Source organism: Virgibacillus sp. NKC19-3, assembly GCF_019837165.1.
In the GTDB taxonomy this organism is placed as follows: domain Bacteria; phylum Bacillota; class Bacilli; order Bacillales; family Amphibacillaceae; genus Virgibacillus_L; species Virgibacillus_L saliphilus.
On sequence record NZ_JAGYHC010000001.1, the window covers coordinates 3,517,318 to 3,632,660 of the forward strand.

The following is a 115,343-nucleotide window of genomic DNA, read 5'->3' on the forward strand; positions in this document are numbered from 1 at the left end:
AAGATTAGCTCGATTTCTAACAGGTACAGAAGAAGAGGAAAAAGAAAGAGAAGAAGCCCTTATTTAAAGCGCCCTTTTTTGAAAGATAATACTTTCTAAAAAGGGTATTTTTCATTTGGACTTTTTGCCATTTCCCTGTCATTATTTGTGATATTTTCCTTATTTATACGAATATTAACTGAAAATTATGTTCTTCCATGGAAAATGGAAATATAATTTCTATAGTTCGTATTTTGAATCCGATCCTATTTATGAAATAAACATCCGGACAAAATAGAGGTTTCTCACCAAATCTATGATAAAATATACATAGATTGGAATTTACAAGGAGGAGATATGATGTTTGATTTAACAGGGAACATTGCCTTAGTCACTGGTGGAGCGAATGGTATTGGACAAGGAATCGTGAAAACATTAGCGAAAGCAGGCGCAAACGTGATGATTTGTGACATCGATGAGGCGGCAGGCGAAGCAACTGCAAAGGAAGTTGGTGGTGAATTTCATAAGTTGGACGTTACGGATAAGCATAATGCTGAACAAGTTGTACAAGATATCGTAGCAAAACATGACAGCATTGATATTTTAGCTGCAAATGCAGGTATTTTTCCGGAAGTGTTAATTGAAGACATGGAAGAAGAAGATTGGGAAACCATTCAAAGCATTAATTTAAAAGGAATCTTCTTCATTGTAAAACCAGTATTGAACGTGATGAAAAAGCAAAATTACGGTCGTGTTATTCTTACATCGTCTATTACAGGAGACATAACCGGATATCCTGGAGGTTCTATTTATGGTGCAACAAAAGCTGGAATCCTTGGGTTTATGAGAAGTGCCGCATTAGAATATGCTAAATATGGGGTGACAGTAAATTCTATCCAACCTGGAATGATTGCTACAGAAGGCTTAAAAGAACAATTAGGCGTTTTAAGTGAAAAAGGTGCAGAAGCTGTTCCAATGAAAAGGTTAGGAGAACCGGAGGATATTGGTGTAACAGTTTGCTTCTTTGCGTCAGAAGAAGCTAAATATGTTACTGGTCAATCCCTCGTAGTAGATGGTGGTCAGATCATGCCTGAAACCCCTGATGTCATTTCCTAAAGGGACATTTATGCAGTGGGATTTTTCGTTGCATCCCGCAGAATATTAGTTGAACGAAATGGATCATTATTGGTTGTTTGGGTGCCACCATCGAAATAACAACAGTGAAAATGATGCCAACATATGGTGTGTTGCATGTTGGATGCAGCTTTAAAAATACTTCCGGTGAAATTTTTGCACGGGACATGAGGCAGTTAACTACTGTAACCATTTCTTTTTATTGAAAATGATTCTCATTTAGACGTATACTATAGATAGGTTTTCAGTTTAAGGAGATGGTTATAAAATGGCTAGAATTCTAGTACTATACGCAAGCTTGACAGGCAGCACAGAAATGATGGCAGAAGCAATCGTGGAGCACATCCAAGAACGTCACGATACAGTAGTAAAAACATTTGATTTCGACCCAATCGAAGCAAAGGAATTGAAGAACTTTGATGGCATATTAATTGGCTCCTACTCATGGGATGACGATATTCCAATCGAAGTGGATGGATTCCATGATGATATGGATGACGTTGACTTAACCGGAAAGCTAATTGGGGTTTTCGGCTCCTGTGACTCCTACTATGATGTATACGGCCCAGCACTTGAAACCATGGCGATGAAAGCAGAAAAGCAAAACGGAAAAGTCTATGACGAAAAATTAAAGATTGAACTTGAGCCTGATCAGAAGGATATCGAGCATTGCAAACGTTTTGTGGACGAATTTTTGAATGAATTGAATAAGTGATGCAAGTGTGTTGCTACCACTCGATCGGTTTGAGTGCCTGCTCGATCAATTCGGGTTGCCTCTCGATCGAGTTGAACTTGCACTCGATCGATTTGCAGTGCTACTCGATCGGAATTATAAAGATAGGCAATACCAGATGAATTTTGGCACTCCCCTTTTCTGAAGGTCTGCCTTTATCATCGAGCTGGTCAACTCTTTTTTCTTATAGAGATTATTAAAAGGTCATAGACCCACATCTTCCAACAGCACTGTTTCAGCTCCATCGATGAGCGTCCGAATAGCAGTAACGACATCCACCGTCCCTCTTGAATAATCGAAAATCAGGCCCGCTAGTTTTTCGACATCGGGAAGATCTTTGGCTTCATCTAAGTATTCTTGTACATCATCGTATTCTCCCCTGCCGATGTAATTATTTGCATACAGCCATTTGATAAATAATTTGGCGCATACATATTGAGATAACCCTGAAACAATTCAATGGCACTTTCATAATCGCGGTATGTTTTTCCTTTCAGTCGGTCGGTCATGCTGTTCTTGCAGAAATTCGTCTAAAATCGTATCACTTCTCCTTTTCAGCATTTGCTTGATCATTCTAACCACACATCTTGATGTAGCCTTCCCCGGCACGATGGGCATCTTTTCGGTTTTACAAATCCTTTTTGTTTATAAAATTGCTGTTCGCCTACGGTAAAAAGGAAGCGTCCCCGCATTCCCAACATTTTAGTCAAAGATCTTGGGGTTCGAATCCTCTTAGTGCTTTCTGGACCGACGCATTCCGTCCACGCGCAGCATTCAAATCGACCGGCTCATCTGATTTGAGTGCCTGGACTGTCTCCCTAATCACTGCTCTTACTTTCTTATAATCCATTTTTTTCCATTCCTTTAAGTAAGGAATATACTTTTCGTTATCGGTTTCTTTCACCTTATCGAGCAATAATAGAATCATGCCGCGGTTGCGATCTTTTAAATAGTGCATATCCGGACTTCGCTTCTCAGCTTCCAGCCAATCATCCCATTCTTGCAGAAGTTCATCAGCCATTTGATCACGTTCGATTTCCCATCCTCTTTCTGTAAAAATGATCATTGGCAATTTGCCGCTATATTCTATATCCAAAAAACCATAATCGAGCATCCAGTCAATTTTCTCAACGACGTCATCAAGTTTCACTCCTTTAAAATAACCATAGACCGGGCAATCATCCAGTTCCAGTTGCAGCACTTTTTTCTCACGTGAGCCTTTGAGAATTTTAGCAAGTAGCGTCCGGCCTCCTACGGCGATAAGCTCATCTGCCGCGCGCAAAATTGCCCGGATATCGGCCTCGGGCAACCGCTTTGTCTCTAGTGCCATAGGTAAAACAGCTCCTTTTCCGAAATAGGTTTTACTGTCCGTTATTGGTCTTATTATCGAGTACAGTGCCAAACTTGCTGCGCTAATGTCGATGTAGGGTGCATTTCGTCCGTTGTTGCTTGGAGCTCGCTCGATTTGGATGCTTTCTCGATCGATTCTAGCAATTGATCGATCGGGTTTTCCTGCTGCTCGATCGATTCGACAATTCGTTCGATCGATTTAATTCCTTCGTTCGTTCAAATCCTCATTTTGCATGTTGAATATCTCAACAACTTTATCCTTGTGAACAAGTCCATGCAAGTTTATAAGTGAAATAATGTAGCCCATCAATAAATCATTATAAACCATCCTTTTCTGATTCGTATTCTTACTATTATAACATATTACATTTGCCATCATAGGCATATATCAATGTTGAGCTCGATTAAAACGCCCCCTCTTAAAAGAATGAGGGTGACGCCCGCGAAAAGGCATCACCCTACTTTTATTCTTCAATATAAACGTCTTTCAGTTGCAGCAATTGATTCGGTAGCTGGGATAAACCTTTTACCTTGTCACTCACACCTAATAAATATTCTTCGTGATGGATCGGTACGATTGGAGCAACTTCTACAAGCAATTCCTGTGCTTGACTATATAGGTTCAGTCGTTCTTGTTCATCCTTGGTTTGACGTGCTTCATCTAATAATTTATCCAATTCTTCGTTATCTGTAAACGTTCGGTTTCCGCCGGATCCGAGATTATCCGAATGGAACAATGGATATAGCCCATTATCAGCATCTCCTGTCACAGTAGTCCATCCAAACACGAACATATCATGATCCCCATTGGCCGTTTGGTCTAACATTGTACCCCATTCCACGGTTTCTATGCTTACATCAATTCCAATCTCGGAGAGCTGATCCTGTACATTCGTTGCAGTATCTAACCGTCCGCGCTCATCATTTGTCCAAATCGTTGTCGAAAAGCCGTCTTCATAACCCGCTTCGGCCAATAAGCTCCGCGCTTCCTCAACATCATAACCAAGTCCGGATACATCCTCGTCATATCCAAATACATTCGGCGCCAAAGGACCAGTCGCTGGTATGCCAACTCCGTCATGAATTCCTTCTATAATTTGTTCCTTGTCAATCGCCATCGATACAGCTTGGCGCACACGTTCATCGTCAAATGGTTCTTTTTCCATATTAAATCCAATATAGGATAAAGCTGAGCTTTCCTGTTTTTGAACATTCATTCCTTCTCTTTCCTCTACCTGATCCACATCAGAAGGACTAAGCGGATTGGTAATATGCGAATCTCCTGTTTCAAGTTCCGCGATACGTGTCATATCCTCGGACACAACGTTAAAGGTAACCGAATCAAGTAGTGCATTATCATCCCAGTAATCTTCATTCTTTACTAATTTGGTATATTGCCCTGGTTCCCATTCATCGAAAATGAAAGGACCTGTACCTTGGGGATTGGCACTAATGACACTACCAGCTTCTTCTCCTTCTTCCATTGCCGCATAATCGGCTTCAATTTGTTCCATGGAAATCATGACACCTCCGGGATGTGCCAAATGTGCCGGTAATGCTGCAAACGGGTACGCAGTAATAAATCGAACGGTATGCTCATCGACCACCTCAATATCCGTGATCATGTTGTACATCATAGCACGGGGTGATCCGATATCCTCATCAAGCGTACGCTCCAAGTTTGCTTTGACCGCTTCTGCATTAAAGTCTGAGCCATCGTGAAATGTTACCCCTTCACGAAGTTCAAACTCCCATGTCGTATCATCTACCTGTTCCCAATTTGTTGCAAGCGAAGGCTGAATTTCCATATCCTCATCTTGTGTGACAAGCGTTTCGAACATATTTGCCTGCACATCACTGGATGGAGTATCGTTGGAGGCATCTGGATCTAATGACACAACATCATCTTGCGTTGCAATGACAAGATCCCCTCCTTTATCTTGACTTCCTCCTTCGGCAGCGCCTCCTCCTTCTTCCGGTTCACTTGCACATGCTGCCAGTCCAATCGTAAGTAATAGTACAACGAACAACAATAACTTTGGACGTTTTTTCATGATGTATATCTCCTATCTCCTTTATTAAAAAGTTAAATCCGTCTTCTCATCAAGGTCTAAAATAAACGATGTCATTATACTTTTGGTTGCTTCAACATCTTTCATACTGATTAATTCTACAGGGGAGTGCGTGTAACGAGATGGAATAGAAAGTACACCTGTTGGAATTCCTTTATTGGAAAGCGCGACAGCTCCACCATCCGTTCCGATGCCTGGGAAAACTTCTAATTGATAATCGATATGAGCTTCCTGGGCCTTTTTTATCAGTAAATCTTTCATTGTCTTCTGGACGATCAGGCTGAAGTCCATGACCTTGATACCTGCCCCTCCGGATAACTGCAGGCTCTGATCCATGATATCTTCCGGGGTATCGCTGACTGCTGTTGTATCCACCGCTATTGCGGCGTCTACTTCCAATTGGTTGATCGCTGTCTGTGCACCTCGTAAGCCTACTTCCTCTTGAACGGTAAATAAGAAAATGATGTCGCCGGCAAATTCTTTATCTTGCAATTCATCTAAAACCGTCAGAAGAACAGCACATCCAGATCGGTCATCCAGTGCCTTTCCGACCATCATTTCATTGCCCTCACTGCCAATTAACTTACTCTCGGTAGCCCATGTGACTGGTGTGCCAACTTCAACACCCATATCCCTTACCTCTTGGGCGGATGTTGCACCAATATCAATATATAAACTGGAATGAGGTCTAACCTTTTTCGGGTCATCAAACTTAACAAAGTGGACAGACAATGTTCCAATGATGCCGCTAATTTCCTTTTTAGATCCAAGAACGTTGACCTGCTGTGCAAGGAGAATCCGATCATCGTGTCCACCAAGTTTCTCAAAACGAAGCAATCCATTCGATTCTATTTTTTTAATGATGAACCCCACCTCATCCATATGAGCTGTTAATAAGGTAGTGGGACCAGTTTTTCCACCTTTTTTACTTGCGATCACATTCCCCATTCCATCTACCTGAACATGATCCACTTTTTCTTTCACATAATCCTCTATAAAATATGTAACATTCTGCTCATACCCACAAGGCCCATTTAGTTGGCTTAACTGTTTTAATAATTCCTCCACATTGTGCACCTCTTTTTTTAAATAATATATAGTTTCTACGTATTCTATTGTACTTAACATATTAAAGTAATTATTATATCGTAAAAAAGTATCTGAAATCAATGATTCTTTGAATCTATTTACAACATTCACCATAACTCATCGTATGACAAGCTTTTTTTATTTGACAGCTTATGGATCAATTGGTAAACTAATTAAAAATTTAAGAAATATACATTTTTTGTAAACGTATGCGGATGTGTCGCCGCCGGAATGGATTAATGAAAGCAAAACAACAATCTTACCTAACTTCAAATCATTGTTAGAATTACGGAGAGAGGGTGTAGTGGACATTGCAATCACGGCAAAAAATAGGTCTCATACTTGGACCGCTTTTATTTTTAATCCTTTATTTTTTCCCTATGTTAACAGGGCTTGATGATGCACCAAGAGCAGTGCTGGCTGTTACCGCTTGGGTTGCGTCCTGGTGGGTAACAGAGGCAATTCCCATCCCCGCAACTTCGCTACTGCCTATTTTCTTGCTTCCGATCACTGGCGGAGCGGAGGAGAATACGGCTACGATGGCGTATGGGGATCCCATTGTATTTATGTATATGGGTGGTTTCACTATTGCACTTGCGATTGAAAAGTGGAACTTACATAAGCGGATTGCCATGACAATCATCGCCATGATAGGAACAAGCAGCCAACAGATCATACTAGGTGTCATTATCTCTACGGCCCTTTTATCGATGTGGATTTCCAACGCTGCTACAGCACTTATGATGCTACCAATCGCTTTGGCTTTGATTACCGAAGTGAAAAATAATCAATTTATGGATGAAGCATCACTGAACAAATTTGCCAAAGGACTGCTGCTAACAGTTGCATATTCAGCTTCCATTGGGGGACTTGCAACACTAATTGGTTCTGTGCCGAACGCTGTATTTGCTGGCGTTGCTTCCAGTACCCTTGATCAGACGGTTACCTTCACGGACTGGTTTTTATTCGGTTTTCCGATTACCATTGTCTTATTAGTATTTTTATATGTTTATATTACGCGTATTCAATTTAAGGTAACGCAAAAAGGAAATATTTCCGATGACTTTGCGCGTAACCAACTGAGACAGCTTGGGACAATGTCTTTTGAAGAGAAAGCTGTACTTACGATATTTAGTATAACTGGCGTACTATGGATATCCTCTGGCTTTTTACCAGAAGGATTACGATTAACGGATACGAGTATTTCTATTATTGGAGCCAGCGCGATGTTTTTGCTACCAAGCCGGCAAGAAAAAGGCAATTTAATGCAATGGAAAGATATGAAAGAGCTTCCATGGGGGCTATTGTTGCTTTTCGGCGGTGGTTTATCACTCGCAGCCGCTTTTGAGGAATCTGGATTAACAGAATGGTTTGGGGAAATACTTGGTTCCCTTGAAGCACTTCCTTATGTGCTGTTATTAATTGTTCTTGCAGCTATTGTTTTATTTATGACGGAGATTATGTCTAATACGGCAATGGCTAACATGTTGATCCCAATCAGTATTGGACTCGCACTTGGTATTGGTATAGAACCTTATAGCATTATGGCAGTCGTTGCCCTTACTGCTTCCTGCGCGTTCATGCTGCCCATCTCTACACCACCGAACGCTGCAGTGTTCAGTTCTGACTATTTAACAATAGACGACATGGTCAAAGCTGGTTTTTGGATGAACATAATAGCAATCATTGTCATTGTTGGCTTTGTTTATTTCTGGCAGCCGGTTGTACTTACGCCATAGTAGGAAAAAGTATGGGGGAGAGAGTGAATGGGAATAAGCGAAAAGCCACCAATCTAATATTTTAGATGTTGATACTAAAAGAAACCATCCCCGCGATCAGTTTAAATCAAGGGGATGGTTCTTTCATTATTGATCCAAATCACTCACCATAATCTCGTCAAATTGGATAATATTACTGCTGTCGTAGTCAAAGTTGATGACACTCATAAGCGCTTTGCCCGATGGATTGGCCAATTGTTCATCCTCAGAAAGTGTATGGACCATATCCCACGATTCCGGTTCTTCCATACTATCATCCCAGAGACGAACCATCAGATCATCGTCTTTCGCACGCAATCGTAGCCAATGCCACTCATCGGTCATATTTGCATCCATCTGATTGAAGTTATTGGAACTGTTGTCATATCTACCTCTAAGAATCAATTCATCCGTGTTGAAATTCAACTCAATACCTAAGCCGTTTACAGGCATTGAACTACCGGAGGAAAATGCATCAGACTGAACCCACAACCTCAACCGTTGATTATTTCCTATCTCATTAGCTCGGAACCGAACCAGCAATTCGCTATTTTCCGTCTCTTCCATAGCTGGAATTATACGACCGTAAGTGCTGCCATTACCCTGCTTACGGGTATCTACTTCCACTTTTCCAGTGTGTTCTTGGATCGTATATGTTACGCCATCCGGGTCCGACGGCCAAGAATGAAGGTTCACAAAATCAGATGAATCCCAGTTGCTTCCGTCTTTACCAATGAATCCTTGGTAAAAAACATTATCCAGATCCTTCAAGTAACTGTCAGCTTGTGGTTCAATCAGATTATAGGCTTCCGCTGTGATCAGGTCGTTTTCTGATTGATGATCAAGCAACTCCAATAAACTCTCCAGATGTTTGATAACCTTCTCCGTCTCGTCCTGTTCTTCGAATTGACTAATCGCTGTCAAATGAAGATTTACAGAACGAGCAGCTTCGTCGTTCGCAAACTCTCCGTCTTCTTCAAAACGGTCAACTAGTATCTGCAAATTTGCCAAACTTGGTTCTCCAAGCGGCGGCTCCACCTCACTTGGGTCTGAACAATCATCCAATGGCAAGCCGTCCAACTCGTTATACTTTGCCTGTTCATCGAGCAGAAACGGGACTACCGTCATCATCGGCTGATTCATTGTAACCAATATACCGTTCTCACTGACTTGTTCCGTTTGTAATGAAAATAAATCAATGTGCCGACGTAGTTCTTCTGCTTGTGAAGTATTTATAAGATAGCCACATGCAGCGGGATCTAACACTGCCCACTCTGGAGGTTCTCGATTGTCTGCTCCATCGAGATAGAACGGTTCCTGATTTGCGCCATCCCTTGCCCTGCGATCTGGAGCATCAGTCACAGCCTCCACGACATCATCGAGCCGTTCCCGATAAAACCGCATTACTGACAATGCTGTTTCCATCTGCATCTCTACCCGAGCTTCCGGTTTTGCTCTACCTGCTGATTCCGTAATCAAACCTAGGCCATGCCGTAAGCCAAGCATATTTGACAATACGCGCTCGTTTCCGTTCGTGCTTGAATTAGGGGATCCATATATGCCCGTGGTAAATCCCGCTTCTTCAACGTCTGGCATCAAATAATCTTGTACCATTTCTTTACTTAACGCTTGTAATGATTGGTCAATATTTAAGTTACGTGGCCATACCATCTCCATTTCCGGACTAGCTCCACTTGGACGTTCATGTGCATCAATCGTAATATCCGGTTGGAATTGATTCATGACTTCTGCTACTATCTGTATTTCAGGTGTAGCCAAGTTGAGATGGTCACGGTTGTTATCAATACCTAAACTGTTTCCTCTTTGATTAGCTTCTCGTCCATCCGGATTCGGTGTAGGCATGAAAAGAATTGTTGTTTCACGCATCTGCTCCAATAACTCAGGATCATCCGTAAAAGCTAAATCCCGCAATAATTGCAATGCCATTTCCTGTCCTGCAGGCTCGTTACCGTGTGGTGTTCCTTGTATCAATATATTCCGCCCATTTGCAATTTCTTCATCCGATAGTGGCTCCGGATAACCAACACGTACTAAATGGATTGGCCTTCCCTCTATGGAAGTGCCCTCTTCCGTGTACGTGACCCTTTCTGACTCTGCAGCGATTTTTTCCAGGAAAGCGGCTTCCTCAGAAGGGACTGTCCATCCATTCCCATTTCGCTGCTCAAACCCTGTCTTCGTTGAATTCGGATCAAACTCATTTTGTATGAATACTTTTTCACCAACGTCTCCTACTTCTGCTTGTGTCTGTGGGCCATTCGGGCATGTTACTGGTTCTGCATCAGCTTCACCTAGTAATTGCAATCCAGCCGTGCGTGAAATGGATAACAATGGGATCGATGCAGATGTAGACATGGTTGACGGAAAAGCATCGCAACCATCGTTGTCTGTACGCTGATCATTAAATATGAGTACCGCCGAGTAATCTTTTCCCTCTATGTTATCCATTTTCTCAACGAAAAGACAGTCGCCTCGTTCCACTAATGCTATATTGTCTTCCTTTGTAGCTTCAGGAACAGAAGCATGGTCATCACACGCCGAGCCAACGTAAACAACTTCTCCATCAATGGGACCAACATCCTTAATATTTGGCGTTTCTTCTGACCAATAATAGTCAAAAGATGTGCCTGCTAATGGACCACTTGCAATCTCTGATATATACCCCTCTCTGTCCTCCCCTGATGCACCGATTCCGGATAATGATTCCATCGCAACAAATAGGAATAAAATCAACATGAAAGAAATGGTAATCTTCCCATTCCGTTTTTGCATTAGAGTTCCTCCCTTAAAAATGTCAAATTTCAACCCATAATAATCACCCCAGTGGCAAGCAAATACCTGCCACTAAGGTATTATTCTTATAAAATCTGATATTCTATCGCCATTCCTCAAGCAAATTATCAGCATGTGATTTCAACGTACTGGATGCTTGTTCTGTAATCTGTTCATCTTCTTCCTGATGATCCAGTAGCGTTTTAAAGTTCTCCATATGCGTGATCGCTTTATCTATCTTGTTTTCCTTTTCATAATGTTCAATAGATGATAAGTGAGTGCTAAGCAACCTTGCTGCTTCCTCATTTACAATTTCACCACTGGATTCATATTGTTCAATAAGATCCATCATCAATTCAACATGTGATTCTTCGGGAGGAGGATCTTCTATCTCATCTCTATCAATGGCCATTGCGCTTCCTCCACCTCTTCTCTCCGGTTCTGCAGCAGCTCGAACTTTGCCATCTTCTAAAAATTCCAACCCTGTTGCCGCACTAATTCCTTGTACAGCTGTATCTGCGGTAAACGTATGCCCCATTTCTTCTAGTTCTGTTAAGAGTGATCCATACTCATCAAGATAAATTTCTTCATATTGTGCATTTGCATGACTTAGGTTACGTTGTGATAACCGTGGCTCATTAATCGCCTCCGGTAAAGTCATACCAAAATCAAGCTGACCAAGGATGATCTGTGTTATTGTTGTTATAATCCGATTACTGGATGGTGCTCCTACCGTCATCACAGGGGCTCCATCTTTAGTCACAATAGTAGGAGACATCGCACTTAGCATCCGGAGTCCAGGTCTTGGAGCATTGGGATGATCCGGATCTTGCATTGGTGTCCGGCCTGAAAATCCATTATTTAATATAAACCCATAACCAGGTACGACCATTCCATTTCCTGCAATGCTGTTAATCGTCTTCGTATAACTGACAACATTTCCATCCTTATCACTTACAGATAAATGAATGGTTTCTGTAGGTATTTCTTCCTCCGCTTCCTGAGAAGAAGCAGCATTCTGTTCCAGTGTTGTCAGTTGTTTATCGTCAGCCAAATCGTTTACGGTAATTTCGTCAAAGGAAATCGTGTTCTCACTGTCTTTATCAAAATTGATCATACTTATAAGCGCTTTCCCTAAGGCGTTATTTGCTTTTTCCTCTGCGGATAACTCATGCGAGATATCCCAATCTTCTGGTTCGTTACGATCATCATTCCAAAGACGGGCACGAAGTTGATCACCTTCAGCTCTAAGCCGTAACCAGTGCCAATCTGTAGACAGATCCGTATCGACTGTATCAAATGTCGTTGAGCTTCCTTCTTCTCTTCCGCGTAGCATTAACTGTTGGTTGTCTGCTCGCAATTCAATTCCATACCCATTTTCCGCCATGGAACTTCCGGAACTAAATCGATCCGCCTGTGTCCATAATCGCAAACGCTGATCATTCCCCAATTCATCAAATTTGAATTTCACCAAAACTTCACTCTCAGATAGGGCTCCCATATCCGGAGTAATCGCCCCGTAAGCACTTCCATTATCCTCCTGCCTCTTATCCATAGCGACTTGCCCAGTATTTCCCTGTATGCTGAAATCAGCACCGGGCGGGGTTTGCGGCCATGAATGGAGATTGGCAAATATAGTCGGATCCCATTGATCTCCATCATTTCCTTCAAAATTATGATAGAAACCGATACCTTCATCTTCTGGTGATTCCGGCTCTTTATCCGGGTCTTCTTCATATGGTAATGGATCTCCTGGAGCCACCTGGCCAATAGAAGCAACATCGTCCGATATCTTTTGCCTCCGCTCAGCCGCGTAACCCTTTGACATTAAACCATTTACCGGAACCATCGTATGTGCTGGATCTCCCATATACATGCTACGGTCCGCAAATGCATACCTAGAAGCTTCAAGAAAATAATGATATCGCTGAACTTCAGACATGTTTTCAAGATCATAAGCTTCCAAGATATTTAGTATTTCACTGATTGTGACACCACTTGATGTTGGAGGTACACTATAAATATCATGACCGTGATATGTCGTATGCGTAGGCTCTTTCGAAAGCACTTCATAATTCTTAAGGTCATTCATCGACATATCCCCTGCCAACACCTCCCTGTCCGGGTTATCCACCGTAGGAGGATTGTGGATTGTGTCAATAATTGCCTCGGCAATCTCTCCATCATAAAATACAGAACTTCCGTGTTCAGCAATTAAACGATACGTATTAGCAATATCCGGATTTTTCATAATAGTACCTTCTTCCGGTACTTCTCCGTTTTCATCCAGATAAAGTTCTTTAGAGCTTTCAAAAAGCCGTAATTTATCGGCATTTTCCTCTGTTTCCCGAATAAAATTGGGGTCAGCTGCAAACCCTTCTTCGGCAACATCTATTGCTGGTTGCAACACGTCACTTAAGGACATTGTTCCGTGTTCCTCCAGTGCCTGCTCCCAACCTTTGACCATCCCTGGTATACCTGTTGCCATTCCGCTAGAACTACGAACAGCCGTAGGATAGAGCTCTCCTGTATCCGGGTTCACAAAGGAGTCCGGACCAAAATTTTCACTTGTTTCTATTACATGGTCCAAAACAACAGAACGATCTTCCTCAGCTAAGTAAATATTCATAAAGCCTCCACCGCCAATCCCGCCGGAAAAGGGCCGTGTTACACCTTGCGTTGCAGATGCTGCCACAGCTGCATCAATTGCATTACCACCTTGTTTCAGGATCTCAGTCGCTGCGTCGGAGCTTTTCACATGCTCTGTTGCGACTGCCCCTCCGTCCCCAACAGCCGTTGGATTTTGTCTTGGGTCTCCTGTATCCCCTGCAAAACCGGTTATGGGAACAGTTACGGTTAAAAGAATAATTAGAAATACAGAAGTTAATGGCCTCATCCTTCTTTTGGTCATATTAATTCTCCTTTGCTTTATAAAAAATCTCCCTGTAACAAATCATTTGCTGTCTGTCACAGGGAGTTACCCTTTGCGTCAAAGTTGCTTTCTACTATCCTGGAAAAGGAACTTTATTGCCAAGCTTCAAGAATATGATCGGCATGGGTTGCAAGCACAACAGCTGCCTCCTCAGAAATCTCCCCATTTGTTTCCTGGTAATCAAGTAATTGCTTAAAGCTATTTAAATGTCTAATAGCTTTATCCATGGAGCCGGTAGATTCATAGTGAGCAATGGTAGTTAAATGTGTTTGCAGTTTTCCGGCCGATTCATCGCTACCTATATCTTCATCACTCCTGAATTCATCTACAAGCGCTTTCATATCTTCAATACTTAATGGTTCTGCCTCACCCAAAAATCCTCTAATTTCATTCTCCCCTTCAATTTGAATCGTAACGGTTGGACGCTTATCTGTTGCCATCGTCTCATTTTCATCGATGATCACCATGAACGTACGCTCTTCATTTTCATTTAATAAACCACGTCCGGTAAAGCTTGTCCACCCATCTGTCACCTGCACTTTTCCGAATCCGGTTGCATTAAAATTCATCTCTGCATCCTCATCTTGAACAGTAAATGAGCCATCCGCATTTTTATCCGTTTCCCCCTGCTGAATAGACAACTCCATTTCAACGCCTGTTAAGACATCCGATTCATCTATCTTGTAGAGGTGACCTTCTTCCTTTACATCAACAGATTCCGTAGTCATCGGTCGAGTTGGCATGTTCGCAGCTCGTTTCAAGGCCTTACCAGATTGCAAACCGGTCAATTCCCCATCTTCAAGTGCGAAGTCGCCATTGACTAGAACATAGTCTATTCCATCCGCATATTGCTTCGGCTCATCAAACGTTCCATTATCCACAATGGTATCCGGATCAAAAATCGTGATGTCTGCTGCCATGCCTTCAGCAATAAATCCTCGATCCGTCATTCCACTAATGGTTGCCGGTAACCCTGTCATTTTTTGAACCATTGTTTCCCAATCTGTAAGTCCTTCTTCCCTTACATATTGGCTAAGCGCTCGTGGCTGAGTTCCGTATCTTCTTGGATGAGTACTGCTTGATGTTGTTGCCCCTCCATCGGATGCAATAGCCGTAGTCGGATTTTGAAGAATCCGTGCAAAGTCTTCTTCATGGCCGAAACTATAAATAGATCTCAAACTTCCTTCTGTTTCCAAAATTCTCATGGTTGTTTCACCAGGTGTCAATTCTTCTTCCTCTCCATCCTCTTGTGGTGCAGGAATTTCCTGTACCATGTTCCACTCATCCGGTTCTTCTTCCTCGTCGTTCCATAGACGTACCATCAGTTGATCATCCTCAACCCGAATTCTCAATGACTGCCAATCTGTTGTCATGTTGGCATCTACACTGCCATAATTTGTTGAATTACCGTCTTCTCTTCCATATAAAGCAATAGTGTCAGTTCCAAGGTGTAATTCAATACCATAACCATTGACAGGGAAAGAACTTCCTGAACTAAAATCATCAGCTTGCAGCCAGAATCGGAGTCGCTGGTCGTTATCCACATCACTAGCTCTAAAGCGCATATATGCTTCACTGTTATTTTCCAACTCTTCCATTACAGGTGTAATTTTTCCATAAGCACTGGCATTTCCTTGGGTTCTTTCGTCAATGTGAATTTTCCCTTTATTCTCCTCTACCAGATAGCTTACCGCATTGGATGGATAGGAAGACAATTGGTCAAATGCTTCAGATTCCCATTCATCACTTCCGGCGAAATCATATGCAAATGCCGTATCGCCATCTGAGTCCTTCACGTTCACCTCATCAACATCAATGGTTATATCACTGTCATAATCGAAGTTGAGAACACTTAACAGCATTTGTCCATTTCTGTCATAGTTGAAACCTTCTTCCATATAATCAGCAAGGGTCATTTGCTTAGTAGGGAAATAGACATCTTCTGGGCCCTCTACCCGGCTATGCATAATTTCTTCAATTTCTTCGGCAATCTGTGGACGAAGCTCTGGATCAGAAAAACGTTCCAGCATCGCATCTCGCCCTCCATCTTCTACCCATGGCGGGACAATTGCCGTTAGACCTGTTTGACTGCGAATATATGGATAGACATCGGCTGTCGCATAGGTTCCACGTGCATTTGCTTCCTCAATCATTCCAACTGTTTCTGCCGATTTTCCCCAGTTATCCGGACCCATCACCTTCATATGAGTAATATGAGGTACAAGCCCTGCTTCTTCTCCGATTTCAATTGTTTCAGCCGTTGCCTCTACAACTTCATTGTTTTCATTGCGAATGTGGTGTTGAAAATATGTCCGCCATTGATCTGCTACACTAACGACATCGATGACTTCTTCCGTTGTTGCATAATAAGCAGGTCTGTAGAATAATCCGGCCGAAACCCCAAAACCGCCATCCTCCATGCCTTGAATGATCAATTTCTGCATCTCATTGATTTCTTCTTCCGTTGCTTCTCGATCTTCTTCACCAATGACTTCTTCCCAAACCGAATTAAATCCAATATGGGCACCAATGTTTATACCCAGCCCTGCATCTTCAAGTGCAAAACGTTCTTGAAGATCTGTTGGTCCCCCTCCATCAACATTTAACATCTCTGTCGTGACCCCTTGCGTAAGGGAGCTCTGTGCTTCTTGCAGTGCTGAGGTTGACGCGTGACTGTGAAGATCAATAAAACCGGGGGATACAAATAGACCATTTGCATCCACTTCTTTTTCTGCAACATAATCTCTCAAATCGCCGATATGGGCGATAATGCCATTTCGTATCCCAATGTCGGCTTCATATTTCGACAGACCAGAACCATCGATGATCGTTCCATTTCTAATAATTTTGTCAAAGTCCACTTCATCCTGAGATTGCGCAGCAATTCCAACGGAACCCTGTAAGAATGTACCTAATAGGAACACAATCATTGCCACTATGATCGACGTTTGGCGCACCCTAAACATGAGCATTCCTCCTCATTAATCCGTACTGATTCTTTGTCTACGAAGTGAGTATGGCTGGGATAAGGCAAAAGCGTTTAACGAAAAAATGCACGTTTCCGAAGCGATGTATATTCGGAATTTATTTGTTCAAAACACTTTTGTGCCAACCTCTTTGGGTGTCTTCATCGTATTTTTCACTTCAAACCTACAGAAAAAATATTACCACTTGTCAATCAAATAATCAGCATCATCCTTGAGCCTATTATAGGCCTCATCCGTAATCAACGCGTTCTCTTTCTGATCCTCAAGTAATAGTTTAAAGCTTTCCGTATGTTTAAGGACCTTTTCTTCGAGTTCCTTATCTTCGTAATAACTCATAGCGGATAAATGAGTCATTAAGGATTGCGCAACATTATCATCCTCAAGCTCGCCTTCGTTCTCGAAACGCTCAACAAGTATTTTCATATCAGATGCACGTTCGGTCCAATACTTAGGCAGATTAAGGAAGTCATCACCATTGAGATCGTCGATAGAGTCATCTGCCATACGACTGGCAATCCCCCATAGACCATTCTCCACACGATCTATCAATGCTTGATCATAGCCATATTCAGGTTGTTGACCAGGCATTTCAAATAGTACGGTCGCAGTACCATTAAGCGCAAATGAAGACCTAGCCTGACCGGGTAAATCACGCTCCTCTGGGTGTAAATAACGGGCCACACCGGGTTCCTCATTATCGGAAAGTTCTTTTACGCCAAGTGCAGCTGCCAGCGAATAGCGCATAGACTTGTCTTGATCCAATTTCAACCAATCATCGTATTTTGGACTATCGTCAGGTCCTAATGGTGGGTAGTCTATTGCAATCGTGACATCTTCACCCGTTTCGTTGGTCTTTGGGGTTCCCATGTGATGAAGATCAACGAAAGCTTCTACTTCACTAAACTCAGCTTGCAGGTCCAAGTACAAGTCTCTGAGAATTTGAGATTCATTTGTCAGGAAAAACCCAGGGTCATCTCCCGTGCCTGGTAAATCTTCCAGCTGTGGTTCATAGTTCAAATTCGGATTAAAGTCCCGGTTAATATCAAAGCCTCCATTACTTTCGCTATAGTGCCAGGCAGGCGCTGCACCTTCAAGATGGGGGTAGTTCATAATGACGTCTTCCCACGAGAAAACGTTCTGCCGTTGGGTTATCGCGGCACCGTCAACGTTTAGACGTGGCACGGCAACTATTGTAACCTCCTCACGAACCGCTTGTGCACGTGAACTATCGCTAGTTCCAAGTATTTCAAGCATCTGGATCAATGCCTCAGGGCCGCTCTTCTCATTACCGTGTATATTACCATTAATTAACAACACTTGATCACCTTCACCCACACGAGCAGCGTAAATTTCACGATCTTGGTGTGAGTGACCTATGACGTCGACCTCAACCTTGCCAGAACTCTCCTCTTTAATTTCTTCTAACTTTTGCTCCAGTTCCTCGTTGCTCATCCAATCGGCAACCACATTTTCACTATTACCTTGAGCTTGAGCACTTAATGTAGAAAATGGACTCCATAATAACAGTAAAATCGCAGTAAAAGAGACAATGGATTTCCAACGTTTTGTTTGCATAATATCCTCCTTATCATGCATTTGAATTAACTAACAGTTACACTGTAGTTTAATAGGTTTTACTCCCCCTCCCTTTCGTAGAAAAAAATCTACAAATATAGGAAGAACCACATTTTCGAAATGAAACAAAAATGAAGGGGGGACTGAGACAAAACAAACGTGTTTCATTAAAAAGGCGAACATTATCAAAATTAGCGTAGGAAATATGCGGAGACTCCAGCGGGAGGGAAGGCATAGGTGAGACACCGAAGCGCGATAGCGCAAGGGGCTCACCAGCCGCCCGCGGAAAGCGACGTATATTTCCGAAGCGATGTCTGTTCGGAATTTATTTGTTAAAAACACTTTTGTCCCAGCCTCATCTTATCTTTATCCTCTATTGCCATTTTTGGATCAAGAAATCGGTATCAGCCTTTAGAACTTGATAGGCTTCTTCAGACATCCATTTGTTATCCATCTGATGGTCAAGCAATTGTTTAAAAGCTGCCAAATGTTTTATAACTTTTTCCGTATTTTCTTGACTTTCAAAGCGTTCTATTGAAGTCAAATGGAGACTTAATGCACGAGCAGAGCTAGAGCTATCCAACGCATCATCGTCTTCGTAATACTGAACAATTTCTTTCATAGCAGTAGCACTTTCAGGAGATGTGCCACCATCATACCCTAATGCTTCATCTAAAGCAGATTTTCCACCAACAATTGGCAACGTAATATTACTCTGTCCAAGAGAAACCTCAAATGTTGCTTGGTTATTGTCAGGTATTAACCATCTATCAGAACTTCCTGCAATAATAATTCCAATACGGTGCCCTTCTTTGAAAATATAATCCTCTGGAAGCGTTTCCCATTGGAAGTTATCGTTTTCCCCGGGATTTAATGGGATAGAATTTTCAAGTGATTCCCGGTTTTGGGCGTCTAACCACCCATGTGTAACAACTTCATATGGCGCTTCATGTGTTGTCTTCTCTGTTTCCTTATAACAGGCATCATCTACTGATGAACTCGCTCCCCAACAAGTTTCTAAATCTAGTGTACGAATCCCTTCTCCCGCGTTACGGTGATTAATCCTTTCATCTGTCCCATAATCTACTATCAGGGCAGTAAGGTTGGTGTTATCTTTGTCAATACTTGCCTGTATGTCTAGCTCAGGCACCCCACTTAATTGCACTTCACTATTTAATTCAGGTGATAAAAATAGTAATCGATTATCCTTTGTTGTAAATTGGTCTTCAACCATTTGCTGTTCGGTTTGATCTGGATTATCTATAAATGATTGAGTAAGGTTATTTATCACTGGACTGGTCATTAATGTTCCTGGCAAGTCTTCACTTGCAGGTGAAAGCCTTACCTTAACTGCTTTAGAATCCGAATCCGGCCAATTTGATTGCGTTTCCCATTCATCAGCAGCACGCTCAATATCAACCATTGGTTCATCCATAATGCCATTCTCGATATCTAGTAACCAATAATCAAACCATTGATGTAAGGTATGGACCCACTCAGCTCTTCTGAAATCAAATGGATCAACATGTCCTGTTTGCGCTAGCCATAGCTTTCTTGGCACATCATGCTCAGCTAGCTCCTCCCACCAATTAGAGAAGTGATTCGCTTTTACATTGTAATCATTTAGACCATGTATTGCGAAAACACTAGCATTTACCTTATCAGCATCGGTAACAAAATTACGCTCATCCCAGAAATCATTATAATCCCCTGTTTCATCATCTGATGCTATTCGTATTTCTTCACGAACAGGCGCACACTGATCCACTCTTTCACTACTTGTTACCCTTTCAGATAAGCCCCCTGGACCATTATGATAAAATGGAATACCACCGTATCGATAATAATCGTACCAGCTGCTAATTGCGCCAATTGGAACGATTGTTTCCAGGCCTTCTATGCCCGCGGCTGCTGCACCGTTGGCAAGCGTACCGTCATATGATTTTCCAATCATACCGACTTTACCTGTGGCCCAATCGGCTTTTATTTCATTTCCATCTCTATCCCATGCTGTACCTTTACCATTTAACCAATCTATTACAACTTTTATGCTTTCAATTTCTTCGTGTCCCCCAGTAGTTGGACAACCATCTGAGTTGTTTGTTCCTACCATATCTACTTGGACCACAGCATAGCCTCTTGGTACAAAATAATTATCATAATACAATGGAAACATGTCATTAATTCCATCCTCATCTGGATCTTTGATTTCGGATTCATTCCCACGACCCATACTCTCATAATAGGGGCTTGCATCCATAATGACAGGTGCTTTCAGATCTTCATTTGTTTCTTTGGGACGAATAATATCTGCAGCAATGCGATCTGGATTTCCATCTTGGTCACTATCCAATGTGGATTCAACATAAATGGTTTCTTTAATCGCATCTTCATACGAATAAATTGCTTCTGTTACATCTTCTTGATGATGAGAAGCTTCATCTTCTGTTATAGCATCTGTCTTTACAGGGCTTATCAATGTCATCAGTAACATAAATAGCGTAATACTAAAAATATGACTTTTGGTATGCTTTGACAATGAAGTCCCTCCGTTTCTATTAATAATCTCTTGCCACCTACAGGGAAGTTAGTGGGTATTGACCCATCAAGTGATTATATCCTTTTCACTTGATGGGGATCTTTACTTATTCCCACTCTTCCAATAAAACATCAGCAGCCTGTACCAATTCATTATAAGCCTCGTCTGACATCAACCCATCATCGTTCTGTTGCGCAATCAGCTGCTTAAATCCATCCAGATGTTTCACTGCCTTGTCCATATTTTCTGTGTTTTCATAATGAGCGAGTGATGCTAAATGGGTTTTCACATGTCGGATGGCATCCTCATCATCGAATTCACCGTTATTTTCCAGTTCATCAACAAGATATTGCAAGTAAGCAACGGTTGAGGCATCCGGTGGCAAATCATCTGCAGAAATGCCGATCGCCTTTCCTTCTCTGCTTGAATCTGCGGCACCCATGTAAAGATCACTTTCGGAATCGAGCATTAAACTGTTAACGTTTCCAATTTCACCTGGACTTGATTCCCATTCATGGCCCATCTGCTCCAGCTGCTCCCGTACATCTGATGAAATACCGGTTTCCCAGCGGATACTCGGGTATTCATTGCTATAGATTCTCGGTTCTTCAATGGCATCCTTAAGCTCCATATCGTATCCGATCACATTGACAATGGTTTGAAAAACCGACGTAATAATAGTAGTTCCGCCTGGTGAGCCAACAGTCATAAAAGGTTCATCATCTTTTAAAACAATAGTTGGTGTCATACTGCTTAGTGGCCGCTTGTTTGGCTGAACTTCATTAGCGCCACCAGGAGCAGCATCAAAGTCTGTTAATTCATTGTTCAACATGATACCGTAATCGGGGACCATTATCCCTGACCCGAATAGTTGTTCAATCGTTGTTGTATAAGACACAAGATTGCCTTCACTATCAGCAACAGTGAAATGGGTCGTTTCACCATCTGTTTTATCGCTAACGTCTTCCTTTATCGGAGAAGGTTCGCCTTCCTGATAATCCCAAGGGTTTCCTGGCTGCACATTTTCATTTGCTTGATTTGGGTCAACCAATGCTACTCTACTGTCAATATAGTCAGGATGAAGCAGACCCTCAGCAGGAACATCTATAAATTCAGGGTCACCCATATAAGCGCCTCGATCCGCGTAGGCAAGATGCATCATTTCAGCCATATGATGATATTTTTCAGGTGAACGAACATCATATTGGGTTAGGTCTATTTGCTCGGACATTTTCAGCATTTGCAACACGGTAAGACCACCGGAACTTGGAGGTGCCATGGACGCAATATCGTACCCCTTGTAATCTCCCCATTCTGGCTCTTCATAGGTCACATCATAGTTGCTGAGATCATCCGTAACCATGCTACCATCACGCTTTTCGACTTCATCGGCGAGTGCTTCCCCAATTTCGCCATTGTAAAATGCATCTGTACCCTGTTCGCTGATCAGTCTGAATGTATCAGCCAAATCTTCTTGAACAAGCAGATCGCCTTCTTCCAATGGATCACCTTCCGGTAGAAAAACGTCACTCGCTGCTGTTTTTGATAGTTTTTCCTCGTTACTATCAATAGCGTCAGCAAGCACCCAATTTACTTCAACTCCTTCTTCCGCCATTTCGATGGATGGTTCCAGAAGCTCGTCCATGGAACGCGTTCCCCACTGGTCAAGAGCTGTTTCAAGCCCTTTCAGTGTTCCAGGTACGCCTACTGATTTACCGTTCTGGACTCGTTCCTGGAAAGGAATAACATTACCATCTTCGTCGACAAACATATCAGGGGTTGCCCCTGCTGGAGCCCGCTCCCTGCTGTTAATCGCCGAAATTTCCTCCGTCTCGGCGTCATAGTACATCAAAAAACCACCACCGCCAATTCCGGACATCATTGGCTCATTTACATTCAACGCAAATTGGATCGCTACAGCAGCATCAATAGCATTGCCGCCGTTCTTTAACACATCTGCTCCAACTTCAGAGGCTAACGGGTGTGCCGTTACAACCATACCGTAATCGCCCTCTGCCGTTTGTTCATCTTTGATGCCTTGTGCACTGGCCGTCAATCCTGCTGGTATAAAAACATGGATGATTAGGAGCAGTGACATGAAGATTGCTAATATCATAGATTTTTTAAGCTGCAAAAATAAAACTCCTTCCTATATGAACGCTTGGTCGATCAAGTTCGTCTATTACCATTTATTAATTATATAATCCGCTTTCATAATAAACGTTTCCGAAAGCATTACAATACGTCTGTTGATAGGATAGAAAATTCTTCTAGTGATTTCCATGATCAAAACTATTAGACTAACATACTACTCCCATTGTTCCAATAACGCATCAGATGCAGCCATCAACGCTGCATAACCTATCTCAGAAATCATATCGTTATCCCTCTGATGTTCCACTAAATCCTTAAACCCATGTAGATGTTTCATCGCTTTGTCTGTTCTCTCTGTGTTTTCATATTGAGCAAGTGCGTGTAAATGCATTTCTACTTGGTGTACTGCTCCCGTGTCTACGAATTCTCCGCCATCCCCCAATTCCTCAACAAGATGCTGCAAATCCTCCACGGTTGGCTCCTCTGGCACCTCGGGATATGAATCTTCCTCTCCATGCTTTGCCAGTACGGTGGCAATCTCATCCTCCATATCCTCCACGGATGATGCCAAATAATTATTAAACATAATGGAGAAGGTCAGTTTTTCCCCATCGGCTGTCGTGACATAGCCGGATAAAGCGGATACACCGGTGAGCGAGCCTGTTTTCGCTAATACATTTTCCTGAGTAGGGGCTTGATCCATCCGATATCTTAACGTACCACCGACGAGACGTTCTGGATGTCCTGCGACCGGCAGTGTTTCTTCGAAGGCCGGATACCAACCTTTATCTTGAATCGCATATAACATCTCCGTAAATTCATTAGCCGGAATCATATTTTTATGTGACATGCCCGAACCATCACGAAGAAGCATCGTATCCGTATTCATATCAAAGTCTGCAACCGTCTCCTCAAGCACGTCCAGTCCAGCATCCCAGCTTCCATCCCCTTTTAACACTTTGCCCATTTCTTTTACGAGCACTTCGCCATGTCCATTATTGCTTAGTTTCATAAACCGGGTATAGATTTCCTCAAGTGGCTGAGACTGTTTTTCTATTAAAAGATCTGCATCCTCCGGTGTTGGACCAAATGTGACGGATGCGTCGCCAATCATACGGATGCCTTGTTCCTCCAGCGCGTTTTTAAATACATCCATCACATAGCCAGTTGGCTCCCACACGGATGCCCATGATTTGGAGTTCGAACCGTCAACCGGCATCTCTCCTTCAATCACGATTTCGTTATTTCCATGTTGCCGCTCTATAGAAATGTCCTTATCCTCTGTTGCTGGTACCATTTCTGTGTTGTTTACAATTGTGACATAATTCGTTTCAGGCGTGACTTTCACCTCTGCTTTTTCGCCTGCCTCTTCCGCCGCCATAACTTCCACTATAATAGTTCCGGCGTCATAATCCTCATCTGGGGCAAGGGTAAGTGCGGAAATTTGCGCACCGGTATGAAATGGCTCATCCGACCAGTTGAGATCCTCCGAGAGACGGACATCATCATACCAAGTGTCATCTCCCACGAGATTCCCTCTAATTTGATCAATCCCCTGTTCCTTCAAATCTTTGGCAAACTGATCAAGATTCGCTTTCATCAACGTTGGGTCGCCTTTCCCTTTCAAATAAAGGTCACCATGTAATTCCGAGCCCTGCACATTTCCATCGGTCCATATCTCAGTGGAAAACTGATAATCCGAACCAAGCGTTTCCATCGCAGCAGCCCCACTCAATAATTTCATATTGGAGGCCGGGTGCAGTCGCATATCACCATTTTCCTCATAAAGCAGCTCACCAGTTTCCGCACTCCGCACACTGACACCAGCAGCCGCTCCGTCAATCCGCGCATCATCCAACACCGCATCAATCTTCTCCTCTAGGCTTTCACTTTCTTCCTGAGAGGCCGTTACCAACACATCGTTGCTTTGCTGCATCAGCGGCATAATCAACAGCATCACAGCGATCAATAGAAATGGAACGAGACTTTTTGTTCGCATTTTACCGTCACTTCCTCCCTTTGCTATCTGCAATCATCTTATCTTTCAAACGAATAAAACGACGGGCACCGCAATACAATCTAAAGGGAAAGAGACAAAAGCTGCCCATATTCATCGGTTATGGAGCAGCTCTCGCAAATACTATTATTTATTCTTCTTCATCTGTCGCCTGTTGAGCTGTAAATGTCCACTCCAGATTTAACGTATCACCCTGGAATTCGTTTTGATCTTCTCCATTATCAACAAAGGTAAATTCAACAACAAGGTCATCGCTGGTACCAGCTTCAAGCCCATCTTCTCCAAGTGCCGGAATGAATACTTCTTCATTTACAGCTTCTGGTGTCATTTCCTTCAGTTCAGCCAATGTTGTTTCATAAATCACTTCATTCAATTGATCAGCGTTGTATAAGAACTCCACTTGAATATGGTTTCCAAAATCATCGGTATTGTCCCCTTCTGCATCAATCACGGAATAATCCGTTTCCAGGAGCACCTTGTTCATATCCACGGAGCCATTATTTTGCAGTTCAAAATCACGCGTCATGGAATCCCCGGGCTGGATATTATCCACTTCAATTACTTCCGTCGGTTCCACGCCCAAGTCAATCGTTCCTGCCGCAAACGTGTTATTCGTTGTCTCACTATCACTAAAATAGGCAAACGTTCCTCCACCTATCAATGTTAGACCAAGTGCAGCAGACGCCATCCCCATACCTACCTGTTTTTTTAAACCCATTTCAATTCCTCCTCATTTTTTGTATACGTGATTATCCATAAAAGCCTTACTATCGCATTAGCTAATATTATCCATTACTAGTTAGAATCTGAATCAACATCCCACTTTTCAATCAAATAATCTGCATAGGTGCTAAGATCTTCATATGCCTTTTCAGAAATGACATCATTATCTTTCTGGTGCTCCAGCAATGTATGGAAACCATTCATGTGTTTAACAGCTTTATCCGCTTCTTCTTGCTTTTCAAAATGATCTACTGTAGTCAAGTGTGTGGTTAAGGCACGAGCATCACTAGCTTCTGCGAACGCTCCCTCCTCGTCAAAATGCGCCACTAAGGCATTCATATTCGCTGCAGTTCCCACATTCGTACTATCATATAGGGCTAATCCTTCAACCTCGTTGTATGTGGCGCGCACGTCAAACAAAAATGGCAAAATAGACATCATCGGCTGACTCATCGGAGCAAATACACCATTACCATCAACTTCTTCGGTTTCCAGCGAGAATAACGCTATATGTTGACGCATTTCTTCAGCCTGGGCTTCGTTAAGCAAATACCCACTTGGTTTCTTTTCCAATACAGTAGTTGGATCCCAGTTATCTGCCCCATCTAGATAAAACGGATCCGATTGATCTGCTCCCGCAGTTGTCTGTCTTTCCGGTGCACCTGCTACCATCGTCCCTACATCTTCAAATCGATCACGATAAAATGTTAGCACCGATTCGACAGCGCGTTTTTGAGCTTCAACCCGGTAACTTGGCTCTTGCTCGCCGGCAGTTTCGGTAAGTACACCTAAACCGTTGCGTAAACCTAAAATATTACGCATAATACGTTCATCGCCACCACCTGAACCACCCGGGGAACCATACAATCCGGTGGAAAAGCCGGCATTTTCTACAGGTGGAAACATGTAGTCCTCTACCATCTCTTGATTTAATGACTGCAGCTCATCATCTACATTAAGGTTACGTGGCCAGAGCATTTCAATATCCGGATTTCCAGTAGCAGTAGGCCGCTCATGCCCATCTACCGTAATATCTGGATTGAACTGGTTAAGAACTTCTCCAATTGTCTGTACCTCAAGCGTACGCAGACTTAAATGCTCACGATTAATATCAATCCCTTCCGAATTGACCCGTGTATCGGCTTCTCTACCATCCGGGTTCGCTGTCGGAATGAACAATATGGTCGCATCTTCGAGTTGTTCTAAAACATGCGTATCATCCGTAAACGCAAGATCCCTCAACATCTGCAAGGCCATCTCTCTTGGTGCATTTTCGTTACCATGCTGTGTTCCAATGACTAGCATGTTCCGCCCTTCGGCAATGTCCTCATCAGATGGGGGCTCCGGAAACCCTACTCGCACTAAATGCAGGGCTCTGCCTTCTTCCGTCGTACCAATCTGAGAATAGGTGACCCGATCCGACGATTCTGCTACCTCTTCTAGGAAATCCAATTCCTCTTCATAGGTTGTCCAATCTTCTCCGCCACGCTCCTCAAAACCCGTTATCGGCTCATTTAAAGCGCTATCATTTTGCTGTTCCGCCAGTGCAATCATCGGAACCATGGTCATAAACAATACGATTATAAAGAATGAAGATAAAACGTTAGACCAACTTCTCCTTTTCATAATGTCCTCCTTAATCTTTTAGATAAGTTTGCAAAATCTAGTAAAATCTTTTCACCTCCTATTTAAATTTGGAGAACTAGGATCACCAAAAAATGCATGAAATCCAGTAACCAATAGCATGATAATTCTTCGTTGTACCTATAAGTATAATAGATTAGAAGATAGAAATAAATAATATTTTGAAAATTGATGAAATAGTAATGTATTTTCCCTGTTTATTACATAGGCTAAAGTCATGGGTTACATATGGAGCCTTTTATAGATGCTTGATACTATTGAAATTTCCGCTGTTTCATCTTATTTCCAACTTTATTTCACCCTTGAAATTAGTTATAAAGACCCGATCACAAGTAAATAAGACAAAAAAATTTTCCGATTTGTAGAAAATAGTGTCTCATTTCCTTGTTTTCTTCTTACAAAGATAGATAATAAAACTCATTTTTCGCAAACGTTATCCTATCCCTGTGAAAAATGACCTATTTCCTGAAATGAATACATCTTTCTTGTAAACGTGATTAAGACAACCTAATCCTACTTCACATTCGACAAATGCCGGGGGCTGCCAAAGTACACTTAAATACACATACGGATTCCTTTCACTTCTTTTTTCATTCCAAATATGATTCAATGACACTAAAATGGACACATCTAGGAGGCTAATCAGTGGTTACAGAACAATACAAGCAAATCGTACAGGACATTCATAAGGAATCGATCATAATTGACTCCCATTTTGACCTGCTTTTTGATGTGGCAGCACAGCGGAAACGAGGACGAAAGCGAGTGATTGAGACAGATCACCTCCCCTCTTTTCATGAAGGGGGTTGGGATATTATTGTGTCATCCATCTATCTAGATGATGAGGACTTGCCGGAAATGGCCTTACACAAGGCTTTGGATCAAGTAAGCTGCCTGTATGCGGAGATCGAGGAGTCGCCGGATAAAATCATGCTTTGTAAAAATATACAAGATATGATGCAAGCGAAGAAAAGGAAGAAAATAGGAATTATGCTTTCCTTTGAAGGCGTTGAGCCACTGGGAGGGGATGTGTCCCTTTTACGTGTGTTTTATGAACTTGGGGTACGGATGATTGGGCTTACATGGAGCAGAAGAAACGCTGCTGGCGATGGCTGTGCATTTGACTTCGCTGAACGTCAAATGACCGGCGGATTATCCGAATTTGGGCATGCTGTGCTTGAAGAAGCAGAGAAACTAGGCATGATTATGGACGTTACCCATATTAATGATCAGGGATTTTCAGATATTATTCGGGCTTCACATCAGCCGGTAATCGCTTCACATTCCAATACGCGAGTTATCGCCAACACACCAAGGAACTTAACGGACGAACAATTACGAGAGATTGCAGCATCAGGTGGTGTTGCGGGAATTAATGCTGTTAGTAAAATTGCATCAAAGCCAGCTGAAGCTGCTACGATCGATATCCTAGTTGATCATATTGAGCACATGGTTTCTATTGTCGGCATCGATCATATTGGAATTGGACTTGATTTATGTGACATGTTTCATAAATATGCAGAAAAACACACTACATTTGATATCTTCCGCAATCACGGAGCGTTGAAAGAATTAACGCAAGTTTTGTTGAAGCGAGGTTTTGAGAAGAAAGAAATTATGAAGATTTATGGAGAGAATATGTTGCGTGTGTATCAGAATGTACTCTCGTAGTGACTGAACTAAAAAGGCAGGGGAGAGCTTCACCTGAAGTTTAATCTATCATTCAACAGCTCTTCCCCCCTGCGCGAAGGGGTCTCTCACTTAAGCAGCTCTCATCTATTCCTCTCCATTTTTCGAAGCAATCTTCTCAGCCTGTCCACGACAGGTCGCTTTCCTCCCATGACAACGCCTGATAATTCTGCAAAGATATGTAGGAATGCGAGCACAAAAAGTGTAACAATGATGGACGTTAACATGGATGCAAAAGAAACCAGAATGGCCATCGCACCGAATAAAGCACTGAAAGCGTACATTATCAGAACGGACTTCCGGTGGCTGTATCCACCGGCAATCAGCTGATAGTGAAGATGCTTATTATCCGGCATCATAATGTTTTCTTTATGGTAGGCTCTACGGAGAATCGCTAATAATGTATCAAAAATGGGCACCGCTAAAACAACAACCGGGATAATAAAACCAAATAACGCGATGTTTTTAAATAAGCCGAGCATGGAGACCACAGCGATCATATAGCCAAGAAAATTAGAGCCTGTATCTCCCATATATATCTTTGCGGGGTAAAAATTATGATACAAAAACCCAAGATTAGCCCCTATTAATACAATGCATAAATAAGCGACAATAATTCGCGCATCAATGAGTGCCATGATGAATATACTTGTCAGCGCAATGGTCGCTACCCCTGTTGCCAGCCCGTCCAGTCCATCGATAAGATTAATGGCATTCGTTATGCCAACTACCCAGAGTACCGTGATAAGCACACTGAAAAAACCAAGATCAACCATGCCAATGAATGGTAGTGTAATACGTTCAATGATAAGCCCCGACGAAATAAGGAATGACGCTGCAATAAGTTGCCCCGTAAGCTTAATGACAGGCCTAATGGAGAAACGATCATCGAGTGCGCCTGTTATGATGATGACGATCGCTCCCAGTAAAATTTCAGGTAAATGTTCATGCGTGGGCTGCAGGTAAAGCGCACCTAAAAAAGAACCAATAAAGATGGCTAACCCACCTAATCTCGGTGTTACTTGTGTATGTATTTTCCTTTTATTTGGCAGATCAACCGTACCTAACTTAATCGCCAATTTTTTTACGGGAAAGGTTACTAAAAAAGTCGCAACAAGTGCGATGGTAAATGCGATAAATAAATCGACATAATTATACATAGGAATCTCCTGAAATTCATAGTTTCTCATCTGCGATAGCGTTTCTGGCTTTGATTATATCGAATGTGCACAAGCATATGCAAACTTAACAGCGTTCGACAAATTTCGGGGATTCCTGTCACTGACAAAAGCGAGAAACTTGGCTATATTGCCAGATCATTCACAACACTGTTTTCAAGTCTTCGACAATCACGTCCATTTCATCAGAAGACATGCCATCATATTTTTTAATAATTTCACCATCGGGATTCACCAAAAAGAAATAAGTACTGTGGGCAAACTCGTGCTCATCAGGACCTCCACCTTCAAGAATGGTTTGAAAGGAATCCTTGGACAGCTGTTGGATTTCATCAAAATCATAACCCGTTAGAAAGGACCAATTACTTAAATCTACCGGGTATTGTTTTGCATAGTCTTTCAGCACTTCGGGCGTATCGTTCTTTGGATCAACACTAAAGGAAACAAACTGTGCGTCCAAGTTCGATTCATCTAATACATCTTGAACCATAGCCATATTCGGTGTTGTCGTCGGACAAACGATGGTACAATTTGTGTACATAAAATTAGCCAGCCACCAATCACCCTCAAGATCTTCCAGTCCGAATGTCTCGTTATCCTGTGTTACGAATTCAAAATCCGCTACCTCTTCAGACATGTTCGACTCTATTTGTTCGCCACCACAGGCGGTGATAAACAAACTTAGAGAAATCAGTATCATAATCAACAGAAGTCTTTGTTTCATGATTGATAAACCCACCTTTACTTCTAAACACTATTAAAAATCAAACATTATTACAAATAAAATAATCCAAAATACGGCCATAGAAAAACGCATCAACGTTCGCTTCAATAAAGAAGAGGCTGGGACAAAACAAAAGTGTTTAATAAAAAAGACGAACATTATCAAACTTAGCGTAGGAAATATGCGGAGACTCCAGCGGGAGGAAAGGCATAGGTGAGACACTGAAGTGCGATAGCACAAGGGGGCTCACCAGCCGCCCGCGGAAAGCGAAGTATATTTCCGAAGCGATGTATGTTCGGAATTTATTTGTTAAAAACACTTTTGTTTATCCCAGTCTCTTCCTGTCTTGAACAAAGGAGCCTTAGTTTTGACCCTCTTCTTTTGTTTCAGAGCTATCTGAAGCATCTGTCATGACGTCGTTCGCTGAATTTTTAAATTCCTTCAGTGTCTGACCAGTAGCTTTTCCAATTTCAGGTAGTTTTTTCGGTCCGAAAATGATAAGCGCTATGATTACAATAAGGATCATACCAGGTATGCCAATACTACCAAGTCCCATTCCATTCACCTCCCATGCCCATTATAAAATATATTTTATGCCTTTTGTGTTTGCCGCTTCGCTTCTGCCAATTGTCCACCATCATCCATATACTTTTCAATTCCTTCTGCAGCACGATAGGCCAGTGCACCAATGGTTGGTGTCGGATGATGACCACCAAATTGTGGGAATGCTGAACCACCTACAACAAACAGATTGTCAACGTCCCACATTTGCAGATAATTATTGACTGCAGATGTCTCCGGGTCATCCCCCATCACAACGCCGCCGGTATAGTGGCCACCAGTGAAACTGTGATCGAACTCTTCCGGAACTTCATCATCTTCAATAATATCAGCACCCATTTCCTCCATAATCTCATGACATCTTTCCACACCGAATTTGGCTATATTTCTTTCCTGATCGCCAAACTTGTACGTGGCACGTAGCAGTGGGTCGCCGTATTCATCCTTATAAGTCGGATCCAGGTCCAGATAATTATGCCAGTACGACATCGCAAGAGGCGAATACCAGATTTGCAAGGTCCTGTATGCATAGTGCAAAGAATCCTCTTTATATTGCGCACCCCAACTTGGTGTATCTTTGGGGACATTATTACTGCTTGAGATGGCACCAAACCCGTACTGTCTCAATTCGATCGCTCCACCCCCGATAAAATCCAGGTCAGCGTGATCAAAGTTGTCGGCCGCATAATCATTGACTGCTGCACCAAGCGCGCCAGCCCCCATATACAGGTTAAACTTTTTGTCCTCGAAAAAGCCCTTCGAACCATTGAAAGCGGAATTGTATTGACCGTTAAAGTTCCGGCCGATAATCCCCTCTCTTGTTTCCGGATCATATTGTTCACCTATGTCAGATAACATCAGCAGACGATTGTTTGTAAATGCAAAACCTGATAAGACAACAACATCAGCCGGCTGTTCAAATTCTTCTCCTGTTCTTTCATCTACGTACATGACACCCGTCGCTTTTTTGTTGTCATCATCGTACAACACACGCCTGACATACGCACGTGTCCGCAGTTCATAGTTGTCATGTTCCAAAGCAGTCGGAATTACAGTCTGCAACGGATCCGATTTTGCACCGAAGTCACATCCGTGTCTTGTGCAAAATGAACAGTACATACAAGCGTTAATCGTTTGACCGTCTGGGTTTTCATATTGCTCGGACAAATTACCCGCAGCTATCTGAAACGGATGTAAATCCAGATTTTTCGCCGCTTCTTTAAATAGCTTAAGACCAGGAGTTTCCTTCAGAGGCGGGGTAGGCCAAGGATTCTCCCGTTCCGGTGCCAATGGATCCTGTTCACCGGAAATACCGGCTGTTTTCTCCCATTTGTCATAGTATTTTTCCATTTCCTCATAAGTGATCCCCCAGTCCTGTAAGTTCATGTCTTCGGGGATCTTATCTTCTCCATAGCGATCAATCGTTTGACTGCGAATTTCGAATTCATAAGGCCAGTAACGGTAAGTCGCCCCTGCCCAATGCACACTACCACCGCCTAAGTCAGTGCCAACCTGCATGTTGGTTCTGGTTCTTACCGGTAAGGCTGTCTCATCGATGTTATTTCGTGATGTAATAGTTTCTCCTGATAAATCTTGCATAATCTGATAGCGATTGTCAAATCTGAGTTCGTCTTTTACACCAATATAATCGCTTCTTTTTTTATGTTCCCCGCGTTCCAATGCTACAACTTTTTTACCTGCTTTAGCCATTTCAGCACTGACTATACCACCTGCCCAGCCAACGCCTACGATAACGACATCAACTTTATCCAATTTCTTCGCCATTTATAAACCGCCTCCCTGATATGAACGTAAGCTCTTCGGTGCTTTGGAAACAAAATCTTCTGCTTCGATATCATCCATCCAGCCCATACGGGGACCAGGATATTCCATCATTTCCCAACCTTGCATATCTTTATTGCCACCATATGCAGGATCGGAATAGACACCTTCGATTGTCGTCTGTCTAAGAAGTTCAAAAAACGTTTCCGATCTCATACCTGTCACGCCTACATCACCAGATTCAAAGCTTACAAGAATATCATCCTGCGCTTCTCCATCCAGATCGAAAAATTCCTCCTCATGTTGCTCCTGACTAACTTCCTGCATTCGCCTCAGTCCAACCAAGAACATCTCGCCTCGATTAAGTTTTGACTGAAACCCATGTGTGTCGGATGCCTTGGGGTCAAAGGGGCCTTTTGTATAATCTCTACTGTTTGATCCCCAAAACCCCGCCAGCTGTTTGTCAATAAAATACGGTACACCCAGCTCAATAGCACCGGGACCGTTTTCATTTTCAGGATATATTCGCTCTGTTGCAGCAGCTAAGGTTTGAAAGTCCTCACTGCGACTAAAAAATGTACGTGCTTCCTGCAGCGGTTCTTTGGCCTGCGTATTTTCATCTGTACCGGCTGTTTCTTCTGTTTGGAACGGATTACTGATTAAACCGCCTAGTAGCGCTCCGCCAACAACACCGCCAGCTGCGTAACCAGAATTCTTAAGAAATTGCCGTCTTGAAACGTCCTTCTTATCATTAGCTTGTTTATCCTTATTGTTTACAGGACCATTATTCGCCACGTTTTTTCCCCCTTATGTATTAAAATTTTTGTCATTTTATTATAAAATATGACAATTCTAGTACTATATCGTATACTAATCTTTGAAAATAATCAACAGAATGATATTTACGATGGAATTGCTTTCAAACTATGATAGATATCCTCCGACTTTCGTCTCTATAACCATTATTTGGTATCGCTTTTATTGTTATACCATATCTTTCCTTTTCCAAATTACTTCAAAATAAACGAAGCGATCATACTTTTAAAGGACAGCAATAAACGATTAGGGATAATCCCAGAAACTTGAGATTTCGCTCGCCTTTTGTTTGGCTTTCATTTGGGGATAGATCGTTTTATAATATAAGTGAATGAAGAGGTGGTATGCTATGACGAAGCAAGTTTCCATTGCAAAGCTTTGTATGTTGGCGGGGAAAATTATGCTTAAAAGTGGCGCGGAGACGTATCGCGTGGAGGATACAATGAATCGGATTGCTGAGGCGTATGGGATGGAAGACGCACAAAGCTATGCGACCCCAACCGGCATTCACTTTTCCGTTGACTTTTCGGAGCATACCAATTTCATGCGGATTACCAATCGTGCTACGGATTTACATAAAATAGCAGAAGTGAATAAGGTCTCTCGCAGTATTGCAACTGGCAAACTTGAGATTGATGAAGCCTTCACCATGCTGGAGTGCATTGACCATGCCAAATTAACCTTCCCGGAGTGGATGCAAATTATCGCAGCGGCATTTGTAAGTGGAAGTTTCGCGATTATGTTTGGTGGAACTTGGCCAGACTTTATCCCTGCATGTATTGCCGGCAGTACAGGATTTGCAGGAATGCTCGGAGCTAATAGGCTGGTGGATATTCGCTTTATCGCAGAGTTTATTGGTTCAGTTATGATCGGAGTGGTAGCCGTCTTGTTTATCAGTAATGGCTTTGGTGCATCGTTGGATAGAATAATTATCGGTGCGGTGATGCCGTTGGTACCGGGACTACATATCACGAATGCTGTTCGCGACCTGATGGCAGGACATTTGGTAGCAGGTGTATCAAAAGGGGTTGAGGCTCTCTTGACTGCATTTGCAATTGGGGCTGGTATAGCAGTTATCATCGGTTTTATTTAAATCCGGAGGGGAGAATAAGGATGGATATTATCATAGAACTTATTACAAGCTTTATTGCAGCTGCTGGATTCGGCATTCTTTTTAATGCGCCCCGGCAGGTCCTTATTCCATGCGGGCTTGTTGGAATGTCCGGATGGATTTTATATGATGCGCTCACAGAATTAGCCATGGATGCTGTTCCTGCAACAATTTTTGCTGCAATGCTTGTAGCCGTGTTGAGCCAACTTTGTGCGAAGTTTTATAAAAAACCGATTATCGTTTTTAGTGTTTCTGGCATTATCCCGCTTGTGCCTGGTGGGATCGCGTATGATGCGATGCGCCATTTTGTAGAAAATGATTACTATCATGCGGTACAATTATCCGCACAAGTGATGCTTCTGGCAGGAGGTATTGCAATGGGACTGGTTTTTTCAGAAGTTGTGAATCAAGTTGCCCGCAAGTTCTCACGTCAGCATTAGCAGCAGATCGAATGATGGCGGTAGACAGACAATCCGTTCCCCTTTCTTCCCAACCTGTATTAGTTGCTTTAATTCTTTTTCCCTTATAAAATATATTATTATGGACTTACTTAGAAATGAGGGAATTTCTATTGAATAATGAACATAACCCAAAGGCAATTATTGTTATCTTTGGGGTAACAGGTGATTTAGCGAAACGAAAATTATTCCCATCAATTTACCGGCTTTATCAAAATGGGAAAATTGATGATGATTTTGCTGTGGTAGGTCTCGCACGGAGACCGTGGACCAATGAAATATTACGTGACAATGTAGAACAATCGATTAAAGAAATAAATTCTTCCAAGTCCGATTTAGATAATTTTAAATCTCATTTTTATTACCAGTCCTTTGATGTCACGGACGCTTCCTCTTATCAGGGATTAAATGATTTACTACAGGAACTGGAAGGGATGTACAATACAAATGGGAACCGAATATTCTATTTGGCGATGGCACCGGAATTTTTCGGTACAATTGCGGTTAACTTGAAAGATTACTGCTTAGAGATAAGTTCTGGGTGGTCACGGCTTGTGATCGAGAAACCATTTGGTCACGATCTGCCATCTGCAAGAACATTGAATAACCAGATTCGAGAGGCGTTTGATGAGGAACAGATCTATCGAATCGACCATTACTTAGGAAAAGAAATGGTTCAAAATATTGAAGTGATCCGTTTTGCCAATGGCATATTCGAGCATCTTTGGAACAATCGATTCATTTCCAACATTCAAATCACCTCCAGTGAATCGCTGGGAGTCGAAGAGCGAGCGCGTTATTATGATCATTCCGGAGCGACGCGAGATATGGTTCAAAACCATATGCTCCAGATGGTGGCATTACTCGCCATGGAGCCACCAATTAAATTAACAACAGATGAAATTCGCTCGGAAAAAATCAAAGTACTTCGAGCTCTCCGACCCATTAACGACGATGAAGTGGATGAGAACTTTGTCAGAGGCCAATATGGCAGTGGATATTTGCATGGAAAATATGTGCAGAGCTACCGGGAGGAGGCGGAAGAACTAAACGATTCACACACGGAAACATATGTGGCCGGAAAAGTGATGATTGATAATTACCGCTGGGCAGGCGTCCCTTTTTACATTCGGACAGGCAAACGTATGGCTGAAAAATCAACCAATATTGTCGTTGAGTTTAAGGATATTCCAATGAATCTGTATTCCGAAGATAATGGGAATAGAAATCCAAATTTACTTGTCATCAATATCCAGCCAAATGAAGGAATTACGTTGTTTTTAAACGCGAAGAAATCAGGCCATGGCTCTGCCGCACAGCCTATTCAGCTTTCCTATAATAATAATGGTGTGCATGGAATTAATACGCCGGAAGCGTATGAGAAACTACTCTATGATTGTATGCTTGGGGATGCGACAAACTTTACACATTGGGATGAGGTTGCATTTTCCTGGGCGTACATTGATGCTATTTTAAATGCGTGGGCAAGGCAAACGCCTGATTTTCCGAACTACCAATCGGGATCGATGGGGCCTAAAGAAGCGGACGATCTGCTTGCCAAAGATGGCTTCCACTGGTGGCCAATAACGGACGTAGTGGATTAAGGTGATTCTGTTGAAAGAACTCCTATTTAAAGAGGGAGTGCTGCTGGATGGCGGTGCCCCCTCTTATTTTGATTGTGTCGTAACTTAGAGGTGAAGGGTAGTGTCTCCCGTTTCGGCGTTGCTGTCTCCCGTTTTGGCGTGCGGCTCTCCCGATTTGGCATTGCTGTCTCCCGATTTGGCGTGCGGCTCTCCCGTTTTGGCATTGCTGTCTCCCGAATTAGTGCGCGGTTCTCCCATTTCGGCGTTGCTGTCTCCCGAATTAGTGCGCGGTTCTCCCGTTTCGGCGTTGCTGCCTCCTCATTAACTTCTCTGCTCGAAATCTGGTCTCGAAGCAATAATTATCAAGACAATCGCAGTTAAAATATGCATAATCATACCAACAAATGGAATCCAAGCGATGAGCGACGTTATAATTCCTAATATACTCCCAGCGGTTATTCCTCTATCTCTATAGGTAAGCACCCAGGTAATAATGTGAAGGAACAGCATGACAACAAGGGGTGTCCATACTTGACTAAGCACATACACGCCACCCAAAATCGGTATCCCTAGCAAAGCTTCCAATATTCCAGTTATCCATCGCATAACACGTGATAAAGACATTGATTTTTCCTCCAATGAAAAAAGTTATATAATAATATTCCCAACTAAGCCGGAAATCACTCGTTATTTCCCTTTCTTTATACGATGAAAGTTTTACAATCTAAAGTCAAACCCTCACACTCATGCAGATAAGATTTCTCACCTAAAAAAGCTCCCCGCACGCGCGAGGAGCTTTCTCTATTTATGCATCTTTCTTTTTCTTCTTCCGTTTCGTGAGTTTCTTCGTTAGATCATCAAACAAGGAATAGACTACTGGTACAAGCAGCAATGTAAATATACTGGAAACACTGAGACCGAATATAATGGTTACAGCTAATGGCTGTTGCAATTCTGCACCTTCGCCTAATGCCAATGCGATTGGTATCATGGCTAACACCGTTGTTAATGTCGTCATCAAGATAGGGCGTAACCTGCTGCGACCCGCTTCGAGAATAGCTTCATACCTTTCCACGCCTTTTCGTCTTAATATGTTCATGTAATCCACGAGTACAATCGAGTTATTAACTACGATACCGGCAAGCATAATGAGCCCAATAAATGCGACAGTACTGAGTGGTATTCCCGTTACAAAGAATCCGAGCATTACGCCGACTACTGTTGTTGGCAATGCGAACATAATAATTAACGGATACAAGAAATTTTCAAACTGGACTGCCATTACAGCATATACCAGGAATATCGAGAAGATCAGCGCTAATGCTAACTGTGAAAATGATTCTCCCATGTCCTCTGCTTGACCGCCGATTTCATAACTGTAACCTTCTGGGAAGTTCATATTGTCAAGAGCTGTTTCTATATCTCCAATAACACTTCCAAGATCACGATCACTGATGGCGCTTGTTACGTTCATTTGCGCCTGTTGATTTTCCCGCAATAATGCAACCGGACCTTCTACTTGCTCAAACGAAGCAACTTCCTGAAGTGGGACCTGTGAACCGGTTGGAGACTGAACTTTCATATCCTCTAAATCATTAATGGTACTACGTGCCTCTTCCGGATAAATCATGGAAACATCCAGCTCATCTCCGGCATCATTATAATTGGTAACAACCTGACCATTAAACTGCATCTGAATTTGACCCAGGATTTGTTCCTGGTTTAACCCCTGCAACGCTGCTTCCTCATCATTGATATTGATATTCAGCTGCGGGACAGCTTCATCTGCAGCAGAAGTCGGATTAAAGACACCATCGATGGATGAGATCGTATTTACAACATCATCCGATAAGTCACGCAACACTTCATGTTCCGGTCCATTTACCTGTATCTGAATCGGATCACCCATATTCATATCACTCATAGAACTTACAGTAATTTCTGCACCAGTGATCGTTTGTAGTTCTTCATCGAGCTCCTGAACTAATGAATCTGTAGACGTATCACGTTCTCCTGCTGGTACTAACAATATCGTATAGATAGCTGTATTCGCACTTCCACCCATCATGTCGTCGCCACCTACAGAGACATAACTGGAGTCAATAAGATCCTGGTGGTTTGCTAATTCCTCATTCACCTGCATGACTTTTTCCTCGGTATAATCCGCTGAATTTCCAGTTTCCGTTTCCACCTCGATCTGCATTTGCCCCTGATCAGACTCCGGAATAAATTCTGCACCGACAAATGGAATTAATGCAAGGCTAGCTACAATGGCAATAAGCGTCCCCGCAATCGTTGTTTTACGATGGTGAAGCACCCATTTCAGTACGCTATGATACTTATCGCCAAGCCATTTTAGAACAGAATTAAACCAGTAACGGCGACCACTTTCCGACATCGCTTTTGATAGCATTTTCGATGAAAGCATTGGTACAAGCGTAATAGCTACAATAAGGGATGTAACCAATGCAAATGCAACAGCCAAGCCAAGTGGTGTAAATAGATCGGCTGCAATACCTTCCACAAAAATCATTGGTAAGAAGACGACCAACGTTGTAGTAGTCGACGCAATTACTGCCGGCGCAAGCTCGGATGCCCCTTTCGTAGCAGATTCAACTAAACTGTATCCTCTCTGCCTGAAGGAGTAGATATGTTCTAAAATAACAATCGAACTATCGACCATCATCCCTATCCCTAATGCTAATCCACCTAGCGTTAACACATTAAGGGTTTGGCCGGTAAAGTATAACAGAGCAAATGTCGAAATAAGCGCAATCGGGATCGAAAACCCAATCACAAGCGTTGCGCGTACACTCTTTAAAAATAGGAGCAAAATAAGCGCAGCTATAACTCCAGCAATGATGATATTTTCAATCACTGAATCGACAGACATCTGTGTAAACTCGGATGTATCAACGATAACTTCCATATTTACATTGTCAGGAAGATCCCCATCTAATTCACCCATTCTATCCTGAATGGTTGTTGCAACATCGACGGTATTGGCATCCGTTTTCTTCATCATAGATAGAACGATGGAGGGCTCTCCATTTACAAGTGTTGTTGCAGCGTCCTTCGTGGTATCGTTGACTTCTGCAATGTCTTCTATATGTACAGTGGTTCCGGATTCGGATTGAACAATCGTTTGTTCAATATCCTCTAACGAATCAAATTCACCGGTTACACGCATCTGAAGGTCTTTATTCCCTTGTTCCACATTGCCGACAGATGCTGATTGATTCGAGCTGTTCATGGCTGTACTAATATCTTGTGCGCTCATGCCATATTGCTGCAACTTTCCTTGATCAATAACGAGTTGAATCTCGCGCTCCACGCCACCTTCAACCGTTACAGAGGCTACACCTTCCTGACGCTCAAAGAATGGCACAATATCATCATTGGCAATCTGAGTTAATTCCTCTGGATCATCCCCGGTTAACCCCATGGTTACAATCGGCATCTGGTCCGGGCTAAAGCGCATGATATTAGGCTCACCGGCCTCCTCCGGTAAATAACCGCTCACTTGGTCGACACTTTCGCGCACATCGAGTAAAGCTTGGTCCAGATCTGTTCCACTGCTGAACATCATCATAACAAGGGATGAACCAGATTGAGATTGAGATTGTACAGTTTCAATTCCTTCAACAGAACTTACAGCTGATTCAAGTGGTTGACTAATGACATTTTCCACATCCTGTGGTGCGGCATCCTCATAAGATGTCGCTACAACAGCTACCGGCAATTCAATATCCGGAAAAAGATCAACCGACAGATTACGTACACTCACAATGCCGAGCGCAATGATTGCAAGTACAATCATAATGACGCCAACAGGACGTTTAACGGATGTATTTACTAGCTTCAAAATTTATTCTCCTTCCACAACGTTTACTGGGCTGCCATCACTTAGCGTCAGTTGCCCATCGACAACGACTTCATCACCTGCTTGAATTTCGCCTTCAATAGCTGTTTCATCGGATTGTGATTCTTGAATGGTTACAGTTATTTGATTGGCTGTTTCCCCATCTATAACATAAATAAATGCTTCATCATCAGCATGTGTCACAGCTTCTGTCGGCACGATAATAGCTTCTTCTATCCTGTTTTCAGGGACCTGCATCTCCCCAACCATTCCGGCTAAAATATCTCCATCGTCATTGTCAACAGTGGCCTCAACCGGATATAGCCCCGTATCGTCAGGCATTTTATCGATCGCTGTGATTTCTGCTTCGTATTCATTATCATCGATCACTACATCCAATGTATCTTCTGTTGAAAATAACTTTTGAACATCGGCTGTTACATTAAACGTAACTATCATACTATCCAGGTCAGCCACAACGGCTAATGGGTCTTCCGTGCTCACTATATCTCCTTCTGAAACTTCTAAATTCGTGATTTCTCCTGCAGTGGATGCTGTTATATCCTGATTCCCGGCAGGTGTAGTAATGCTTGCAATCCGTTCATCTTCCTCCACCTGATCACCGTTTTCCACCTCTAATGTATCAATTTCACCAGGCTCTTGAACCATAACTGGTGCGGTGCTTGTAGGTGATGTGTGTCCATACACTGATCTATCAATAACGAAATCATCTTCCGTTACTTCAGCCGTTTCCACCTGTGTTACACCTTCTCCCTCATCTTCATCTTCATTTGCATCCTCATCACTAGTACACGCGGCTAAAAATGCAATGAGTAGAATTGCAATCATACCAAAAAGTATTCGCTTCATCCTTCGCTCTCCTCACTTTTAAAATTTAATGTGAAAGCTCTACCTGCAGGATTTGGGCCAGTCGCTCACATTCATGCAGTAGCTCAACTTGCTGAAATGGGCGGTCCTCATATCACGACAGGACGCATTTCATTGTTACCTGTTTTCTTTTCAATCGCCTCAACAATTTCCCGAAGCTGTTTCTTTTTTTCGGATTCACATCTAGGAATCTAATATTTTCATCAAACGATTGGATATTATCTGCTCCATGGTCTGATTTTTTTCCGTGCCATTTTCACATGGAATGCGACCAATAGAAGGGAGTGCCGCTTCCTTCGACGTGAGCATACCGTGGTCAATATCAACCCGTCTACGAACAAGGAATGCACTCCATTTTTTCCCGTCAATATGTATATTATCAATAACCATCCATTTAAAATAGCCATTGATGAAGCCATCAAATAAAATCACAGCATCCATGGTGCCTTCTTCTATCTTTTCACCATCAATACCTGGTAACTACCCCTCATCCAATGGAAAATTCCCATTTTCATCTGTCTCATGAGTTTCTCCGTATGTTCTCCAAGGAAAATCGTTTCACGCAGGTGCATAATAATAAATGCTTTATACTCATAGATATCTTCCATTAGAATGATGAGCTGTTTCTCGAGAATTATCCGGGGATCGTGGTTCTTTTCATTCGTGGCCTTTACACCTCATTTGGCTATCTGTATCTCCATGAAAATCGTATAACTTACTGGTTAGTCATACGTCATACATTTTATAAATAAACTACCTTTCTATTATACATAGGCGATTAACCACAAGCAACTAATTATTTGTGTAGTTGGAACATTTTCACTTAAAGGATGGATTTCGCTTAGCTTATCTAAAACGCCATCGTTACAAACGCCACTAATACTACTGATGATGCAAATGACACATCCATATAATCCCACGATGAGAATCATGTACTACCCCGCCCACCAAAAATTTTCTCCCGGTTGAAATATATGATAAGTTGACTCGTCCGTTTATGTTGCATATCAATGATATTGTACGAAGCATTGACATAAATTCCTGTTCCATCACGAAACCCGATAAATGTTTTGTCGTCTCGTCCTTCATAGAATTTAATATGATGATATGCCAACCACACACAGTCATTACTTTTTAATGATGATGTTGGCAACATATATAACCCGCTATCCGTATCAATCGGAACTGGTAATTTACTCGCAGAATGCAAGATTTCCTTCACAGCATCCTTTCTTCCTTTTAGACTTGAACCAAACGCTATACAACTTTGATCAAGAATATGTTCTAGCGTATAGCTGGAATGCCTTTTTTTACCTCCCTCCAAGATTTGTGTGCGATAATAGGTTGTGTTCTTTGTCATGATCGCCTTCGTCTGTTTCTCAATAATGTATTCTGGTTTTTCCTCGCTTCTCATCCCGGTTCCCCCTGCCATTTTAAGCCTATTCTATCCTTTATGACGGATTATTCCAACTATTATTTACCGAATGAGAAGGTTTTCTTCGTAAGCAAAAACGAACTTTTTAATGCATGACAAATCGAAATTTAAAAGGGTTCCAACACAATCCCCATAAATTATTCAAAACAATAATAACAATTGGTAAAATCAGCAATTCGAATATACAAAAAAGAACGGCTCTCTACTGATTTAGAAACCGTTCTTCTTTTATGTTTCCTTAAGACCTTATTGATCACCTTGTCCACCTTGTCTATCTTCATCGTCATTCAGGTCATCATTCGGAGCGTCTTGCTGCATTTCGTCTTCTTCGCCCGTATCGTTAATACCTGTGCCATTGCCATTATTGTCATTTTCATTATTATCTGTTCCGTTGTCATTTTCATCCATGCGGTCATCGTTATCTTCAACCGGGTCCTGGTTACCATTATCATCTTCTTGATCTAATGGCACGTCTTCTTCTGCAGGATCCTGGTTGTCATCTGTTCCGCATGCAGCTAGTAATGAAATGGCTAAAATCGGTGCACCTAATTTCATGAATATCTTTTTTTCCATTATAAGTTTCCTCCTTTGATAGTTGCTATCGCCATTAGCTTAACCATATTCAAAGAAGTCATACTTCATTTTTTCTACTTTTTGCTAGTCCTTTTACACGTGCACTATCCGTTTATCGCAAATGTTATTTCTGCCTCACAGGCTAACTGTCCATCCACCGTTGCAACACCTTTACCCTTGCCAATCGGTCCTTTTAGACGCGTGATTTCAACTTCCAATTTTAACTGATCACCCGGCTTTACTTGGCGCTTGAAACGACATTTATCCACACCGGCTAGAAAGCCCAGCTTCCCTTTGTTCTCTTCAATGCCGAGTACGGCGATTGCTCCAACTTGAGCCATTGCTTCAACAATCAAGACACCTGGCATTATCGCATAACCGGGAAAATGCCCTTGAAAAAATGGTTCATTTGCTGTTACATTCTTGATCCCGGCAACACGTTTTCCTTCTTCCATCTCCGTCACTTTATCCACTAATAAAAAGGGATAACGATGTGGGATCAATTCTTTAATTTGCTCACTATCCAACATATGACCTTTCCTCCTGATAAAAATATTTCTTATTAAGGGTCTCTTCGTAAGTATGGTTGCTTTTGCATGTACGCAGTTTGACATTATTTATATCAAAGCAACAAATGATTTTGGGTGGTGCAAACTGTTTGTACCGCCTCAAACAGCATTTTTAAAAAGCATTTCACCTTTGCCCCGGGTAAAATGCTTTACTCCTGCATAACAAAATCAATAATATGTTGCCATGTTTCTATTCGTAATACATCCAGCGGGTTGCCATCACCCAGTAAACCATAGCCAATCATTAGTCCAGCCATTAAAGCAGCTATAGCAAGAAGAAGAACAACAATTATACGAAGCCAAATGGGAAACAAACGGCGTCTCGGCTTTGTTTGTTTCTTTTTTTCTTCTTTTTGATGCTGTTTATGTTGTTTACGTGTATGCGCTGCTGAAGACATTTCTGTTTCGGCAGACTGCTGTTTATTTCTCTTCTTACCTTGTTTATGAGCTTTTCTTGTCTGTTCTTCTGATTGGTTCGTAGGCATATCCTGTTTCTCCTTAATTCCGGCAATATACTTGGACTGCGTTCGTCAATCTTTAAGCCCCATTCTACCACAAAGCTTTGACGATGATCTACCTTAGCTAATTAATCCCTCAAGCTACCGCTGTTTGGGAAATCATTTCACTAGCAGCTGTATAAATACCTGTTAACATGACTTGTCACTTCTTACAGGATTAAACGATTTTTCTACTTTCAACTTTATCCATATTTTCAAGCATGATCCCTGTTCCTTTAGCAACACAGTTCATAGGCTCTTCTGCCATAAATACAGGAACTTTTAATTCCTCTGCCAATAATTGATCAATGCCATGTAATAACGCTCCGCCACCTGTCAGGATAACTCCCCGATCAATGATATCTGCAGATAATTCCGGTGGAGTATGTTCCAACACGGTCTTTGCAGCTTGAATAATCAAGGATACCGACTCTTGCAAGGCTTCTCCAATTTCATCGGAATAAACCGTAATCGTGCGGGGGAGTCCATTCACCATATCACGCCCGCGGATTTCCATTTCTTCCTTCCGCGAATCCTTAAAAACAGTAGCTACATTTTGCTTGATTTGCTCAGCAGTACGTTCTCCAATAAGCAACTTGTACGTCTTCTTAATATAGCTAAGGATTTCCACATCAAATTTATCTCCTGCCATTTTAATGGATTCTGACGTGACGATATCTCCCATGGATAGAACTGCTACGTCTGTTGTTCCTCCACCGATATCAATAATCATATTCCCGCTTGGTTGGAATATTTCCATACCGGCACCGATCGCCGCTACTTTTGGTTCTTCCTCCAGCGAGACCTTTTTACCTCCGGATTTCTCTGCAGCTTCCTTAATCGCTTTTTGCTCTACTTTCGTAACATTTGTCGGACAACAAATAAGCATTCTCGGTTTGGAAAGAAAACCGCGAACATTGATTTTATTTATAAAATGTCGTAACATTGCTTCCGTAACATCAAAATCAGCAATGACTCCATCCTTCAACGGTCGAATCGCTTCAATATTTCCCGGTGTTCGACCAACCATCCGATGAGCAGATTCACCAACTTCAAGCACTTTTCCCGTTGTGTGATCCATTGCCACAACAGATGGTTCATTTAAGATAATCCCTTTCCCTTTTACATGAATTAAAACATTAGCAGTGCCAAGGTCGATTCCAATATCCCTAGAAAACATGAATCCTGATCCTCCTAGCATTAATATGTAGATGGCATATATGGTGCTATACGCATTACTACTAATATAATATTTTACCACAAAAATCAACAATTAACTGCCTATTTCGCAAAAAAATTGGTAACGTTTTATTAGAAACAGGCAATAAGACTCCCTCTTCAAGCGCGTGAAGCATGTATCCAATCAGAGCCCAAACCAAAAACGCAGCATTCCCTTCACTGCGTTTTGGCTTTACATTGTTATGTGCTCCTGACTTTTGAAAAGATCTCCCAGATATCACCCCCCTTATATAGAGTAGGTCGCTTACCTATTCTGCGTGTAACACCGTTAAAATTTCACCCCACTGGTTTTGCTTGCTCCTCACTTTTTGGGTGTAAGCTGTATTTCTTTCTTGTTGCTTCTCCTCCACGGAGATGGCGGATTGATTTATGATGTTCAAGAATTCTTTTTACCTGATTTGCCAATTCAGGATTTATTTCTGGTAAGCGTTCTGTCAAATCTTTGTGGACTGTGCTCTTGGAAACACCAAATTCCTTCGCTATCATTCGGACGGTTTTTCGCTCTTCAACGACGTATTTTCCTATCCTGATAGTTCTTTCTTTGATGTAATCATGCACACCATTCGCCTCCCTAAGTTGAATATTTCCGAGGTGTGGTTTGAGACAAGGTGTTAATTTTGTTGTGGCCGATTTTTCCTGTAGTGGTTTTACTGCGCAATGATGTCGGATATGTTTTTTAAATAGGTCATCAGGGGCTGTTCAAATGAACTCTAAATGATTTGAACATGCCCACTATTTTTCTCTACCTGTGTCCCATCGTTAACGAAAAGTTCTGTAATTTATATGTAAACGTTTCTGTTGAGGGGGTCATTTGGCATATATTTTAAAAAGCCACACAAGCTCTCACCTCAGACATTTCTGATTGCTTGGTTTGTAATATTTTATTAATCACCTGGGAGGTTTATGATTAAAATTCACGCTTTAAAAATGGTGGACAGGAAGTATTTTTGAATATACCTGTAAAAAACAATGGAACGAGGATTATTACCCCCGTTCCATGGAAAAAATTATATTTAAAAAAAGGTTCAACTTTTCCAATGTTAAAGCATGATTCGAAATCGAAACAACTAACTTACACTATACGTTAATCAATATCTCCTAAATTTGGATCACTGGCATCAATATCCCCCAGATTTGGGTCACTGGCATCAATGTCTCCCAGGTTCGGATCACTAGTCAAAAACTGTTCCCCCAATGCCGGACTCACCGTAATAAAGATAGCTGCAATTGCTACAAAAAGAGTCACTTTATATTTTTTCATTCTAATTCCTCCATTCTTAATTTTTTATATACTGCGAAAAAGTTGAACCGAGGTACCTTTTTTAACAAACAAGATGCATGTCTCACATCTTCATTTGCGTTAATACTCTAAGTGGCAATCGACAGAAAAAGTAATCGCTTCTTTTTTCAATAAAGTAATTATAGGACTGGAGTAACATCCGTTTGTCCTGCTTCGCTCTGCCCATATAATAAAGTTTAAATGCACTGTCCATTGGCAATTCGTTCAGAATCGTGATCGCTTTGGTGTAATTTCCTTTCGCTATTTCAATGTGTGCCTGTTCACTCTTATCATCTGTTTTGATATTATCAACTTGATTAAAATGGGCAGCTAAAAAAGGAATGTTCTGATGTTCGATGACATGAATTTGATTTGTTAAATTATGCCTTTTCGCTAACTTTAGAGCTTGCTTCAAGTGATGCATCCCTTGAAAATAGGTATCAAACGTGTAGGATAATCCTAATTTGATATGTACATCTATTTTCGTCAGGTCATTCGATGTTTGATTTAGAATACGATAGGCATACTTTCTTGCCATAATTAGTTCATTTCGAAGTAGATAATAGGTCAAAAAAAGGTGATGAAGTCGAATGGTAAAAAAAGACACCATCATCCGATCTTTCACTTTTTGAAATAAGTACTGATAGTTTTCAAGGAAATTTCCTATCTTATTATATTTATTCATGCTGTAGTATGCTGTAACTTTAACAAATTCAAGCAAACATTTTAGCTCAGGATCGTCCGTTTTCATGTTTTCTGCTTTTTCGACTATTTCGCTTGGTCGGTACCGGGAGAGCTTTCGATCAATCGTTAATTGATAAACGCTCGCCCACTCTCGATTGGACTTATTTTCGGACTTCCAATTTTTTTGAATTAAAAGCTCCAGGTCCTCATAGAACCCATTCACATACAAAAATTCCATCCCTTTTTTTCGAACATCGTCTAAAGGCGTGTGTATAATATATTTCCGTGTTAATTCCAATGCTGATTTTGTATCATATTCGCGCAAAAATGATTCCATAACCTCTTTCATCGATGGTTCATGTTCAAATGTGATGACAGAAGGATTGAACATATATGTGGTGAGACCTCCTTTTAACAAAGCTGTTATGTCGACTTCACGGTTATTTTCTGAGGTTTTCATCATATTTCAACAATTACTCTTATTCTAACATATTTTTCACGGTCATAAAGAACCGATCGTTCGACAAATTTCGTATATGACTATATATTCTAATATTCAAAAAATCATATGGCGAATATAAAACGCACAATAGGTGTTAACCATGTTCCGGATTGCTTAACTACCAAAAAAATACCCCCAGCTTCTATTGCTGGGGGTATTTTTTTTTTATTCATTCTCTGAAGCGTTGTCTGAATCGGTTGTATCATCTTCCAACGCATCATCTTCTGCGCCAGCGTCTTCATCTGGTGCATCTGATTCTTCTTCACGATTATCTTCTTCCGGTGCATCCGTTTCTTCCTCCGCGCTATCGGATTGCTCGTCTTCTACAGCATCCTCGCTTGCTTCGGACTCTTCATCTGTAACACTATCTAAACTAGCAACAGATTGATTGAAAAAGGATTCCGGATTGACTTCATTACCATCTTTTCTTAGTTCAAAATGGACGTGCATTCCGTTATCTTTGCCAAAAATGTTTTTCCCTGCTGTACCTACTGATTCCCCTTGTTCCACATCGGTATCAGCTGATACATTCACTTCATCCAGACTTGCATAATAAGTTGTCACGTCATTATCATGTGTCATCACAACGACATTTCCCAGCAAAGGATCTTCTTTTACTTCTGTAACTGTTCCTGTTAAGGATGCGACAACATCGAACGTCTCATCTGTAGCGGATGCAATATCAATACCAGTACTTTGGTAATAGCGGTTGTTATAAAAAACCAGGCTATCTTCCTGATCCTCTTGTTCTGCGTTGTAATCATAGAATTTAGTTACGATTTCTGCTTGATCTTGATCCACTACCGGCATTTGAATAACCTCTTGCTGATCCAAAACTGGCTCGGCATCCTCATCATTGGAAGATGGGATATACTCATCACTTTCTTGTTCCTGCTCATCTGCAACATCCGGAACTTGGTTGTCCACATTTTGATACCACACCACAACCGATAAAAGGAGGGCAGCAACAGTTAAATAAAGTGCTGGAAAAAACCATTTCTTCCGGAAAATACGGCTCCATTTATTTTTTGAAGCACCGTTGTTTTCTTCTTTCATAAGAACATCACCTCACCAACCATTCTGATCAGAAAAAAGAAAATATATACATGAGGTGAAAAAAACTTGCCGATTTTGTGGATTTTTTTAAAAAAGTGGGGGATAGTAAGCAGTTAAGCCTGTGTAGAGAAGCGATATAACTGCTTTACTTCAGCTGCGTTGGTAAGGCGAACGCTGCGTTACCCCGCTGAATGTATTTTACAGGCACATAGAACTTCGTTACGTTACCACGCTTTTCTGGTTTCCAGATACTTACCCATGACCCACAATCATTTTCCACATTAAAAACCCCCGCTATCTTGCTACGAGGGTTGGTGCTGTATCATTGACGGTGCTAATTTCCACATCCTGGTAATAATGCTTAACAATGTCCTGGTAGGTTTCTCCTTCTTCAGCCATCCCGTTTGCACCATATTGGCTCATTCCGATGCCATGGCCGAAACCTTTGGTCGTGAAAATAAAATGGTCATTTTTTTGCTCAATAGTAAAATCACTTGACTGTAATTCAAGTTGTTCCCGGACTTCCTTACCGGAAAACGTGCTCCCAGCAATTTCTAGCTCATCAACCCGCTGGCTTTCAGTTCGTGTAACATCCATAGGAACATCATCGTCCGGCGTTAGATCAATACCCAGTGTATCTTCCACCTCACTCATCGTAAAAACTTCCTGATGCAAATATTTCGGGGAATCTTCATCCCATGGACTTTCAACACTGCGCAGATAAGGAAGCTCATCGCCCCAGTAATCCTCCGAGTTTTCGGTGTACCCATTACTTGTAGAAAAATAGGACGGTGTGATAGGCGCATCCTCATAGGTTAGAATTTCACCCTGTGTTCCAGCCACTGCCTCTTCTACCTTATCCATTTTCCAATCAAAGTCTTTGCCTAAAACACTTCGCAGTTCATGTTCACTTTTATAAACCTGATGTGCAGTTGTATCTGTTACATCGAAATTTTCATCTTCATCTTGAAAAAGCAGGTGGTTCACAATATAGGTTCTGGCTGCCAGCGCCTGTGCTTTTAATGCTTCTACTTCAAACTCCGCAGGCATCTCGGAAGCTACTACCCGTTTTACGTATTCTTCCAGTGGTACATCTTCAATTGTGTCCGATGTATCACGCATTACTTCCACTGAAAATGGGGAGTCAGCTATTTCCGCTTCCTGTTCCGATGTCTGTTCTGGGGCTTCTTCTTCGACATTCGGCTCCTCAGCGGCTTCATTGTTGCTCCCAAATGGAATGACGATCATTGTCGGGATGACTAATATAAGTGTGATCAAACATGATAATGCAACAAAAGTAGGAAGCTTCCACGAAGCAGAAGGCTTATTCAAGTACTTCGGTTTCTTCGATAGGAAGGGTGTCGGATTTTTCATCTCCCTTTTCTGTAGCCCTGAATGTATGGATTGCTGCTTCAATTTCATTCGTTTCGAAAGTGATGATTTTTTCTTTTTCCATGCTTTCGGAACTGGTTTTGTTGTGTATTTACGATTGTGCATGGCCTCCCCCTTTACAATGTTGTGATAAAAATCAAAGCATTTGCTAACAGGTGTATCTAGCTTCCCTACTATTAAACGTATACAAAACCTGAAAACAATAGAACAACTAATTTAAGAAAAAAACGATGCATTGCTAATGGTTCGCAATGCATCGGCATTTCATTTTTTCTTATAGCGTTTGTTATTTTTCACTTATCATCATACAAATGACAAGCTACGTAGTGGTCTCGCTCCACTTCCTGCCAAACAGGAGTTATCTGGGAACAGACCTCCATGGCCACCGGGCAACGTGTCCGAAATACACAGCCACTTGGCGGATCAACCGGGCTTGGGAGTTCTCCCTCCAGTATGATTCGTTCCCGCTCATCTTCAATATCAGGATCAGGAATGGGGATAGCAGATAGTAATGCTTTTGTATAGGGATGCAGCGGGTTTTCATAGAGGCGATCGCTACTGGCAAGCTCAACCATATTACCTAAATACATAACCCCGATGCGATCAGAAATTTGTCGCACCATAGATAGGTCATGGGCAATAAATAAAAAGGTCAATTCTTTTTCCATTTGCAACGCTTTTAGTAGATTTACAACTTGGGCTTGAACCGATACATCCAATGCTGATATTGGTTCATCGGCAATGATAAAATCAGGATTTAAGGCTAATGCTCTGGCAATTCCGATTCGCTGGCGCTGGCCACCACTGAACTCATGAGGATAACGATTGGCATGATCACGATTTAGACCAACCTCCTCCAATAGCTTAAAAATACGGTTATGCAGTTCTTCCTTTGTTTGATAAATGTTATGCACTTCCATTGGTTCTGCGATAACTTCCTTTACTGTCGATCGCGGATTAAGCGAAGCATATGGATCCTGAAAAATCATTTGCATGTTTCGATGAAATGTAAACTTTTCCTTGTCGTCGAATTCATGGACATTCCCTCCATCATAGAAAACATCCCCATCTGTTTTTTCATAAAGCCCCATGATTGTCCTTCCAATTGTTGATTTTCCGCAGCCGGATTCGCCAACGAGTCCGAATGTTTCGCCCCGATTCACATGAAACGTGACATTATTTACAGCTTGTAGTTCTTTCCCTCGTCCCATATGGAAGTATTTTTTCAGATTGCTCACCTGCAAAATTTTCTCATTCATCATTACTTCCCTCCCGTCTGCGCCAGTATCGTCTAGCAGCACAAAGCTCACGCTCGTATATCGTTCCTTTCAGCGCCACAATTTCCACGCCCTTTCCCGTCTGCGGTGCGTGAAGCATTTTTCCATTACCATAATAAATTCCCACATGATGAAGCTTCCCCTTTCCTTCCTCGTAAGCGAAAAAGACTAAATCTCCTGGCAAAAGCTCCTCTAAATCTACTTTTTCTCCGGAAGATGCCTGATCACTGGCATCACGTGCAATCCGGTAGCCATTTGCCTTATGCGTGGCGTATGCTAAACCTGAACAATCATAACCAAACGAACTCATGCCTCCCCAGAAATAAGCAAGTTGTACAAACGGTTCACCAGCTCGAACGATGTCTTGCCCACTCCCCTGTTCTATGCCTTTTTCGGAGGGAAACATATGCACCGCTTCTTTTGACAAATACCCTTTACCATGTGGCGTCTTTACCTCTATGCGCGTTTGCCTGCTACTTGCAATTGGGAGCATCGTCATATAGCTGAGTTTCATGACATTTTCACCTTGCTTATCTTCCAAAAATGCTTTTTTCTGTGTGACAACTGCAAATTGGTTGCTCATCCAATTTGTTTTGTTTACTTGCATTAGTTGTGCACATGGAATCCAGCCGGGATAGCCACGTTCATCTTTTTTGGAGGGTTGAGAGGGTATGATAACTTTCGCAAACGTTTCTTTCTTATCTATCATTATTACTGGTTCTCCGTACAATACTTGAGATTGGATACGATTCTCTTCACAAAGGGCAAGGCTTTCTTCATGGCTTAAATCCCGAATCCATTGGTCGATATCCGCATGAGGACGAACTCCAGGTTCATCAACGTCCCTCGGTGACTGCGGAGATGTCCATACGGTTGCTACCGGAACAGCAGTCACCCACATGTTTTCCGGAAATTGATCAAATGTTTGATTAGTCAATATGGAAGCTCCTTTCTTAAGACCTCTTTCGTATGCACGGTTGATTTCAACCTTCGACGTTTCTATTTTTCTGTATCAAATTTAATAAGCAATCAAAATAGCCTTTCTCTACCATCCTAAGCAATATTTCACGTGCTTTCTCCATCTCATTGTTCATCAACACCTGATTCGATACATAATGTTTTATCAGCAGTTGTTAATATTGCTGGAGCGCCGAGCGGAACGGCGAAGTGTGGAAGACAATGACCGATTTTAAATCCACTCATAACCGGGATTTCCAATGGGCAAAAATAATCCCTGAACACTTGTTCAAGTGTAAGTGATTCCTCTGATTCCGGTTCTGCTTCGGCAAAATCACCGATGACAATACCAGCAACGTCTTCCAATTTCCCTGCAAGCTTCAATTGATTCAGCATCCCGTCCACACGATACGGCTCCTCCCCGATGTCCTCCAGCAAAAGAATTTTTCCCTTCGTATGAATCTCATAAGGTGTTCCAATGGAGCTAACGAGTAAGGATAGATTCCCACCGACTAGTTCTCCCTCAGCCCTGCCGGAAGTGAGCACTTGTAATGGAGAGATTTTTTCCGAGTACATCAGTTTCATCGGTTCAAAAAGCTGTTTAAACATTAATGCAGAAAGTGTGTCAAAATCTTCCTCAGCAATATCAGAAGCAAGCATCGGTCCGTGGAAAGTGATCAGTCCGCATATTTGCCGAATAGCTGTATGTAAATACGTAATATCACTATACCCCCATATGATTTTCGGATGCCTTTTGATCAACGCATAATCAAGATCAGCCGCGATTCGGGCTGTACCATAGCCACCGCGGGCAAAAATAATCGCTTTGATGCGTGTGTCGGCTATCATCTCATGCATATCTTGAACCCGCTGCGCATCTGTACCGGCTAAGTAGCCATGGACATTATCTATATGCCTGCCCCATTCCACATGAAGTCCCATATTTTCAAAAAAGGGGGTGGCCCGTTTTAATTTTTCCAGGTTGGGCGGACCGGCAGGTGCTACAACACCAATCGTATCCCCCCGTTGCAATCGAACAGGACGCCTCATTTACAACCCTCCTTATGAATCGGGACAGGGGGACAGGTTCCTTGTCCCAGCATACGCCACCAAAAGGGGGACGGCTGGGACAATGTCCCTGTCCCCCTGTCCCTATTATTCTTTCTCCACATATTTTAGATCAACATAGCCTACAGGATGGCGCAAGATACCTGATACACTGTCTGCTTCTACAAATACTTGGTTGTAGTACCGCAGTGGAAGAATGGGCATTTCTTCGGCTAACAGTTGTTCTGCTTGGTACATATGCTCCCAGCGACGTTCTTCGTCTGTTTCGGATTTCGCATCGGCGATTAGTTGGTCATATTCTTCATTGGACCAGCCGGTACGATTCATCGATGAATCGGTAACAAAGCTTTCCAGAAAATTAACCGGATCACCATAGTCAAACAGGAATGAACTACGTGAGAGTTGATGTTCTAAATTTTTCTGATCCTCCAGGAAAACATTCCATTCTGTATTTTCCAACGTGACATCAACACCTAGGGTTTCACTAAGCATACCTTGCATTGTTTCCGCAATGGCCTTATTAAGATCATCTGTATTATAGGACAACGTCACTTCCGGCAGCTCCTCGTAGCCTTCCTCTTCCATACCCTCTTCAAGCAAACGCACTGCTTCTTCCGGATCATCGTTTACAAGATCCCCGTTTGCATCACGGAAGTCTTCTCCTGATGGGTTTGTAAAGCCTGGAGAAACAAAGCCATGGGCCGGTTCTACTTTATTTTTCACAACAAAATCTGTGACCTCCTGGCGATTCATCGCTAATGCAAATGCTTGTCGTATTTTCTTATTTTGAAAAGGTTCTTCTTCTACATTAAAACGAAAAAATTCCAATCCTCCTCTTTCATCTATCGCGACATTATCACCTTCAATTAATTCATCGGACAATTCCTCAGGAATTTCTGCAACATCAAGATCGCCGGTATCAAACATTTGATATTGGGTATTCCGATCATTAACCATAGCCCAATGAACGCCATCTAGACTTACGGTATCCGCATCCCAATACTGGTCATTTTTCGCAAAAATCATTTCACTATCATGCTCCCAGGACTCAAGCATAAAAGGTCCATTGGACACAAAGGTATCTGCTTCCGCATGCCAATCCGGATTTTCTGCTGCTACCTCTTCATTGATAGGAAAAAACGCTGGATTTGTTACAACATGCAAGAAAAAACCGGTTGGATCTTCTAATTCCACTTCAAATGTTTTCTCGTCAACTGCTGTTACCCCTACATCTTCTGCTGAACCTTCCCCACTATTAAATGCTTCGCCCCCTTTTACGAAATAAGCCAGAAATGCAGCCGGGGAACCAGTTTCTGGGTCAAGTAATTGCTGCCAAGCATAAACGAAGTCCTCTGCCGTAACGGGATCTCCATTGGACCAATTTGCATCTTCCCGCAGATAAAAAGTATACATAGTTCCATCATCAGAGATATCCCAGTCACTAGCCATTGCAGGTTCAGGCGTGCCGTCATCGCCTAAGCGGGTCAGCCCTTCCATCAAATTATTTAACGGATCCCAGGAATTTTCATCAAATCCAATAGATGGATTAAACGATGTCGGCTCCTCCCAGTTGTTGATGCGAAGCACATTTTCACCTCCTGCCTCTTCCCCTGCATTTGAGCCACCATCCCCTGTTTCCTCTGTATCATTTTCCTCTTCCGGCTCTTCCCCTGCACTTTCATTGGCGGTACACGCTGCTAGAACAATCACCGTCAACAAAGCCAACAAGAATACGAGAAACTTCTTCATCCTTTTTCCCCCTTTTGATTGATTAGCTTTTATTTTCTACTTGAACGTATCATAGAAATCAAAGCATGCCATAAAACACTTGCAAAATGCATGGATTATCTAACCGTGGTAGCTGCTAAAAGTTGTTTCGCTCGCTCATCCTGCAGCCAGCAATCCACCCTATGGGTATCACTCAAGTTTGTATTTACAGGATAAACATGTGCGCACACCTCCATGGCAAATGGGCATCTGGCAGTAAATGGGCATCCTTTCGGAGGGGCAAACAAATCCGGTGGTGTCCCGTCAATTGGCGTTAATGCTTCCCCTTTTACATCTAGCCGTGGCACTGAATTCAATAATCCTTGTGTATAAGGATGCTCATGCTTATAAAATATTTCCCGTTTCGTGCCTTCTTCGATGATTTTTCCTGCATACATAACGACAATTCGATCAGCAATTTTAGCTACAACACCTAAATCATGTGTAATGAGAATAATAGATACGCCTGTAACCGCTTGAATCTTTTCAAAAAGCTCCAGTATCTGTGCTTGAATCGTTACATCAAGGGCTGTCGTTGGTTCATCTGCAATCAACAGTTCTGGTTCACCAATTAAGGCTATGGCAATGACCACACGTTGACGCATCCCTCCACTGAATTGATGGGGATAGTGCTTCAGGCGTTCGTGTGGATTCGGTATACCAACAAGTTCCAACATCTCAATTGCCCGTTGCTTCGCTTCATGTGGGGAAATAGCTTGATGTTGCTTCAACCCTTCCATGAGCTGGGTGCCAATCGTTAATGTCGGGTTTAATGCAGTCATCGGATCTTGAAAAATCATCGATATGTCCACACCACGAATGGAACGCATTTGCTTTTCCGTATTTGTTGTTAAATCGTTACCATGAAACAGAATGGACCCACCTGAAATTTTGCCCGGCGGATCAGGAATCAGCCCCATAATCGCATTAGCTATAACACTTTTCCCACAACCCGACTCCCCGACGATAGCGAGTGTTTCCCCTTTATTTAAATGAAGATCAACGCCACGTACTGCTTTCACCGTCCCTCCATATGTTGTAAAAGTGACATGAAGATCGTTTACTTCGAGAATTTTTTCCATGGTGTCACCTACTTCCTTAATTTCGGATCAAGTGCGTCTTGAAGGCCATCACCCAGTACATTAAATGCAAACATCGTAAATGATATGAAAAATGCCGGGAAAAACAATGTCCACCAATTTCCGGACAGGATCGCACCCAGTGAATCGTTTGCCATCACACCCCAACTGGCATACGGCGATTGTACACCGAGCCCGAGAAAACTTAAAAATGCTTCCGCAAAAATAGCAGTTGGAACCGTTAATGTCATTTGAACAATAATGGGTCCCATTGTATTGGGTAGTAAATTTTTCCGAATAATCCGCGCTGTCTTCGTGCCAAATGATTTAGAAGCGAGGACAAATTCATAGTTCTTAATCTGAAGTACTTGCCCTCGCACAATTCGCGCCATACCTACCCAGCCTGTTACACTTAGCGCAATAATGATAGTGGATAAACTTGGGCCCAGAACGACCAATAATAATATAACGACCAATAAATAAGGTAACCCATATAAAATTTCAATAATACGCATCATCATCCCATCTGTACGACCACCTTTATAACCAGCAATTCCACCATAGATAATCCCAATGGTGACATCAATCAAGGCAGCCATGAAACCTACGAATAAGGATATTCGAGCACCGAACCACGTCCTTGTAAACACATCACGCCCGCCATTATCTGTACCGAACCAATGCTCTAGACTCGGAGGCTGGTATTGATTGGACAAATCTTGCTCGTTAACCTGATGTGGAGACATCATTGGTCCAAAAATAGCCATAAATACGAGCAAAATCAAAAATACGAAGCCAGCCATTGCCAATTTATTTTTCACCAGTCGTTTCCAGGCATCCTCCCAATAGGATAAGGAAGGTCTAGAAACCGACTCCGAAGCTTGCTTGTCTATTTTCCGCCATGTGAACCAATCATCTGGCACGTCGGTCGGAGAATGGGTCACGTCATGATTATGTGTTGATTTCATGCTATTCTCCTCCCTTTTTATTCATTTTTATACGAGGATCGAGAATCCCATATGCCAAATCTACTAGAAATAATGTAATAATCAGGAATGCACTATAAAATACAGTCGTCCCCATAATGACCGGAAAGTCTCGTTGGTTAATGCTTTCTACAAAATATTTCCCCATTCCCGGAATAGCAAAAATTTCCTCAATAACAAACGTCCCTGTTAAAATACCTGCAAGCAATGTCCCTAACATAGTAACGACAGGCATCAAGGCATTTCTAAGTGCATGCTTGATGATAATTTTCCATGGAGACAGTCCTTTTGCACGCGCCATTTTTATGTAATCCTGTGTTAAAACCTCCAGCATCGTTGATCTTGTAAGTCTTGCGACGATCGCCATTGGACTTGTAGCCAGCGCGATAATCGGTAGAATCATATGTGCAGGACTTGACCATGTTGCAGGTGGGAGAATTTCCAAATTAACAGCCAATTGTTGAATCAATAGTGTTGCTAATACAAAATTTGGAATAGATATCCCTAACACGGCAAAACCCATCGCTACATAATCGACAATCCCATTGTGCCTGAGTGCCGCCATGATTCCTAAAATAATCCCTGAAATAACGGCAACGCCAATGGTTAGCACCCCTAATTCAAAGGAAATGGGAAATCCGCGTTCCAATAAACCATTCACCGACTGGTTCGGCTGCTTGATCGATGGTCCGAAGTCAAAGGTGGCAATTGACTTGATATAAAGCAAATACTGCACATAATAAGGCTCATCCAGATTATAATGTGCCTCTAAATTAGCCTGCACCGTCTCATTCGTTGCTCTTTCACTATTAAAAGGTGAACCCGGTATTGTGACCATCAGAACGAATGTTAATGTGACAATGATCCACAAGGTCACAATCATAATCAGCAATCGTTTTAAAATATAGCGAAGCATGATTCCCATCCCTCCAAGCTCCGATTTATTTTCTAGCAAATAATTCATTTTCAAGCCCTTTTTCCGAAAAAGTGATCATACTACTTGATTAATTACTTGAAAACGATGTATTCATGGCAAGCTCTGTCATAACCAACATGGCTTGATATGCTTCCAGAATGTCTTTCGCTTGATATGCAACGATGGTTGTGTCCGGAATGATTTCCGTGTTTGGCATTAAATGCGCCCACTCCGCCTGTCCGTAATTATTGAACTCAATCTTTAATGTCGGGGAATTTGGTGGTGTGAGTGGTTGTACCTGATGTCGGTTTTCCAATGCTTGTTTCGTCTTTTCCTTCAATAGTGCTCCAGCCTTTTTCGGTGTTAAGCTTTTAACCGCAGACCTTGAAATGGTTTCCTTTACAGCAACGGTGACTACATTTGGAATGAGTTCTTCTGCCTCTTTTGCTGCCTGATCATCACCGGAAACCAACAGAATAGGTACACCAAAAAAACCTGCAACATATGCATTAAAGGCCATTTCCCCAATCGGCTTATCATCTATATAAAAATTTCGTACCGCGTGAATCATCGCATGAGACATAACACCAAACTGACCTGCGCGCACGTGATAGCCAACAAACATTGCTCCTGCGTAAGTTTCATCAAGTCCTTGCATCATTGATAGCGCTTTCACATCTCCCGTTATTAATTCCGCTTCCGGATGCAAGTCTTCTATCAATAGATTATTCATTTTTGAATGGCTATCATTGATTAAAATAGATTTACAACCAAATTTAGATGCAGCGTCAATCACGTAATTCGTTTCCTCGGTCATGATTTTACGTCCTCGTTCATAATTATGCTTACCAGCAGTAACATATGTATGATCCGGCAATCCCGTAATTCCTTCCATGTCGACAGAGACATATAATTTCATGATGTACACTTCCTTTGATTCATAAGTATTGGTAATTTTGTTTTGATTCTAACATATAAATTTTAAAATAAAAAGACAATTTTTAATAAAAGTGATAGTGAAAATGATTAAGTCTATATGACGTAATGGCGGTGCATGATTCTCGAGCATTCGAAATAGAATTTGGTTTCCCATATCCATTTAGACGAAGAGCCTCCATAAACAAAAAAAGTGAAAAGCGCCTAGTTAAAACGTAGAGACCCCCGCGTTGCAACTGAGATTAGATGAACTTGACTTGTCGCCAATGAATGGCGAAAGTCTACGTGAATCTTATGCTTGGAAAGCGAAAAGGAATCACGGTGAGGTAACGAACCGATGATGACTTTCGCCACAGGCATAAGTGCGACTATGGCTCTGCCTGCGCCTGTCGGCTTGTCAGTCGCCAAGTCTTCTTTATCGTAGGGAGCTCTCGTGTTATCTCCTAGTTTTTGGCGCTTGTAGCTGGACGTAACCATTAATCAATAATAAGTTATGCCCAAGCAAATCATTTTATAATTTCCTAGGCAACAAAAAAACAGATGAAGCTCCATTGATGAGCGCCACCTGTTTTACAACATCTTTATTTATTATAATTACGATAAATCAGCTACAATTTCAGTTGGATTTTTTTCTACTTGTACAAATGGGTTAACAGCATCACCATTGTCATCAACACGTTCGATGTCTGCGCCAAGTGAAGCTAATTTTCCTGCTAAATCAACATAACCGCGATCAAGATGTTTTAGCTGTGTAACACGTGTATGCCCTTCTGCACGTAACCCGGCTAAAATCAAGGCTGCTGCTGCTCGAAGGTCCGTTGCTGCTACTTCAGCACCTTGTAATTCGCTTGGGCCTTCCACGATAACACTGCGGCCTTCGATTTTCATTTTAGCATTCATACGGCGGAATTCTTCAACATGCATGAAGCGATTCTCAAAAACCGTTTCTGTAATGACACTTGTGCCGTTCGCATTTAACATTAAAGACATCATTTGTGATTGCATATCGGTAGGAAAGCCAGGATGTGGTAGTGTTTTAACATCAGTCGCCTTCAATTCTTTCGGCCCGATAACACGAATCCCGTCGCCTTCTTCCGTGATCATCACGTCCATTTCCTCAAGCTTGGAAATAACAGAACGTAAATGTTCGCTCTCCACATTTTTGATTAACACATTTCCACCCGTAATGGATGCTGCCACCATAAAGGTTCCTGCTTCCACGCGGTCAGGAATAATTGGATGCTCTGTACCGCTTAATTCTTCCACACCTTCAATGCGGATTGTCTCCGTACCAGCACCAACAATTTTTGCCCCCATTTTATTCAAAAAGTTTGCCAGGTCAACGATTTCAGGTTCTTTTGCAACATTTTCGATGGTTGTCGTTCCTTCTGCTAAAGAAGCTGCCATCATAATGTTTTCAGTCGCGCCAACACTCGGCATATCCAGATAAATCTTCGCACCCTTAAGACGCCCATCAGCATTGGCTTCAACAAAACCATTCCCAACATGGACATGGGCGCCCATCGCTTCAAATCCTTTGAGATGTAAATCAATTGGTCTTGATCCAATTGCACAACCGCCAGGCATTGCCACTTTCGCATGACCATAGCGCGCAAGCAGAGGCCCTAACACTAACACGGATGCACGCATTTTACGAACGTATTCAAAAGGAGCTTCTGTTTTTAACTTTTTTGACGCGTCAATCACAACTTCATTATTTTCGAAATGTACATCTGCATTCATGTTTCGCAGGACTTCATTAATGGTATATACATCTGCCAGAACAGGAACATCTGTAATTACACTTCTTCCTTTACTTGCCATAAGACTTGCTGCAATAACGGGGAGCACTGCATTCTTCGCGCCCTCCACTTTCACAGTGCCATTCAACTGGTGCCCACCTCTTACGATGATTTTTTCCATATCATAATTCTCCTCCAGATACAATTTCACTATATTAATATTCATTTATTAGGATAGGTGTTCCTATTGTGTATGTAGGTTCTCCATTTCCTTCTGTAACAGCTATCTGTACGTTCATAGGTGTATCACCTATAGTGATTTTTTGATCCCATAATGGTGTATACCCATAAATAATTTCTTCATGTGTCGAATTTTCGACCGTGTCGTTTTGTGTCTTCCTATGTTGAAGATTCAGATGGTCCGTTAATTCAATTAAAAAACTTTCATCATTTATTATATCACCATTGTCTGTTGTCAGACAAGCAAATACTTCTGCAGATTTCGTAAAATATTTTGTTGCCATTTCATCTCGTATGGATTGATACTGTTCTTTTATAAAAGCATCCCAATGGCCACCTTTCATTACTGCGATTAACTCTGCATGCTGCATATCGTCCTTGGGAATAATAACATTATAGGTTACGGAAATTCCGCTCTTTTTATGAACGCTCCCAGAAGAATATTTTATACTTTTTTCATCCTCATGGACAGTGACTAAATACCTATTTTTCAATTCGTTTAGCTTATCTTGAATAGCAGTTTTATCCATTTTTTCTTTTAATGTAACTTCCCAGTTTCCAACGACTCCATCACTAGTGGTAACAATGGACGCTAATTCTGTCATCTCATCGGTTTGCACATGACTTGCTGCTACTTCTGATGTGATACATAAAAATAATAAACTTATAAATAGCATTTTCCTCATAAAAAAATCCCCCTCAAATTACTAAAGTTACCTATAGTATGAGCAGGGATTATCTTAAATAAACAGGGTAAATTGTGACAATTTACTAGATTGCCAGATTAAAAGAGATATAATAGGTCTCTGGACCATTGTAGGATATCAAGAAAAAATCTACTTACGCCAGAACCGATGACAATCGTAATGAAAAGCAGTAAAATTCTTGCCTCCGTTACACGGCTTTTTCGGATAAGCGGATCAAAATTAATTGCTACTACCAATCGCCATGTGATAGAAATAAAAATGATATGTGAGATAATACTTATAATAGCTGATTGTCCGATATCTAACATGGAAACCACCTTATCTATTTTTGATCACTATTAGTACTTTGCCATTTTCGCATGCATTTGTCAACGAATTGGAGCATAAACTGAAAATTCGACGATATGTCTTTCATTTCCCGGGAAATATCGACAATATTTATATTATATTATCGCTATTTTAAGCATAAAAACTCTCGCAAGCATACGTTACGAGAGTTTTTATTTAAAGATAAGAAAGTATAAAAACCAATTTTTATTCAGGAATAGTCACATCCAGCTCCAAGCGCCAAAAACTAGGAGACTTCACGTCGTAACCTACGATAAGTCATCATCGGTTCGTCACCTCACCGTGGTTCCTTTATCTCAGTTACGCCGCTCCAGTCTCTACGTTTTTAAACGGGCGCTTTGCGCTTTTGTTCTTTAACTGCCGACATTTAATCGGTTCATTGCTCGTTTGAGTGCTAATTCTGCCCGTTGGAAGTCGATATCATCCTGTTTAGACTGGAGACGACGCTCAGCACGTGCTTTCGCTTCTTCTGCACGCCTAACATTAATATCTGAAGGTTTCTCTGCAGTTTGTGCAAGAATTGTTACTTTATCTGGTCTTACCTCCATGAATCCACCGTTTACAGACAGAAGTTTCGTATCGTTATCACTTTTCAAGCGTACCGCGCTAATGGATAATGGAGCAACCAGTGGGATATGCCCTGGTAAAATACCAAGCTCACCGGTTTCTGATTTACAACTAACCATTTCAAAATCCTCTTCCATTACCGGGCCATCAGGAGTAACAACACTCACCGTTAGTGTTTTCAAAGTAACCCCTCCTCGACTGGTATGAAGCTGTCTGATACATGCATATAGTAAAATGCAGAGAGCTTAGATAGAACTCTATTCATCCATACGCCGCTTCTACCATCCGTTATTATTCCATACCTTTTGCCTTTTCAACTACATCTTCAATTGGACCTACCAGGCGAAATGCATCTTCCGGTATATCATCATGTTTACCATCCAAAATTTCTCTAAATCCTTTTATCGTTTCACTTACGGGTACGTAAGATCCTTTTTGACCGGTAAACTGTTCAGCAACATGGAAGTTTTGCGATAAGAAGAATCTCAGACGACGTGCACGAGACACCGTGAGTTTATCCTCGTCTCCCAGCTCGTCCATACCTAAAATAGCAATAATATCCTGCAGTTCCTTATATTTTTGCAACGTTTGCTGAACTTCTTGTGCTACTTGATAATGTTCGTCACCTACAGATTCAGGATCCAATGCTCGTGATGTGGATGCCAGGGGATCCACTGCAGGATAAATACCTTCCTCTGAAAGACTTCGATCCAAGTTTGTTGTTGCATCAAGGTGAGCGAATGTTGTTGCAGGTGCCGGGTCTGTGTAGTCATCGGCAGGCACATAAATAGCCTGAATCGATGTAACCGAACCTTTATCTGTTGATGTAATACGTTCTTGTAATTGTCCCATTTCGGTAGCAAGAGTTGGCTGATAACCAACAGCTGACGGCATACGACCAAGAAGGGCGGAAACTTCAGTACCTGCCTGTGTGAAACGATAAATATTATCGATAAAGAAAAGCACATCTGCTCCTTTTTCATCACGGAAATATTCCGCCATTGTCAGCCCGGTTAATGCGACACGGAAACGTGCACCAGGCGGTTCATTCATCTGACCAAATACCATGGCTGTTTTACTAATAACACCGGAATCCTTCATTTCATAGTAAAGGTCATTTCCTTCTCGTGTACGTTCTCCTACACCGGCAAACACGGAAAGACCACCATGCTCCAGTGCAATATTATTGATGAGTTCCTGGATTAAAACGGTTTTTCCAACGCCTGCTCCCCCGAATAATCCAATTTTACCACCTTTAATGTAAGGTGCCAGTAAATCAACAACTTTGATACCTGTTTCCAGAATTTCTGTCTCTGTTGACAGATGCTCAAACTTAGGTGCTTCCCGGTGAATTGGATCACGGCGCACATCAGCTGGTAGTGGCTCATCAAGATCGATATTTTCACCAATCAGGTTGAAAACCCGGCCCAACGTAACATCTCCAACTGGTACGGAAATCGGCTTGCTTGTATTTTCTACGGCCATTCCACGCGTGACACCATCCGTGGAAGACATGGCAATGGTACGTACACTATTGTCACCAAGATGTAATGCTACTTCCAGTGTAAGTTTAACTTCTTCTTGCCCTTCACTTGCTTGTGCCTGAATTGTTAAGGCATTATTAATTTCGGGGAGCTCTCCGTCATCGAATTTTACGTCAACAACAGGCCCCGTCACTTGTGTAACATGTCCTTTGCTCAATGATTTCCCTCCTAACTAACTTTCCAAAATAATCCTGGAGAATAGCTATTCCAGCGCAGCAACGCCACCAGTAATTTCAGTGATTTCCTGTGTAATAGCCCCTTGGCGAGCACGGTTATAGGATAATTCCAAGTCATCGATAAGTTCATTGGCATTATCTGTTGCACTTTTCATTGCTGTTCTCCGTGCAGCATGTTCGCTCGCCTTCCCATCTAACAATGCACCGAAAATTAAGCTTTCAGCATATTGCGGCAAGAGAACTTCCAGAATTTGTTGCTGATCCGGTTCATATTCATACTGACTCTTTGCTGTATTTTCTGCTTGTATGTCAGTAATTGGCAGTATTTTTGTTGTGGTGACCTGCTGAGAAATGGCACTTACATAGTGATTATAGAAAATATTCAATTCATCAATTTCCTCATCACTGTACATACGCACCGTATCCGAGGCAAGTTCTTTAATATCTGCAAAATTGGGTTGATCTGCAACACCAAGAATACTTCGGGCTATTGGTATATTCCGCTTTTGACAAAACTCATAAGCCGTGCGACCTACGGCGATCACCGTATATTCATCCGTAGAATGATGCCGACGTTGAATGGTTTCATATAGACGTCTTAACACATTACTGTTATACGCACCTGCCAGACCACGATCCGACGTGATAACAATATACCCTGTTCTTTTCACATCACGATGCTCCAACATAGGATGACTGACATCCGAATTCCCGGCAGCAATACTCGCAACAACTTCCTGGATCTTAGCACTATATGGCACAAACCCTTTAGCATTTTGTTCTGCTTTACTCATTTTGGAAGCAGATACCATTTCCATTGCTGCTGTGATTTGTTTTGTCTTCCTTGTCGAATCCATCCTACCTTTAATATCTCTAATTGACGCCAAGCTTTTCACCGTCCTTCCTGAAGCTAGGGTAAGAGGTTAGAAGTCAGAGGCCAAATTTTTTAGTTCTCCGCTTTACATGCCCTTATCTCCTTGCTGACGATTCTATCATTGGTTATTCATTATTACTTGGTAAAAATGTTTTTTTAAATGTTTGTACTGCATCATCCATGTCACTTGCTTCTGGTAATTTTCCGGTTTCACGAATGGATGCTAGTAATTCTTGTCTATTACTATCCAACCATGTATGGAATTCAGATTCAAAACGCGTGATATCCTCCACTGGTATATCATCTAAATGCCCTTTGGTTAATGCATAGATAATCATTACCTGTTTTTCAACCACTAATGGTTTATGCAGTCCTTGTTTTAGGATTTCAACGGTACGCTGTCCGCGGCCAAGTTTTGCCAGTGTTGATTTATCCAGATCGGAACCGAATTGTGAGAACGCCTCAAGCTCACGGAAAGATGCCAGGTCAAGCCTTAGGGTACCGGCAACTTTTTTCATTGCTTTAATTTGCGCGGAACCACCAACACGAGATACGGAAAGTCCTGGGTTAATCGCTGGACGAACACCTGAGAAGAAGAGATCTGACTGCAGGAAGATCTGTCCGTCGGTTATAGAGATAACGTTAGTTGGGATATAAGCAGAAATATCACCAGCTTGTGTCTCAACAAATGGTAGTGCAGTTAATGAACCGCCACCTAATGTATCATTTAATTTGGCAGCACGCTCCAGCAAACGGGAGTGAATATAGAACACATCACCCGGAAATGCTTCACGACCCGGAGGACGACGAAGTAGCAAGGAAAGTTCACGGTATGCCGCTGCCTGCTTCGATAAGTCATCAAATACGACAACCGCATGTTTGCCGTTATACATGAACTCCTCAGCCATTGCTGTGCCTGCGTACGGCGCCATATATAATAACGGTGCTGGGTCTGATGCCCCTGCTGAAACAATAATGGTTTTGTCTAATACGCCGTAACGACGGAAGGTTTCCACCGTACTTCGAACTGTCGACTCTTTTTGACCAATTGCTACATAGACACAAAACATATCTTCATCTTTCTGACTGATAATAGTGTCCACAGCTAAGGTTGTCTTTCCTGTCTGACGGTCCCCGATGATTAACTCACGCTGCCCGCGGCCAATTGGTACAAGTGCATCAATTGCTTTTATACCAGTTTGCAGCGGTTCATTAACCTCTTGACGATCCATAACACCCGGTGCCTCGCCTTCCATTGGGCGTGTACCCGTAGTTTCAACCGGGCCTCTCCCATCGATCGGCTGTCCAAGTGGGTTAACCACTCGTCCAAGTAGATCATCTCCGACAGGTACTTGCATGATACGGCCAGTACGACGAACTTCATCGCCTTCTTTAATATCTGTATACGGACCTAAAATAACGATACCAACATTACTCTCTTCCAAGTTTTGCGCCAATCCCATGACCCCACTTGAAAATTCAACCAGTTCCTGAGCCATAACATTATCCAAACCGTGCGCACGTGCGATACCGTCTCCAACTTCAATAACCGTTCCAACATCTGTTACTTCAATTTCTGTATCATAATTTTCGATTTGCTGTTTTATCAGTGTGCTGATTTCTTCAGCTTTAATGCTCATACCATTTCACCCCTATCATCATTAGTTTGCAGTTCCTATATTCCGTGCGATGCGATTTAGTTTTCCAGTAACGGAACCATCGAAAATCGTGTTCCCAATACGGATCTTAATTCCACCGATAATCGAAGCATCGACAACATTTTTCAGCTTAATCGCTCTTTTGTTAAAGCGTTTGGCAAAAGTGGTCTCAAGCTGAATTCGTTCATCATCTGATAATTCGCGAACAGAATATACGGTCGCCTCTGCAATTTCCTTTGCATCGTTCACCAATTGGATAAAATGATCAATAATGGATGGAATGATCTCCGTACGCCTCCGGTCTACAAGTAACTTCAATGTATTTAAGGCATCTGTTGACAAACCCTGAAACACTTCAACTAAAAGCTGTTTCTTCTTCTCATTATTAATGCTAGGATGCGTTAGGAATGCATGAAGTTGTTCATTTTCTTGAAAAACGTCGTGAACAATCTGAAAATCTTCAACCAATTGTTCTAAATTTGCTTTCTCTTCGCCGAGTTGAAAAAGAGCATCTGCGTAACGGCTAGCTACTACTTCACTCATCGCTCTTCTCCTATCTCTTTAATGTATTCATCAATCAGTTGTTCTTGATCTTGTGCACTGATTTCTTTTTCAATAACTTTCGTTGCTATAAGTACAGATAATGATGCAACTTTATCCTGTAGTGCTTGCAATGCCTGTTCTTTTTCATTTTGAATATCAGCCTGAGCTGCTTGTTTGATCCGCTCTGCTTCTGCATTCGCTGATTCAATAATATCCTTTTCTTGTTTGACACCGGCTTTTTTTGCATCTTCTATTATTTGCTGCGCTTCTTGTTTTGTTTGATTTAATTGTTCTGTAGCTTCTTTTGAAGCAATTTCAGCTTCTTTACGACTAGTCTCAGCAGATTCGATTTCATCGGCGACGTATTTCTCGCGCTTTTGCATCATGTTTACAACAGGGCCCCATGCGAATTTCCCCACTAAAAACAGTAACAGAATAAAGAAGAACAGCTGTACAATCATATCTCCAACTTGAAGATCCCAAATTGCATTAATCATGGCATAATCAGTGAAAACTTGCACCGAATTCACTCCTTTCACTTTCATTCGTGAATTTTACATCATATTCATTATCATTCTTTGGATAAACCTGATTAAAGCAACGGCGAAGGTTCTATCAGCAGAGAGGCTTCGCCATTTTGATGTCCCGGTTACTCCATTACATAACGATTAGAGCGATAACCACGCCGATAATCGGAACCGCCTCAACCAAACCGACACCAATAAACATGGTTGTTTGAAGTTGACCTTTAAGTTCTGGTTGACGTGCAATCCCTTCAACAGTACGACTTACGATTAAACCGTTACCAATACCAGCACCAAGTGCCCCTAATCCTACTGCAATTGCAGCTGCTAATGCTCCCATAATATAAATCCTCCTCAAAATAGTTGTATAATTATTTAATAATTCCAGCGTTAATACTCATGCTATTAAAACTGGTTCATTAACAATCTTAGTGGTCTTGACTAACTTTATGTGACATATACACCATTGCCAACATTGTAAATATAAACGCCTGTATTCCTCCAATAAATACACTGAATCCTTGCCAAGCCAGGAACGGAATTGCTCCTCCAAAGAATCCAATCCAACCGGAAGTTGTCAATCCTACCAATAATGACAGAAGAACTTCCCCTGCATATAAGTTACCAAACAGACGTAGACCAAGCGTCAACGTGTTTGAAAATTCTTCGATAATTTTAATCGGGAATAAAAACCATACAGGCCGGAAATAATCCTTTACATACTCTTTTCCGCCCTTCAATTTAATGCCATAAAAGTGGGTTAAAATAATTACCATTGCTGAAAGCGTCAGTGTAATACCCGGATCGGCAGTTGGTGATTTCCACCATACATCATCACCGACGATTCCATTCGTAATAACCCCTAGCAGATTCCCAACTAGAATGTAGGAAAATAAAGTTAATGCCAGCGGTAAGAATAGCTTGCCTGTTCTCCAATCCATCGTGTCATTAATAATTCCCTTAATAAAGTCCAGGACCCATTCCATCACATTTTGTGCACCGGTTGGCTTCATTTGTAGCTTTCTTGCCCCAAGTACACTGATCACAAATACAATTGCTGAAGTTATAATGATCATAAACACGTTGGACAGGTTAAAATCAAGCCAGGATATCCCGAATACATTCTCTACTATTGGTGCTCCATGATCCATCTCATTCACCCCTCTTTCATGCATTTAATCTTTTTTCCTAAACACCATAACATCTATCATAATGACTACATAAGAAGTCATTAATCCAATTAGAACAGCAATAATGTGGAAGTATTCTTCAAAGCGAAGTGCTACAATTACTGCCAATATCGCCGCGGCGAACCTTGATACCATCCCGATTCCTCTGGTGGACGACTGATTCGCTACAGCTTCTGTGAAATCGACAATTTTCTTTTGTAACATCCATAAGTTATAAAAACTTGCCATCGTCCCCAAAAGAAGACCAAGAAGAACACGTGGATATGGCAGGAATATAGCTCCGATCAACAGAATTGCGAGAAGGTAGAGCATCCACTTGCGTTGACGTGCTATCATTACATTATAGTCCGACATGATTTACGCTTCTCCTTAAACCAGAACAAAAGTCTTTCTGAAAAACACCACACCCTTGCCCGAAAGTTTGGTTTTTCACCAAGCACCCCCATTCTTAATCATGTTGAAGTCAAAAGTAACTAATGGCTTGTTTCAACTATTGGTCAAAAAAAATCAAGGGATGCAATTTGCTCCTCTTCAACTAGTTAACTTTCGTATGAATTCGGATAAAATGTCACCTTTCAATCAGTGATCAATGATTATCCGCTACTGATGGAGGCATCTGCTTATGTATAGCGGTTTCTATATTAAATATTATCAGAAAATCTGATATGCATGAAAAGGATCCTTAAGCGCTCTTTGTTTTCTTTAGAAACCTTCATATGTTGAAATGCAAGCCTTTCTTAGAGAAATTGTATTGATGCAAAACCCTTTTTCGACCGCCTTCGCGCATTTATGCAGATGGCTAATTTTTCTTCACTGTCAGGAAACACCATATTCAGAAAAGCCTCTTATCCCCATACTCAGTCATTTTACAATAGCCTGACCTGCATTGTCAATTTGTTTAAACATATATTACAAGGCAATGACGATCCCATTTTTTTCGAGCAATAAAAGAGATATTTTCTTACTAAAAGAGGAACATCTTATTCGATGGATTTTAGCATATGAAAGATCGTCATTACCCCTAATTTCATGATTGGTTTTTATAGGAAGTGAGTGGTACATACTTTTGTGACCAAATTTGCTGCATCATTCACCGATATACAAAGGTGTTTGGTAACTCTCATACTTCCCGTCTTCCAACCGAACGGTGATTAATGCCAAATAGTAGCCGGCCCGGTCTATTTCTGATTTATCCAGTTCTCCTTCATTCATGCCCGTTTGAACGTCTTCCATTTCTAGTAATGTTTGATCATGCACTAATGTATCCGGGTCATACAGATCGACGGTTACCCGTTTTGCTGGTTCGGTTACATATAAGCGATAGAGAAATGTATCTTCCGAAAAAGGTTTTAAAGCAAATTCAAAGCCCATTGCTTTTGGATTATCCGCTGTTTGATTCACGAATAAATAAGGTAAATGGTAAACCTCGTCGCTCTCGCTCAATGTGAGCCACCCTTGATGGACGCCTTCACGAAGTTGTGTTGCATTTATGCTTACTTCAACTGGTATTGTTTTGGTTTCCCCTCCATCCAATGTAAAGGTTTGTGGCAGGTTCCAGGTTAAGCCTTTTTCCTTTTTGGGAATGTCAAAGGAATAGGTTTGCTCCTGATTCGTTGTGTTCTCGATTTCCAGTTCTATTGTTTCTGTTTCTTTATAAGCACTCACTTTGCCAAACGTAAGCATCGGATCATGGATGATTGTATTTGTTTCAATTGCTTGTTTAGGTCTGATACTTCCCATTCCCTGCATGATTGGTTCACTAGGATCATCCTCTTTGGAACCTTCTGTCTCCATTCGGCTTGCAGTAGTCTTTAATGCACCGGAAATCTGCTCATTCGTCCAATTCGGCTTTGCCTCTTTAACAAGCGCGACAGCACCTGCAACATGTGGTGCTGCCATACTCGTCCCTTGCAGTTGCTGATAACCATTAGGAACGGTGCTCAAAATATTTGTTCCTGGGGCAAGAAGGTCTGGCTTAATATCCCAATTCACAGTTACAGGTCCACGTGAACTAAAATCGGCGATGGAGCTTTCGGCTTCCTGGTAGGCCGTCTCCAGATATAATGGATCTGCTTGAATTTGTTTCGATAGCCAAGCTCCATCTTTTTGGGAAATAGAAGCTACTGGAATGCTGATTGGATCTTGATCATTTTCAACCATTCCTTGAAAGGCGCCATCTGTATTATTGGCGATCACGACAGCAATTGCCCCATGATTTTCTGCTTCCTTTGCTTTTTCATAAAGCGAGGTATCATCACGTTGCAAAAGTGCTATTTTTCCGCCTGACTGCTCGGCTCCATTTACGATTGGGTAGTCCTTTTCTAAATTCCAAGTGGGAGCTCCTACCATAGATATCAGCGGAACCTGTTTTTCAGTTGATGGTTCATATAAATAAGGTATGCGCTGCGGTGGACTGGATGCACCTACCGAAAGTGCATTTGCTGCCGTTGCCGGTGACCCTACCGTCCAATTATCCGGTCCCGCGTTTCCATTAGCAAGTACGACAGACATGCCAAGATCTGCAGCTCGATTGACAGCCACACTTGTCGGATAATCCGGCCCATTAACCGCATTGCCAAGTGATAAGTTCACCACATCCATCCCGTCCTCTACCGCCTGTTCCAACGCCGCAATAACTTGAATAGACGAGCCAGCGCCGCCTGGACCAAGTGCGCGATATGCATAGATTTCAGCGTCCGGTGCTACCCCTTGCAACGATCCATTGGCCGCAATGATACCAGCTACGTGTGTACCGTGAAGAGTTGGTACACCCTGATCGGGCATTGTTTCCATCGGATCATCATCCAGATCTACCAAATCGTACCCCCCCTGAAAATTTCCAGCTAAATCAGGGTGATCATAATCAATGCCGGTATCAATAACGCCAACTTTTACTCCCTTTCCAGTATAAGTGGTATTATTTAAATCAGATGGGATCACTGCATCGGATTGCTCGTCACTTACCTTTTTGGCAGTGCTTGTATTCGCTTCATAGGTTTGTACAGTATGAATGCCTTTGATAAATTCCAGTGATTCCATTTTCTTGAGTTTGTCTGGTTTCCCCTGTATTGCTAGACCATTGAATAATTTATCATAAGTAGCCACCACATCAACAAATGGATGATGGTCCTCAAGGTATGCCTTGTGATCTCGTACGTCTCCTTCCACTTCGACGATGATTGATTGCTTATCCTCCTCTTCTGAAGCCTGTGTTTGAACAAAGAGGAAGATGGAAAGTACTGTTACTGCTACGATGGAAAGAAAGTAACGCATGATGAGGAATGCTCCTTTTTTCTTCTTAGCTTTTGGAAGATGCGAGAGAATATGCATATCTTGGCAAGGAATGAAGCTACTCGTGGATAGCAATCGTAATATGCAGACGTTTATCCAAACCTATCTTGATATTCCTTGCCAAAACACGGTCCATGCTCCTTCCAAACGTTCTTGAAAATCTTCCTCATGATAATAAAAACTTTCGGTAAACAAACCATCCATCAAAATATAAAATCCTGCTCTAAACACAGCGAATGAATCTACGTTTAGCGCCCCTTCGTTTCGTCCCTCTTCATACAAATCCATCAATATTCGGTCAATTTTCGCATCTCCTGATTGTCCAAGCTTTCGTAAATCTTCCGTAAGCGATGAAGGTGGAAATAACATAAATCGTTTATACATCACACCCTTATGCCTTTGACGAATAAAATCAACGCTTTCGGTTAAGACTAAATAGATTCGATCTTCGATAGCCTTCTTGCGATGCGTGTTTGCACTAGCCATCATTACTTCTGTCGATTCTTCCATGACCTTTTTGGCTACTGTCAAATATAATTCGTCTTTACTGGAGAAGTGATTATAGAGAGATGGTTTCTGAATGCCAACAGTTCTAGCGATATGTGCGAGCGTTGTGCCATCATAGCCACTTGTCGCAAATAATGAAAGTGCCGCTTGGATAATGCTAGTGCGAGTTGTTTTCGTCATTTTCGCTTCCCCCTTTTTTTAAAACTTATAAGCTACTAAACGGTTGTTTATCACAATGTCGCGTGCTATAATCGTTTTCGCTAACTATCGTTAGTTAGTTTTTATTCTTTCTATGATTTTACCAAAAGAAGAGGGGTTTGCAAATGAATATGAAATGGCTACTCGTCCTTTTTGCCGCTGTCTTTGAAGTAGGTTGGGCAACAGGACTTAAATATGCGAATGATACGTTAACATGGACGTTAACAGCAATCGCTGTCGTTATCAGCTTTTGGCTGCTCCTTAAAGCGGCGGTTCTTCTTCCTACAAGCACGGCTTATGCTGTTTTTGCAGGACTCGGAACCATTGGCACCGTACTCATAGATATCGTCTTTTTCCATGCTGCTATTAGTATTTGGATGATGGTGTTTATTGTACTTCTACTTGTAGGAGTCATCGGCTTAAAAACCGTAACAGGTAAGACATCAGAAAGGAGCGAGCACGCATGAATTGGTTCATCCTTATTATTGCGGGGCTCTTTGAAGTTGTCGGCGTTACCGGCATGCAAAAGATCGCAAAAGGCGAGAAGGTCTCTGGCTTTTCTATTCTTGTGGCGGGCTTCCTTATTAGTTTTACGTTACTATCTGTTGCTATGGAAACTATTCCGCTCGGCATTGCATACGGCGTCTGGACGGGAATGGGGACTGTTGGAAGTGCCATTGTCGGTATGATTTTTTACAATGAATCAACCGATCGTCTGCGTTTGATGTTTATGGGTTTGGTGATCGTAGCTGTTGTAGGATTGCGGGTCGTCTCGGCATGAATAAGCAAGGAAGCACGAGAATCGTCCCGTGCTTCCTTGACTTTTATTTTGTTCCAAATAAACGGTCACCGGCATCACCAAGTCCAGGAACAATATATCCTTTTTCATCCAGGGTTTCATCCATGGCGCCTAAGTAAATATCAACATCCGGGTGATCTTTTTTAATTACTTCCACGCCTTCAGGTGCTGCGACCAAACACATGAGACGAATATTTCCTGCGCCACGCTTCTTCAGGGAATGGATCGCGTCGTTTGCAGATCCTCCTGTAGCAAGCATTGGGTCAATGACAATCAGTTCCCTCTCTGCAATATCAGATGGTAATTTGATATAGTATTCATGAGGGGTTAAGGTTTCCGGGTCACGATACAAGCCAACATGACCAACTTTAGCTGCCGGAATAAGATCCAACATACCATCAACCATTCCAAGGCCCGCACGCAAAATTGGGATAAGCCCGATTTTTTTACCAGCAAGTACCTTTGTTGTTGCTTCCGTCACTGGAGTTTCAGTTGTTGTTTCCTGCAAAGGGAGATTTCTGGTAATTTCAAATGCCATTAACATTGCGACCTCATCAACAAGCTCCCGGAATTCTTTGGTTCCTGTGTTTTTATCTCTTATGTACGTTAATTTATGTTGAATCAACGGATGGTCCAGAACGAAAACTTTTCCCATTTTGCCGATCACTCCTTTAGTTTGTTATATCCCTAAAATTGTACTAATAATGGAGACGGGTTTCAAGTTAAAATTGTTAAATTGCTACATTGTGCACATAATGTAATTTGGCCTTTATGAAAGTAGTACAATTGTGTATCATTTTTCAATGCATCGAATATAATATATATAATGAATAAAAATAGCATGGGAAGATTTAATGTGACTACAACTGTTCAAAAGTGGGGAGGAAGCACTGGAATTCGAATCCCTCAGCACATAGCAAAAAAGTACAATATTGTTCCAGGCACTGAAGTTCAAATATCTGACGATGGAGAAAAGGTCGTATTAACCCCTGTGAAAGATGTACCTACACTAGAGGAACTTGTAGCAAAGTGTACACCGGAAAATAGCCATGAAGAGATTGACTTTAGTGGACCAACCGGAAGGGAACTCATTTAACATGGTCTCTAATGAAAAGAAAAAGCAGGAATTTGAAAATGTTGACAGGGGAGACATTGTCTTAATTAATTTTGATCCACAATCAGGAAAGTAATAACTGGGAATAGGTATGCGGTGGTTCTTTCCCCCAATCTTTTCAATGCAAATACAAGGACAGGCTTATTTGTCAGGTGTTATCCTTACTCACCAATTGAAAAACTTGGATGCACGTTCTCAACGACTAAAAGTTGTTGGGACCTTACCAAATAAGATTGTAGAAGACTGCATAAATTATGTTAATACATACTTATCTTAATGGCTAAATGGAATTACAGACGGGGGTAGACCTCGTCTTATTCGTGTTGTATAAAAGACTTAAACATTACATCCTGAATTATTCACAAATTCCTTTGGAGTCATTGACTAACCCTTATGTGTCAAAGAGTTCACCTAAGTTAGATATTCATCTAATGAATGAGACCCTTAGATGTTTCGGTTTGGGTAACTGCAGACCCGCGAATTTCTAAATCGAATCCAATAATAGTACTGACTACATCTAAAGCTATAGCAAGTGGTGGGTCCTCTTCTGATGATCCGATCTACATAATTCCCTATGAGCACCTTATACATATCGTCAAACGCAATATGATTTTCTGTGGACGTATTCTTTTTCATATAATGGCGTTTCTCATCAATCCCTTTTTCATAAAGCATAAATTCGTATTTAATTTCTTTTTCTCTAATATTATAGTCGTAAGCTACCCAACCAATATATAATAATTTATAAAAATGTGGCTGGGACAAAAGTGTTTTTAACAAATAAATTCCGAACATACATCGCTTCTAAAAATATACTTCGCGCACCTTAGGGCGGCTGGTGAGCCCCCTTGTGCGCTTCGTGTTGCAAGTGGCTTCGAGGGGCAGCACTCCTCGCAAAAAAGATTGCTATTGCACTTCGGTGTCTCACCTATGCCTTCCCTCCCGTTGGAGTCTCCGCATATTTCCTACGCTAAGTTTGATAATGTTCGTCTTTTTAATTAAACACGTTTGTTTTGTCCCAGCCCCATTTTGATTTTCTTTATCAAAAATAAATGATGCCAGAGCATTCTTTCCTACGCATACAACGGAAATTTATCTGTCAATGCTTTCACACGCTCTGTGGCCTCTTGTAACTTTCCTTCATCTTGATGATTTTTTAATGTTAGCGAAATAATGGCCGCGATTTCCTTCATCTCCGCTTCGCCAAATCCTCGTGACGTGACAGCTGCTGTTCCAATCCGAACGCCGCTTGTTACAAAAGGACTCTCCGTATCAAATGGAATGGTATTCTTATTGGCCGTAATACCAATATCATCCAAGACGTTTTCAGCCACTTTGCCTGTCAATTCCAGTGGCGTTACATCGACTAAAATTAAATGATTGTCCGTTCCACCTGAGACAACGCGAACTCCCGCGTGACGTAATGCGTCACTCAGTACATGTGCGTTTTCGATAATTTGTTTCGTATATGCTTTAAAATCATCGGATAAAGCTTCCTTGAAAGCCGTTGCCTTAGCAGCAATGACATGCATCAATGGGCCGCCCTGTATTCCCGGGAATACAGATTTGTCCACCTTTTTGGCATGTTCTTCTTTACATAAAATCACACCACCACGGGGACCGCGCAATGTTTTATGTGTCGTTGTGGTAACAAAATCAGCATATGGGACCGGATTTTGGTGCAAACCTGTCGCAACAAGCCCGGCAATATGTGCCATATCAACCATCAGATAAGCGCCAACTTCATCGGCGATTTCACGAAATTTGGCGAAGTCAATTTTACGCGGATAAGCAGTTGCTCCTGCGACAATCAATGTTGGGCTCACTTCTTTAGCTCGTTCTAGAATAGCATCATAATCCAACTGTTCACTTTCTTCTGCTACACCGTAATCCTCGAAGTTATAAAGCTTTCCGCTAAAATTAACAGGGCTTCCGTGCGTCAAGTGGCCACCGTGGTTTAGATTAAGTCCTAAAACGGTATCCCCATGTTCCAATGCGGCTGCATAGACTGCCATATTTGCCTGCGCCCCGGAATGAGGTTGTACATTCGCATGCTCCGCATCGAAAAGTTCGCACACGCGGTTGCGTGCTAGATTCTCAACCACATCTACATGCTCACAGCCACCATAATATCTTTTTCCCGGGTATCCTTCTGCATATTTATTTGTCAGTACAGAGCCCATTGCTTCCATTACCGCTTCTGATACAAAGTTTTCGGATGCGATCAGCTCGATTTTCTCCTGTTGCCGTGTTCTTTCTGCTTCCATTGCCTCGAAAATTTCCGGATCTGTTTGCTTGACATGTTCCATTTTGTTGCCTCCTATGTAGATAAAATTTTATCAGCTGCATGAGGCTGGGATAAAACAAAAGTGTTTAACTAAAAAAACGAATTTTTCCGAAGCGATGCACGTCCGGAATTCATTTGTTAAAAACATTTTGTCTCAGCTTCCTGAAGCTATCATGAATTACTGGTTTCATAGTTTGCACGAATCCCGCCGATTAGCTTAGGTCGAGTTCGAGCTGCAATTGCACGGGCATTTCCAACATATCGCTGGTTAAGACGCAATGGAACGGCAACATGTTTAAGTTGCATCCCAATCATCGTTTCTCCAATATCGATGCCGGCATCTGCTTTTACACTTTCCACAACAACCGGATTTTCCATATGTTTAAAAGCATAGGAAGCCATTGCACCCCCTGCCTTTGGTACCGGAACGACGGAAACCTCTTCAAGCTGATATTTTTCACTCGTTTCTCTTTCCATGACTAAAGCTCGGTTGATGTGTTCACAGGATTGGAAGACGAGATGAACGCCTGTTTGTTGTTGTAGCCTTTTCAATGCGGTAAATAGGATAGCGGCAATCGCTTCACTACCGGATGTCCCAATGTGTTTTCCGACAATTTCACTTGTAGAACAGCCAATAACGAAAAGATCGCCTGCCTTTACATAATCGCCACCAATCCATTCGTCCACAATCGCTTCTATATCCTGACGTGCATTCCGGTTAACATCTGTCATATACGTCACCCCCGAATTTAGTAAAGCTTATATCCTATTATGCATCAAATCGTCGAAATTTTATAGGGGCTATTTGTCACATGTCCTACCGACTAGAGATCTAACTTCTTCTTTAATAAATCCGTATATTTATCCAGCTCTGTCAGGGCTTCCCGATAAATCCTTACATCACCACCGAATGGGTCGGAAATATCATAATTAATAAGACTTGCTTCCAATTTCTTAATATGTGCTACATCATCGTGCAGGTGGTCTTTTAATTTCTGATCTAGCAGTGTATTATCAAACTTATGTTGATTTTCCTGGATAAATAAGGATCGTTTTTCTTCATAATCCGAATAGGCTTGCTTAAGCGCCTTCCATACCTTTTTATCAGCTTCAGAAACGTATTCCTTTAATGTAAAATATTTATCCTGAAAATTCGGATATTCCATGATAAGTGATTGCTTATGCTGGGTAGTCATGGTTAAAACAATATCCGCCCAATGCAACAACTTATTTGTTACCGGCTGGGAAAGGTGATTCAGTTTAATACCTTTTTCCTGCAATACTTGTGTTGCAAATTGGTTGGCACGTTGATTTTCCCCTGCAAAAATCCCGGCAGACCGCACCTCCGCCCTAGGTATTTTATCCCCCACAAGCGCCTCAGCCATCGGACTTCGGCACGTATTCCCTGTACAGACAAACAAAATCTTCATTTGTAAACCCCCGTTAAATAACTCTAGATTTAATATACCATAGATACGTAAACATTGTCAGAGAAAATGAGGATGGTTTCCTATAGAGATGAAATGGGATAACACTCCTTCATTACACCATCTGGAACAAAGGCGAAAGCAGCGGTTAAACGTTATACCCAAGCAAATAATTTTATAATTTCCTAGGCAGCAAAAAAGCTGATTCCATGCCTTGCAGGAAATCAACCCAATTCCGTAGATATGCAAATGTCATTTCAACCAAACAATAGCAACAAGCCAAATCCACATAGTATACTGCCACCTAATATTTCACTATAAACACCCAGGATGCCATGAACCTTTCTGCCCAGCATCATCCCTGCCCATGAAAGGGTTGTGCTTGCTATACCAAAGAAAACGAATGCCAACGCAGTTTTGACACCTGATATACCAAGGCTTAATCCAACAGAAAAGCTATCTATACTAACACTGAATGCTAAAAACAACAGTCCGATACCAACTGGCTGGATGATTTTTTTTGCTTCGTGATGAAAGGCGGAAAAAAGCATTTGCGCACCAATACCAAACAATAAAAGCCCTCCGGCTAAGGTAGTAAGGTTGCCGATTTGAGTGGATATGGCTTGTCCAAGAATGATCCCTGAAAACGGCATAATAATATGGAATAGGCCGATGATAAGACCGACAAATGCAATTCGTTTCAGGCGCAGCTGCTGCATGCCGAGCCCAAGGCTGACTGAAAATGCGTCCAATCCTAATGCAAAAGCCATAAATAATAAGGAAACCAATTCACCGATGTAATAACTCGACATCCAGCATCCTCCTTGTGACATGCTTCTAGACTATATGCATGGCCAAGGGGAAATATGAATGCGTACACGTTTAGTAGAAAATCAAATAATCCGCGAATGGAATCGTTATGAAATCGTTCTTTGCTTTCTGGAAAACCCATATGCTTTGGCGTGCAATCTTTGGTGAAGGTATCTGCCCCCATTTATTACAGGTAAACGCTGGCCGCTTTTTTCAATCGGTTCATAATGGCTTGACCAATCCCTTCTTCCGGAAAGGCTTCACATATAATAATTTCCACATCACCTTCCTTAAATGTCCGCAATGCTTCATATAAATGAGCCGCAATTTCAGGCAACTCCCAACCGAGTGAGATCATGTTATCCGCTTCTAAAGCCTGAGCCGTCTCTGTACTAGCAATCACCCCAACCTGACGGCCATTTTTCTCCTCATCGATGACTTGCTGCATTTTCCTGTGACCACCTTTCACCAGCCATAATGGGACTTCCGGTGAATAATGCTTGTACTTCATTCCAGGTGCTGCCGGTCGTTCGTTTGCACCAGCGATTGCCGGATCGATGATGATAGAACCGACAACCGTCTCCAGTTGTTCCTTCGTTATACCACCCGGCCGGAGTATAATAGGGACTTCATGCGTACAATCGATAACGGTGGACTCTACCCCAACACCTGTAGGACCCGCATCAAGTAAACCAGCAATCTTCCCTTGTAAATCTGCCCAGACATGGTGACCTGTTGTTGGACTGGGTTTTCCGGAAATATTAGCACTCGGTGCCGCAATTGGAATATCACTTACGCTTAGTAATTCTTGTGCAACAGGGTGATCTGGTATTCTTACACCAATTGTGGATAAACCCGCTGTGACATTTTCCACACACGTCCCATTACTGGGTAGGACAAAAGTTAAAGGGCCTGGTACAAACGCATCCATTAACTTATCCACAAATGGTGGATAGTTGCCCACAATCCTTGTTAATTGATTTTTGGTTGCAACATGGGCTATCAATGGATTATCCTGTGGGCGGCCTTTCGCTTGGAAAATTTTTGATACCGCCTCTTCCTTTGTTGCATCTGCTCCCAACCCGTATACGGTTTCCGTGGGAAAGGCCACGACAGAGCCACTTTTAAGCAATTCAGCAGCACCTTTAATTGCCTTCTGGTTATACAAATAATCATTTTTTAAATTCCAACGTATTGTTTCCATTGCATGCTCCCTCTTTTCTACTTCTACATTTTAGTCGATCAGGCTTTTTTTCGCAAAAACTTATACATAAAAAATAACCTGTGCCATTTTGTCCACAGGTTATCCCTTTATTATAAGGGATTTTAATCGCTCATCCCTATACTTATACACAAATTATCTATATTACCAACAAGTTATCAACATCATGATGTTAATAATGTGCATATCTATGAAGAAACATCATATGTCCACCAATTTCCTTCCTTTTGATTGGACTTGTCAACAGGCATTTCCTCCCTTTGTGGATGAAATTGCAAGGATTCCAGCAATACATCCACAACAGGTTGATGACTGCGCACATATATTTTTTTTGCCTCTTGTTCTTTTGCCAAATTCAAGATAGCTTCCAGGAGAACCGGTAATTTGGCAGCTTCCGCCTTCGTAATATACAGTTGCTTTAACCAGTAGGACCCTTCATCCATTCTTTCCAAAGAAAAACATCCTTGTATTTGCTCCGCTATTTCCACGACGTAACCTGCCTCAAGTAGACTTGCCTTGTTGACATTACGATTTTTCACCAAAAATTGATCCAGCTTTTCCTCTGAAGCACGATGGGCAGCGATTAAATTCATGCTTATCACCTCTATTATGTTTGATAGTTTCCTTCGTTTCTATCATCCTATGCACAAACTTACTACGCTATGACCAGTCAAACCATTCAAATAGAAAAAATTTCACATCCGCTTCTTCCCCTTCTTCTTCCTCTACTTCATCTGACTCCTGTTCAGCAACACTTGTACCATCATCGAAATCCAGAAAGCATAGAGGCGGAAATAGTACGCACCACCAATTGTCACCTTGTCCCTCACCGATCGTAATTAATACTGCTTCATATTCGCCTGCCGGGTATAAATAAGATCCATATAGTTTCATAGGAAAAGACACATTTGAACCATATTCCACGTCAAAATCATAACCTGCATTTTCTTCCTGTAAAACATCTTTAATGATTGCCTCTATCTCTGGAATACGTGATTCTATTAATGCTCTCGCTTCTTCGATTTCCGTAATATGTGATACCCACTCTGTAATTTCCGCGTTCACATGATCCCGCACGACCCGCTTTAATGCTTGATCTTCTTCACTATCACTATTTGCCAGAATCCGAAGTCGAATCGCATCATCTGGAATAACTTCAACATCGTATTCAGAATCGGAGTCTGATTGCTCACTAACCCCTATATTTGGAAAGGTAAAAAAGAATATTAAAAATATAAATGCAAAAAATACTAGTTTCTTCATCGCGTTGGTTCCTCCTCAGGTCTAATTTAATAACCAGTATGGGCAGGGGCGGGTGAATTTAAACTAGTATTCTATTATTTTTTTGACTATTTTTCTAAAAGGGGGTTGCCTTTGACACAATAGATATAAACTGCGACGTAAGTGTGGAATTCTCTTTGCGAACGATGGTTGAGTGCTTGGATGCCGCTACGGAAACACATTTCGCTTTCCGCGGGGCTGATGAGCCACCTCGTGCTAGCGCACTTCAGTGTCTCATCTAGGCCTTTGCTCCCGCAGGAGTCTACATGTGTTTCCTCCGCTGGTTAGTGTGGTTACTGCCACTAGATTGCACCGGTAATCACAATTCAAAATATCACACCCCCTCACCAGTTCGGGTGAGCGAAGGGCGGTGACTCCTGTGGGAACAAATGTCTTCGGTGGGACGAGCATTTACTCGCAGTCCCAGCACGTGTCCGAAGACCCCGCAGCGGTGGTCTTCCGCGAGGAGGCTGAGGCCGTGCCCTAAGGATGCGCATCCGCCCTTCGCTGACCCGAACGGCGATTATAGCTAATACTTATTAGGAAACGGTAATTACGTCGCAGTTTCTATCAACTGCGACAATTTAAAAGCAACAATACTTACGGCAAGGCCATTATTTTTGGATAAGAAGGCAAGGTAGGCTTTCAACGGTTGCGTACCGTCACAATACGATCTTTTTTATTTATATCTTGAATGGTCTGGACTTCAGCCATTGGAAAAACATTTTTGATCAATGCCGTTACGGCAACGCTCTGTTCATATCCTATTTCAAATGCCAGATGACCGCCTTTTCCGATCACCTCACGCGATTGTTCAATAATTTGCTTATAAGCAGCTAACCCATTTTCCGCTGCGAATAAGGCGATCTCCGGATCAAAATTTTTTACAGTATCGGATAGATATCCCGCGTCCGCCTTTGCAATATACGGTGGATTGGATACGATGATATTCGCTTGTACATGGTTATCGATGAATGGCTGCAGAAAATTGCCCTGTAAAAAGGGCACCTCCGCACCAAGCCGCTTTGCGTTCTGATCAGCAATGGTTAGCGCCTCTTCTGAAATATCAGTGGCGTATACAATTGCGTTTGGGATCTCAAGTGCAAGTGTAATAGCAATGACCCCGCTTCCTGTACCGACATCAACGATGACTGGTTGCACTTCTTTATTTTGCCGGGCTCGGTGTATCACATGTTGAACCAGCTCTTCCGTTTCCGGTCTCGGGATGAGCACATGTTCATTAATGGAAAATAGCCTTCCATAAAAGGATTCCTGTCCGGTAAGATGCTGAACAGGAACACCCGTTAACGCATGCTTGGAAATATCGGTTTGGAAATTTTCCACCACGGTTCGCGAAGGTCGATCCTGCATCATCGCGTAAAATTTGGAACGGGAAACCTGCAGATGGTGCTGTAGCAACAGCTCCGCCACTTTTGGTTCACGGTTATGTTTTTCTAAAAAAAGAGAAGCCCGGTTGAGGACTTCATATTGTTTAAGATTCATGTTATTCCCCTATTTGTTCCAATTTCTTGGTTTGTTCTTCCAATAACAAAGCATCGATAAATTCTTCCAGTTTCCCTTGCAAGACCTGATCCAATTTATGAATCGTTAATCCAATACGGTGATCGGTCACACGATTTTGCGGGAAATTATAGGTGCGAATCCGCTCGGAACGATCCCCTGTGCCAACAGCTGATTTTCTGCTTTCATCATATTCCGCCTGAGCTTCCTGTTGATACATATCATAAATCCGTGCACGCAGCACCTTCATCGCCTTTTCCTTGTTTTTAATTTGTGATTTTTCATCTTGGATAGATACAACAACTCCGGTCGGTTCATGGGTTAAGCGCACTGCTGACATCGTCGTATTGACACTTTGCCCCCCGGGTCCGCTTGAGGCAAATGTATCGACACGAATATCTTTTTCATTGATATCAACCTCGACATCTTCAGCTTCAGGCAAAATAGCGACCGTTGCCGTTGATGTATGAATTCGGCCACCGGATTCTGTCTCCGGAACCCGTTGAACGCGATGTGCCCCATTTTCATATTTTAATTTGGAATATGCTCCAGTTCCGCTGATCATAAAAACAATCTCTTTATAACCGCCAACTCCTGTTGAACTAGCTTCCATGACTTCTGTTTTCCATCCATGATTCTCTGCAAATTGAGAATACATACGGTATAGATCGCCAGCGAATAATGCAGCCTCATCACCGCCCGCTGCACCGCGAATTTCCATAAACACGTTTTTATCATCATTCGGATCTTTCGGAAGCATTAACACTTTCATCTTTTCTTCAAGTTCTTCCTTGGATTGTTCGAGTTCGGTGATTTCTGCTTTCACCATCTCTTCCATTTCATCATCCAAATTATCTTCTTGCATCTCTTTCGCATCTTTTAACTGCGCGGTTACATCTTTATATTTACGATAGGCCTGCACAACATCCTCCAGACCCGCCTGTTCCTTCGAATACTCTCTTAATTTCGCTGTATCACTTATAATATCAGGGTCACTAAGCATTTCATTCAATGTATCATATCGATCTTCCAATGATTGTAAACGTTCTAACATAACGAACACCTCTTTTCGATTAACAGTATAATTATAATATACTCGGATGTGGAGGTCAAAGTTAATTGTAGTGCCGGGAATGAGGTTAGCATTGGATTCGAGGAGCTTGTTTCGGCATTCATGTCAGCTGCTTCAGTTTTCGCGGCTCTCAGTTCAGCTTTCGATCCACTCGATTCGGCTTTCGCGGATCTCAGTTCAGCTTTCGATCCTCCTGCTTCGGCTTTCGCGGCTCTCGGTTCAGTTTTCGATCCAATCGGTTCAGCTTTCACGGCTCTCGGTTCAGTTTTCGATCCACTCGGTTCAGCTTTCGTGGCTCTCGGTTCAGTTTTCCGCTCTAATCCGGTTTAATTATTCCAGTTGTTGTTAAATTTCAACGCATACAACCGGGTACTTTTTTCCCCTATTCTACTAAAATTTTCCCTTTTTAAAATACCTTTAACAACGTCTGGTGAATCCACTTGTAAAAAATCCCTCGCTTCTCTATTGGATATTTTATCACCAATTAACAATTTATAATCAAACAAAGACGGCAAGTGTGCTTTTATTGATACATATTTACATGCCGAACAAAGCCATTTTCTTTTATCTCTGACCATTGATATCGCACCACACTTCGGGCAGAAAACGCCCTTTATCAATTCATTTTTAGTTATACGAAATCGATCCAATATATTTTCATCTTGAGGTTTATGCGCTGCCATTAAACGTTTGGCGAGATTCATGAGCTGTTCTTTTTCCATATAATTCACAGTTAATTCATTGCTTAAAGCCTCTATTTTAAAGTACAGATCATTTTTATGAATTACTTCTTTTGGGATAAGATTTTGAGAAGTTGCAGATTTGATGATCGTGCTGGGAAAGCTGATTACGATGAAGAACTTGATGGGGAGCTCCATATCACATTGTAAGCGAAGCCACCTTTGCAGGCGATGTCTTTGAAGTTTTGCTTGCGAGTTAGGGTTCTCGAAGCCGTCTTCCTTATTTTCATCATTGATACGTGTTACCTGTCCATTTTCACCAAATATAACAGTACCATACCAATTTTTTACTTCCAAAATAAGAATGTACTTTGCAGACAACATAAGTGTATCTATTTGAAAAAAACCTTGCTCATCCGCAATCCGGAGATTGTGTAATATAAGATATTTCCGGTCATCTAAAAATCGTAAAGGATATGAGATTTCTTTTTCACCTTTTGCGCCTGCTTGCTTATTCTTTAAACTCTTTTGAACTCTACCCTTCTCTGGATGCAGTGGAGCCAACCTTCGATCTAATGCTTCCAGTTGCCACAATTTCAATGATTTTTCGTACTTCTTTACAATCATTGCCTCACTTCCTTTTAAAATAATTTTTGTCTCACTACTAGTTTCGACAGCATCTACTCCTATTCCTTTTTATTTGGGAAACCTCAGCAATGAACTTTCGTTGCTGAAGTTTTCGCGCCATCCGCTTCAGCTTTCGCCCAGCACGTTTCGGCTTTCTGCTCATCCGCTTCAGCTTTCGCCCAACACGCTTCGGCTTCTTTGCTACTCGGTTCGGCTTTCACTCCACCTGATTCAGCATTCACCACACCGTCCCGCTTCTCCCACTGCCATTCAACGAAAAAAGAGCACCATTCCGGCGCTCTTTTACTTCGATACCTCAGACAGATCACTTGAGGCTTTATCACTTGTTTTTTTTGGGACTTCGTGATGGTGGCGACATCTTGGTTCATAGGATTCAGAAGCACCTACTAAAATAGTCGGATCATCATATGATGCCGGACGACCATCAATGAGACGCTGGGTACGACTGGCAGGAGCTCCGCATATTGGACAAATGGCGTTTAATTTTGTTACAGATTCGCTTAATGCCATTAGTTTGGGCATGGCGCCAAATGGCTCCCCACGAAAATTAGTGTCCAGACCTGCAATGATGACATGAAATCCTTGACTCGCGAGCTGATTTACCACGTTGATAATAGGTTCATCGAAAAATTGCGCCTCATCAATTCCGATGATATCCAAGTTTTCATTTATATTCTCCAAAATTTCATCCGCGCTTTTTACAGGGCGTGCTACGGTGGAAGATCCACTATGTGATACAACAGATTTATTCTCATACCTAGTATCCATTACCGGTTTAAAAACACGCACAGATAAATTCCCGTATGTTGCACGGCGAACGCGACGGATTAATTCCTCTGATTTTCCGGAAAACATGCTACCACAAATTACTTCCACCCAACCATGTTGTTGCCATTGATACATGAGGGAACCCCCTTCTTCCATTGTCCTTATGTACTATATTCGTTTCCATTACTTTACTATTTATAACTTATTTTAAAAGAAAAAAACAGACAAAATATAGACGTTTTGCCTGTTTTCTTCTTATTATGCCTCGAATGGAAGCAATCGTTACCGATGCCTTTTACGCATCAAGCTTCGGCTTCACTTTTTATTTCATATTATATTTCTTCTTGAATCGGTCTACACGTCCGCCGACTTTGTCCGCTTTTTGTTTACCTGTGTAGAATGGGTGTGAATCTGAACTGATTTCAACACGGATTAATGGATACGTGTTGCCATCTTCCCATTCAATGGTTTCGTCTGAATTTTGTGTTGAACCGGTTAAGAATTTAAAATCTGAACTAGTATCCAAAAATACTACTTTTCTATACTCGGGATGAATGTCCTTTTTCATGTCTTTCCACTCCTTTTTGCCCTGAATCGATTGAAACAGAGTTATACATTAGACGTTATAGGCAAATACCCTATCTAAACTCACATAAAAAGATTATAACAGTATGGAATTCTGATTGCAATAGGCCGGCATTAATTGTTTACGAAAAAACGATCCTCATCGCACTTCATTCACCCTACTAACGCTATCTCTTCGTTCCTTTGCGCTTCATTTCCTCATCCATTAATTGGAAAAATTCCTCATTTGTGTTGGATGCTTTCAATCTTCTTAGGAAGCGTTCGAGGAAATCGTGGGAATCTTGCATGGTTTTGCGGATGGCCCACATTTTATCAAGCTGACCTTTATCAACAAGCAATTCTTCTTTTCGCGTACTGGAACGCAGAATATCGATCGCAGGAAAAATTCGGCGCTCTGCCAAATTGCGGTCAAGATGTAGCTCCATGTTTCCGGTACCCTTGAACTCCTCATATATAACATCATCCATACGAGAGCCTGTATCGACTAAAGCTGTAGCAAGAACAGTGAAGCTTCCGCCTTCCTCGATGTTTCTTGCAGCACCGAAAAATCGCTTCGGACGGTGAAATGCTGCCGGGTCGATACCACCGGATAGTGTACGGCCGCTTGGCGGAATCACTAGGTTATATGCACGTGCGAGCCTTGTAATACTGTCCATCAACACAATCACATCACGTTTGTGCTCAACTAAACGCATGGCTCTTTCCAATACAAGCTCCGAAACCTTAATATGACTTTCAGGAACTTCATCAAAAGTGGAACTGACAACATCTACATCAGAAGATACAGAACGCTCAATATCTGTTACTTCCTCAGGGCGCTCATCCACCAACAAGATAATTAATTTGGCGTCCGGGTGATTTTCTGAAATACTGTTTGCGATTTCTTTTAATAGCATTGTTTTACCAGCTTTTGGTGGTGCAACAATAAGCCCACGTTGACCGAATCCAACCGGAGTCATTAGATCCATAATGCGGGTAGAGAGCCTTTTTGAATCTGTTTCCAAATTCATCAATCGATCCGGATACAGTGGGGTCAGTGCCGGAAAATGAACACGTTCTTTGGATGTATCCGGGTCCATGCCGTTTACCGCGTCAACATGCAGCAAACCATAATAACGCTCATTTTCCTTCGGTGGACGAACCTTTCCAGATACTTTATCCCCATTCCTGAGGTCAAACCTGCGAATTTGCGAAGCGGAAATGTAAATATCTTCTGCGCTCGGGGAATAATTAATGGGTCTTAGAAAGCCAAATCCCTCTGAGGGGATAATCTCCAATACACCATCCATAAATAAGAAGCCATCTTGTTCTGCCTGTCCTTTTAAAATAGCAAATATAAGTTCTTTTTTCGTTAATTTTGCGTAATAGGATATTTTATATTCCTTCGCTAACGCATAAATTTCTTTTAGTGTTAATGTCTCTAATTGAGAGATTGTTAATGTAGCCATAAAATCACCACGCCTACTCATTTTTAATTTTTGTATTACGATATTTGATAAAAGATCTTTCACGGAAGGTAGTCCCTGATAGAGATGAAGAATGATCAGAAGCTGATAGAAGTTCTTACGCTAGAAAAAAGTGTTTATTTACATATCGTAGCCAACTCATATGCTTATTAAACATATAACCATGTTACACGTTTAAGCCATAACATTCAACTCTATTTTAAATATTTACTAGATTTTTCATAGAAAAACGATGCCCCTTCTTCAATCAGCTAACATGGTGATTAGAAGGGACATGGTTTGTAATAAATGATGTTTTAAAAAATCCGGTAAAAATGACCTATCGTAGGAGAGCTTCTGCTTTGGAAGACCACGCTCAGGAGCTTACAACCTCGAACTTTCGACGCCTGTGACATGATAATGCCCTCGAGTGTAATGGTTTTCGAGTAAGATAAGCATTCATACGCACTCGCAGCCAACTCATTCCGAGCACACACACTTATATTAGGATTTCATAACAAGGTCAGGCTTTTTCTGTAGACTATGTTTGCCATCAATGAAACGGACCGTGCCGCTTTTTGCCCGCATAACAATAGTTTCCGTTGTTGCCTTTGATCCTTTAAACTGAACACCTTGCAAGAGCTCCCCATCTGTTACGCCTGTTGCAGCGAAAATAGCGTCATCCCCACTGCAAAGGTCATCCATGTAGAATACTTTGTTTAAGTCTGTAATGCCCATTTTAGTGCAGCGTGCCTTTTCCTCGTCATTGGCCGGAGCTAATTTCCCTTGAATTTCTCCACCTAAACATTTTAGCGCTGCCGCAGCAAGTACACCTTCCGGGGCGCCGCCAGTTCCAAGCAAAATATCCACTCCGGTATCATCAAAAGCTGTATTCATTGCCGCTGCTACATCCCCAGCTGGGATTAACTTAATTCGGGAGCCGGTTGCACGAATTTCCTCAATCAATTTCGCATGACGCGGGCGATCCAAAACAGTTGCAACCACATCTTCTATATTTTTATTTTTTGCATGGGCAACTGCTTGTAAATTGTCATAAACAGGGGCATTTATATCAATTTTACCTACCGATTCCGGGCCTACTGCAATTTTTTGCATATACACATCCGGCGCATGCAACAGTGCTCCCCTATCCGCAATAGCAATAACAGCGAGTGCATTCCAGGAGCCTTGCGCAACAATATCCGTACCTTCCAGTGGATCGACGGCTACATCTACTCCCGGGCCCGCTCCGGTACCAAGTTCCTCGCCGATATAAAGCATTGGGGCTTCGTCTCTCTCGCCTTCCCCAATTACAACCGTCCCTTGCATGGGAATGGTATCAAAGACATCACGCATCGCTGTAGTTGCTGCATCATCTGCTTCTTCCTTCTTACCTCTTCCCATCCAGCGAGCTGATTTTTGTGCGGCAGCCTCTGTCACACGAACTAATTCCATCGTCAAACTTCTTTCCATGTATTTCCTCTCCCTTTTCATTCAAATATCCTTATCCTCATCCCAAAGGACTATTTATGTATGAAAAGCATCAGCGGCTTTTAGAAGCAGGAAGATCGCCAATAAGCTATCCAAAACCGAATTTATGAATTTTGAAAGTGGACGATTTCTGCTTCTGACATTTCTTCCCGCCATACATTTGCACCGAGGCTAAGTAATTTCTCTGTGATTTTTTCATATCCTCTGTCAATGTGCTCCAGGCCGGTTATTTCCGTTAAGCCTTCAGCCATTAACCCAGCAACAATCAGAGAGGCGCCTGCTCGCAGATCGGTTGCTTTTACTTTTGCACCTTCCAGTCGAACAGGGCCTGATACGATCGCTGAACCGCCCTCGACCTTTATTGTAGCATTCATGCGCCTTAACTCGTCAATATGCTTAAGACGTGCCGTGTAAATCGTATCTGTAATCACGCCTGTATTTAATGCTTTTGTTAATAAAGATGTAAAAGGCTGCTGGAGGTCTGTAGGGAATCCCGGATACACCAATGTTTTTATATCCACGCTTTTTAGCGGTGCCTTCGGTGTGATTAAAAGTTGTTCATCATTTTCCTCTATCGATACACCCATCTCCCGTAATTTGGCCAATACAGATTCTATATGTTGGGAAATGACATTGTCAATGAGCACTTTTTCTCCTTGTGCAGCAGCTGCAATGGCATACGTACCAGCTTCAATACGGTCTGGGATAATCGTATGCGTACACCCATGCAGGTGAGGGACGCCTTCAATACGAATAACATCCGTGCCGACACCTTTTATTTTCGCGCCCATATTTGTTAACAATGTGGCTACATCAATAATCTCCGGTTCTTTGGCAGCATTTTCAATGGTGGTTTTTCCCTTTGCCCTCACGGCAGCGAGCATGATATTAATCGTTGCACCAACACTGACGACATCCAGATAAATACGAGCACCTCTAAGCTCTTCTGCACGTAGGTAGATGGCTCCTTGTTCATTGGTGACTTCAGCTCCAAGCGCTTCAAACCCCTTAATATGCTGATCAATCGGACGTGGGCCCAAATAGCATCCTCCGGGGAGGCCAATTACTGCTTTATTAAATTTACCCAACATGGCACCCATGAAATAGTAGGAAGCACGAAGTTTTTTTACTTTTCCATTCGGCAATGGCATGGACACCATATGCTGTGGACTTATATTTATGTTTTGGTTATCCGCCCACGAGACGTCTCCACCAATTTCCTCCAGCAAACCACCAAGTGTATACACATCCGAAATCTCCGGCAGTCCCTCTATTGTAACATCGGAATCAGCTAATATGGACGCGGGTAGTAAAGCAACAGCGCTATTTTTTGCACCACTGATCCGAACCTGACCATTTAACAGGTGGCCACCTTCAATTACCATTTTTTCCATCTGGAAACCCTCACCTTTCAACGTACAGAATAAAGGAAGCAACTCTGTCACTATTCACGTGCATCGTCTAATTTTCCTTTTTACTCTTATTTTGTGCATCATTTCCAATTTCATGCGATTAATTTTGCTTTTTCCAGTCTGCAAGGAATTTTTCTATTCCTTGATCGGTTAATGGATGTTTAACAAGCTGATCAATGACTTTCATTGGAATGGTTGCAATATCGGCTCCATTCAGTGCAGCATCTGTCACATGTAATGGATGCCTGATCGATGCAGCGATGATTTCGGTATGGATATTATGCTCCTTAAAAATAGCTGAAATGGTTGAAACTAAATCCATTCCATCCTGACCTATATCATCCAGTCGCCCTAAAAATGGTGATACATAGGATGCGCCAGCTCGTGCGGCCAAAAGCGCCTGATTGGCATTAAAAATGAGTGTTACATTTGTTTTAATATTCAAGTCAGCTAGTGCCTTCACTGCCTTTAGGCCCTCAAGTGTCATTGGAACTTTCACGGTAATATTCTCCGAAATTGCAGCAAGTTCCTTCCCTTCTTCGATCATCCCTTGTGCATCTTCTGAGATAACTTCTGCGCTGACAGAGCCTGATACCTCATCCGTAATTTCAGCTAAACGCTCATGAAAAGATACCCCTTCTTTCGCTACGAGGCTTGGGTTTGTTGTTACACCCGCTAGAATCCCTAATGCATTTGCTGAACGTATATCATCAATATTTGCCGAGTCAATAAAAAATTTCATCTTTAATCTCCTCCACTCTATGTTTTATTATTTTTTAAAACCATCCCACGTACAAAATTGTTCTAAAAGTGCGGTTAAAGTGGCATTCATAAGGGCATCTTGTCACCTCGTTCCCCTTTATCCTCCTTTTTGAACATACACTTACAGTACAAGAATACCAATTTGCGGCTCATGTCGCAACATTTGTATGAATTAGCCTATCACAGATTTTACAATTTCTACCATTTGATCTACATCAAATGGCTTTGTTAAAACAGCTTTTACCTGACTGTACCGAGATACTTCCTCCTTTATAGACTCTTCCAAACCACTCATTAGTAATGCTGGAATTTCTTGCTCATTTTGATGTAATTGATCTAATATTTCAGGCCCGTTATAAATTGGGAGTCTGTAATCCACGATAATTAAATGAAAAGGACTAGTATTTATCATTTCTAAAGCTTCTTTGCCTGTTGTAGCAGTAGCTACATGATACCCTTTACTTGTAAAAAGATCTGTTAATAATAAACGGATGCCCGCTTGATCATCCACTACTAAGATTTTCTTCTGCAAACCGATACTTCCCCCCTCTTTTCTAATCTAACAGCCATGTACAATTTCTATATTTAGGCTGGAAAAACCTGCTATGTTACAGAATTATCTCCATTTAGTTGTTTTTTTGAGGGGGAATACAATTGGTAAAAAGGCGTGAAAGGGTAGTTGAGTGTGCGGATTCTTAGAGAACACGGAACATGGTGAAACCACATCGCGTTTTCTATCTGCACCTTTTTTGAGCCGATTGGCTATTTTATGATAGAGGGGCGGCCATGGTTTTTCTTAACTCATATAAAGAGCCCCGGACGTAAGTGTACGTATGACCCGAGGCTCTTTCGCTTTATTTATTTCGTTGATGATCGATTGCAGCTCCAATAAACCCTTTAAACAGTGGTTGTGCTTTTGTTGGGCGTGAGGTGAATTCCGGATGAAATTGACTTGCTACAAACCATGGGTGATCCGTAATCTCGATCATTTCCACCAATCTTCCATCAGGACTTACACCGGAGAACAGAAACCCATTCTCTGCCATTTGATCACGGTAATCATTATTAAATTCATAGCGATGGCGATGGCGTTCCTCAATCATGTCCGCATGATCGTATACTTCCTTTGCTTTGGTACCATCTTTCAAACTGGCTGGATATAGGCCAAGTCTTAACGTGCCTCCCATGTCAGAAATATGCTTTTGCTCCGGCAACAAATCAATGACAGGATGTGTTGTTTTCGGATTAATTTCTGCTGAATGTGCATCTGTCAGGCCGAGTACATTCCGTGCGAATTCCACGGTCGCCAGCTGCATACCTAGACATATACCAAAGTATGGAACTTTATTTTCACGTGCGTAGCGAATAGCTTCGATTTTCCCTTCAATTCCTCGATCACCAAATCCACCTGGTACAAGGATACCATCCACATAAGCTAATTCTTTTTGTATAGATGCTGTATCCAGTTCCTCTGAGTTGATCCAATGAATCGAAATATCTGCATCATAGGGGTAGCCGGCATGTTTCAGCGCCTCCGTTACAGAAAGATAAGCATCCGGCAATTCTACGTATTTTCCAACAATACCGATGTCAACTTTTTTGGAAAGATTTTGTACTCTACCTACAAGTTCTCGCCATTCATCCATATTGGCTTCTTGGCAATCCAGTCCAAAATGCTCACATGTTAACTGGTCCAAATGTTGTTCCTGCAAGGAAATCGGCACTTGATAAAGTGTATCGGCATCGCGCAACTCGATAACTGCTTGTTCATTGATATCACAGAACAAAGCAATTTTTTCCTTCATGCCTTTACTAATCTCCTGCTCTGTTCGTAAAACAATTGTATCCGGCTGAATTCCCAGTGAACGTAATTCCTTAACACTGTGCTGGGTAGGTTTTGTCTTCATTTCACTAGCTGCTTTGATATATGGAACAAGCGTACAGTGAATATACATGACACTCTCTCTGCCAACATCACTCTTAATTTGGCGAATGGCTTCAAGAAATGGAAGTGATTCAATATCACCGACTGTACCACCAATTTCAGTAATAACGACATCTGCCTTTGTAGCAGCACCAGCACGAAATACCTGTTCTTTAATTTCATTCGTAATATGAGGGATAACTTGAACGGTACCGCCAAGATAATCTCCACGGCGTTCTTTGCGGATGACGCTAGAATAGACCTTCCCTGTTGTTATATTGCTGTATTTATTTAAATTATTATCGATAAACCGCTCATAATGCCCTAAATCCAGATCTGTTTCTGCTCCATCCTCTGTCACAAAGACCTCTCCATGCTGATACGGGCTCATCGTCCCAGGATCCACATTCAGGTATGGATCGAATTTTTGAATGGTTACCTTCAACCCGCGATTTTTCAATAAGCGGCCCAATGAAGCAGCTGTTATTCCTTTTCCCAAGGAAGAAACAACGCCTCCTGTAACAAATATATATTTCGTCACTATAATCCCTCTTTCTTCATATTGGCTGTCTATTATTGTGTGCAAAAACACATAAAAAATAATAAAAGCGCCTCCCCCAACGAGTCAGGGGAAACGCTTAAACATAGCTAAATTTAAAGAGCCCAATAAAAATTGTAAACATAAGGCTTGGATAAGTCAAGCGGGATAAAAGGAAAAACATCTCTAAGTATATTAAAAATTTATTGAGTCAAGACAAAATAGACAAGCATAAAAATACTGTGATCCCGAATATAAGGCACCTATTTATTGGTATAGTATGATTTTGAACTACCCCCACTTATCGACCTTGCGGTAGATTGAAGTGGGAGATTCTTGGGAACAGAGCATACTTGTTAACGTATTTCTTTGTCAACAGCGGTGTCTCTTATGGACCAAGCTACCCCCGTAGATTCCTACGGTTCTATATTTTTATTTAAGTCAAAGCTAATGTTCGTAAGCCTTCGACCAATATGTTTTTACTAGCATTTACATCTCTGTCATGATGTTCATGGCAAACAGGGCAAGTCCAATCCCTTATTTCAAGCGATTTTTTCCCGTCTTGATGTCCACAACCGGAACATACTTGACTAGATGGAAACCATCTACTTATTTTCACAATTGTTTTACCGTACCACTTCGCTTTGTATTCTAATTTAGTTACAAAAGCAGACCATGACACATCAGAGATGGATTTTGCTAACTTATGATTACGTAACATTCCTTTGATACTCAAATCTTCGATACAGATAATATCGTGGTTTTTGATTATTTCTGTACTTAACTTGTGAAGGAAGTCTTCACGTTGGTTCATCAATCTTTCGTGCAATCTAGCAACTTTTATCTTTTGTTTCTGATAGTTTTTTCCATCAAGAAGGTTCATACCATTCTTTTTAGCATGTAACGCACGTCTTGACAGTTTTCGCTGTTCCCGTTTTAGTTTCATTTCCATGTTTGAGGTAAAATTATGATTGTCAAACTTGCGGCCATCTGAAAGAATGGCAAAATCAGTAATACCTAAGTCTATGCCAATAGATGATTCCGTTTTCTCCAATGGTTGTACTTCTACTTCTGCAAGAATAGATACGAAATAGTTGCCACTGGGATTCCGTCTAATCGTTGCATTAAAAATACGCCCTTGCACGTCACGACTTTTGGCAAAACGTACAAGACCAAGTTTTGGCAACTTGATTCTATTACCTACAATGGCAATATTCCCATTCGTATGCTTGGTTGTATAGGATTGTACTTTATGCTTTTTAGACTTAAATCGTGGTACCTTATTTTGTTTCTTGAAAAAACGACTATAGGAATCAGCAAGGCTTTTAAGTGATGACTGAATAGCAATGCTGTCCACTTCTTTTAACCAAAACAATTCCTTTTTTAGCTGTGTAAGTTTCGCTGAACACGAATGATAAGTCAATCCTTTACCTGTTTCTTTGTAAACATCGTTCCATTGTGCTAGAAAATGATTGAATACAAAGCGAGAACAACCGATTGTTTTAGAGATTAGGATTTCTTGTTCTTTATTTGGATAGATACGAAACTTATATCCTTTATGGACTCGCATTGCTTCCGCCTCCCTTCATTCCTTGATTTTCAATATATTTCATGACTACATGGATGGGAGAACCACCAGTAGTTCGTCAGCAAAAACTTCTTGACCAAATATCCTTAGCATAGTCAGATGCCTTGTCACCAAGACTTTTCTACGATATTTCTCAACTAGAACAAGATGGTAATACATGAAGAATACGGAATGGTTATTGCTATCTAATTTCATTCTAAGTCAGCTTTTCCCTTATCTAAGACGGATGATATCATTAAGATATTAAGGGAGCGGCAAAAAACCTTTAGGCTATCGCCTAACCTTCATTCATCTCCCCCCTTATCGTTGAGCTTTGCCCTTCACACGATTGAAGAGGGAGTCTTCTGTCGGAAAACGATAAATATTAAAGATACTTATTCTTCCATTATCTCTTTCGTATTTTGAATGTATTTCCGTTCTTCTGTTTCGCTTAAAATCCCTGTTGCTTTTCCAGTTGTTGGTTCACCCCGAGATTCATAAACTAAATTATGATCTTTGTCTATTTGAGAAAAATCATCTTCCTTCCATCTTTCCAAAATAGTTTTAAATTTTTCTTCTTCTTCTAAATTAACCAATGTTTTTGCTAATCCTTCTAAAAGCCAATCGATGCGTTCATCTGTTATTTGATAGAATCCCCATTTGCTATCTGCATCAATTTTCTGGTGTGACATATAATGAATATAATCATTGAAATTTTTGTCTGTTAAATCTTTTTGTTGTATATAGCCACCAAATGGATTTTCTTCTTTTTTCTCATTATTACTAGCATTATGTTTTACTGGCTGAACCTGTTTTTCATCTATTGAACCCTCAGATACTATAGCGCTTGAACTTATAAAATAAAGAGCAACACCAAGTGTTGATACAATACCTAAACTCCACCCTAATAATTTAAAAGTTTTTTTCATATTGCACCTCTTTTTCATGTTTTAGATTTTTCACATTTTATTATACATGAAAAGATATGTAAATAAACGGCCATATTAAAAAGTCAATACATCCATTTGATTATTAAACAGATTACCTTTGTAATCAACTTCCCAATAGAATTCAACAACAACTTTTAAATCCGCACTAAGTGCACTAATAGTAGCTCAAATTGCAGCTGGTAAATTGCTCTTCTAATTTTAGATGATATAGGTAGAGAACGGTAGTTACAAACATGTAGATTTATTAACCCCTAATGGAGGATTAAAAATCTATCTTTAGAGGAAATTTATATACAATATAATTTATTTTTTGTTTTTTTCCTGTTTCGATAATCTTTTTTCCCTTAGAAGATCATCAATAGTATCAGCTTTTTCTCCAGCTTTTATATGATAAATAAGATCGCTCTTATTAATATAGAGAAAAAAATGGTCTCCATCTCTGTTATAAAAATCAAAGTCATCCCATTTATTCGTCATATTTCTTTCTTTTTTTTGGTTATTAGGTAAGTATGACACATGGACTTCATTATCGGATAAAATAGCTTTATGTTTTCCTAAGGATCCAATATCATATGATACCAGTTGTTTTTTTATTTCTTTTATATACTGATCTTTATTTCCTTTAATACTTATAGGTATTGTTATAATTAGTAGGAGAACAAGAGCAGCTAAATATGTTAATGGACCATCTTCCTTAAAAACTGAATAAAGTAATAAAGCCCCTACTAATGAGAAAAAAATAGCAATAAAAATCGATACGTTTCTATTTTTTTTTGCATGTAAACTAAATTCATAGTAATTCTCTGCAAATTTTTGTATATCCTCTTCATTTTTAATATAATTCAATTCAATTTCCATAGATAACCCTCCCGTTTATAATGTTCCACTTTATACTTTTTAAGACCGTCGATATTATTCCATATTCGAAACATTTGTAGATACTAGATTTTCACTGAACCTCACATTCAACTCCTCTAAGTATTGCTTTACTAACCAATAAATTCAAGACAATCCAACCCATGCTCACTAGCCAAGAGTTTAATGCTAACGCCTGCATTTTCCCTTCCTTTAATTTTGTACGTTCATCATAATTCGTAGTTTGTCGCTTTTTCAAGTAGTTGTTGTTAATTGAAAGTAAAGCCGAAATTATATTAATGTTGATGTTTGTACTACAAGAAAGATTACTCACATTTTTATGCCTCCAAATCTATTGGCCATGTAAGGAAATATATTATTTATACCATTTCTGGCTACATAAAGGAAAGCAAGCATAAATGATGCAGATATTTGGTGAAATCAAAGCGAGAGGAGTTGAAGACATTTTCTTTAACTCCATGGGTGGCCATATCCAAAACTGGTCCATGGTTATGAACCAACTCCTCCTACATCAAAATCTTCACGATAGGGTTTTAAAATATCTGGAGTAAGAATTAACTTACACACTTTATTTGACAAACCCTAGGGTTCAATTATGACCTTCACTACTTCATCGGAATGGTTTTTATAAAAACAAATCACACTATAATGACAAACTCCGAGCTGATTCAAAATGTATCTATTGTTCGGAGTTTGCCATTTATTCTATATTTATTTCTGGTTTCTCTCTTGTTTCATCAATCCTTGTCTCTGCAAAAATTGATCAACATCCTCAGCAGCTTTTTCTCCAGCTTTTATATGATAAATAAGGTCACTCTTATTAATATAGAGAAAAAAATGGTCTCCATCTCTGTTATAAAAATCAAAGTCATCCCATTTATTCGTCATATTTCTTTGTCTTTTTGTATCATTGGGGAGATATGTTATACGAATTTCATCATCAGATAAGAAAGCTTTATGTTCTCCTAAGATACCTAAATCTTTTGAGGTATGTCTTTTATTAATACTTTCTATAATATGTTTTTTATGATTGTTGACCATATAAATAGAGCTCGGGATTAATATAATAATAAACATGAGTAAATAAGGAATTGCCCCATCTTCAAATGATTTATGTATCGGATAGGTAATTATTAATGCTACTATTATGGCTAAAACAAAGTACCATTTTTTTGTTTTTCTTGCATTCAAACTAAAAGCATAGTAATTCTCTGCGAATTTTTGTACATCCCCTTCATTCTTAACATAATTCAATTCAAGTTCCATATATAACCCTTCTTATAAAGTCTTATTGTTTCTCTTTTTTTATATCATCTTGGGTGTTTACAATTATAAAAGCCACAGACAAAAAAGACAGACTATAATCATAGTCAGCCTTTTTTGCCGGATAGGAAAAGTTCTAAAAGATCACAATTAGCTTTATGTTTTTTCTTCTTCATCCTCATCCATCGATTCTTCCTCATTCACAGCCTCATCTTCAATTCCGACGATTTCTTCATCTTCATCAAACATCTTGCCTTCGTCACCTAATTCATCGATCATTTCATCGATGTCCTCGTCAACAATATCAAGTTCTTCGTCATCCAGATGAATTTCCTCGTCTTCTTCTCTCTTTTCTTTCTTTGGTTTTTCTTTTGTCTTTTCTTTGGTTACCTTCGCCTTTTTCTTTTTCTTCGAAGCTCTACCTTCTTCATCCATCTTTTCCACTGGATACCAGCGTTTCAACCCCCACGTATTTTCACCGAGTGTAATAAAGCGCCCATCGACGTTTAAATCCGTATAAAACTGTGCAATATTCGCTGTTTTTTCTTCTTCAGAGAAATCTTTTAGCTCAGCAACTTTGTCAAAAACCTCTCTAAAATGAAGCGACTTTTTTTCATCCATTAACACAGAATTAGCCAATTCGATCATTGCCATTTGTTTCACTTCTTCGTGGCTATATTGCTCTAAGCTCACGGTAACGCACTCCCTTTACATATATAATAAGGCCATTAGCCTTGTTGATACTCCATTATACTTACCCTACGCAAATAAAACCATATCTTACATTATAAACAAATCTTACCTGAATATGCTAGCAAAAAAGTTGAGAAAACCAAATTGTTTTCTCAACTCCTCTTATTTGGAGATGTTGAGGCCTGCGCCACTGTACATCGATACTACGCTAGTTTGATACAGAGTCCGGAAACATGTATCCAATGCCGAAACTACTGTTATAAGTGTACGAAATGCTGACGGGCGCTGTCGATCCAAACAACTCACTTCTCTGCTACAGGAAGAAGCCCTAATCAGCCGGCACTTCCGGGCAGCGTCGTATGGGCAAATTCGCTCCTTTTTCTCCGGTATCGTCCGCTCCCCTTTCATAATTTTTATGTAGCTTCCATTGCCAATCCATGGAAAATGTAATGTATCTGTCTATCAATATATTCATCAAGGGTAAATTGCTTTTGCAGTATCCACCTTCGAAATCCCCACATCTGTCCATGTACAAAAATATTATTTGCTAAGAGCTGAGCAGCTTGCTTGGAAACTTCATTTGGCAAACAGGCTACAATAGCATGTTCCAACATCCCTACCATGTCACGTTCTTTACGAAGCACATATGCCCTGGCTTCTTGTTTCAACGATTTGACTTCCTGATAGAGGATAAGCACTTCCTCCTGCATATCATCCATTAGCCGAAAGTAGGAGTCAAGTAAGGAAACCAAATTCTCAACAGACGGGTGTTTTAAATCTATTTTTGCTTCCAGACTGTCACGAACCCGGTGATGAATGGAATCAACAACAAGGAATAAAATATCTTCCTTCGTACGGATGTATTCATATAGTGTTCCAATGCTAAAACCTGATTCTTTTGCAATTTCTCTTGTTGTTGTGCGGTGAAATCCTTTTTCCTTAAAAAGGGTAATCGCTCCTTGAATCATTTGACTGCGCCGTTTCTCAACGAGTTCCTGATCTTTTACAGAGGAAAGGACTTTGCGCTGATTCATATTGGGCACCTCTTCCCTTTTTCAAGTCCATGCACCGAGAACTCCTTTTGAAGCATCGTATTCCATCTGACTTTTTTGTTTTGCATGCATTCCATAATTCCGCACATAACGTACATCCTTTCTTATGGCGTTCATTTGATGCTTTGTTGCTTGAATTTGTGGTGTGCTCGATCGATTCAGATTTGCTTTTACTTCGTCAACATGCGCCCAATCACAACGCGCTGTATCTCGTTCGTTCCTTCATAAATTTGTGTGACTTTCGCATCACGCATGTAGCGTTCTACCGGATAATCTTTCGTGTAACCATAACCACCGAATACTTGGACCGCTTCCACTGTTGTTCGCATGGCAGCATCACCGGCGTATAGCTTCGACATGGCGGATGCTTTCCCATAAGATTTCCCTTCTGATTCCAGCCATGCCGCTTGATAAGTTAATAGGCGGGCGGCTTCTACCTCGGTTGCCATATCAGCTAGTTTGAATGATATTCCTTGATTAACAGCAATCGGCTTACCAAACTGTTCCCGTTCCTTTGCATAGTCAACAGAAGCATCAAGCGCGCCTTGAGCAATACCCAGTGCCTGTGCAGCTATTCCATTACGACCGCCATCCAGGGTTGTCATCGCTATTTTGAATCCCTCGCCTTTTTCTCCTAGCATATTTTCCTTAGGAACACGGCAATTTTCAAATATAAGCTCTGTCGTAGGCGATGCGCGAATTCCAAGTTTCTTTTCTTTTTTCCCAAAGGTGAATCCTTCTGTGCCTTTTTCGACAATGAATGCGCTGATTCCTTTATGTTTCGCATCTGCGTCCGTTTTTGCAAAAACAATATAAATATCTGCAACGCCACCATTGGTGATCCATACTTTACTGCCATTTAATACATAGTGATCTATGTCTTCTTTTGCGGTCGTTTTCATGGAAGCAACATCGCTGCCCGCACCTGGTTCCGACAATGCGTATGCTCCAAGCGCTTCACCGGTTGCCAAGCGGAAGAGAAAGTTATTCTTTTGGGCTTCGTTTCCATACGTATATATCGGCCAACTCGCTAAGGAAATATGGGCAGATAACGTTACACCAGTTGATGCACATACCCGCGATAATTCTTCCACTGCCATACAATAGCTGAGGAAATCGGAGCCAATTCCACCATATTCCTCCGGCCATGGAATTCCGGTTAGCCCCAGTTCGGCCATTTGATCAAAAATATTTCGGTCAAAGCGCTCCTCTTCATCGCGTTCTGCTGCCGTTGGTGCTACCTCATTCTTGGCAAAATCACGGACCATTTTACGCAACATTTCCTGTTCTTCCGTTGCTTGAAAATGCATCTCCATTCCCCTCCTTAATCGCTTAGCAGATTTTTTGCAATGACCATATGTTGGATCTCATTGGTTCCTTCATAAATTTCGGTAACTTTAGCATCACGAAACAGTCGTTCCACGTTGTAATCTTCCGTATATCCATAGCCCCCGTGCACTTGCACCGCTTCAATAGCAGTGTTCATGGCTGTTTTGGATGCATACATTTTGGCCATGGATGCTTCTTTACTACATGGTAGATTACGCTCCACCATGGATGCCACGTTATAAACGAATAATTTAGCTGCTTCCACTTCTGTTGCCATATCAGCCAGTTTAAAAGAAACGCCTTGGTTACGTGCGATCGGTTTCCCGAATTGTTCCCGTTCTTTCGCATAACTTACCGCATGTTCCAGCGCTGCTTCTGCGATCCCGAGGGCTTGTGCTGCGATACCAATTCGTCCAATATTCAAATTGGCCAACGCAATCCGAAATCCATCCCCCTCACTGCCAAGAAGCTGTTCCTCATGAACGGTACATTGGTCAAAATGTAATTGGACCGTGCTTGATCCATGCAGTCCCATTTTCCTTTCCTTTTTTCCGATTGTTAGCCCGGGCGTATCTTTTTCGACAATAAACCCGCTAATCGATTCTTCGCCAGTCCGGGCAAAGGTAATGTATGTATCTGCCTCTCCGCCATTGGTAATAAATACTTTGGAGCCATTTAATATATAGGAATCGCCTTGCTTTTTGGCCGTTGTTTTCATGCTGGAAACATCGGATCCGGCGGCTGGCTCGGTTACTGCGAACGCACCCAGATACTGTCCTGAGGCAAGTTTGGGTAAGTAATGATTCTTCTGATCCTCGTTTCCAAATTTAAGGATTGGATTGGTTCCGACAGATGTATGTACAGATAATATGACACCAATCGTCGCGCTTACCTTGGACAACTCATGGATCGCTAGGATATAGGAACTGAAATCCATCCCGCTTCCACCGTATTCATATGGAATGGGAATCCCCATGAAGCCAAGGGCGCCCATCTTTTGAATGATTTCTTTTGGAAAACGATCCTTTTGTTCCATGCGTTCGATTTCTTTTGCAACTTCATCGCGGGCAAAATTGCGCAGCATTTTGCGCATCATTTCCTGCTCTTCTGAAAAATCCATGTTCATCCGGGTTGCACCCTCTCACAATTAATCATACTGGTAAAAGCCCCGGCCGGATTTTTTCCCCAGCCAACCTGCTTTCACATACTTTCTTAATAATGGGCAAGGACGATATTTGCTATCACCAAACCCGTCATGTAGTACTTCCATAATATAGAGACATGTATCGAGGCCGATAAAATCCGCCAATGTTAATGGGCCCATTGGATGATTGGTACCCAGTTTCATGACCGTATCAATGTCTTTCGGTGAAGCGACACCTTCATAGACCGCGAAAACAGCTTCATTGATCATCGGCATAAGCACTCGATTGGAAACAAAACCCGGGAAGTCTTTCACCTCTACTGGTGTTTTGTTTAATTGATTTGTGATTGTTTCAATAGCTTGATAGGTTTCATCACTCGTTTGCAGTCCTCGGATAATTTCCACAAGCTTCATAATTGGAACCGGATTCATAAAATGCATACCAATCACCTGCTCCGGACGATTTGTTGCGGCTGCGATTTCTGTAATGGGAAGAGAGGATGTATTCGATGCCAAGATAGCATGGTTCGGTGCAAACGCATCAAGCTCGCGAAATACCTGTTTTTTTACATCCATATTTTCCACAACGGCTTCAATTACGAAATCGCTTGACGCAGCGTCTTTTAAGGTTGAAGAGACATGCAGGCGATGCAATGTTGCGTCTTTAGCTTCCTCTGTTATTCGTTCTTTTTCAACTGAACGGGCAAGCCATTTTTCAATATGCTTTTGTCCTTGATGGAGGGCTTCTTCGCTCATGTCATGCAATAACACATCAAAGCCCGCCTGTGCGTGAGCTTGAGCAATACCTGCTCCCATCTGTCCCGCGCCTATTACCATAATGTTTTGAATGGTCATTTCAGGAATTCCTCCTTCTTATTTTATGCATAAATACAGAGGAGCGATGTAGCATCGATTGATTGAAATCATCGCCCCAACAACCCATGCTTACCCCTTCGGCACTTCTATCAACATCGCATCTCCCTGACCACCGCCGCTGCAAATTGCCGCGATTCCAAGGCCTCCGCCTCGACGTTTTAGCTCATGGATCAACGTTAAAATAATGCGCGCACCACTTGCACCAATCGGATGTCCTAATGCAACAGCACCTCCATTGACATTGATTTTTTCCGGTTCGATACCGGCGATTTTGCCACTGGCCAGTGAAACGGCAGCGAAGGCTTCATTGATTTCAAATAGGTCAATATCTTCGTTGGAATAACCTGTTTTTTCCAGTAATTGATTAATGACCAGTCCTGGTGTTTGTGGGAAATCTTTGGCTTCTACAGCAACTTCCGCATGACCTAATACGGTTGCCATTGGTGTTTTGCCTAACTGCGCTGCTTTATCATCTCCCATCACAACAAAGGCAGCTGCCCCGTCATTCACACCGGGTGCGTTACCGGCAGTGATGGTGCCTTCCTTATCAAAGGCCGGGCGTAATTTGGCGAGCTTTTCCACCGTCGTATCCTTGCGAGGGGCCTCATCTGTATCGACCACAATCGGATCCCCTTTACGCTGTGGTACTTCCATTGAGACGATCTCCTCGGCAAATTTCCCGTCTTCGATTGCTTTAACTGCACGCTGATGACTGCGGAAAGACCATTCATCTTGTGCTTCCCTCGTTAACCCGTACGCTTCGGCTGTGGAATTTCCATAGTTCCCCATATGAACACCGTGAAACGAACAGGTTAAACCGTCATGTACCATCATATCTTTCACCGTTTTATCGCCCATTCGGTTCCCCCACCGTGCATCAGGAAGGAAATAAGGCGCGTTGCTCATGCTCTCCATTCCACCGGCAACGATGATGTCTTCATCTCCAAGACGGATCAACTGATCAGCCAAGGTCACACTGCGCAGTCCAGATGCACAAACTTTATTAATGGTTTCCGTTTTAACATTCCAAGGGATACCTGCTTCCCTGGCTGCTTGGCGTGAAGGTATTTGTCCCTGACCACCTTGTAAGACCGTACCCATGATCACTTCGTCGACATTTTCCCCGTCTTCCATTCTTGCGCGTCGCAAAGCCTCACTAATGGCTTTACCGCCAAGACGAGCGGCAGTAAATGGTTGAAGACCTCCTCCAAATTTCCCGAATGGTGTTCTTGCACCAGAAACAATCACTGTTTTTCGCATTAAAAATCATCCTCTCTTTTTCTCTAGGGTCTTTTATAGCTGTCTTTGCTTTTTCATCTTCGTAGTTGATCGAAACAGCGCCGTAGTGTGTAATTTTCTTCGCAAGCGTTGGTTGAGCGTAGGGATACCGCTACGGAAATACATTTCGCTGGTGGTCCAATTCCTACCGTTAAACTGCATTTGTAAGCATATCAAACATATCGAGGCTCTCTTACCAGTTCGGTGTTGAATACGAATGAAATTTAGCGACAGAAACTGTGACATTAGCGGAGGAAATACACGGAGACTCCGGCGGGAGCAAAGGCATCGGTGAGACCCCGGAGTGCGTCAGCACTGAGGGGGCTCAACAGCCGCCCTAAGGTGCGCGTAGTGTATTTCCGTAGCGAATTCCTACCCTCAAGCTTGCAAAAGAATTGTCACTACATCGCAATTTCTATTTTTTGCATCAAAAACAACAACTGGTTTCGGAAGACGAACCTTTGGTACAGTCCCAATCTTTTGGAAAATAGATTTCACCTAAAAATACAATTGGCGATTGAACGCTCGCTCAGGTCATTCTCTGCAAAATAAGAGGAGTGACCCTCTTATGCTGTTTTTTCCTCTTCTTCAACCAATACGGATAATGCTAGAATTTCTGCAACATCCATGGTACTGATATCTTCATCTACATCCTTCGCCTTTGTTCCATCACTTAACATCGTTAAACAAAATGGACAAGCACTGGAAATCATCGTTGATTCAACAGCCATTGCTTGCTCGGTGCGGGCTACATTAATACGATTACCTGTTGTATCTTCCGACCACATTAAACCCCCGCCGGCACCACAGCACATACCATTTTCTTTATTACGTTTCATTTCTACCAGTTCCAACCCGGGGATGGATGTAAGGATTTCCCTTGGCGGGTCATATACTCCATTATATCTGCCCAAATAACAAGAGTCATGATATGTCAAACGCTGGTTAATCTGACGACGAGGTTTTAGCTTCCCATTCATGAGCAGATCAAATAGGAGTTGCGTATGGTGATAGACCTCTCCTTCAAACCCGAAATCCGGGTATTCATTTTTGAAAATATTGTATGCATGCGGATCGATGGTTACAATCTTCTTCACATTATTTTTCTCAAATTCTTTGATATTCTTTTCAGCAATTTCCTGGAATAAAAATTCGTTTCCAATTCGGCGAGCTGTATCGCCTGAATTCGCTTCTTTATTTCCTAGAATAGCAAAATTGACACCTGCTTGATTCATCAGCTTGGCAAAGGCAATAGCAATCTTTTGGCTGCGGCTATCATAAGCTCCCATGGAACTTACCCAGAAAAGATACTCGAAATCTTTCCCTTCTTTTTGCAGTTCCTTTACGGTTGGAATCGAGACAGAATCATCCGTATCACGCCATTTAATCCGGTCTTTTTTCGACAGTCCCCAAGGGTTCCCTTGACGTTCGATGTTCATTACCGCGCGTTGCGCATCAGGATCCATTTTCCCTTCTGTCATAACGAGGTAACGGCGCATGTCAATGATTTGACCAACATGTTCATTGTTCACCGGACAAGCATCTTCACAGGCACGGCATGTCGTACATCCACTGAGTTCTTCCTCTGTAATCACGTCCCCAATTAAGCTTGCATGTTGAACGGTCGCTGCTGCTTCTTCCTTCCCACTTGCCTGATTTCCCTGAGAACCAGCAAATGCATAGGCTGGAACCCATGGCGAGTTTCCGGTAATTGCTGCACCTTTCTCTGTTAAATGATCGCGAACCTTAATCATGATATCCATTGGTGACAACATTTTCCCAGTACCGGCAGCCGGACAGACATCTGTACAACGTCCGCATTCCACACATGCATAGAAATCGAGCATCTGACGCTGGTCAAAGTCTTCTACTTTACCAACACCAAATGAAATCTCTTCTTCACTTTCTTCATCCATATCATCCATATCGAAATCGATTTTCTTTAATTTTCCCGGTACACGTTTACTGATAAACACGTTAATGGGAGCTGCAATTAAGTGTGCATGCTTGGATTGTGGTACATAGACCAGGAATGTCAGAATGGTAATCGTATGTATCCACCAAGCAATAAAGAATACGACCATTGCCGCTGCCGGCGACATCCAACCAAAAACCCCAGCTATGAAACTAGCAACAGGTTCTGTCCATGTTGCCGCCTCGCCGTGCCAGATTTGCCCCATACCATTGCCGACAAGTACGGATACCATCAACGTCCCGATAAATAGTAATACTAAACCGGCTTTGAAACCTCGCTTTAGGCGAACGATTTTTTCCATGTAGCGACGGTAGAATGCCCAAGCTACCGCTACTAGAATCATTAATGTTACGAGCTCCTGGAAAAATACAAACCCGGGATAGAACCTACCAAATGGCAAGTGGCTGCCCGGCGCTAGGCCTTTCACGAAAAAATCAATGGCACCAAATTGGACAAGAATGAAGCCATAGAACATCATAACATGAATGGCACCTGATTTCTTATCCTTCAGGAGCTTGGACTGCCCAAAAACGATTTTTATAATTCGGTGCAACCGCTCTTTGATCGCCCAATCAAAATCTGTTTTTTGACCGAGCTTAATATAGGAAACTCTTGTTGCTACAACCTTAATGAATAAGTACAACCCGTATAACGTTATGGCTATGAACGCCAATAAGTTAATCAACAAAAATGTATCCATCTCGCTCCCCCCTCTTCCTAATCACATCAAAAATGATAGCGATTCCATTTTACGGAAATATTGTATTCTTTTCTAATTCTTTTCACACATATTGTTGCTTTTTATTTCGCAACAGAGCGAAAACCTTTGGTACAGCCCCAACCTTTTAGAAAGCAAAACAACATTTCGTATACGTACATCTACTTTAAATGATGAATGATCATTCAGTCAACCTATTTACCAGAAAATTTTATAAAAATAATAAGCGCTGCCTCCTATGTGTAGAAGACAGCGTGAAGCCATTTGTATTACATGCTTTCCGGTGCGGATACACCAATTAAGCCAAGCCCATTTGCAATGGTGATACGCACTGCTTTCATCAAGGCAATCCGAGCATGGGTTAATTCTTTATTGTCAGCATCGAGTACTTTCTCCGCATTATAGAAACTGTGGAGCAATGAACTTAAGTCAAATACATACTGTGTTACTTTATGCGGTACATGTTTCTCGGCTGCATCTGCTACCGTTTGTGGAAATTCGCCAAGTTTTTTAAGAAGGTCGACTTCTTTCTCTGATGTTAACAGGGCTCCATCGAATGCTGCGTTGACTTCGAATCCCTTATTACGCGCCTGCTTGAGCATCGTGCAGATACGAGCATGGGCGTATTGCACATAGTAAACCGGATTATCATTAGATGCTGAACGAGCTAAATCCATATCAAAATCAAGCTGGGAGTCATTGGAGCGAGCCATGAAAAAGTAACGAGTAGCGTCCACCCCAACTTCATTCATTAAATCCCGTAAGGACACGGCAGTTCCTGCGCGTTTACTCATTTTCTGTTTTTCACCTTTTTCAAACAGGTTTACCATTTGAACGATTTTCACATCAAATTTTTCCTTCGCGTAACCAAGTGCTTGAATCGCAGCACGCATTCTTGGAACATAGCCATGATGATCTGCACCCCATACGTTGATGATTTTATGAAAACCACGGTCGAGCTTGTTCTTGTGGTAAGCGATATCCGGTGTCAAGTACGTATAATTGCCATCCTGTTTTATCAATACGCGATCTTTGTCATCCCCAAACTCGCTCGAGCGAAACCAAGTTGCTCCATCTTTTTCATAGGTATAACCCCCCGCTTCAAGTGTCTGAAGTGCCTCTGTGATTTTGTCATTTTCATACAGGGTCATTTCTGAGAACCAATGATCAAAATGAACACCAAAGTCGCTCAGATCATGTTCAATATTACCGAGTGCTTTTTTCAGTCCGTACTCTTTAAAAAATGCCAAGCGATCTGCACTTGCCGCATTTACCCATTTATCGCCATATTCGCTGGCTAATGTCTTGCCAATTTCGACAATATCTGCCCCACGGTAGCCGCTCTCCGGCATATCTACATCCTTGCCCAACGCTTGCAAATAGCGTGCTTCAACCGATAGCGCGAGATTATCAATTTGATTGCCGGCATCATTAATATAGTATTCACGTTCCACGTTGTAGCCTGCAGCTGCAAGCACATTACAAAGCACATCACCAAACGCCGCGCCACGAGCATGTCCCAAGTGCAAGTTCCCGGTTGGATTTACGGAAACAAATTCAACTTGTACGCGTTCACCTTCTCCAGTATTGCTCTGTCCATAGCTATCTCCAGCCTGCAAGATACCGGCAATGACATTCCTGAGAAAGTCACTTTTCATAAAAAAGTTAATGAATCCCGGTCCGGCAATCTCCACCTTTTCAACCTGAGCCTTGGATTGATCCAGGTTTGCTATAATATCATCTGCAATTTCGCGTGGGGCTTTCTTGGCAATACGCGCAAGCTGCATCGCAATATTCGTTGCAAAATCACCATGTGCTTTTTCTTTCGGTTTTTCCAATATAATTTCCGGTAATTCCTCCGAATTCGCCAGCTCTGCCTGAATAACCGCAGCAGCAATTTGTTGTTTTAATGTAATCTCTGTTTGCGTTAGGGTGTTCACACTAAACCCTCCTCCTTCAATGTTAGCGTCAATTCATGTTTTCGTTCTTCCTGCCCATTTAGTTTAACCGTATAAGAAATCACTAATTTTCCTATGTCCTTCTCATCAAGGGGCTGATATGTAATAGCATTGGTATATGTTTCCATATGGATGGTCCCATATGGATGCTTTAATACATTTTCCGTTGTTTGATGGGTACGGAACTGCTGATTCATCGAAATTGCGCCTGTCCGTTTGATGTTAACTTTTCCAGCTTGAATGGTAATCAAATTTTTAGTGGTGGCATTATCTTCCGTCTCTTCTTCGTATGTAATCACATCAAGCTCTTTCCTCTTGAAAAGTGTCCCCGAAAGCGTCAACGTATTATATTCCATTTCTCCATTGTCATCAATGGTTGTGCAGAGTTCGATCAGAACCTGTTTTTGTAATGCATCCATAACTCTCTCTCAGCTCCCGAAGTGAATTGTATCATATATTGTTTCATTATAGCGTTTACTAGGACAAACATGCCACCATTTTTATTAGAAATCTTGGCTTATCGCGACGTATTTTGGCGAAAAGCTATAGTTGCCGCTGCGGAAAAACACTACGCTTTCCGTGGGCCCCGAGCTCAGCCTCCTCAGAAAAAAGAAGTGCATTTTTTTCCTGCGGGGGTTTTCCCACTACGCTTTCCCACAGGAGTCTTCCTGTTTTTCCTCCGCTAACCAGTCACACCACTACATTTATTTACTAAAAGCAACTATAGATTTTAGTGTTGACCTTTCTTTTCTACGGAAAATAAGTTTATTTATCTCCATCTTTTCCCATAATGTGACTAATGCAGACATACATTGGAGCTAATCATAATGAGAAAAAGAGTACATAAACGGAAGAATCGCATAATAATTAACGTGGGCCTAGGTACACTTGCCTTAATCGTTAGTTTGGCATTTGGTATATATCTTATCAGTTTTCTCTTAGGTCCACCAACCTTAACGGACGAACAAAATACAATTTATTATAGTGCAACCGGTGATGTCATCGGTGAAGAGCGGGGCGCAGAAAATCGCTATTGGATAGATATCGAGGATATGGCTCCGGAAGTCGTTGATGCAACATTAGTCATCGAGGATCAACATTTTTACGATCATAGCGGATTTGATTTTAAACGAATTGCAGGAGCCATTTTAAAAAATATTGGGAGCCTGTCCCTAAAAGAAGGTGCAAGCACATTAACTCAGCAGTACGCGCGTAATTTATACCTGTCTCATGAAAAAACGTGGGTGCGAAAAATCAAGGAAGCATTTTACACCATTCGTCTGGAAATGTTTTATTCCAAAGAAGAGATTCTGGAAGGCTATATCAATACAATTTATTATGGGCATGGGGCATATGGGATTGAGGCTGCCAGTCATTACTTTTTCAATAAATCGGCGGAAGATTTAACGTTGGCCGAATCAGCAATGTTAGCCGCTGTCCCGAATGGGCCGGCCTATTATTCCCCGTTTAATAATGAAACCAATGCTGTGAATCGACAGACACAGATTTTAAACCTGATGCAGGAAGAAAAGAAAATTACAGACAAGGATTACCAGGAGGCCGTACAGGAAGAATTAGTGTATGCGGAACAAGCGGAAGGAAAAGAGGATAAAATTGGACCCTATTTCCAAGATGCGGCATTAAAAGAGTCTGCCGAAATATTGCAGCTTGATCAAGAAGACGTACGATCCGGCGGGTTTCAAATCCGGACAACATTGCATACAAAGCACCAAGAAAAGTTAGAAAATCAAATCGAAGCAACCATCAATCCGACTAGTGATATCGAAGTTGGCGCTATAGCCATGGATCCACAAACAGGCGGGATTCAAGCTTTGGTCGGGGGACGGGATTATGAAGCGAGTGCTTTTAACCGCACAATGGAAGCAAAACGGATGCCCGGTTCTACCTTTAAACCATTCTTGTATTATGCTGCCCTTGAACATGGCTACACTCCCAGTACTATGTTGATGAGCAAGCCGACCGCATTTGAACTAGAGAACGGGGAAGTATATCAGCCGAGCAATTTTAATGACAACTATGCCAATGAACCGATCACCCTAGCACAAGCGTTGTCGCTATCTGACAATATTTATGCCGTAAAAACAAATATGTTTTTAGGTCCGGACATGTTAGCGGATACTGCAGAAGAGTTTGGATTTACAAGCGATCTTCCGGCAGTGCCGTCGCTTGCTCTCGGGACTGCTGCCGTTTCTATGGAAGAAATGGTCAACGGCTATAGCATGATCGCTAATGGGGGTAAACGTGTTGTTGGTCATACAGTTGCAGAAATTATCGATCAGAACGGCAACACAGTCTTTGAGCGAGATGAAGAAGCTGGCGAGCAGGTACTTGATCCGCAAAGCACATTCATTTTAACCCATATGCTTACAGGCATGTTCGACAATGAACTCGATGGCTATATGGCTGTAACCGGCACGTCCATCGCAGGCAAACTCACCCGAATCTATGCTGGAAAATCCGGTACAACCAATTCCGACAGCTGGATGATTGGATATTCCCCGTCCCTGGTATCCGGAATCTGGACAGGATATGACGATAATCGCTCCATGGAATTCGTTGCAGAATCCGCCTATGCAAAGAACATATGGTCCGGGTTCATGGAGGCAGCTCATCAAGGAAAACAGCAGGAAAATTTTGATATCCCGAACGGCGTCGTTGGTGTTCCCATTGACCCTAAAACCGGCAAACGAGCTACACCGTATTGTGATGCGAGCCGTGTCATGTTCTTTGAAGCAGGAACAGAGCCAGAGGGCTATTGTTCCGAGCATTATCACAAGGATGATAGCAACAAAGATAATAGCGAAAGTGACGATAGAGGTATTTTTGAGAAGTGGTTTGATCTGTTTTCTTAGAGCATGCGTCTACACATGTGTATTAAGAAAAAGGACGGCGTCAGTTAAGATCGATGCATCTTGGGATTATTCTAAATTCTATGATCTGTCATTTTTACTGGGTTTTCCTAAACATTACGTTCTATTCAAACAAAAAAAGCCGACGCATCAAGGTATGTCCATTACCTGACGTGTCGGCTTCTTTTGTGTCCTAGTAAACATGAGTTAGCCCATGTATCAACATTTTACAAATACTTGTCACAAAGTACAAGATTTTAATAAAAAGTTCATGATTCGGACACAAAATGTTCATGATTTTATTCCGGCAAGGCTTCTTTTAATTCATCGGATGAATTGTTCCACATATCCTCATTAAAGTCGACTAGAAAATCTTTCAGTATTTTTTTCGATTGCGCATCCATATGTTCGACAACAATTTTTCCTTTTAATGATTTTTCCATATGTGTCACATGCTGCGGCATGGATTTATAGGCGCGTTTTATCGAACGGTCAACGATGAATTCACTCCCGGCGACACCGGCGTAATAAGGTCCGTTTTCGCCCTGCTCCACATTCACCCAAACAAACCAATATAACTTACCGTTTGGTACTTCATCACGATTTGGTATTATTTTTAC

Annotated in this window: 102 protein-coding genes and 2 pseudogenes (2 of these 104 only partly in view); 13 read left to right on the top strand and 91 right to left on the bottom strand. The window is 41.7% G+C overall.

Annotated features, from left to right (window positions below):
• The 3 genes from KFZ56_RS16750 to KFZ56_RS16760 form a co-directional block, all read left to right on the top strand.
• A protein-coding gene (locus KFZ56_RS16750) for a CDP-glycerol glycerophosphotransferase family protein (protein ID WP_222643195.1) crosses the window boundary here: on the top strand, nucleotides 1–67 show its 3' portion. The gene continues 1,121 nt to the left of window position 1, outside the view; the window shows 67 of its 1,188 coding nt (coding positions 1,122–1,188); its start codon lies beyond the left edge, outside the window; it ends in the stop codon at nucleotides 65–67.
• Between the two features lie 272 nt (nucleotides 68–339).
• Nucleotides 340–1,095: an SDR family NAD(P)-dependent oxidoreductase gene (locus KFZ56_RS16755; RefSeq protein ID WP_222643196.1), complete on the top strand. Its 756-nt coding sequence runs from the start codon at nucleotides 340–342 to the stop codon at nucleotides 1,093–1,095.
• Between the two features lie 286 nt (nucleotides 1,096–1,381).
• On the top strand, nucleotides 1,382–1,828 hold the full coding sequence (locus KFZ56_RS16760; protein ID WP_222643198.1) for a flavodoxin domain-containing protein: 447 nt from the start codon (nucleotides 1,382–1,384) through the stop codon (nucleotides 1,826–1,828).
• A gap of 587 nt (nucleotides 1,829–2,415) precedes the next feature.
• Here the strand turns inward: KFZ56_RS16760 and KFZ56_RS19715 are convergent.
• From KFZ56_RS19715 to KFZ56_RS16775, 4 genes are all read right to left on the bottom strand, one after another.
• Nucleotides 2,416–2,547, bottom strand: a complete 132-nt coding sequence (locus KFZ56_RS19715; protein WP_309228320.1) for a zinc-ribbon domain containing protein — start codon at nucleotides 2,545–2,547, stop codon at nucleotides 2,416–2,418.
• A 5-nt stretch (nucleotides 2,548–2,552) separates the two neighbouring features.
• On the bottom strand, nucleotides 2,553–3,176 hold the full coding sequence (locus KFZ56_RS16765) for an RQC-minor-1 family DNA-binding protein (RefSeq protein WP_255585190.1): 624 nt from the start codon (nucleotides 3,174–3,176) through the stop codon (nucleotides 2,553–2,555).
• Between the two features lie 484 nt (nucleotides 3,177–3,660).
• Entirely contained in the window at nucleotides 3,661–5,250 is a 1,590-nt protein-coding gene (locus tag KFZ56_RS16770; RefSeq protein WP_222643199.1) for a glutathione ABC transporter substrate-binding protein, read from the bottom strand.
• Between the two features lie 24 nt (nucleotides 5,251–5,274).
• Entirely contained in the window at nucleotides 5,275–6,336 is a 1,062-nt protein-coding gene (locus tag KFZ56_RS16775) for a M42 family metallopeptidase (RefSeq protein ID WP_222643201.1), read from the bottom strand.
• A gap of 332 nt (nucleotides 6,337–6,668) precedes the next feature.
• On the opposite strand from KFZ56_RS16775, the gene KFZ56_RS16780 reads away from it, so the two are divergent.
• The gene (locus KFZ56_RS16780; protein ID WP_222643202.1) at nucleotides 6,669–8,096 is read left to right on the top strand and encodes an SLC13 family permease; all 1,428 of its coding nucleotides are present in this window, start codon (nucleotides 6,669–6,671) and stop codon (nucleotides 8,094–8,096) included.
• 126 nt (nucleotides 8,097–8,222) lie between these two features.
• Here KFZ56_RS16780 and KFZ56_RS16785 read toward each other — a convergent pair whose 3' ends face one another.
• The 9 genes from KFZ56_RS16785 to KFZ56_RS16825 form a co-directional block, all read right to left on the bottom strand.
• Nucleotides 8,223–10,904 carry a M14 family zinc carboxypeptidase gene (locus KFZ56_RS16785; RefSeq protein WP_222643204.1) on the bottom strand — a complete coding sequence of 894 codons (2,682 nt, stop codon included), beginning with the start codon at nucleotides 10,902–10,904 and terminating at the stop codon, nucleotides 8,223–8,225.
• Nucleotides 10,905–11,007: 103 nt separating this feature from the next.
• Nucleotides 11,008–13,815 (bottom strand): gamma-glutamyltransferase, encoded by a 2,808-nt coding sequence (locus tag KFZ56_RS16790; protein ID WP_222643205.1) that lies wholly within the window; start codon nucleotides 13,813–13,815, stop codon nucleotides 11,008–11,010.
• Between the two features lie 113 nt (nucleotides 13,816–13,928).
• On the bottom strand, nucleotides 13,929–16,802 hold the full coding sequence (locus tag KFZ56_RS16795) for an N-acyl-D-amino-acid deacylase family protein (RefSeq protein WP_222643206.1): 2,874 nt from the start codon (nucleotides 16,800–16,802) through the stop codon (nucleotides 13,929–13,931).
• A gap of 198 nt (nucleotides 16,803–17,000) precedes the next feature.
• Nucleotides 17,001–18,398: an FIMAH domain-containing protein gene (locus KFZ56_RS16800; RefSeq protein ID WP_255585191.1), complete on the bottom strand. Its 1,398-nt coding sequence runs from the start codon at nucleotides 18,396–18,398 to the stop codon at nucleotides 17,001–17,003.
• Nucleotides 18,399–18,771: 373 nt separating this feature from the next.
• Nucleotides 18,772–20,937, bottom strand: coding sequence for a Xaa-Pro dipeptidyl-peptidase (locus KFZ56_RS16805; protein ID WP_255585192.1), 2,166 nt, complete (start codon nucleotides 20,935–20,937; stop codon nucleotides 18,772–18,774).
• Between the two features lie 106 nt (nucleotides 20,938–21,043).
• Entirely contained in the window at nucleotides 21,044–23,053 is a 2,010-nt protein-coding gene (gene ggt / locus KFZ56_RS16810) for a gamma-glutamyltransferase (RefSeq protein WP_222644036.1), read from the bottom strand.
• Nucleotides 23,054–23,245: 192 nt separating this feature from the next.
• Complete coding sequence (dacB, locus tag KFZ56_RS16815; RefSeq protein WP_222643208.1) at nucleotides 23,246–25,030, bottom strand: D-alanyl-D-alanine carboxypeptidase/D-alanyl-D-alanine endopeptidase; 1,785 nt, start codon at nucleotides 25,028–25,030, stop codon at nucleotides 23,246–23,248.
• Nucleotides 25,031–25,178: 148 nt separating this feature from the next.
• A complete protein-coding gene (locus KFZ56_RS16820) occupies nucleotides 25,179–25,766 on the bottom strand; it encodes a CalY family protein (RefSeq protein ID WP_222643209.1) in 588 nt (195 codons plus the stop codon).
• Nucleotides 25,767–25,843: 77 nt separating this feature from the next.
• On the bottom strand, nucleotides 25,844–27,397 hold the full coding sequence (locus KFZ56_RS16825; protein WP_222643210.1) for an FIMAH domain-containing protein: 1,554 nt from the start codon (nucleotides 27,395–27,397) through the stop codon (nucleotides 25,844–25,846).
• 663 nt (nucleotides 27,398–28,060) lie between these two features.
• Between KFZ56_RS16825 and KFZ56_RS16830 the strand changes: the two genes are divergently transcribed.
• On the top strand, nucleotides 28,061–29,086 hold the full coding sequence (locus KFZ56_RS16830) for a dipeptidase (protein WP_309228321.1): 1,026 nt from the start codon (nucleotides 28,061–28,063) through the stop codon (nucleotides 29,084–29,086).
• 101 nt (nucleotides 29,087–29,187) lie between these two features.
• Here KFZ56_RS16830 and KFZ56_RS16835 read toward each other — a convergent pair whose 3' ends face one another.
• The 5 genes from KFZ56_RS16835 to KFZ56_RS16855 all read right to left on the bottom strand — a co-directional run bounded on the left by KFZ56_RS16835 (nucleotide 29,188) and on the right by KFZ56_RS16855 (nucleotide 34,144).
• A complete protein-coding gene (locus KFZ56_RS16835) occupies nucleotides 29,188–30,264 on the bottom strand; it encodes a glycosyltransferase family 4 protein (RefSeq protein WP_222643212.1) in 1,077 nt (358 codons plus the stop codon).
• Nucleotides 30,265–30,424: 160 nt separating this feature from the next.
• A complete protein-coding gene (locus KFZ56_RS16840; protein ID WP_222643214.1) occupies nucleotides 30,425–31,006 on the bottom strand; it encodes an SCO family protein in 582 nt (193 codons plus the stop codon).
• A 361-nt stretch (nucleotides 31,007–31,367) separates the two neighbouring features.
• Complete coding sequence (gene tatA, locus KFZ56_RS16845) at nucleotides 31,368–31,562, bottom strand: twin-arginine translocase TatA/TatE family subunit (RefSeq protein WP_222643215.1); 195 nt, start codon at nucleotides 31,560–31,562, stop codon at nucleotides 31,368–31,370.
• A gap of 35 nt (nucleotides 31,563–31,597) precedes the next feature.
• The gene (locus KFZ56_RS16850; RefSeq protein WP_222643216.1) at nucleotides 31,598–33,352 is read right to left on the bottom strand and encodes a GMC family oxidoreductase; all 1,755 of its coding nucleotides are present in this window, start codon (nucleotides 33,350–33,352) and stop codon (nucleotides 31,598–31,600) included.
• Nucleotides 33,353–34,144 carry a gluconate 2-dehydrogenase subunit 3 family protein gene (locus KFZ56_RS16855; RefSeq protein WP_222643217.1) on the bottom strand — a complete coding sequence of 264 codons (792 nt, stop codon included), beginning with the start codon at nucleotides 34,142–34,144 and terminating at the stop codon, nucleotides 33,353–33,355.
• Nucleotides 34,145–34,514: 370 nt separating this feature from the next.
• On the opposite strand from KFZ56_RS16855, the gene KFZ56_RS16860 reads away from it, so the two are divergent.
• From KFZ56_RS16860 to zwf, 3 genes are all read left to right on the top strand, one after another.
• A complete protein-coding gene (locus tag KFZ56_RS16860) occupies nucleotides 34,515–35,258 on the top strand; it encodes a threonine/serine exporter family protein (RefSeq protein WP_222643218.1) in 744 nt (247 codons plus the stop codon).
• A 20-nt stretch (nucleotides 35,259–35,278) separates the two neighbouring features.
• Entirely contained in the window at nucleotides 35,279–35,716 is a 438-nt protein-coding gene (locus KFZ56_RS16865) for a threonine/serine exporter family protein (protein ID WP_222643219.1), read from the top strand.
• Between the two features lie 116 nt (nucleotides 35,717–35,832).
• The gene (gene zwf, locus KFZ56_RS16870) at nucleotides 35,833–37,338 is read left to right on the top strand and encodes a glucose-6-phosphate dehydrogenase (protein WP_222643220.1); all 1,506 of its coding nucleotides are present in this window, start codon (nucleotides 35,833–35,835) and stop codon (nucleotides 37,336–37,338) included.
• Nucleotides 37,339–37,364: 26 nt separating this feature from the next.
• Here zwf and KFZ56_RS16875 read toward each other — a convergent pair whose 3' ends face one another.
• From KFZ56_RS16875 to KFZ56_RS17055, 37 genes are all read right to left on the bottom strand, one after another.
• Nucleotides 37,365–37,541 (bottom strand): hypothetical protein, encoded by a 177-nt coding sequence (locus KFZ56_RS16875; protein WP_222643221.1) that lies wholly within the window; start codon nucleotides 37,539–37,541, stop codon nucleotides 37,365–37,367.
• A 97-nt stretch (nucleotides 37,542–37,638) separates the two neighbouring features.
• Nucleotides 37,639–37,941, bottom strand: a complete 303-nt coding sequence (locus KFZ56_RS16880; protein ID WP_222643222.1) for a hypothetical protein — start codon at nucleotides 37,939–37,941, stop codon at nucleotides 37,639–37,641.
• A 181-nt stretch (nucleotides 37,942–38,122) separates the two neighbouring features.
• The gene (locus tag KFZ56_RS16885) at nucleotides 38,123–41,182 is read right to left on the bottom strand and encodes an efflux RND transporter permease subunit (protein WP_222643224.1); all 3,060 of its coding nucleotides are present in this window, start codon (nucleotides 41,180–41,182) and stop codon (nucleotides 38,123–38,125) included.
• 3 nt (nucleotides 41,183–41,185) lie between these two features.
• Nucleotides 41,186–42,049: an efflux RND transporter periplasmic adaptor subunit gene (locus KFZ56_RS16890; RefSeq protein ID WP_222643225.1), complete on the bottom strand. Its 864-nt coding sequence runs from the start codon at nucleotides 42,047–42,049 to the stop codon at nucleotides 41,186–41,188.
• A 201-nt stretch (nucleotides 42,050–42,250) separates the two neighbouring features.
• On the bottom strand, nucleotides 42,251–42,508 hold the full coding sequence (locus KFZ56_RS16895) for a hypothetical protein (RefSeq protein WP_222643226.1): 258 nt from the start codon (nucleotides 42,506–42,508) through the stop codon (nucleotides 42,251–42,253).
• 487 nt (nucleotides 42,509–42,995) lie between these two features.
• Complete coding sequence (locus KFZ56_RS16900) at nucleotides 42,996–43,481, bottom strand: competence protein ComK (RefSeq protein ID WP_222643227.1); 486 nt, start codon at nucleotides 43,479–43,481, stop codon at nucleotides 42,996–42,998.
• A 267-nt stretch (nucleotides 43,482–43,748) separates the two neighbouring features.
• Nucleotides 43,749–44,075 carry a hypothetical protein gene (locus tag KFZ56_RS16905; RefSeq protein WP_222643228.1) on the bottom strand — a complete coding sequence of 109 codons (327 nt, stop codon included), beginning with the start codon at nucleotides 44,073–44,075 and terminating at the stop codon, nucleotides 43,749–43,751.
• 104 nt (nucleotides 44,076–44,179) lie between these two features.
• Nucleotides 44,180–44,605: a 3-hydroxyacyl-ACP dehydratase FabZ gene (gene fabZ, locus KFZ56_RS16910; RefSeq protein ID WP_222643229.1), complete on the bottom strand. Its 426-nt coding sequence runs from the start codon at nucleotides 44,603–44,605 to the stop codon at nucleotides 44,180–44,182.
• Nucleotides 44,606–44,793: 188 nt separating this feature from the next.
• On the bottom strand, nucleotides 44,794–45,129 hold the full coding sequence (locus KFZ56_RS16915; protein ID WP_222643230.1) for a DNA-directed RNA polymerase subunit beta: 336 nt from the start codon (nucleotides 45,127–45,129) through the stop codon (nucleotides 44,794–44,796).
• Nucleotides 45,130–45,319: 190 nt separating this feature from the next.
• The gene (locus KFZ56_RS16920) at nucleotides 45,320–46,321 is read right to left on the bottom strand and encodes a rod shape-determining protein (protein WP_222643231.1); all 1,002 of its coding nucleotides are present in this window, start codon (nucleotides 46,319–46,321) and stop codon (nucleotides 45,320–45,322) included.
• A gap of 335 nt (nucleotides 46,322–46,656) precedes the next feature.
• A complete protein-coding gene (spoIIID, locus tag KFZ56_RS16925) occupies nucleotides 46,657–46,938 on the bottom strand; it encodes a sporulation transcriptional regulator SpoIIID (protein ID WP_222643232.1) in 282 nt (93 codons plus the stop codon).
• 526 nt (nucleotides 46,939–47,464) lie between these two features.
• A complete protein-coding gene (locus tag KFZ56_RS16930; RefSeq protein WP_222643233.1) occupies nucleotides 47,465–47,641 on the bottom strand; it encodes a hypothetical protein in 177 nt (58 codons plus the stop codon).
• A gap of 82 nt (nucleotides 47,642–47,723) precedes the next feature.
• Nucleotides 47,724–48,734: an AimR family lysis-lysogeny pheromone receptor gene (locus tag KFZ56_RS16935; RefSeq protein ID WP_222643235.1), complete on the bottom strand. Its 1,011-nt coding sequence runs from the start codon at nucleotides 48,732–48,734 to the stop codon at nucleotides 47,724–47,726.
• Nucleotides 48,735–49,010: 276 nt separating this feature from the next.
• Entirely contained in the window at nucleotides 49,011–49,901 is an 891-nt protein-coding gene (spoIIQ, locus tag KFZ56_RS16940) for a stage II sporulation protein SpoIIQ (protein ID WP_222643236.1), read from the bottom strand.
• Between the two features lie 294 nt (nucleotides 49,902–50,195).
• Entirely contained in the window at nucleotides 50,196–51,398 is a 1,203-nt protein-coding gene (gene spoIID / locus KFZ56_RS16945; protein ID WP_222643237.1) for a stage II sporulation protein D, read from the bottom strand.
• 188 nt (nucleotides 51,399–51,586) lie between these two features.
• Nucleotides 51,587–52,552 carry an ABC transporter ATP-binding protein gene (locus KFZ56_RS16950; protein ID WP_222643238.1) on the bottom strand — a complete coding sequence of 322 codons (966 nt, stop codon included), beginning with the start codon at nucleotides 52,550–52,552 and terminating at the stop codon, nucleotides 51,587–51,589.
• Nucleotides 52,545–53,507, bottom strand: coding sequence for a C40 family peptidase (locus KFZ56_RS16955; protein ID WP_255585193.1), 963 nt, complete (start codon nucleotides 53,505–53,507; stop codon nucleotides 52,545–52,547). The genes KFZ56_RS16950 and KFZ56_RS16955 overlap by 8 nt, the downstream gene beginning before the upstream one ends.
• Before the next feature lie 146 nt (nucleotides 53,508–53,653).
• Nucleotides 53,654–54,577 carry a S66 peptidase family protein gene (locus KFZ56_RS16960; RefSeq protein ID WP_222643239.1) on the bottom strand — a complete coding sequence of 308 codons (924 nt, stop codon included), beginning with the start codon at nucleotides 54,575–54,577 and terminating at the stop codon, nucleotides 53,654–53,656.
• A gap of 105 nt (nucleotides 54,578–54,682) precedes the next feature.
• Entirely contained in the window at nucleotides 54,683–56,344 is a 1,662-nt protein-coding gene (locus KFZ56_RS16965; protein ID WP_222643240.1) for a peptide ABC transporter substrate-binding protein, read from the bottom strand.
• Between the two features lie 95 nt (nucleotides 56,345–56,439).
• Nucleotides 56,440–57,444 (bottom strand): ABC transporter ATP-binding protein, encoded by a 1,005-nt coding sequence (locus tag KFZ56_RS16970; protein ID WP_222643242.1) that lies wholly within the window; start codon nucleotides 57,442–57,444, stop codon nucleotides 56,440–56,442.
• Between the two features lie 8 nt (nucleotides 57,445–57,452).
• Nucleotides 57,453–58,409 carry an ABC transporter permease gene (locus KFZ56_RS16975; protein ID WP_222643244.1) on the bottom strand — a complete coding sequence of 319 codons (957 nt, stop codon included), beginning with the start codon at nucleotides 58,407–58,409 and terminating at the stop codon, nucleotides 57,453–57,455.
• Nucleotide 58,410: 1 nt separating this feature from the next.
• Complete coding sequence (locus KFZ56_RS16980; RefSeq protein ID WP_222644039.1) at nucleotides 58,411–59,343, bottom strand: ABC transporter permease; 933 nt, start codon at nucleotides 59,341–59,343, stop codon at nucleotides 58,411–58,413.
• A gap of 88 nt (nucleotides 59,344–59,431) precedes the next feature.
• On the bottom strand, nucleotides 59,432–60,262 hold the full coding sequence (gene dppA, locus KFZ56_RS16985; protein WP_222643245.1) for a D-aminopeptidase DppA: 831 nt from the start codon (nucleotides 60,260–60,262) through the stop codon (nucleotides 59,432–59,434).
• Between the two features lie 611 nt (nucleotides 60,263–60,873).
• On the bottom strand, nucleotides 60,874–62,202 hold the full coding sequence (murA, locus tag KFZ56_RS16990) for a UDP-N-acetylglucosamine 1-carboxyvinyltransferase (protein ID WP_222643247.1): 1,329 nt from the start codon (nucleotides 62,200–62,202) through the stop codon (nucleotides 60,874–60,876).
• A gap of 34 nt (nucleotides 62,203–62,236) precedes the next feature.
• Nucleotides 62,237–62,947 carry a YwmB family TATA-box binding protein gene (locus KFZ56_RS16995; protein ID WP_222643249.1) on the bottom strand — a complete coding sequence of 237 codons (711 nt, stop codon included), beginning with the start codon at nucleotides 62,945–62,947 and terminating at the stop codon, nucleotides 62,237–62,239.
• A gap of 98 nt (nucleotides 62,948–63,045) precedes the next feature.
• On the bottom strand, nucleotides 63,046–63,276 hold the full coding sequence (locus KFZ56_RS17000) for a DUF1146 family protein (protein WP_222643251.1): 231 nt from the start codon (nucleotides 63,274–63,276) through the stop codon (nucleotides 63,046–63,048).
• A 393-nt stretch (nucleotides 63,277–63,669) separates the two neighbouring features.
• Nucleotides 63,670–64,065, bottom strand: a complete 396-nt coding sequence (locus KFZ56_RS17005) for a F0F1 ATP synthase subunit epsilon (RefSeq protein WP_222643252.1) — start codon at nucleotides 64,063–64,065, stop codon at nucleotides 63,670–63,672.
• A 109-nt stretch (nucleotides 64,066–64,174) separates the two neighbouring features.
• Nucleotides 64,175–65,584 carry a F0F1 ATP synthase subunit beta gene (gene atpD / locus KFZ56_RS17010; RefSeq protein WP_222643253.1) on the bottom strand — a complete coding sequence of 470 codons (1,410 nt, stop codon included), beginning with the start codon at nucleotides 65,582–65,584 and terminating at the stop codon, nucleotides 64,175–64,177.
• A gap of 45 nt (nucleotides 65,585–65,629) precedes the next feature.
• Nucleotides 65,630–66,490: an ATP synthase F1 subunit gamma gene (gene atpG, locus KFZ56_RS17015; RefSeq protein WP_222643254.1), complete on the bottom strand. Its 861-nt coding sequence runs from the start codon at nucleotides 66,488–66,490 to the stop codon at nucleotides 65,630–65,632.
• Nucleotides 66,491–66,602: 112 nt separating this feature from the next.
• Nucleotides 66,603–68,117 (bottom strand): F0F1 ATP synthase subunit alpha, encoded by a 1,515-nt coding sequence (atpA, locus tag KFZ56_RS17020; protein ID WP_222643255.1) that lies wholly within the window; start codon nucleotides 68,115–68,117, stop codon nucleotides 66,603–66,605.
• A gap of 21 nt (nucleotides 68,118–68,138) precedes the next feature.
• Nucleotides 68,139–68,678, bottom strand: a complete 540-nt coding sequence (locus tag KFZ56_RS17025) for a F0F1 ATP synthase subunit delta (RefSeq protein ID WP_222643256.1) — start codon at nucleotides 68,676–68,678, stop codon at nucleotides 68,139–68,141.
• On the bottom strand, nucleotides 68,675–69,199 hold the full coding sequence (gene atpF / locus KFZ56_RS17030; protein ID WP_375540684.1) for a F0F1 ATP synthase subunit B: 525 nt from the start codon (nucleotides 69,197–69,199) through the stop codon (nucleotides 68,675–68,677). The genes KFZ56_RS17025 and atpF overlap by 4 nt, the downstream gene beginning before the upstream one ends.
• Before the next feature lie 136 nt (nucleotides 69,200–69,335).
• Complete coding sequence (atpE, locus tag KFZ56_RS17035; RefSeq protein ID WP_222643257.1) at nucleotides 69,336–69,542, bottom strand: F0F1 ATP synthase subunit C; 207 nt, start codon at nucleotides 69,540–69,542, stop codon at nucleotides 69,336–69,338.
• Between the two features lie 88 nt (nucleotides 69,543–69,630).
• Entirely contained in the window at nucleotides 69,631–70,353 is a 723-nt protein-coding gene (atpB, locus tag KFZ56_RS17040) for a F0F1 ATP synthase subunit A (RefSeq protein ID WP_222643259.1), read from the bottom strand.
• Between the two features lie 24 nt (nucleotides 70,354–70,377).
• The gene (locus tag KFZ56_RS17045) at nucleotides 70,378–70,746 is read right to left on the bottom strand and encodes an ATP synthase subunit I (protein ID WP_222643260.1); all 369 of its coding nucleotides are present in this window, start codon (nucleotides 70,744–70,746) and stop codon (nucleotides 70,378–70,380) included.
• Between the two features lie 732 nt (nucleotides 70,747–71,478).
• On the bottom strand, nucleotides 71,479–73,665 hold the full coding sequence (locus KFZ56_RS19805) for a S8 family serine peptidase (RefSeq protein ID WP_222643261.1): 2,187 nt from the start codon (nucleotides 73,663–73,665) through the stop codon (nucleotides 71,479–71,481).
• A gap of 120 nt (nucleotides 73,666–73,785) precedes the next feature.
• Nucleotides 73,786–74,370, bottom strand: coding sequence for a TetR/AcrR family transcriptional regulator (locus tag KFZ56_RS17055; protein ID WP_222643262.1), 585 nt, complete (start codon nucleotides 74,368–74,370; stop codon nucleotides 73,786–73,788).
• 149 nt (nucleotides 74,371–74,519) lie between these two features.
• On the opposite strand from KFZ56_RS17055, the gene KFZ56_RS17060 reads away from it, so the two are divergent.
• Nucleotides 74,520–74,855, top strand: coding sequence for a DMT family transporter (locus KFZ56_RS17060; RefSeq protein ID WP_222644041.1), 336 nt, complete (start codon nucleotides 74,520–74,522; stop codon nucleotides 74,853–74,855).
• Nucleotides 74,852–75,169 (top strand): DMT family transporter, encoded by a 318-nt coding sequence (locus KFZ56_RS17065; protein ID WP_222643263.1) that lies wholly within the window; start codon nucleotides 74,852–74,854, stop codon nucleotides 75,167–75,169. Before KFZ56_RS17060 ends, KFZ56_RS17065 begins: the two co-directional genes overlap by 4 nt.
• A 43-nt stretch (nucleotides 75,170–75,212) precedes the next feature.
• Here the strand turns inward: KFZ56_RS17065 and upp are convergent, their stop codons facing one another.
• The gene (gene upp, locus KFZ56_RS17070; protein WP_222643264.1) at nucleotides 75,213–75,842 is read right to left on the bottom strand and encodes a uracil phosphoribosyltransferase; all 630 of its coding nucleotides are present in this window, start codon (nucleotides 75,840–75,842) and stop codon (nucleotides 75,213–75,215) included.
• 201 nt (nucleotides 75,843–76,043) lie between these two features.
• On the opposite strand from upp, the gene KFZ56_RS17075 reads away from it, so the two are divergent.
• Nucleotides 76,044–76,283 (top strand): AbrB/MazE/SpoVT family DNA-binding domain-containing protein, encoded by a 240-nt coding sequence (locus KFZ56_RS17075; RefSeq protein ID WP_309228323.1) that lies wholly within the window; start codon nucleotides 76,044–76,046, stop codon nucleotides 76,281–76,283.
• A 1,091-nt stretch (nucleotides 76,284–77,374) separates the two neighbouring features.
• Here the strand turns inward: KFZ56_RS17075 and glyA are convergent.
• The 24 genes and pseudogenes from glyA to KFZ56_RS17195 form a co-directional block, all read right to left on the bottom strand.
• Nucleotides 77,375–78,610: a serine hydroxymethyltransferase gene (gene glyA, locus KFZ56_RS17080; protein ID WP_222643266.1), complete on the bottom strand. Its 1,236-nt coding sequence runs from the start codon at nucleotides 78,608–78,610 to the stop codon at nucleotides 77,375–77,377.
• A 149-nt stretch (nucleotides 78,611–78,759) separates the two neighbouring features.
• Nucleotides 78,760–79,320 carry a TIGR01440 family protein gene (locus KFZ56_RS17085; RefSeq protein ID WP_222643268.1) on the bottom strand — a complete coding sequence of 187 codons (561 nt, stop codon included), beginning with the start codon at nucleotides 79,318–79,320 and terminating at the stop codon, nucleotides 78,760–78,762.
• Nucleotides 79,321–79,412: 92 nt separating this feature from the next.
• Complete coding sequence (locus KFZ56_RS17090) at nucleotides 79,413–80,018, bottom strand: low molecular weight protein arginine phosphatase (protein WP_222643270.1); 606 nt, start codon at nucleotides 80,016–80,018, stop codon at nucleotides 79,413–79,415.
• A gap of 254 nt (nucleotides 80,019–80,272) precedes the next feature.
• Nucleotides 80,273–80,827, bottom strand: coding sequence for a manganese efflux pump MntP (locus KFZ56_RS17095; RefSeq protein ID WP_222643271.1), 555 nt, complete (start codon nucleotides 80,825–80,827; stop codon nucleotides 80,273–80,275).
• Nucleotides 80,828–81,012: 185 nt separating this feature from the next.
• Nucleotides 81,013–82,029, bottom strand: coding sequence for an L-threonylcarbamoyladenylate synthase (locus tag KFZ56_RS17100; protein ID WP_222643272.1), 1,017 nt, complete (start codon nucleotides 82,027–82,029; stop codon nucleotides 81,013–81,015).
• A gap of 206 nt (nucleotides 82,030–82,235) precedes the next feature.
• Nucleotides 82,236–82,640, bottom strand: a complete 405-nt coding sequence (locus KFZ56_RS17105) for a GNAT family N-acetyltransferase (RefSeq protein WP_222643273.1) — start codon at nucleotides 82,638–82,640, stop codon at nucleotides 82,236–82,238.
• A 67-nt stretch (nucleotides 82,641–82,707) separates the two neighbouring features.
• Entirely contained in the window at nucleotides 82,708–83,310 is a 603-nt protein-coding gene (gene spoIIR, locus KFZ56_RS17110) for a stage II sporulation protein R (protein ID WP_222643274.1), read from the bottom strand.
• 663 nt (nucleotides 83,311–83,973) lie between these two features.
• A complete protein-coding gene (gene prmC, locus KFZ56_RS17115) occupies nucleotides 83,974–84,831 on the bottom strand; it encodes a peptide chain release factor N(5)-glutamine methyltransferase (protein ID WP_222643275.1) in 858 nt (285 codons plus the stop codon).
• 1 nt (nucleotide 84,832) lies between these two features.
• Nucleotides 84,833–85,903, bottom strand: coding sequence for a peptide chain release factor 1 (prfA, locus tag KFZ56_RS17120; RefSeq protein ID WP_222643276.1), 1,071 nt, complete (start codon nucleotides 85,901–85,903; stop codon nucleotides 84,833–84,835).
• Between the two features lie 344 nt (nucleotides 85,904–86,247).
• The gene (locus KFZ56_RS17125; protein WP_222643277.1) at nucleotides 86,248–87,228 is read right to left on the bottom strand and encodes an NERD domain-containing protein; all 981 of its coding nucleotides are present in this window, start codon (nucleotides 87,226–87,228) and stop codon (nucleotides 86,248–86,250) included.
• Nucleotides 87,229–87,311: 83 nt separating this feature from the next.
• On the bottom strand, nucleotides 87,312–87,473 hold the full coding sequence (locus KFZ56_RS17130; protein WP_222643279.1) for a hypothetical protein: 162 nt from the start codon (nucleotides 87,471–87,473) through the stop codon (nucleotides 87,312–87,314).
• 58 nt (nucleotides 87,474–87,531) lie between these two features.
• Complete coding sequence (locus KFZ56_RS17135) at nucleotides 87,532–88,152, bottom strand: thymidine kinase (protein WP_222643281.1); 621 nt, start codon at nucleotides 88,150–88,152, stop codon at nucleotides 87,532–87,534.
• Nucleotides 88,153–88,339: 187 nt separating this feature from the next.
• Complete coding sequence (locus KFZ56_RS17140; RefSeq protein WP_222643282.1) at nucleotides 88,340–88,585, bottom strand: type B 50S ribosomal protein L31; 246 nt, start codon at nucleotides 88,583–88,585, stop codon at nucleotides 88,340–88,342.
• Between the two features lie 184 nt (nucleotides 88,586–88,769).
• Complete coding sequence (rho, locus tag KFZ56_RS17145; RefSeq protein ID WP_222643283.1) at nucleotides 88,770–90,050, bottom strand: transcription termination factor Rho; 1,281 nt, start codon at nucleotides 90,048–90,050, stop codon at nucleotides 88,770–88,772.
• A gap of 501 nt (nucleotides 90,051–90,551) precedes the next feature.
• Nucleotides 90,552–91,520, bottom strand: a complete 969-nt coding sequence (glpX, locus tag KFZ56_RS17150) for a class II fructose-bisphosphatase (protein ID WP_222643284.1) — start codon at nucleotides 91,518–91,520, stop codon at nucleotides 90,552–90,554.
• Between the two features lie 122 nt (nucleotides 91,521–91,642).
• Entirely contained in the window at nucleotides 91,643–92,932 is a 1,290-nt protein-coding gene (murA, locus tag KFZ56_RS17155) for a UDP-N-acetylglucosamine 1-carboxyvinyltransferase (protein ID WP_222643285.1), read from the bottom strand.
• A 118-nt stretch (nucleotides 92,933–93,050) separates the two neighbouring features.
• A complete protein-coding gene (gene fsa / locus KFZ56_RS17160; protein WP_222643286.1) occupies nucleotides 93,051–93,692 on the bottom strand; it encodes a fructose-6-phosphate aldolase in 642 nt (213 codons plus the stop codon).
• A 192-nt stretch (nucleotides 93,693–93,884) separates the two neighbouring features.
• Nucleotides 93,885–94,244 carry a response regulator gene (locus KFZ56_RS17165; RefSeq protein ID WP_255585195.1) on the bottom strand — a complete coding sequence of 120 codons (360 nt, stop codon included), beginning with the start codon at nucleotides 94,242–94,244 and terminating at the stop codon, nucleotides 93,885–93,887.
• A 322-nt stretch (nucleotides 94,245–94,566) separates the two neighbouring features.
• The gene (gene pyrG / locus KFZ56_RS17170; protein ID WP_222643288.1) at nucleotides 94,567–96,177 is read right to left on the bottom strand and encodes a CTP synthase; all 1,611 of its coding nucleotides are present in this window, start codon (nucleotides 96,175–96,177) and stop codon (nucleotides 94,567–94,569) included.
• Between the two features lie 433 nt (nucleotides 96,178–96,610).
• Complete coding sequence (gene tnpB, locus KFZ56_RS17175; protein WP_222643290.1) at nucleotides 96,611–97,744, bottom strand: IS200/IS605 family element RNA-guided endonuclease TnpB; 1,134 nt, start codon at nucleotides 97,742–97,744, stop codon at nucleotides 96,611–96,613.
• A pseudogene (locus tag KFZ56_RS20185) lies at nucleotides 97,731–97,957 on the bottom strand (transposase). Before KFZ56_RS20185 ends, tnpB begins: the two are co-directional and overlap by 14 nt.
• A 179-nt stretch (nucleotides 97,958–98,136) precedes the next feature.
• On the bottom strand, nucleotides 98,137–98,670 hold the full coding sequence (locus KFZ56_RS17185) for a DUF6241 domain-containing protein (RefSeq protein WP_222643291.1): 534 nt from the start codon (nucleotides 98,668–98,670) through the stop codon (nucleotides 98,137–98,139).
• A gap of 324 nt (nucleotides 98,671–98,994) precedes the next feature.
• Complete coding sequence (locus KFZ56_RS17190) at nucleotides 98,995–99,549, bottom strand: hypothetical protein (RefSeq protein WP_222643292.1); 555 nt, start codon at nucleotides 99,547–99,549, stop codon at nucleotides 98,995–98,997.
• A 91-nt stretch (nucleotides 99,550–99,640) separates the two neighbouring features.
• The gene (locus tag KFZ56_RS17195; RefSeq protein ID WP_222643293.1) at nucleotides 99,641–99,880 is read right to left on the bottom strand and encodes a hypothetical protein; all 240 of its coding nucleotides are present in this window, start codon (nucleotides 99,878–99,880) and stop codon (nucleotides 99,641–99,643) included.
• 32 nt (nucleotides 99,881–99,912) lie between these two features.
• On the opposite strand from KFZ56_RS17195, the pseudogene KFZ56_RS20190 reads away from it, so the two are divergent.
• Nucleotides 99,913–100,118, top strand: a pseudogene (locus tag KFZ56_RS20190) (hypothetical protein); the annotation flags it as partial.
• Between the two features lie 160 nt (nucleotides 100,119–100,278).
• Here KFZ56_RS20190 and KFZ56_RS17200 read toward each other — a convergent pair.
• The 10 genes from KFZ56_RS17200 to KFZ56_RS17245 all read right to left on the bottom strand — a co-directional run bounded on the left by KFZ56_RS17200 (nucleotide 100,279) and on the right by KFZ56_RS17245 (nucleotide 112,272).
• A complete protein-coding gene (locus tag KFZ56_RS17200) occupies nucleotides 100,279–100,833 on the bottom strand; it encodes a hypothetical protein (RefSeq protein ID WP_222643294.1) in 555 nt (184 codons plus the stop codon).
• Between the two features lie 153 nt (nucleotides 100,834–100,986).
• A complete protein-coding gene (rpoE, locus tag KFZ56_RS17205) occupies nucleotides 100,987–101,523 on the bottom strand; it encodes a DNA-directed RNA polymerase subunit delta (RefSeq protein ID WP_222643295.1) in 537 nt (178 codons plus the stop codon).
• 413 nt (nucleotides 101,524–101,936) lie between these two features.
• Complete coding sequence (locus KFZ56_RS17210) at nucleotides 101,937–102,557, bottom strand: TetR/AcrR family transcriptional regulator (RefSeq protein WP_222643296.1); 621 nt, start codon at nucleotides 102,555–102,557, stop codon at nucleotides 101,937–101,939.
• 188 nt (nucleotides 102,558–102,745) lie between these two features.
• Entirely contained in the window at nucleotides 102,746–103,885 is a 1,140-nt protein-coding gene (locus KFZ56_RS17215) for an acyl-CoA dehydrogenase (protein WP_222643297.1), read from the bottom strand.
• A gap of 14 nt (nucleotides 103,886–103,899) precedes the next feature.
• Nucleotides 103,900–105,030 (bottom strand): acyl-CoA dehydrogenase, encoded by a 1,131-nt coding sequence (locus KFZ56_RS17220; RefSeq protein WP_222643299.1) that lies wholly within the window; start codon nucleotides 105,028–105,030, stop codon nucleotides 103,900–103,902.
• Nucleotides 105,031–105,051: 21 nt separating this feature from the next.
• Complete coding sequence (locus tag KFZ56_RS17225) at nucleotides 105,052–105,903, bottom strand: 3-hydroxybutyryl-CoA dehydrogenase (RefSeq protein ID WP_222643301.1); 852 nt, start codon at nucleotides 105,901–105,903, stop codon at nucleotides 105,052–105,054.
• A gap of 90 nt (nucleotides 105,904–105,993) precedes the next feature.
• Entirely contained in the window at nucleotides 105,994–107,184 is a 1,191-nt protein-coding gene (gene mmgA, locus KFZ56_RS17230) for an acetyl-CoA C-acetyltransferase (protein WP_222643302.1), read from the bottom strand.
• A gap of 584 nt (nucleotides 107,185–107,768) precedes the next feature.
• Nucleotides 107,769–109,877, bottom strand: a complete 2,109-nt coding sequence (locus KFZ56_RS17235) for a heterodisulfide reductase-related iron-sulfur binding cluster (RefSeq protein WP_222643303.1) — start codon at nucleotides 109,875–109,877, stop codon at nucleotides 107,769–107,771.
• Nucleotides 109,878–110,164: 287 nt separating this feature from the next.
• Nucleotides 110,165–111,835 (bottom strand): arginine--tRNA ligase, encoded by a 1,671-nt coding sequence (gene argS / locus KFZ56_RS17240; protein WP_222643304.1) that lies wholly within the window; start codon nucleotides 111,833–111,835, stop codon nucleotides 110,165–110,167.
• Nucleotides 111,832–112,272, bottom strand: a complete 441-nt coding sequence (locus KFZ56_RS17245; RefSeq protein ID WP_222643305.1) for a YwiB family protein — start codon at nucleotides 112,270–112,272, stop codon at nucleotides 111,832–111,834. Before KFZ56_RS17245 ends, argS begins: the two co-directional genes overlap by 4 nt.
• A gap of 408 nt (nucleotides 112,273–112,680) precedes the next feature.
• Here KFZ56_RS17245 and KFZ56_RS17250 point away from each other — a divergent pair, with 408 nt between their 5' ends.
• The gene (locus tag KFZ56_RS17250) at nucleotides 112,681–114,726 is read left to right on the top strand and encodes a transglycosylase domain-containing protein (protein WP_222643306.1); all 2,046 of its coding nucleotides are present in this window, start codon (nucleotides 112,681–112,683) and stop codon (nucleotides 114,724–114,726) included.
• Nucleotides 114,727–115,022: 296 nt separating this feature from the next.
• On the opposite strand, the gene KFZ56_RS17255 is transcribed toward KFZ56_RS17250, so the two are convergent.
• On the bottom strand, nucleotides 115,023–115,343 hold the 3' portion of the coding sequence (locus KFZ56_RS17255) for a YwhD family protein (protein WP_222643308.1). 198 nt of this gene lie beyond the right edge of the window; the window shows 321 of its 519 coding nt (coding positions 199–519); the start codon falls outside the window, past its right edge — the gene reads right to left on this strand; its stop codon occupies nucleotides 115,023–115,025.

Bases quoted from the DNA above. Each gene is read 5' to 3' on its own strand.
- tatA (WP_222643215.1), bottom strand. From the start codon at position 31,562: ATGGGACTTGGTAGTATTGGCATACCTGGTATGATCCTTATTGTAATC.
- mmgA (WP_222643302.1), bottom strand. From the start codon at position 107,184: ATGCGAAAAACAGTGATTGTTTCTGGTGCAAGAACACCATTCGGGAAA.
- KFZ56_RS17190 (WP_222643292.1), bottom strand. From the start codon at position 99,549: ATGGAAATTGAATTGAATTATATTAAAAATGAAGAGGATATACAAAAA.
- murA (WP_222643247.1), bottom strand. From the start codon at position 62,202: ATGGAAAAAATCATCGTAAGAGGTGGGCACCAGTTGAATGGCACTGTG.
- KFZ56_RS16930 (WP_222643233.1), bottom strand. From the start codon at position 47,641: ATGAAAAAATATAAAGTGACTCTTTTTGTAGCAATTGCAGCTATCTTT.
- KFZ56_RS16770 (WP_222643199.1), bottom strand. From the start codon at position 5,250: ATGAAAAAACGTCCAAAGTTATTGTTGTTCGTTGTACTATTACTTACG.
- spoIID (WP_222643237.1), bottom strand. From the start codon at position 51,398: ATGCACAATCGTAAATACACAACAAAACCAGTTCCGAAAGCATGGAAA.
- KFZ56_RS16760 (WP_222643198.1), top strand. From the start codon at position 1,382: ATGGCTAGAATTCTAGTACTATACGCAAGCTTGACAGGCAGCACAGAA.
- KFZ56_RS16905 (WP_222643228.1), bottom strand. From the start codon at position 44,075: ATGGAAAAAAAGATATTCATGAAATTAGGTGCACCGATTTTAGCCATT.
- KFZ56_RS17245 (WP_222643305.1), bottom strand. From the start codon at position 112,272: ATGGATGCATTACAAAAACAGGTTCTGATCGAACTCTGCACAACCATT.
- KFZ56_RS16800 (WP_255585191.1), bottom strand. From the start codon at position 18,398: ATGCAAACAAAACGTTGGAAATCCATTGTCTCTTTTACTGCGATTTTA.
- KFZ56_RS16820 (WP_222643209.1), bottom strand. From the start codon at position 25,766: ATGGGTTTAAAAAAACAGGTAGGTATGGGGATGGCGTCTGCTGCACTT.
- KFZ56_RS17140 (WP_222643282.1), bottom strand. From the start codon at position 88,585: ATGAAAAAGGACATTCATCCCGAGTATAGAAAAGTAGTATTTTTGGAT.
- KFZ56_RS16755 (WP_222643196.1), top strand. From the start codon at position 340: ATGTTTGATTTAACAGGGAACATTGCCTTAGTCACTGGTGGAGCGAAT.
- KFZ56_RS16920 (WP_222643231.1), bottom strand. From the start codon at position 46,321: ATGTTTTCTAGGGATATTGGAATCGACCTTGGCACTGCTAATGTTTTA.
- ggt (WP_222644036.1), bottom strand. From the start codon at position 23,053: ATGATATTAGCAATCTTCATGTCACTGCTCCTAATCATCCATGTTTTT.
- KFZ56_RS17185 (WP_222643291.1), bottom strand. From the start codon at position 98,670: ATGAAAAAAACTTTTAAATTATTAGGGTGGAGTTTAGGTATTGTATCA.
- glyA (WP_222643266.1), bottom strand. From the start codon at position 78,610: ATGGAACATGTCAAGCAAACAGATCCGGAAATTTTCGAGGCAATGGAA.
- KFZ56_RS17210 (WP_222643296.1), bottom strand. From the start codon at position 102,557: ATGAATCAGCGCAAAGTCCTTTCCTCTGTAAAAGATCAGGAACTCGTT.
- KFZ56_RS17200 (WP_222643294.1), bottom strand. From the start codon at position 100,833: ATGGAACTTGAATTGAATTATGTTAAGAATGAAGGGGATGTACAAAAA.
- KFZ56_RS16785 (WP_222643204.1), bottom strand. From the start codon at position 10,904: ATGCAAAAACGGAATGGGAAGATTACCATTTCTTTCATGTTGATTTTA.
- atpE (WP_222643257.1), bottom strand. From the start codon at position 69,542: ATGGGAGCATTAGCAGCTGCAATTGCAGTAGGATTAGGGGCACTTGGT.
- fabZ (WP_222643229.1), bottom strand. From the start codon at position 44,605: ATGTTGGATAGTGAGCAAATTAAAGAATTGATCCCACATCGTTATCCC.
- KFZ56_RS17105 (WP_222643273.1), bottom strand. From the start codon at position 82,640: ATGAATTTAATCGCTGCCCATCGTGCTTCAGAGGAAAAGCTGGATCAA.
- KFZ56_RS17090 (WP_222643270.1), bottom strand. From the start codon at position 80,018: ATGAAGATTTTGTTTGTCTGTACAGGGAATACGTGCCGAAGTCCGATG.
- KFZ56_RS16825 (WP_222643210.1), bottom strand. From the start codon at position 27,397: ATGAAAAGGAGAAGTTGGTCTAACGTTTTATCTTCATTCTTTATAATC.
- KFZ56_RS17225 (WP_222643301.1), bottom strand. From the start codon at position 105,903: ATGACCATTCAAAACATTATGGTAATAGGCGCGGGACAGATGGGAGCA.
- KFZ56_RS16950 (WP_222643238.1), bottom strand. From the start codon at position 52,552: ATGAATGAGAAAATTTTGCAGGTGAGCAATCTGAAAAAATACTTCCAT.
- KFZ56_RS16980 (WP_222644039.1), bottom strand. From the start codon at position 59,343: ATGCTTCGCTATATTTTAAAACGATTGCTGATTATGATTGTGACCTTG.
- KFZ56_RS17220 (WP_222643299.1), bottom strand. From the start codon at position 105,030: ATGAACATGGATTTTTCAGAAGAGCAGGAAATGATGCGCAAAATGCTG.
- KFZ56_RS16895 (WP_222643226.1), bottom strand. From the start codon at position 42,508: ATGGATGCTGTGATTTTATTTGATGGCTTCATCAATGGCTATTTTAAA.
- rho (WP_222643283.1), bottom strand. From the start codon at position 90,050: ATGGCTACATTAACAATCTCTCAATTAGAGACATTAACACTAAAAGAA.
- atpB (WP_222643259.1), bottom strand. From the start codon at position 70,353: ATGGATCATGGAGCACCAATAGTAGAGAATGTATTCGGGATATCCTGG.
- KFZ56_RS17235 (WP_222643303.1), bottom strand. From the start codon at position 109,877: ATGGATACATTTTTGTTGATTAACTTATTGGCGTTCATAGCCATAACG.
- KFZ56_RS16995 (WP_222643249.1), bottom strand. From the start codon at position 62,947: ATGAGGAAAATGCTATTTATAAGTTTATTATTTTTATGTATCACATCA.
- KFZ56_RS16915 (WP_222643230.1), bottom strand. From the start codon at position 45,129: ATGCCTACGAACCAATCAGAAGAACAGACAAGAAAAGCTCATAAACAA.
- KFZ56_RS16840 (WP_222643214.1), bottom strand. From the start codon at position 31,006: ATGAAACAAAGACTTCTGTTGATTATGATACTGATTTCTCTAAGTTTG.
- KFZ56_RS17055 (WP_222643262.1), bottom strand. From the start codon at position 74,370: ATGACGAAAACAACTCGCACTAGCATTATCCAAGCGGCACTTTCATTA.
- dppA (WP_222643245.1), bottom strand. From the start codon at position 60,262: ATGAAATTATATGTCTCTGTCGACATGGAAGGAATTACGGGATTGCCG.
- KFZ56_RS17095 (WP_222643271.1), bottom strand. From the start codon at position 80,827: ATGTCGAGTTATTACATCGGTGAATTGGTTTCCTTATTATTTATGGCT.
- prmC (WP_222643275.1), bottom strand. From the start codon at position 84,831: ATGAATCTTAAACAATATGAAGTCCTCAACCGGGCTTCTCTTTTTTTA.
- KFZ56_RS16960 (WP_222643239.1), bottom strand. From the start codon at position 54,577: ATGAGGCGTCCTGTTCGATTGCAACGGGGGGATACGATTGGTGTTGTA.
- spoIIR (WP_222643274.1), bottom strand. From the start codon at position 83,310: ATGAAGAAACTAGTATTTTTTGCATTTATATTTTTAATATTCTTTTTT.
- KFZ56_RS17000 (WP_222643251.1), bottom strand. From the start codon at position 63,276: ATGTTAGATATCGGACAATCAGCTATTATAAGTATTATCTCACATATC.
- KFZ56_RS19805 (WP_222643261.1), bottom strand. From the start codon at position 73,665: ATGCGTTACTTTCTTTCCATCGTAGCAGTAACAGTACTTTCCATCTTC.
- KFZ56_RS16965 (WP_222643240.1), bottom strand. From the start codon at position 56,344: ATGAAGAAGTTTCTCGTATTCTTGTTGGCTTTGTTGACGGTGATTGTT.
- KFZ56_RS17045 (WP_222643260.1), bottom strand. From the start codon at position 70,746: ATGTCGGACTATAATGTAATGATAGCACGTCAACGCAAGTGGATGCTC.
- KFZ56_RS16865 (WP_222643219.1), top strand. From the start codon at position 35,279: ATGGATATTATCATAGAACTTATTACAAGCTTTATTGCAGCTGCTGGA.
- KFZ56_RS16790 (WP_222643205.1), bottom strand. From the start codon at position 13,815: ATGACCAAAAGAAGGATGAGGCCATTAACTTCTGTATTTCTAATTATT.
- KFZ56_RS17060 (WP_222644041.1), top strand. From the start codon at position 74,520: ATGAAATGGCTACTCGTCCTTTTTGCCGCTGTCTTTGAAGTAGGTTGG.
- spoIIQ (WP_222643236.1), bottom strand. From the start codon at position 49,901: ATGAAAGAAGAAAACAACGGTGCTTCAAAAAATAAATGGAGCCGTATT.
- prfA (WP_222643276.1), bottom strand. From the start codon at position 85,903: ATGTTAGAACGTTTACAATCATTGGAAGATCGATATGATACATTGAAT.
- KFZ56_RS17250 (WP_222643306.1), top strand. From the start codon at position 112,681: ATGAGAAAAAGAGTACATAAACGGAAGAATCGCATAATAATTAACGTG.
- KFZ56_RS16850 (WP_222643216.1), bottom strand. From the start codon at position 33,352: ATGGCGAAGAAATTGGATAAAGTTGATGTCGTTATCGTAGGCGTTGGC.
- KFZ56_RS16975 (WP_222643244.1), bottom strand. From the start codon at position 58,409: ATGAAATCAACACATAATCATGACGTGACCCATTCTCCGACCGACGTG.
- KFZ56_RS17215 (WP_222643297.1), bottom strand. From the start codon at position 103,885: ATGCATTTTCAAGCAACGGAAGAACAGGAAATGTTGCGTAAAATGGTC.
- murA (WP_222643285.1), bottom strand. From the start codon at position 92,932: ATGGAAAAAATGGTAATTGAAGGTGGCCACCTGTTAAATGGTCAGGTT.
- KFZ56_RS16935 (WP_222643235.1), bottom strand. From the start codon at position 48,734: ATGTTCAATCCTTCTGTCATCACATTTGAACATGAACCATCGATGAAA.
- KFZ56_RS17065 (WP_222643263.1), top strand. From the start codon at position 74,852: ATGAATTGGTTCATCCTTATTATTGCGGGGCTCTTTGAAGTTGTCGGC.
- KFZ56_RS16765 (WP_255585190.1), bottom strand. From the start codon at position 3,176: ATGGCACTAGAGACAAAGCGGTTGCCCGAGGCCGATATCCGGGCAATT.
- tnpB (WP_222643290.1), bottom strand. From the start codon at position 97,744: ATGCGAGTCCATAAAGGATATAAGTTTCGTATCTATCCAAATAAAGAA.
- KFZ56_RS16900 (WP_222643227.1), bottom strand. From the start codon at position 43,481: ATGAGAAGCGAGGAAAAACCAGAATACATTATTGAGAAACAGACGAAG.
- KFZ56_RS17135 (WP_222643281.1), bottom strand. From the start codon at position 88,152: ATGTATCAATGGCAACAACATGGTTGGGTGGAAGTAATTTGTGGTAGC.
- fsa (WP_222643286.1), bottom strand. From the start codon at position 93,692: ATGAAATTTTTTATTGACTCGGCAAATATTGATGATATACGTTCAGCA.
- KFZ56_RS17025 (WP_222643256.1), bottom strand. From the start codon at position 68,678: ATGAGTGAAGTAGTAGCTAGCCGTTACGCAGATGCTCTTTTTCAACTC.
- glpX (WP_222643284.1), bottom strand. From the start codon at position 91,520: ATGGAAAGAAGTTTGACGATGGAATTAGTTCGTGTGACAGAGGCTGCC.
- KFZ56_RS16880 (WP_222643222.1), bottom strand. From the start codon at position 37,941: ATGTCTTTATCACGTGTTATGCGATGGATAACTGGAATATTGGAAGCT.
- KFZ56_RS16970 (WP_222643242.1), bottom strand. From the start codon at position 57,444: ATGGAAAAAATTCTCGAAGTAAACGATCTTCATGTCACTTTTACAACA.
- KFZ56_RS17085 (WP_222643268.1), bottom strand. From the start codon at position 79,320: ATGACAGATGTTAACCGGAATGCACGTCAGGATATAGAAGCGATTGTG.
- KFZ56_RS16795 (WP_222643206.1), bottom strand. From the start codon at position 16,802: ATGTTTAGGGTGCGCCAAACGTCGATCATAGTGGCAATGATTGTGTTC.
- zwf (WP_222643220.1), top strand. From the start codon at position 35,833: ATGAGGGAATTTCTATTGAATAATGAACATAACCCAAAGGCAATTATT.
- KFZ56_RS16875 (WP_222643221.1), bottom strand. From the start codon at position 37,541: ATGCCAAAACGGGAGAGCCGCACGCCAAATCGGGAGACAGCAATGCCA.
- KFZ56_RS16860 (WP_222643218.1), top strand. From the start codon at position 34,515: ATGACGAAGCAAGTTTCCATTGCAAAGCTTTGTATGTTGGCGGGGAAA.
- KFZ56_RS16890 (WP_222643225.1), bottom strand. From the start codon at position 42,049: ATGAAGCGAATACTTTTTGGTATGATTGCAATTCTACTCATTGCATTT.
- KFZ56_RS16835 (WP_222643212.1), bottom strand. From the start codon at position 30,264: ATGTATAATTATGTCGATTTATTTATCGCATTTACCATCGCACTTGTT.
- dacB (WP_222643208.1), bottom strand. From the start codon at position 25,030: ATGCGAACAAAAAGTCTCGTTCCATTTCTATTGATCGCTGTGATGCTG.
- atpA (WP_222643255.1), bottom strand. From the start codon at position 68,117: ATGAGCATTAAAGCTGAAGAAATCAGCACACTGATAAAACAGCAAATC.
- upp (WP_222643264.1), bottom strand. From the start codon at position 75,842: ATGGGAAAAGTTTTCGTTCTGGACCATCCGTTGATTCAACATAAATTA.
- KFZ56_RS17100 (WP_222643272.1), bottom strand. From the start codon at position 82,029: ATGGAAACAATACGTTGGAATTTAAAAAATGATTATTTGTATAACCAG.
- KFZ56_RS19715 (WP_309228320.1), bottom strand. From the start codon at position 2,547: ATGTTGGGAATGCGGGGACGCTTCCTTTTTACCGTAGGCGAACAGCAA.
- KFZ56_RS17125 (WP_222643277.1), bottom strand. From the start codon at position 87,228: ATGATTGTAAAGAAGTACGAAAAATCATTGAAATTGTGGCAACTGGAA.